111 protein-coding genes, 1 other RNA gene and 1 pseudogene (2 of these 113 cut by a window edge) are annotated in these 114,799 nt (G+C 44.4%); 56 read left to right on the forward strand and 57 right to left on the reverse strand.

Annotated elements, in window-relative coordinates; genetic code table 11:
* The 3 genes in view from ACN0VI_RS02185 to ACN0VI_RS02195 are tightly spaced (at most 40 nt apart) and all read left to right on the forward strand, a layout consistent with a single transcriptional unit that may run on beyond the window.
* Nucleotides 1–219: the end of an RluA family pseudouridine synthase gene (locus ACN0VI_RS02185; RefSeq protein WP_417445618.1), read on the forward strand. Its footprint begins 648 nt before the window's first position; only the last 219 of its 867 coding nucleotides appear in the window; its start codon lies beyond the left edge, outside the window; its stop codon occupies nucleotides 217–219.
* Nucleotides 220–259: 40 nt separating this feature from the next.
* On the forward strand, nucleotides 260–871 hold the full coding sequence (locus ACN0VI_RS02190; RefSeq protein WP_417445619.1) for a uracil-DNA glycosylase family protein: 612 nt from the start codon (nucleotides 260–262) through the stop codon (nucleotides 869–871).
* Nucleotides 864–1,586 (forward strand): ZIP family metal transporter, encoded by a 723-nt coding sequence (locus tag ACN0VI_RS02195; protein WP_417445620.1) that lies wholly within the window; start codon nucleotides 864–866, stop codon nucleotides 1,584–1,586. Before ACN0VI_RS02190 ends, ACN0VI_RS02195 begins: the two co-directional genes overlap by 8 nt.
* Here the strand turns inward: ACN0VI_RS02195 and ACN0VI_RS02200 are convergent.
* Both ACN0VI_RS02200 and ACN0VI_RS02205 read right to left on the reverse strand, forming a co-directional pair.
* Nucleotides 1,583–2,146 (reverse strand): DUF1415 domain-containing protein, encoded by a 564-nt coding sequence (locus tag ACN0VI_RS02200; RefSeq protein ID WP_417446559.1) that lies wholly within the window; start codon nucleotides 2,144–2,146, stop codon nucleotides 1,583–1,585. The genes ACN0VI_RS02195 and ACN0VI_RS02200 overlap by 4 nt on opposite strands.
* A gap of 111 nt (nucleotides 2,147–2,257) precedes the next feature.
* Nucleotides 2,258–2,593, reverse strand: coding sequence for a DUF3703 domain-containing protein (locus ACN0VI_RS02205; RefSeq protein WP_417445621.1), 336 nt, complete (start codon nucleotides 2,591–2,593; stop codon nucleotides 2,258–2,260).
* Between the two features lie 162 nt (nucleotides 2,594–2,755).
* On the opposite strand from ACN0VI_RS02205, the gene ACN0VI_RS02210 reads away from it, so the two are divergent.
* From ACN0VI_RS02210 to ACN0VI_RS02225, 4 genes are all read left to right on the forward strand, one after another.
* Complete coding sequence (locus ACN0VI_RS02210) at nucleotides 2,756–5,257, forward strand: efflux RND transporter permease subunit (RefSeq protein ID WP_417445622.1); 2,502 nt, start codon at nucleotides 2,756–2,758, stop codon at nucleotides 5,255–5,257.
* Nucleotides 5,258–5,266: 9 nt separating this feature from the next.
* Entirely contained in the window at nucleotides 5,267–6,058 is a 792-nt protein-coding gene (locus ACN0VI_RS02215) for an outer membrane lipoprotein-sorting protein (protein WP_417445623.1), read from the forward strand.
* 32 nt (nucleotides 6,059–6,090) lie between these two features.
* The gene (locus ACN0VI_RS02220) at nucleotides 6,091–6,699 is read left to right on the forward strand and encodes a TetR/AcrR family transcriptional regulator (RefSeq protein WP_417445624.1); all 609 of its coding nucleotides are present in this window, start codon (nucleotides 6,091–6,093) and stop codon (nucleotides 6,697–6,699) included.
* 178 nt (nucleotides 6,700–6,877) lie between these two features.
* Nucleotides 6,878–8,050, forward strand: a complete 1,173-nt coding sequence (locus ACN0VI_RS02225; protein WP_417445625.1) for a hypothetical protein — start codon at nucleotides 6,878–6,880, stop codon at nucleotides 8,048–8,050.
* Nucleotides 8,051–8,121: 71 nt separating this feature from the next.
* Here ACN0VI_RS02225 and ACN0VI_RS02230 read toward each other — a convergent pair whose 3' ends face one another.
* Genes ACN0VI_RS02230 through ACN0VI_RS02250 form a run of 5 tightly spaced genes read right to left on the reverse strand, consistent with a single transcriptional unit; the run spans nucleotide 8,122 to nucleotide 14,023 of the window.
* Nucleotides 8,122–9,681, reverse strand: a complete 1,560-nt coding sequence (locus ACN0VI_RS02230; protein WP_417445626.1) for an FGGY-family carbohydrate kinase — start codon at nucleotides 9,679–9,681, stop codon at nucleotides 8,122–8,124.
* Nucleotides 9,681–11,726: an oligopeptidase A gene (prlC, locus tag ACN0VI_RS02235; RefSeq protein WP_417445627.1), complete on the reverse strand. Its 2,046-nt coding sequence runs from the start codon at nucleotides 11,724–11,726 to the stop codon at nucleotides 9,681–9,683. Before prlC ends, ACN0VI_RS02230 begins: the two co-directional genes overlap by 1 nt.
* Nucleotides 11,719–12,531 (reverse strand): glycosyltransferase family 2 protein, encoded by an 813-nt coding sequence (locus ACN0VI_RS02240; protein WP_417445628.1) that lies wholly within the window; start codon nucleotides 12,529–12,531, stop codon nucleotides 11,719–11,721. Before ACN0VI_RS02240 ends, prlC begins: the two co-directional genes overlap by 8 nt.
* Nucleotides 12,532–12,546: 15 nt before the next feature.
* Nucleotides 12,547–12,945, reverse strand: coding sequence for an adenylyltransferase/cytidyltransferase family protein (locus ACN0VI_RS02245; RefSeq protein ID WP_417445629.1), 399 nt, complete (start codon nucleotides 12,943–12,945; stop codon nucleotides 12,547–12,549).
* A 25-nt stretch (nucleotides 12,946–12,970) separates the two neighbouring features.
* The gene (locus ACN0VI_RS02250; protein ID WP_417445630.1) at nucleotides 12,971–14,023 is read right to left on the reverse strand and encodes a CDP-glycerol glycerophosphotransferase family protein; all 1,053 of its coding nucleotides are present in this window, start codon (nucleotides 14,021–14,023) and stop codon (nucleotides 12,971–12,973) included.
* Nucleotides 14,024–14,093: 70 nt separating this feature from the next.
* Between ACN0VI_RS02250 and gorA the strand changes: the two genes are divergently transcribed.
* The gene (gene gorA, locus ACN0VI_RS02255; RefSeq protein WP_417445631.1) at nucleotides 14,094–15,458 is read left to right on the forward strand and encodes a glutathione-disulfide reductase; all 1,365 of its coding nucleotides are present in this window, start codon (nucleotides 14,094–14,096) and stop codon (nucleotides 15,456–15,458) included.
* Here gorA and ACN0VI_RS02260 read toward each other — a convergent pair.
* The 4 genes from ACN0VI_RS02260 to ACN0VI_RS02275 form a co-directional block, all read right to left on the reverse strand.
* Entirely contained in the window at nucleotides 15,445–16,311 is an 867-nt protein-coding gene (locus ACN0VI_RS02260) for a polysaccharide pyruvyl transferase family protein (RefSeq protein WP_331892069.1), read from the reverse strand. The two genes, gorA and ACN0VI_RS02260, sit on opposite strands and share 14 nt — an antisense overlap.
* A 184-nt stretch (nucleotides 16,312–16,495) precedes the next feature.
* On the reverse strand, nucleotides 16,496–17,536 hold the full coding sequence (locus tag ACN0VI_RS02265) for a TraB/GumN family protein (RefSeq protein ID WP_417445632.1): 1,041 nt from the start codon (nucleotides 17,534–17,536) through the stop codon (nucleotides 16,496–16,498).
* A complete protein-coding gene (locus ACN0VI_RS02270; RefSeq protein ID WP_417445633.1) occupies nucleotides 17,533–18,438 on the reverse strand; it encodes an ATP-grasp domain-containing protein in 906 nt (301 codons plus the stop codon). Before ACN0VI_RS02270 ends, ACN0VI_RS02265 begins: the two co-directional genes overlap by 4 nt.
* A gap of 62 nt (nucleotides 18,439–18,500) precedes the next feature.
* On the reverse strand, nucleotides 18,501–20,933 hold the full coding sequence (locus ACN0VI_RS02275) for an EAL domain-containing protein (RefSeq protein WP_331892073.1): 2,433 nt from the start codon (nucleotides 20,931–20,933) through the stop codon (nucleotides 18,501–18,503).
* A 199-nt stretch (nucleotides 20,934–21,132) separates the two neighbouring features.
* Here ACN0VI_RS02275 and ACN0VI_RS02280 point away from each other — a divergent pair, with 199 nt between their 5' ends.
* On the forward strand, nucleotides 21,133–21,669 hold the full coding sequence (locus tag ACN0VI_RS02280; RefSeq protein ID WP_331892075.1) for a gamma carbonic anhydrase family protein: 537 nt from the start codon (nucleotides 21,133–21,135) through the stop codon (nucleotides 21,667–21,669).
* Between the two features lie 39 nt (nucleotides 21,670–21,708).
* Here ACN0VI_RS02280 and ACN0VI_RS02285 read toward each other — a convergent pair whose 3' ends face one another.
* The 5 genes from ACN0VI_RS02285 to glyQ form a co-directional block, all read right to left on the reverse strand.
* A complete protein-coding gene (locus ACN0VI_RS02285) occupies nucleotides 21,709–22,443 on the reverse strand; it encodes a DUF481 domain-containing protein (protein ID WP_331892077.1) in 735 nt (244 codons plus the stop codon).
* 94 nt (nucleotides 22,444–22,537) lie between these two features.
* Nucleotides 22,538–23,335, reverse strand: a complete 798-nt coding sequence (locus ACN0VI_RS02290) for a sugar nucleotide-binding protein (RefSeq protein ID WP_417445634.1) — start codon at nucleotides 23,333–23,335, stop codon at nucleotides 22,538–22,540.
* Nucleotides 23,328–23,876, reverse strand: coding sequence for a D-glycero-beta-D-manno-heptose 1,7-bisphosphate 7-phosphatase (gene gmhB / locus ACN0VI_RS02295; protein WP_417445635.1), 549 nt, complete (start codon nucleotides 23,874–23,876; stop codon nucleotides 23,328–23,330). Before gmhB ends, ACN0VI_RS02290 begins: the two co-directional genes overlap by 8 nt.
* A gap of 29 nt (nucleotides 23,877–23,905) precedes the next feature.
* Nucleotides 23,906–25,966, reverse strand: coding sequence for a glycine--tRNA ligase subunit beta (gene glyS, locus ACN0VI_RS02300; RefSeq protein WP_417445636.1), 2,061 nt, complete (start codon nucleotides 25,964–25,966; stop codon nucleotides 23,906–23,908).
* 2 nt (nucleotides 25,967–25,968) lie between these two features.
* Nucleotides 25,969–26,895 (reverse strand): glycine--tRNA ligase subunit alpha, encoded by a 927-nt coding sequence (glyQ, locus tag ACN0VI_RS02305; RefSeq protein WP_417445637.1) that lies wholly within the window; start codon nucleotides 26,893–26,895, stop codon nucleotides 25,969–25,971.
* Between the two features lie 170 nt (nucleotides 26,896–27,065).
* Here glyQ and ACN0VI_RS02310 point away from each other — a divergent pair, with 170 nt between their 5' ends.
* Both ACN0VI_RS02310 and ACN0VI_RS02315 read left to right on the forward strand, forming a co-directional pair.
* A complete protein-coding gene (locus ACN0VI_RS02310) occupies nucleotides 27,066–27,614 on the forward strand; it encodes a DNA-3-methyladenine glycosylase I (RefSeq protein ID WP_417445638.1) in 549 nt (182 codons plus the stop codon).
* 126 nt (nucleotides 27,615–27,740) lie between these two features.
* On the forward strand, nucleotides 27,741–27,983 hold the full coding sequence (locus ACN0VI_RS02315; RefSeq protein WP_417445639.1) for a hypothetical protein: 243 nt from the start codon (nucleotides 27,741–27,743) through the stop codon (nucleotides 27,981–27,983).
* A gap of 45 nt (nucleotides 27,984–28,028) precedes the next feature.
* Here ACN0VI_RS02315 and ACN0VI_RS02320 read toward each other — a convergent pair whose 3' ends face one another.
* Genes ACN0VI_RS02320 through tusA form a run of 3 tightly spaced genes read right to left on the reverse strand, consistent with a single transcriptional unit; the run spans nucleotide 28,029 to nucleotide 29,128 of the window.
* Nucleotides 28,029–28,262, reverse strand: a complete 234-nt coding sequence (locus ACN0VI_RS02320) for a hypothetical protein (RefSeq protein ID WP_417445640.1) — start codon at nucleotides 28,260–28,262, stop codon at nucleotides 28,029–28,031.
* A gap of 3 nt (nucleotides 28,263–28,265) precedes the next feature.
* Nucleotides 28,266–28,871: a DUF1285 domain-containing protein gene (locus ACN0VI_RS02325; RefSeq protein ID WP_417445641.1), complete on the reverse strand. Its 606-nt coding sequence runs from the start codon at nucleotides 28,869–28,871 to the stop codon at nucleotides 28,266–28,268.
* A gap of 2 nt (nucleotides 28,872–28,873) precedes the next feature.
* Nucleotides 28,874–29,128, reverse strand: coding sequence for a sulfurtransferase TusA (gene tusA / locus ACN0VI_RS02330; protein ID WP_417445642.1), 255 nt, complete (start codon nucleotides 29,126–29,128; stop codon nucleotides 28,874–28,876).
* A gap of 180 nt (nucleotides 29,129–29,308) precedes the next feature.
* Here tusA and ACN0VI_RS02335 point away from each other — a divergent pair, with 180 nt between their 5' ends.
* On the forward strand, nucleotides 29,309–29,785 hold the full coding sequence (locus ACN0VI_RS02335; protein ID WP_331890587.1) for a Dps family protein: 477 nt from the start codon (nucleotides 29,309–29,311) through the stop codon (nucleotides 29,783–29,785).
* Between the two features lie 51 nt (nucleotides 29,786–29,836).
* On the opposite strand, the gene ACN0VI_RS02340 is transcribed toward ACN0VI_RS02335, so the two are convergent.
* From ACN0VI_RS02340 to ACN0VI_RS02360, 5 genes are all read right to left on the reverse strand, one after another.
* Nucleotides 29,837–31,660, reverse strand: coding sequence for a diguanylate cyclase (locus ACN0VI_RS02340; protein ID WP_417445643.1), 1,824 nt, complete (start codon nucleotides 31,658–31,660; stop codon nucleotides 29,837–29,839).
* A gap of 177 nt (nucleotides 31,661–31,837) precedes the next feature.
* Complete coding sequence (locus ACN0VI_RS02345) at nucleotides 31,838–35,047, reverse strand: amidohydrolase family protein (protein WP_417445644.1); 3,210 nt, start codon at nucleotides 35,045–35,047, stop codon at nucleotides 31,838–31,840.
* A 238-nt stretch (nucleotides 35,048–35,285) separates the two neighbouring features.
* Nucleotides 35,286–35,615, reverse strand: coding sequence for a hypothetical protein (locus ACN0VI_RS02350; RefSeq protein WP_417445645.1), 330 nt, complete (start codon nucleotides 35,613–35,615; stop codon nucleotides 35,286–35,288).
* Between the two features lie 11 nt (nucleotides 35,616–35,626).
* Complete coding sequence (locus ACN0VI_RS02355) at nucleotides 35,627–36,265, reverse strand: glutathione S-transferase family protein (RefSeq protein WP_417445646.1); 639 nt, start codon at nucleotides 36,263–36,265, stop codon at nucleotides 35,627–35,629.
* The gene (locus ACN0VI_RS02360; protein ID WP_417445647.1) at nucleotides 36,258–36,530 is read right to left on the reverse strand and encodes a hypothetical protein; all 273 of its coding nucleotides are present in this window, start codon (nucleotides 36,528–36,530) and stop codon (nucleotides 36,258–36,260) included. The genes ACN0VI_RS02355 and ACN0VI_RS02360 overlap by 8 nt, the downstream gene beginning before the upstream one ends.
* Nucleotides 36,531–36,680: 150 nt before the next feature.
* Between ACN0VI_RS02360 and ACN0VI_RS02365 the strand changes: the two genes are divergently transcribed.
* A complete protein-coding gene (locus ACN0VI_RS02365) occupies nucleotides 36,681–37,325 on the forward strand; it encodes a penicillin-insensitive murein endopeptidase (protein ID WP_417445648.1) in 645 nt (214 codons plus the stop codon).
* A 12-nt stretch (nucleotides 37,326–37,337) separates the two neighbouring features.
* Here the strand turns inward: ACN0VI_RS02365 and ACN0VI_RS02370 are convergent, their stop codons facing one another.
* From ACN0VI_RS02370 to ACN0VI_RS02410, 9 genes are all read right to left on the reverse strand, one after another.
* On the reverse strand, nucleotides 37,338–37,568 hold the full coding sequence (locus ACN0VI_RS02370; RefSeq protein WP_417445649.1) for a hypothetical protein: 231 nt from the start codon (nucleotides 37,566–37,568) through the stop codon (nucleotides 37,338–37,340).
* Between the two features lie 155 nt (nucleotides 37,569–37,723).
* Nucleotides 37,724–38,245, reverse strand: a complete 522-nt coding sequence (locus tag ACN0VI_RS02375; protein ID WP_417445650.1) for a TerB family tellurite resistance protein — start codon at nucleotides 38,243–38,245, stop codon at nucleotides 37,724–37,726.
* A gap of 207 nt (nucleotides 38,246–38,452) precedes the next feature.
* On the reverse strand, nucleotides 38,453–39,070 hold the full coding sequence (locus ACN0VI_RS02380; protein WP_417445651.1) for a LysE family translocator: 618 nt from the start codon (nucleotides 39,068–39,070) through the stop codon (nucleotides 38,453–38,455).
* A 106-nt stretch (nucleotides 39,071–39,176) separates the two neighbouring features.
* Complete coding sequence (locus tag ACN0VI_RS02385; RefSeq protein WP_417446560.1) at nucleotides 39,177–39,869, reverse strand: aspartate/glutamate racemase family protein; 693 nt, start codon at nucleotides 39,867–39,869, stop codon at nucleotides 39,177–39,179.
* Nucleotides 39,870–39,932: 63 nt separating this feature from the next.
* Nucleotides 39,933–40,475, reverse strand: coding sequence for a VF530 family DNA-binding protein (locus ACN0VI_RS02390; protein WP_331890577.1), 543 nt, complete (start codon nucleotides 40,473–40,475; stop codon nucleotides 39,933–39,935).
* Between the two features lie 90 nt (nucleotides 40,476–40,565).
* Nucleotides 40,566–41,381, reverse strand: coding sequence for a CPBP family intramembrane glutamic endopeptidase (locus ACN0VI_RS02395; RefSeq protein WP_417445652.1), 816 nt, complete (start codon nucleotides 41,379–41,381; stop codon nucleotides 40,566–40,568).
* Nucleotides 41,382–41,396: 15 nt separating this feature from the next.
* Complete coding sequence (locus ACN0VI_RS02400; protein WP_417445653.1) at nucleotides 41,397–42,371, reverse strand: Acg family FMN-binding oxidoreductase; 975 nt, start codon at nucleotides 42,369–42,371, stop codon at nucleotides 41,397–41,399.
* Between the two features lie 163 nt (nucleotides 42,372–42,534).
* Entirely contained in the window at nucleotides 42,535–43,173 is a 639-nt protein-coding gene (locus ACN0VI_RS02405; protein WP_417445654.1) for a hypothetical protein, read from the reverse strand.
* Nucleotides 43,174–43,176: 3 nt separating this feature from the next.
* Nucleotides 43,177–43,725: a hypothetical protein gene (locus ACN0VI_RS02410; RefSeq protein WP_417445655.1), complete on the reverse strand. Its 549-nt coding sequence runs from the start codon at nucleotides 43,723–43,725 to the stop codon at nucleotides 43,177–43,179.
* A gap of 421 nt (nucleotides 43,726–44,146) precedes the next feature.
* Here ACN0VI_RS02410 and ACN0VI_RS02415 point away from each other — a divergent pair, with 421 nt between their 5' ends.
* The 3 genes from ACN0VI_RS02415 (at nucleotide 44,147) to ACN0VI_RS02425 (ending at nucleotide 45,355) form a co-directional block, all read left to right on the forward strand.
* A complete protein-coding gene (locus ACN0VI_RS02415; protein WP_417445656.1) occupies nucleotides 44,147–44,515 on the forward strand; it encodes a VOC family protein in 369 nt (122 codons plus the stop codon).
* A gap of 33 nt (nucleotides 44,516–44,548) precedes the next feature.
* Nucleotides 44,549–44,917: an STAS/SEC14 domain-containing protein gene (locus tag ACN0VI_RS02420; RefSeq protein WP_417445657.1), complete on the forward strand. Its 369-nt coding sequence runs from the start codon at nucleotides 44,549–44,551 to the stop codon at nucleotides 44,915–44,917.
* 90 nt (nucleotides 44,918–45,007) lie between these two features.
* Nucleotides 45,008–45,355, forward strand: coding sequence for a PDZ domain-containing protein (locus ACN0VI_RS02425; RefSeq protein WP_417445658.1), 348 nt, complete (start codon nucleotides 45,008–45,010; stop codon nucleotides 45,353–45,355).
* 309 nt (nucleotides 45,356–45,664) lie between these two features.
* On the opposite strand, the gene queG is transcribed toward ACN0VI_RS02425, so the two are convergent.
* From queG to ACN0VI_RS02440, 3 genes are all read right to left on the reverse strand, one after another.
* Complete coding sequence (gene queG, locus ACN0VI_RS02430; RefSeq protein ID WP_417445659.1) at nucleotides 45,665–46,813, reverse strand: tRNA epoxyqueuosine(34) reductase QueG; 1,149 nt, start codon at nucleotides 46,811–46,813, stop codon at nucleotides 45,665–45,667.
* Between the two features lie 40 nt (nucleotides 46,814–46,853).
* A complete protein-coding gene (locus ACN0VI_RS02435; RefSeq protein ID WP_417445660.1) occupies nucleotides 46,854–47,168 on the reverse strand; it encodes a c-type cytochrome in 315 nt (104 codons plus the stop codon).
* Between the two features lie 86 nt (nucleotides 47,169–47,254).
* Nucleotides 47,255–47,695 (reverse strand): c-type cytochrome, encoded by a 441-nt coding sequence (locus ACN0VI_RS02440; RefSeq protein WP_331891837.1) that lies wholly within the window; start codon nucleotides 47,693–47,695, stop codon nucleotides 47,255–47,257.
* Nucleotides 47,696–47,901: 206 nt separating this feature from the next.
* Between ACN0VI_RS02440 and ACN0VI_RS02445 the strand changes: the two genes are divergently transcribed.
* The 3 genes from ACN0VI_RS02445 to ACN0VI_RS02455 all read left to right on the forward strand — a co-directional run bounded on the left by ACN0VI_RS02445 (nucleotide 47,902) and on the right by ACN0VI_RS02455 (nucleotide 51,233).
* Nucleotides 47,902–48,363: a thioesterase family protein gene (locus ACN0VI_RS02445; protein WP_331891838.1), complete on the forward strand. Its 462-nt coding sequence runs from the start codon at nucleotides 47,902–47,904 to the stop codon at nucleotides 48,361–48,363.
* A gap of 32 nt (nucleotides 48,364–48,395) precedes the next feature.
* Nucleotides 48,396–49,328, forward strand: coding sequence for an EamA family transporter RarD (gene rarD, locus ACN0VI_RS02450; RefSeq protein WP_417445661.1), 933 nt, complete (start codon nucleotides 48,396–48,398; stop codon nucleotides 49,326–49,328).
* A gap of 129 nt (nucleotides 49,329–49,457) precedes the next feature.
* Nucleotides 49,458–51,233 carry an SLC13 family permease gene (locus ACN0VI_RS02455; protein ID WP_331891840.1) on the forward strand — a complete coding sequence of 592 codons (1,776 nt, stop codon included), beginning with the start codon at nucleotides 49,458–49,460 and terminating at the stop codon, nucleotides 51,231–51,233.
* Nucleotides 51,234–51,264: 31 nt separating this feature from the next.
* On the opposite strand, the gene ACN0VI_RS02460 is transcribed toward ACN0VI_RS02455, so the two are convergent.
* The 3 genes from ACN0VI_RS02460 to ACN0VI_RS02470 form a co-directional block, all read right to left on the reverse strand.
* Nucleotides 51,265–52,521: a pepsin-like aspartic protease gene (locus ACN0VI_RS02460; protein ID WP_417445662.1), complete on the reverse strand. Its 1,257-nt coding sequence runs from the start codon at nucleotides 52,519–52,521 to the stop codon at nucleotides 51,265–51,267.
* A 77-nt stretch (nucleotides 52,522–52,598) separates the two neighbouring features.
* On the reverse strand, nucleotides 52,599–53,087 hold the full coding sequence (locus ACN0VI_RS02465; RefSeq protein ID WP_417445663.1) for a DUF2165 family protein: 489 nt from the start codon (nucleotides 53,085–53,087) through the stop codon (nucleotides 52,599–52,601).
* Between the two features lie 178 nt (nucleotides 53,088–53,265).
* On the reverse strand, nucleotides 53,266–55,578 hold the full coding sequence (locus ACN0VI_RS02470) for a TonB-dependent receptor (RefSeq protein WP_417445664.1): 2,313 nt from the start codon (nucleotides 55,576–55,578) through the stop codon (nucleotides 53,266–53,268).
* A gap of 534 nt (nucleotides 55,579–56,112) precedes the next feature.
* Here ACN0VI_RS02470 and ACN0VI_RS02475 point away from each other — a divergent pair.
* From ACN0VI_RS02475 to polA, 4 genes are all read left to right on the forward strand, one after another.
* Nucleotides 56,113–57,423 carry a threonine/serine ThrE exporter family protein gene (locus ACN0VI_RS02475; RefSeq protein ID WP_417445665.1) on the forward strand — a complete coding sequence of 437 codons (1,311 nt, stop codon included), beginning with the start codon at nucleotides 56,113–56,115 and terminating at the stop codon, nucleotides 57,421–57,423.
* 32 nt (nucleotides 57,424–57,455) lie between these two features.
* Nucleotides 57,456–57,950, forward strand: coding sequence for a thermonuclease family protein (locus ACN0VI_RS02480; protein WP_417445666.1), 495 nt, complete (start codon nucleotides 57,456–57,458; stop codon nucleotides 57,948–57,950).
* On the forward strand, nucleotides 57,935–58,816 hold the full coding sequence (locus tag ACN0VI_RS02485) for an aspartoacylase (protein ID WP_417445667.1): 882 nt from the start codon (nucleotides 57,935–57,937) through the stop codon (nucleotides 58,814–58,816). Before ACN0VI_RS02480 ends, ACN0VI_RS02485 begins: the two co-directional genes overlap by 16 nt.
* Before the next feature lie 212 nt (nucleotides 58,817–59,028).
* Nucleotides 59,029–61,776, forward strand: a complete 2,748-nt coding sequence (polA, locus tag ACN0VI_RS02490) for a DNA polymerase I (protein ID WP_417445668.1) — start codon at nucleotides 59,029–59,031, stop codon at nucleotides 61,774–61,776.
* A gap of 329 nt (nucleotides 61,777–62,105) precedes the next feature.
* Here polA and ACN0VI_RS02495 read toward each other — a convergent pair whose 3' ends face one another.
* Nucleotides 62,106–62,963, reverse strand: a complete 858-nt coding sequence (locus tag ACN0VI_RS02495; RefSeq protein ID WP_417445669.1) for a tetratricopeptide repeat protein — start codon at nucleotides 62,961–62,963, stop codon at nucleotides 62,106–62,108.
* 109 nt (nucleotides 62,964–63,072) lie between these two features.
* Entirely contained in the window at nucleotides 63,073–63,696 is a 624-nt protein-coding gene (gene yihA, locus ACN0VI_RS02500; RefSeq protein WP_417445670.1) for a ribosome biogenesis GTP-binding protein YihA/YsxC, read from the reverse strand.
* A 130-nt stretch (nucleotides 63,697–63,826) separates the two neighbouring features.
* On the opposite strand from yihA, the gene ACN0VI_RS02505 reads away from it, so the two are divergent.
* The gene (locus ACN0VI_RS02505; RefSeq protein WP_331891854.1) at nucleotides 63,827–64,444 is read left to right on the forward strand and encodes a c-type cytochrome; all 618 of its coding nucleotides are present in this window, start codon (nucleotides 63,827–63,829) and stop codon (nucleotides 64,442–64,444) included.
* A 119-nt stretch (nucleotides 64,445–64,563) separates the two neighbouring features.
* Nucleotides 64,564–65,154: a DsbA family protein gene (locus ACN0VI_RS02510; protein ID WP_417445671.1), complete on the forward strand. Its 591-nt coding sequence runs from the start codon at nucleotides 64,564–64,566 to the stop codon at nucleotides 65,152–65,154.
* A gap of 198 nt (nucleotides 65,155–65,352) precedes the next feature.
* Here the strand turns inward: ACN0VI_RS02510 and ACN0VI_RS02515 are convergent, their stop codons facing one another.
* On the reverse strand, nucleotides 65,353–66,081 hold the full coding sequence (locus ACN0VI_RS02515; RefSeq protein ID WP_331891857.1) for a DUF599 domain-containing protein: 729 nt from the start codon (nucleotides 66,079–66,081) through the stop codon (nucleotides 65,353–65,355).
* A 104-nt stretch (nucleotides 66,082–66,185) separates the two neighbouring features.
* Here ACN0VI_RS02515 and ACN0VI_RS02520 point away from each other — a divergent pair, with 104 nt between their 5' ends.
* Entirely contained in the window at nucleotides 66,186–68,267 is a 2,082-nt protein-coding gene (locus tag ACN0VI_RS02520; protein ID WP_417445672.1) for a thioredoxin domain-containing protein, read from the forward strand.
* A gap of 8 nt (nucleotides 68,268–68,275) precedes the next feature.
* Here ACN0VI_RS02520 and elbB read toward each other — a convergent pair whose 3' ends face one another.
* Nucleotides 68,276–68,932, reverse strand: coding sequence for an isoprenoid biosynthesis glyoxalase ElbB (gene elbB / locus ACN0VI_RS02525; RefSeq protein ID WP_417445673.1), 657 nt, complete (start codon nucleotides 68,930–68,932; stop codon nucleotides 68,276–68,278).
* A gap of 167 nt (nucleotides 68,933–69,099) precedes the next feature.
* Here elbB and ACN0VI_RS02530 point away from each other — a divergent pair, with 167 nt between their 5' ends.
* The 6 genes from ACN0VI_RS02530 to ACN0VI_RS02555 all read left to right on the forward strand — a co-directional run bounded on the left by ACN0VI_RS02530 (nucleotide 69,100) and on the right by ACN0VI_RS02555 (nucleotide 80,881).
* The gene (locus ACN0VI_RS02530) at nucleotides 69,100–73,647 is read left to right on the forward strand and encodes an EAL domain-containing protein (protein WP_417445674.1); all 4,548 of its coding nucleotides are present in this window, start codon (nucleotides 69,100–69,102) and stop codon (nucleotides 73,645–73,647) included.
* A gap of 165 nt (nucleotides 73,648–73,812) precedes the next feature.
* A complete protein-coding gene (gene tkt, locus ACN0VI_RS02535) occupies nucleotides 73,813–75,831 on the forward strand; it encodes a transketolase (protein WP_417445675.1) in 2,019 nt (672 codons plus the stop codon).
* A 27-nt stretch (nucleotides 75,832–75,858) separates the two neighbouring features.
* A complete protein-coding gene (gene gap, locus ACN0VI_RS02540; protein WP_331891862.1) occupies nucleotides 75,859–76,860 on the forward strand; it encodes a type I glyceraldehyde-3-phosphate dehydrogenase in 1,002 nt (333 codons plus the stop codon).
* A gap of 223 nt (nucleotides 76,861–77,083) precedes the next feature.
* On the forward strand, nucleotides 77,084–78,262 hold the full coding sequence (locus ACN0VI_RS02545) for a phosphoglycerate kinase (protein ID WP_331891864.1): 1,179 nt from the start codon (nucleotides 77,084–77,086) through the stop codon (nucleotides 78,260–78,262).
* A gap of 46 nt (nucleotides 78,263–78,308) precedes the next feature.
* Nucleotides 78,309–79,373, forward strand: a complete 1,065-nt coding sequence (gene fba, locus ACN0VI_RS02550) for a class II fructose-bisphosphate aldolase (RefSeq protein ID WP_417445676.1) — start codon at nucleotides 78,309–78,311, stop codon at nucleotides 79,371–79,373.
* A gap of 200 nt (nucleotides 79,374–79,573) precedes the next feature.
* Complete coding sequence (locus ACN0VI_RS02555) at nucleotides 79,574–80,881, forward strand: response regulator (protein ID WP_417445677.1); 1,308 nt, start codon at nucleotides 79,574–79,576, stop codon at nucleotides 80,879–80,881.
* A 71-nt stretch (nucleotides 80,882–80,952) separates the two neighbouring features.
* Here the strand turns inward: ACN0VI_RS02555 and serA are convergent, their stop codons facing one another.
* Nucleotides 80,953–82,182 (reverse strand): phosphoglycerate dehydrogenase, encoded by a 1,230-nt coding sequence (serA, locus tag ACN0VI_RS02560; protein ID WP_417445678.1) that lies wholly within the window; start codon nucleotides 82,180–82,182, stop codon nucleotides 80,953–80,955.
* Nucleotides 82,183–82,419: 237 nt separating this feature from the next.
* On the opposite strand from serA, the gene ACN0VI_RS02565 reads away from it, so the two are divergent.
* From ACN0VI_RS02565 to prsR, 3 genes are all read left to right on the forward strand, one after another.
* Complete coding sequence (locus tag ACN0VI_RS02565) at nucleotides 82,420–82,683, forward strand: acyl carrier protein (protein ID WP_417445679.1); 264 nt, start codon at nucleotides 82,420–82,422, stop codon at nucleotides 82,681–82,683.
* 104 nt (nucleotides 82,684–82,787) lie between these two features.
* A complete protein-coding gene (gene prsK / locus ACN0VI_RS02570) occupies nucleotides 82,788–84,791 on the forward strand; it encodes an XrtA/PEP-CTERM system histidine kinase PrsK (RefSeq protein ID WP_417445680.1) in 2,004 nt (667 codons plus the stop codon).
* A 10-nt stretch (nucleotides 84,792–84,801) separates the two neighbouring features.
* On the forward strand, nucleotides 84,802–86,157 hold the full coding sequence (gene prsR, locus ACN0VI_RS02575; RefSeq protein ID WP_331891873.1) for a PEP-CTERM-box response regulator transcription factor: 1,356 nt from the start codon (nucleotides 84,802–84,804) through the stop codon (nucleotides 86,155–86,157).
* Nucleotides 86,158–86,160: 3 nt separating this feature from the next.
* Here prsR and ACN0VI_RS02580 read toward each other — a convergent pair whose 3' ends face one another.
* The 7 genes from ACN0VI_RS02580 to zapB all read right to left on the reverse strand — a co-directional run bounded on the left by ACN0VI_RS02580 (nucleotide 86,161) and on the right by zapB (nucleotide 89,601).
* Nucleotides 86,161–86,646, reverse strand: a complete 486-nt coding sequence (locus ACN0VI_RS02580; RefSeq protein WP_417445681.1) for a hypothetical protein — start codon at nucleotides 86,644–86,646, stop codon at nucleotides 86,161–86,163.
* A 220-nt stretch (nucleotides 86,647–86,866) separates the two neighbouring features.
* Entirely contained in the window at nucleotides 86,867–87,526 is a 660-nt protein-coding gene (gene rpiA / locus ACN0VI_RS02585; protein ID WP_417445682.1) for a ribose-5-phosphate isomerase RpiA, read from the reverse strand.
* A gap of 9 nt (nucleotides 87,527–87,535) precedes the next feature.
* Entirely contained in the window at nucleotides 87,536–88,000 is a 465-nt protein-coding gene (locus ACN0VI_RS02590) for an EVE domain-containing protein (protein WP_331891876.1), read from the reverse strand.
* Nucleotides 88,001–88,063: 63 nt separating this feature from the next.
* Nucleotides 88,064–88,702 carry a 5-formyltetrahydrofolate cyclo-ligase gene (locus ACN0VI_RS02595; protein WP_417445683.1) on the reverse strand — a complete coding sequence of 213 codons (639 nt, stop codon included), beginning with the start codon at nucleotides 88,700–88,702 and terminating at the stop codon, nucleotides 88,064–88,066.
* Nucleotides 88,703–88,714: 12 nt separating this feature from the next.
* Nucleotides 88,715–88,894: non-coding RNA, 6S RNA (gene ssrS, locus ACN0VI_RS02600), on the reverse strand.
* Nucleotides 88,895–89,050: 156 nt separating this feature from the next.
* On the reverse strand, nucleotides 89,051–89,377 hold the full coding sequence (locus ACN0VI_RS02605) for a cell division protein ZapA (protein ID WP_417445684.1): 327 nt from the start codon (nucleotides 89,375–89,377) through the stop codon (nucleotides 89,051–89,053).
* Nucleotides 89,378–89,403: 26 nt separating this feature from the next.
* A complete protein-coding gene (gene zapB / locus ACN0VI_RS02610; protein WP_331891879.1) occupies nucleotides 89,404–89,601 on the reverse strand; it encodes a cell division protein ZapB in 198 nt (65 codons plus the stop codon).
* 197 nt (nucleotides 89,602–89,798) lie between these two features.
* Here zapB and ACN0VI_RS02615 point away from each other — a divergent pair, with 197 nt between their 5' ends.
* The 18 genes from ACN0VI_RS02615 to ACN0VI_RS02700 all read left to right on the forward strand — a co-directional run bounded on the left by ACN0VI_RS02615 (nucleotide 89,799) and on the right by ACN0VI_RS02700 (nucleotide 109,130).
* Complete coding sequence (locus ACN0VI_RS02615; RefSeq protein WP_331891880.1) at nucleotides 89,799–90,350, forward strand: UPF0149 family protein; 552 nt, start codon at nucleotides 89,799–89,801, stop codon at nucleotides 90,348–90,350.
* A 35-nt stretch (nucleotides 90,351–90,385) separates the two neighbouring features.
* Entirely contained in the window at nucleotides 90,386–91,702 is a 1,317-nt protein-coding gene (pepP, locus tag ACN0VI_RS02620; RefSeq protein WP_331891881.1) for a Xaa-Pro aminopeptidase, read from the forward strand.
* A 13-nt stretch (nucleotides 91,703–91,715) separates the two neighbouring features.
* Complete coding sequence (ubiH, locus tag ACN0VI_RS02625; protein ID WP_417445685.1) at nucleotides 91,716–92,954, forward strand: 2-octaprenyl-6-methoxyphenyl hydroxylase; 1,239 nt, start codon at nucleotides 91,716–91,718, stop codon at nucleotides 92,952–92,954.
* Nucleotides 92,944–93,927: a hypothetical protein gene (locus tag ACN0VI_RS02630; protein ID WP_417445686.1), complete on the forward strand. Its 984-nt coding sequence runs from the start codon at nucleotides 92,944–92,946 to the stop codon at nucleotides 93,925–93,927. Before ubiH ends, ACN0VI_RS02630 begins: the two co-directional genes overlap by 11 nt.
* Before the next feature lie 52 nt (nucleotides 93,928–93,979).
* The gene (locus tag ACN0VI_RS02635; protein ID WP_417445687.1) at nucleotides 93,980–94,813 is read left to right on the forward strand and encodes a hypothetical protein; all 834 of its coding nucleotides are present in this window, start codon (nucleotides 93,980–93,982) and stop codon (nucleotides 94,811–94,813) included.
* A complete protein-coding gene (locus tag ACN0VI_RS02640) occupies nucleotides 94,800–95,993 on the forward strand; it encodes a UbiH/UbiF/VisC/COQ6 family ubiquinone biosynthesis hydroxylase (RefSeq protein ID WP_417445688.1) in 1,194 nt (397 codons plus the stop codon). The genes ACN0VI_RS02635 and ACN0VI_RS02640 overlap by 14 nt, the downstream gene beginning before the upstream one ends.
* Before the next feature lie 14 nt (nucleotides 95,994–96,007).
* Complete coding sequence (locus tag ACN0VI_RS02645; protein WP_417445689.1) at nucleotides 96,008–96,322, forward strand: antibiotic biosynthesis monooxygenase family protein; 315 nt, start codon at nucleotides 96,008–96,010, stop codon at nucleotides 96,320–96,322.
* A 203-nt stretch (nucleotides 96,323–96,525) separates the two neighbouring features.
* Entirely contained in the window at nucleotides 96,526–97,581 is a 1,056-nt protein-coding gene (locus tag ACN0VI_RS02650; RefSeq protein ID WP_417445690.1) for a Fe(3+) ABC transporter substrate-binding protein, read from the forward strand.
* Nucleotides 97,582–97,676: 95 nt separating this feature from the next.
* A complete protein-coding gene (locus ACN0VI_RS02655) occupies nucleotides 97,677–99,248 on the forward strand; it encodes an ABC transporter permease (RefSeq protein WP_417446561.1) in 1,572 nt (523 codons plus the stop codon).
* An 85-nt stretch (nucleotides 99,249–99,333) separates the two neighbouring features.
* Nucleotides 99,334–99,795 (forward strand): arsenic resistance N-acetyltransferase ArsN2, encoded by a 462-nt coding sequence (arsN2, locus tag ACN0VI_RS02660; protein WP_417445691.1) that lies wholly within the window; start codon nucleotides 99,334–99,336, stop codon nucleotides 99,793–99,795.
* Nucleotides 99,796–99,909: 114 nt separating this feature from the next.
* Complete coding sequence (gene gcvT / locus ACN0VI_RS02665; protein ID WP_417445692.1) at nucleotides 99,910–100,998, forward strand: glycine cleavage system aminomethyltransferase GcvT; 1,089 nt, start codon at nucleotides 99,910–99,912, stop codon at nucleotides 100,996–100,998.
* Between the two features lie 138 nt (nucleotides 100,999–101,136).
* Nucleotides 101,137–101,526 carry a glycine cleavage system protein GcvH gene (gene gcvH / locus ACN0VI_RS02670; RefSeq protein WP_417445693.1) on the forward strand — a complete coding sequence of 130 codons (390 nt, stop codon included), beginning with the start codon at nucleotides 101,137–101,139 and terminating at the stop codon, nucleotides 101,524–101,526.
* 246 nt (nucleotides 101,527–101,772) lie between these two features.
* The gene (gcvP, locus tag ACN0VI_RS02675; protein ID WP_417445694.1) at nucleotides 101,773–104,658 is read left to right on the forward strand and encodes an aminomethyl-transferring glycine dehydrogenase; all 2,886 of its coding nucleotides are present in this window, start codon (nucleotides 101,773–101,775) and stop codon (nucleotides 104,656–104,658) included.
* A gap of 89 nt (nucleotides 104,659–104,747) precedes the next feature.
* A complete protein-coding gene (locus tag ACN0VI_RS02680; protein WP_417445695.1) occupies nucleotides 104,748–104,963 on the forward strand; it encodes a hypothetical protein in 216 nt (71 codons plus the stop codon).
* A 3-nt stretch (nucleotides 104,964–104,966) separates the two neighbouring features.
* Entirely contained in the window at nucleotides 104,967–105,779 is an 813-nt protein-coding gene (locus ACN0VI_RS02685; RefSeq protein ID WP_417445696.1) for an SAM-dependent methyltransferase, read from the forward strand.
* Nucleotides 105,780–105,809: 30 nt separating this feature from the next.
* Nucleotides 105,810–106,907, forward strand: a complete 1,098-nt coding sequence (locus ACN0VI_RS02690) for a tetratricopeptide repeat protein (RefSeq protein WP_417445697.1) — start codon at nucleotides 105,810–105,812, stop codon at nucleotides 106,905–106,907.
* 6 nt (nucleotides 106,908–106,913) lie between these two features.
* A complete protein-coding gene (locus ACN0VI_RS02695; RefSeq protein WP_417445698.1) occupies nucleotides 106,914–108,002 on the forward strand; it encodes a tetratricopeptide repeat protein in 1,089 nt (362 codons plus the stop codon).
* A gap of 72 nt (nucleotides 108,003–108,074) precedes the next feature.
* Nucleotides 108,075–109,130, forward strand: a complete 1,056-nt coding sequence (locus tag ACN0VI_RS02700) for a tetratricopeptide repeat protein (RefSeq protein WP_417445699.1) — start codon at nucleotides 108,075–108,077, stop codon at nucleotides 109,128–109,130.
* Between the two features lie 11 nt (nucleotides 109,131–109,141).
* Here the strand turns inward: ACN0VI_RS02700 and mutH are convergent, their stop codons facing one another.
* Entirely contained in the window at nucleotides 109,142–109,810 is a 669-nt protein-coding gene (gene mutH / locus ACN0VI_RS02705; protein ID WP_417445700.1) for a DNA mismatch repair endonuclease MutH, read from the reverse strand.
* A 78-nt stretch (nucleotides 109,811–109,888) separates the two neighbouring features.
* Here mutH and rppH point away from each other — a divergent pair.
* Nucleotides 109,889–110,365, forward strand: a pseudogene (rppH, locus tag ACN0VI_RS02710) (RNA pyrophosphohydrolase); the annotation flags it as partial.
* A 191-nt stretch (nucleotides 110,366–110,556) separates the two neighbouring features.
* Here the strand turns inward: rppH and ACN0VI_RS02715 are convergent.
* The 3 genes from ACN0VI_RS02715 to fur form a co-directional block, all read right to left on the reverse strand.
* The gene (locus ACN0VI_RS02715; RefSeq protein WP_331891050.1) at nucleotides 110,557–110,934 is read right to left on the reverse strand and encodes a hypothetical protein; all 378 of its coding nucleotides are present in this window, start codon (nucleotides 110,932–110,934) and stop codon (nucleotides 110,557–110,559) included.
* An 85-nt stretch (nucleotides 110,935–111,019) separates the two neighbouring features.
* Nucleotides 111,020–111,619 carry a DUF938 domain-containing protein gene (locus ACN0VI_RS02720; protein WP_331891051.1) on the reverse strand — a complete coding sequence of 200 codons (600 nt, stop codon included), beginning with the start codon at nucleotides 111,617–111,619 and terminating at the stop codon, nucleotides 111,020–111,022.
* A gap of 397 nt (nucleotides 111,620–112,016) precedes the next feature.
* Complete coding sequence (gene fur, locus ACN0VI_RS02725) at nucleotides 112,017–112,418, reverse strand: ferric iron uptake transcriptional regulator (RefSeq protein WP_331891052.1); 402 nt, start codon at nucleotides 112,416–112,418, stop codon at nucleotides 112,017–112,019.
* A gap of 123 nt (nucleotides 112,419–112,541) precedes the next feature.
* Between fur and ACN0VI_RS02730 the strand changes: the two genes are divergently transcribed.
* Entirely contained in the window at nucleotides 112,542–112,862 is a 321-nt protein-coding gene (locus ACN0VI_RS02730; protein ID WP_417445701.1) for an outer membrane protein assembly factor BamE, read from the forward strand.
* 15 nt (nucleotides 112,863–112,877) lie between these two features.
* Here the strand turns inward: ACN0VI_RS02730 and ACN0VI_RS02735 are convergent, their stop codons facing one another.
* Both ACN0VI_RS02735 and ACN0VI_RS02740 read right to left on the reverse strand, forming a co-directional pair.
* Entirely contained in the window at nucleotides 112,878–113,120 is a 243-nt protein-coding gene (locus ACN0VI_RS02735) for a zf-HC2 domain-containing protein (protein ID WP_417445702.1), read from the reverse strand.
* Nucleotides 113,114–113,764, reverse strand: a complete 651-nt coding sequence (locus ACN0VI_RS02740) for an RNA polymerase sigma factor (RefSeq protein ID WP_417445703.1) — start codon at nucleotides 113,762–113,764, stop codon at nucleotides 113,114–113,116. Before ACN0VI_RS02740 ends, ACN0VI_RS02735 begins: the two co-directional genes overlap by 7 nt.
* A 188-nt stretch (nucleotides 113,765–113,952) precedes the next feature.
* Between ACN0VI_RS02740 and ACN0VI_RS02745 the strand changes: the two genes are divergently transcribed.
* Nucleotides 113,953–114,799: the 5' portion of an FMN-binding glutamate synthase family protein gene (locus ACN0VI_RS02745; RefSeq protein ID WP_331892627.1), read on the forward strand. It continues 674 nt past the right edge of the window; 847 of the gene's 1,521 nt are visible here — the first part of the coding sequence; it begins with the start codon at nucleotides 113,953–113,955; its stop codon lies beyond the right edge, outside the window.

A 114,799-nucleotide genomic window follows, 5' to 3' on the forward strand; every position in this document is an offset into this window, starting at 1 on the left:
AGCTTACTATCGGTGCAAATCCTGACCGGCAGAAAACATCAGATACGTATTCACCTGGCTTCGCAAGGCTTTCCAATTATTGGGGATCGCCAACATGGGCAAGCTGATGACGACAGTCCCAACCTACAATTAATAGCTTATAAACTGATGTTCCAATGTCCGATAAGCGGCGAGCAAAAAGAATATTGTTTGAAAGAGTCACAACTACAAGAGTCTTGATAGAAAACGCCGCAGTCAAGAACCAAGTCATTAAAGGATTATGAAAAAAGACCAGCTACTGCTTAAAGAAATCAAAGCCTGTACCATTTGTCAGGACTTGCCGCTGGGCCCTAATCCAATTTTGCAGTTCAGTGCCAAGGCGAAAATACTAGTAGCAGGCCAGGCGCCCGGACAAATCACCCACCAAAAAAGCCGTCCATTCGATGATGCCAGTGGCGAACGACTTCGCGATTGGTTAGGTGTCGATAAAGAAATCTTTTATAACCCCGAAAAACTGGCGGTGGTGCCGATGGGCTTCTGTTATCCCGGCAAAGGAAAATCCGGTGACCTGGCTCCAAAAACAATTTGCGCAGAAACCTGGCGTCGAAAAATTCTCGACGTTTTGCCTAACATTGAACTAACGCTGGTTATCGGCAAGTACGCCATGGATTGGCATTTACCGGACCGCAAGGAAAAGAACCTCACCGAAACGGTCAAGAACTGGCGTCATTATTTAAACTTTGAACAGCCAGTTCTGCCATTACCGCATCCCAGCCCACGCAATAATATCTGGCTGAAGAAGAGCCCCTGGTTTGAATTGGAACTGTTACCAGTATTAAAGCAGCGGGTTAAACGATTATTGGAACCGACAGAAGGAGAGAGCGGTGAATGAAGCCTTAACTATTGTTATCTTAACGGGGCTTGCGGGAGCCTGTATTCCTGTCGGAGGTTTTGTGGCTCGCTTTGAAAAGCTGAGACCAAACTGGCTGGAAAAAGAGTTTAGACATTTTTTAATTGCCTTTGGTGGCGGGATTCTTATTGGGGCGGTCGCGGTTGTACTGGTTCCTGAGGGAAAAAGTCATTTGGGCATACCGCTATTGGCGATTCCCATTTTTTTGAGTGGCGGCTTGTGTTTCTTTGCTATCGAGCGAATGCTGGGTCTGCGAAGGCGTGAGACACCTCAGCTAATGGGCATGGTGTTAGACTATGTTCCAGAAGCGATAGCACTTGGAGGAATGGTTGCGCTTGAAGCTGAAATCGCCCCGTTACTAGCGATATTAATAGGGTTGCAGAACTTACCCGAAGGATTCAACAGTTATCGCGAGTTAAAAAATCTCATAAAGGGTGATCAAAAAAACTGGACCATGTTGGTGATGCTTGCACTGGTCCTGATTGGACCGATCTCCGGCCTAACCGGTTATTATTTTCTGTCCGGACACCCCGCTATTTTGGGTGGCATCATGCTGTTTGCGTCCGGAGGGATTTTATATCTTATCTTTCAGGATATCGGACCACAGTCGAGGCTTAATCGACATTGGGCACCCCCCCTGGGAGCTGTTTTAGGTTTCTGCTTCGCCCTGCTTAGTGAGATGATAGTGAACTATTAGTCTGCTTCTTTGCCTAGTGAATCTGATAGGATGGCTTTAAAAATATCAGCACCCTTTGATCGTGCTAACTCGACATTTCGCTCAGGTATGGCATCTGGGTCATCAACATATTCAAGCGCTTTTTCGATGCTGGCTTCGCGTAATAAATGCAGTATGGGGTAGGGTGATCGATTGGTGTAATTGGCTGGATCTGTTTTTAACTGGCCATCAAAACAGTAATCTGGGTGGAAACTGGCTAGCTGAAAAACGCCTTCCAGCTCTTGCATGGCCATTAATTCATTCGCCATGTCCAGCAAATCCAGATAGTCCTCAAACTCAGTAAAGCCCTTCGGCAGGATCAATAAAGTGGTTTCAATCGAGCTATCCTTCTTAAGTTCCGCAACTGCCGCCATCAAATCTTCTAATGCTGTTTCAATCTTGTCAGCTTCAGACACCCAATAACGAATCGACTGCCGAACAAACTCTCGCTTAGCAAAAGGACAGAAATTGAAGCCAATCACCGTGTGTTCTAGCCAGTAACGAGTGGCTTTAATGACTGAGGTGTTAGAAGGTTGAGCCATAACAATGTGGGTTTTGGAAAAGTTGGCTAATGATAGCAGAGTTGGTAAGAAATAATCAGAAGTTGTAGATTGAATGAGCGTGTATGGGCGGGCTGTAGTCGCCCGCAAGATTCATTCAAAGTAGGGTTTTAGATCCTCTGGAATCGGCATGGCTTTAAAAGGCGATACATTCGCGCCACCAGTGTTTCCCACAGGGTATTTACCGATTAAAGAGCCGGCTGAACCAATGATTCGAATGAGCTGGCCGAGGGTTTCTCGCAGGTCAAGGCGATTAATACCGATCCTGAACATCCACCAATGACTTTTCACATGGCGCCCATAAAAGGGCTGACTGAGAATATGGGCGCGTTCAAAGTGATAAAAGGCTTTGTCGAATTTACCCTTTGAAAAGAGTAACTTACCTTTGTTTAGTTCTTTGGCAAAAGCTATTTTGAGAGATTGTGACATGCTTTGTATTCCTTCAATAAACAGGTCAATTTACTGGTTACGATGAATTGACAGACTAGTTGGTCTGTAGTTAAATAGCAACCCTCTTAATCTATATTTTCAACAAAGTGACGCTGCTGGCACTAGAGCTTCATTTTGTTAAATCATCAGTCAGGATCGACTATGCCAGAAAATAATACCGTTAAATTTGGTCGTTTTGTTATCAGCCACCCATGGCTTGTTATTCTTGCATCGATATTGTTAGTTGTTGCAACAACCTTTGGCGCTCGCTTGCTAGAGATAAAGACCGACTATCGCGTCTTTTTCGCCGAAGATAACCCCCAGTTAATCGCATTTGAAAATATCCAGAATACCTACGATAAAGCCGACAATGCGATGTTCGTGATCACGCCGAAAGAAGGCAGCGTGTTTGATCGCGAAACATTGAAGAGCATTCATTGGCTGACTGAGCAGGCCTGGCAGATTCCGTATACCACCCGCGTAGACTCAATTACCAATTACCAGCATACCTGGGTGACCCCCGAAGATGAAGATTACATGTTGGTTGGAGCACTGTTGTGTGTTCCAGATAAATCATCAAATTTTGACAGTGAATGCGAGCATGAGTCTGTCACTGAACAGATGATTGATGATTTAAGTGATGTCGAAATTAAGCGTCTCCAGGATATCGTCCTACATGAGCCTCAGTTATTGAATCGTGTCATCAATCCAGACTCAAGTGTCACAGCAGTCAATGTTACCGTACAGCTACCTCAGGACCCTGATCTGGAAGGTTTAGAAGGTAAGGCCTGGAAGGAAAAGAAAACCGAGATTCTTACCGCGGTAACTAAAGTCTCGGAGCATGTACAGGATCTACAAGCTCAGTTGATGGAGCGTAACCCGAACCTTGAAGTTCGTTTGACCGGCGTAGTGATGATGAACAACACCTTCGCCGAGACCGGTAAGAACGACATGATGACGTTAACGCCTATCATGCTGTTTTTGGTGATTCCGTTAGCGCTCTATTTCATGATTCGAAGCATCAGCGGCACCGTAGCCAGTGTAATTATCATCATTTTCTCCATTATGGGTGCTTTGGGTGGTGCAGGTTGGCTAGGTATTGCCATGACTGCGCCGATGTTCTCGGTGCCAACGGTGGTGGCGACCATGGCGGTGGCAGACTCGGTGCATTTGCTGGTCACCTTCCTGCAGGGTATGCGACACGGTATGAACAAACAGGATGCGATGGTGGAAAGTCTTCGCATCAATATGATGCCGATTTTCCTGACCAGTATTACGACAGTGATAGGCTTCCTGACCATGAACTTCAGCGAAGTTCCACCGCTTCGCGATATGGGTAATACAGTAGCAGTAGGCGTGACTCTGGCGTTTATATTCTCTGTCACTTTCCTGCCTGCGATGATGATGCTAATGCCAGTTAAAGTGAGCGACAAGAAAAGCAAAGGTCATCACTGGATGGATAGCTTTGCCAACTTTGTAGTGGATAAACGAAAAGTCCTACTACCTGTTATGGCAGTGCTCAGCATTGCCATTATTGCAGCTATTCCGAAGAATGAACTGAATGATGAGTTCGTTAAGTATTTCGATGAAAGTATCGACTTCCGTGTGGATTCGGACTATACAGCAGAAAATCTGACCGGGCTCTACACAGCTTTCTACAGCATCGACACGAAAACAGGAAGCGGCATTCATGAACCTGAGTTTATGGCAATGCTTCAGGACTTTGTGAAGTATGCTGAGCAACAGCCGGAAGTGTTGCATGTTCAAAGTTATACCGACGTTATGAAGCGACTGAATAAAAGTATGAATGGTGATCGTGAGGAGTGTTACGCGCTACCTAAACCATCTTTAGAAAAGGGCTGTAATGCGGTTCTGCTGGAAGATGGCGAAGTGGCCGAGTTAGGAACATTAATTCGAGAACTAACTGCTCAATATACCCTGATATATGAAACCTCACTGCCACGTGGTTTGTCTATCAATAATCAGGTCAATAGCGATAAATCAGCAACTCGTATACAAATAGCGCTAGAGAATTTATCCAGTGTACAGGTGCTTAATCTTGAAGATCGCTTCAGTCAGTGGTTTGAGCAGAATGCGCCAGAAATGGAAATCTCAGGTTCCAGCCCGGCAATCATGTTTGCTCATATAGGACAGAACAATATCTACTCAATGCTAAAAGGCACCGCCTGGGCGTTAGTATTGATATCCCTGTTGTTAATCTTCGCGTTACGATCATTGAAGCTTGGAATGTTAAGTCTGATCCCGAATATAGTTCCGATGGCGGTGGCGTTTGGTATCTGGGGCATATTTCAGGGACAGATCGGCATGGGATTGTCAGTAGTGACAGGTATGACTTTGGGAATCGTGGTAGATGACACGGTACACTTCATGAGTAAATATTTGCGGGCACGACGCGAGAAAGGTTTAGACAAGGAGGCCGCCGTAAAATACGCCTTCCATACCGTGGGCATGGCACTAACGGTTACCACCATAGTCCTGGTACTCGGCTTCCTGGTCTTGGGTATGTCGCACTATGTGATGAATAGCCACATGGGCATTCTAACGGCAATTACATTAGCCGTGGCCCTAATAATTGATTTCTTATTACTCCCACCATTGTTAATGCTAGGTGGCAAAAAATTGAAAGATAAAATAGCGAATTAGGAGATACGCATGAAACGAATACTATCGAGTTTATTATTGGCAGTAGCAGCTGTAAGCATGACGACGACTGCTGTTGCTGAAACCCCTGAAGAAAAAGGCTTGGCCATTGCCAAAGAAGCCAAAGCCAGAAACACTGGCTGGGGCGACAGTCAGGCAGATATGACCATGATTTTGCGCGACAAGGGCGGCAATGAAGCCGAGCGAATCGTCAAAGTAAAAAACCTTGAAGTTAAAGGCGATGGTGATAAGGGATTAAGTGTGTTCGAACAACCGCGAGATGTCGAGGGTACAGCATTTCTAACCTACTCTCACATTCATGGTAATGATGATCAATGGTTGTTTTTACCAGCTTTGAAGCGCGTAAAAAGAATATCTTCGTCAAACAAATCTGGCCCTTGGATGGGCAGTGAATTTGCTTATGAAGACTTATCATCGTTCGAAGTAGAAAAATACGACTACAAATTTCTGCGAGATGATGAGTTGAATGGCGAAAAAATGTTTGTGGTAGAAATGGTACCAACCTACAACAACTCGGGCTACAGCAAAACCATTGCCTGGATCGATCAGGAACATTATCGTGTTCATCGCATCGAGTTCTTTGACCAGAAAAATGATAAGTTTAAAGAACTCAACATGTCAGAGTTTAAACAATATATGGATAAATACTGGCGTGCACACCGACAGGAAATGGAAAACGTACAAACAGGTAAAAGTACAACTATTATCTGGAAGGACTATGAATTTAATGTAGGCCTATCAGAAGACGACTTTAATAAAAGCAGTCTCAAACGCGCCCGATAAGCAATAATCAAGTGATGGTAAAAGGTAAATCAATGAGTAAAGCAGCGGTAAGAAATCCTGATGCAACCCGGCAAAACATTTTGCAGGTGGCCTTTGAAGAAATTCTATTAAAAGGCTATCAGGGCTTGCGTGTGGATGAAGTATTGAAACAAACTGGATTTACCAAGGGTGCCTTTTACCATCACTTTAAAAGCAAGAAAGAGCTTGGGCATGCCGTCATTGATGAAGTATTAAAGCCGTGGATTCATGAACGCTGGATCGAGCCATTAAAGCAGGTTAAAGATCCAATTAATGACCTGATTAAAATGATGAATGATTCGCGTGCAGAAATAAATATCAAGGAACTGCATACCGGCTGCCCCCTCAATAACCTCACCCACGAGATGTCACCACTTGATGAGTCATTCCGTGTGCGCATCGTTGCCATCTGGGAAATATGGTACGAGGCGTTGGCGGAAACTTTCGAGCGTGGACAGCAAACAGGGCAGATTAGAAAAGACGTGAACCCTCATAATATCGCACGCTTCCTCATCGCCACCATCGAAGGTATCATAGGCCAATGTAAATGCTACATGAGTGACCAAGCATTTGATGAGGCCGGAAAATGCTTGCAGGATTATGTGAAAACTTTGAGACCATAGTTTTTCTTTATCAAAATTAGACATTTAAAGAGGCCGAGCTAATAGCAGTTCAAATTAACAGTCAGTTTTACATTTCGTAGGCTGGAATATATACATAACTAGGCGTAGGGTTATTCGTTATCTTTAGCCAATCTTGTGCTAGGGATGATGTGGATGCTAATGCATCAAGGAGGGTGTTATGTATGGCCAATTTCTACTATTAATTATATCTTTATCTTTTCTTTTATTTCCCAATCACTTATTTGCAGAAGTATTAGATTCTGGTGGCGTGTACGTGTTGAAAAGCAACGCAGTAAGCCTATCGGTAGACGGTACTGATGCCGGCTGTACAACGTTTCGGCCAATTCATTCAACTTGTAACTATGATAAAGATGGTGCTGAGTTTGGTGCTCGAACAGTTGCTTTAGGCAACTTTGCACGGAGCAATGGGCAAGCAATGCAGTTTTATCTGATTGAGCTTTCAGAAGGCTCAGGTGAGGCTACACCGTTATTAACCCAGATTTCAGGTAAAGCAAACTTTAACGGTTTTATGGGGTTAGTAGGTGGCGGACAAACTAAAGCAACTCTTGATTTAAATATCATCGATTTAGGTCCGAAGGCAAACTTGTATCCTGATGGTGGTAAGCTGATTTATTCGCAATCATTGGCTAGCCATGAGCTAATGGGCAGCTCAGCAACGGGGCCCGGACTTAGTATCGGACTCGAAGGCGGGGCACCGTACGTTGGTGCAAGTATTGATCCAAGTGTCAAGTTCACAGTGGATCTGAAAAAGAAAGTCGTACGAGATTCCATTGATTTTGGTCTTCAAGTGCTATTGATTAGAGGACACCAATATAAGTTACAGTTTGAGGTAAAGACACTGGCAAAAAAGTCTGCTGTACCAGGGTTAGCAGTAAGCCAATTTATGTTTAATTCAGACAATGTGCCTCCGAATTTACTTAAGCTAGAGAATTGGTTTGATGGTGTTAAAAGCCTAATCAATACAAATCTACCTAATGTGTTGGATTCGTCCCCTATGGATATAGCAGAAGATAAAGGGGGTATTTGGGGTTTGCTGGATACACCACAACGGTTAAACCCAATCAACAATCGTCCAGGGGTATCACTTTTATCACGTTTAGGGCTGCCCACTTCATTTACACAGCTGATTAAGCAGAGAATGGAAAGCTCAGCACTTCTGCAGATTATAGAAGAAGGAGTTTCAAAACCAGGCGCTGAACTACTAGAACTCACACTGATAGTAGAGACCGATCAGGTTGAATTATTAAGACAACAAACTGAGTTGTTAAATCAGATAGTAGAGTTGTTGAATACGCCGCAAGGTAGACGGGATAATTTTCCGCTGAAATAAAGAGCATATCGAGAGTAATATAAACCAGTTGGTTACAGGCAGTTACTATGATGGGCTAAGATCTTTAGATTTTAAGCTTTAGAACTAAATTTGCCCATCTTTCGCAACGACTGATAGATCGGTTTCAGTCGTTGATACATTTTCTTGTAAACTTTCTCGTAAAGCTCCTGATAACGTTCAACGTTTGCTGGTATCGGCTGGAAGGTTTCACCTTTGTGGCACATAGTTTCAACCGCATCCTGATAATTAGCATAAAGACCAATACCAACCGCAGCGTTGATGGCTGCGCCGAGTGCTGAGGTTTCGTAGGTGTGTGGGCGAGTGGCTGGCAGATTAAAAATGTCGGCAGTCAGCTGCATGGCGACGTCGCTTTGTGAGCCACCGCCCGAAACCATCAGTTCATCGATCGGATGCTTGGTTCTGAGTTGAATCGATTCCTTGCCATCCCTTAATCCGTAAGCAATTCCTTCCAGAATTGCGCGATAGACATGAGCGCGAGTATGGCCATCATGAAAACCGATGATGGCGCCGCGTGCTTCTGGGCCGGGCACTTTGACGCCGGGTGACCAGTAGGGTTGCAGCATCAGGCCATCGGAACCGGGCGGGATTTTCGAAATGGCTTCATCGAGTAGCTGCTCGGCTGATACGCCCATTTCAACTGACAGATCCTGCTCACGATGACCAAACTGTTCTTTAAACCAGCTGACCATCCAATAACCACGGTAGATTTGATATTCTATGGTGTAAGCATCTGCAACGGTAGAAGGATAGGGTGGAATAAAGCGTAATGGCTCGATATAGCGCTGGCTGGTTACGTTAATGGTGGCGGTGGTGCCGTAACTGAGGCAAGCCTGATGATCCTCGATACAGCCGCTGCCTAACACTTCTGTGGCTTTATCGGCACCGGACGCTATGACTGGAAGACCTGGTGGCAAACCGGTTGCTTCGGTGGCTCCTTGGCTGATGTGACCAATTAGCTCACCAGGCTTAACCAGTTCTGGCAGCATGTTGAGTTCAATGGGAGCTATTTGCCATTTCCAACTATTCGGCTTTTCCCATTGGTGGTGCTTGTAATCAAAGGGAATGTAGCCAACCTGGGAAGCCGTGGAATCTTTGAACTCACCGGTAAGCTTATAGTTCAGATAGCCCGACATCATCAGGTACTTATCAGTCTTACGCCAGATATCGGGCTGATGATGGGCAATCCAGGCAGCCTGACAGCGAGACTGGAAATTCTTAATGGTATCGCTGACGCCAACCAGCTTAAACAGATAGGGCCAGATACCGGTTAAGGGCTTAATCGATTTTAGTTCACGTTGATCGGTCCAGATAATGGCCGGTCTTAGTGGTTCACCATTGTTATCAAGATTAATGACCGTGTTGCGCAAAGTGGTGACGGAAACTGCCTGAATGCTGGAGAGATCCACATTAGATTGCTGCGCGAGTTTGTGGCAGGCGCGACATAGGCTGTTCCAGAATACCTGGGGATCCTGTTCTGACCAACCAGGATGATCACTATAATAGTCGAGTGGAATTTGTGCTTTACCGACAATTTGACCCTGCATATCAAACAATATGGCACGCAGGCTTTGCGTTCCATTGTCGATAGCAAGCAGGGTCTTTTCAGTCATTAAAGGCCTATTCCTGAGTGTTTCAATAAAGGCTCAACCGAAGGTTCGCGCCCACGGAAGGCTTTGAACAAATCGGCCGGTTCTTCTGAACCGCCTTTCTCCAAAATATGATGCAGAAAATCCTGTCCAACCTGAGGATTGAAAATGCCTTCTTCCTCAAAGCGTGAAAAAGCATCTGCTGACAGAACCTCAGCCCATTTATAGCTATAGTAACCTGCCGCATAGCCGCCTGCAAAGATATGACTGAAGCTATGTTGGAAGCGGTTAAAGGCCGGTGGCTTTATCACAGAAACCTGTTGGCGAACTTCATCCAATGCATGTTGAATCGGATTGCCCTGAGTTAAATCCAGTTTGGTATGGATTTTAAAATCGAACAGAGAGAACTCCAGTTGGCGCACCATCTGCATGGCTGACTGAAAGTTCTTGGCGGCCAGTAGTTTTTCCAGCTTTTCAGACGGCAAAGGCTCACCCGTTTCGTAATGCTTAGCAATTTTATCGAGACCTTCTTTAACCCAGCAGAAGTTTTCAAGGAATTGGCTGGGAAGTTCAACTGCGTCCCAAGGCACACCATTGATGCCTGAAACCGATGCATAATCAATCTGGGTTAGCATATGATGCAGGCCATGACCAAACTCATGGAACAGAGTGGTCACTTCATCATGGGTGAATAACGCCGGTTTACCGCCAACCGGGCTGTTGAAATTACAGGTCAGAAAGGCGACCGGTTTTTGGATGCCATCCTGAGTGCGACGACGACCAATACAGTCTGCCATCCAGGCTCCTCCGCGTTTGTTTTTGCGGGCGTAGAGATCAAAGTAGAAACTGGCGATATGTTGATTATCGGCATTATAAATATCATAGAAGCGAACGTCGGGATGCCAGATGTCCACATCGTCGCGTTGTTCAAAGCGTATATTAAACAGTTGGCCGGTTATATCGAATAAACCTTTAATGACCTGTGGTTCGGGGAACCAGGGACGAAGCTCTTCTTGTGAAATAGCGTATTTTTCCATACGCAATTTTTCACTGTAATAGGCGATATCCCAGGCTTCCAGTTTCTCTACCCCGTGCTTGTTTTTGGCGAATTGGGACAGCTCGGCTAGCTCAGTTTGCGCCTGCGGATGTGACTTGTCGGCCAGGTCTTGCAGGAACTCAATCACCTGAGCTGGATCTTTGGCCATTTTCGTGGCCAGTGACAATTCAGCATAATTATCAAAATCTAATAGCTCCGCCAATTCTTGACGCAACGCTAAAATTTCCGGCATTAAGTCAGAGTTATCAAATTCGCCAGCGTTAGGGCCTTGATCGGAAGCACGGGTGGAAAAGGCAGTGTAAACTGCTTTGCGCAATTCACGATCATTAGCATGCATCATAATGGGTAAATAGGATGGAAAATCTAGTGTAATCCGATAACCGTCAACCTCTGCGGCTTTGGCAGTCTGTTGTGCGGCTTCAATAGCCGACTCAGGAAGCCCGTCTAAAGCAGAGGCATTAGAAAAGTCTTTATGCCAAGCCATGGTCGCATCTAAGATGTTTTGCTCGAACTTCGAAGTTAGTTCCGAAAGTCGCAGCTGAATTTTCCCATAGCGATGTTGCTTATCCTTAGGTAAAGCAACACCAGACAATTTAAAATCGCGTAAGTCATCTTTCAGAATCTTACGCTGAACTTTATCGAGCTTTAACTCGTCAGCCTTATCATTCAAATTGTGGATGGTCTGATAAAGACCCTGATGCTGTCCCATTTCAGTGCCGTATTCGGATAGTAAAGGTAAGCAACTGTTGTAAGCATCGCGAATCGCTGGCGAATTAACAGTTGCTTGCATATGGCTAATCGGTGACCAGGCATGATCCAGTCGATCCCCAATTTCTTCCATCGGTACCACAAAGTTTTCCCAAGTAACTGAGTCCTTATCAAGTGAGTCGATAAGTTTATTAATTTGACGACGACTGTCATCAATAATGATTTTTATTGCCTCCTGCATGTGAGAAGGCTGAATTTTAGAAAATGGCGGCAAACCAGTAATGTTGAGTAAAGGGTTAGTCATGTTTATTAACCTGCTTAGCATTCTTTTGATAAGTGTGCTTATCAGACTGGTGATAAGAATAAAGTTTTGCTTCTTTTAGAAACGCATATTGCGCAGAGAGCTTGGCAAAGATAAAACCACGTAAGCCTGCGAAACAGTAACGATAGATAAGGTAGACACGAATAAATTCTAATGGTGCAACCAAGAGTAATTTTAAACGTGAAGGCTTTTTGCCCTTATTAAATTTTTCTTGAGCTTTTAGAGAGGAGTAGTATTCGTATTTTTTGCTTAAGGTCTCAATATCAGCGTAACCGTAGTGCTTGAAAGCTGCCGGAGTGTGCTTAATCTTACCTTTTATTTCAGGCCCCTCATGTACCAAGTTATCAAGGTAATATTGAATATGGTCTTTTTTAAATAAACGAGTATTAGTCGGCAAGCGAATAGAGCGCGGGAAAAAATGACCGAGGAAAAAATCATTACGACGGCACTTGAGTGCTATGTATTCATCTTGCTGTATAAAATTCTTTATTTCATGAATAAACTCTGCAGTTAGTTCTTCATCGGCATCAAGATTTAAAACCCAATCATGCTTACATAATGACATGGCATATTGTTTTTGCTTGGCATAGCCAGGCCAGTCATTGTGGATGACTTTTGCACCTAATGACTCTGCGATTTGTTTGGTGGTATCAGTGCTGCCACTATCCACTACAATAATTTCATCGAACTGCTGGCAGCTTTTGATGACATTCTCAATATGCTGCTCTTCATTCTGAGTTATGATGAAAACACTGACGGGAATTTTTTCGCTGACATTCTCGCTCATAGATTGCCTTCAGAATTATTTGTGGGGTGTATGGCGAACCACTTCAATGATTTCAGTGGTCGAAATGGATGGAGTACGAGGTAGATATTTAACCTCACAGAATTGTTTCATGTCATCAAACTTACCTTGCCAATCATCGCCCATTACTAATAAGTCAGCATTATACTGTTGGATATATTCGGCTTTCTTTTCCAGCGACTCTTCCAGAAAGACAAAGTCAACGCAGGTTAGCGCGCTCAAGATATGCATGCGATCTTCTTCCGAATAAATTGGGTAGCGACCTTTCTTCTCAAAATTAAGTTGGTCAGAAGATACTCCTACGTAAAGCTCTGTTCCCATAGCGCGTGCCCGCTCAAGGATATTGACATGTCCGACGTGAAAAACATCAAAAGTACCAAATGTAATGACGCGCATGGGTATCCTTATGTATGGTTTATGATTAGTGGCTAAGTAAGAAGTCAGCTACTCGCTTCGAGCAATGACCATCAACGGTTCCAACGATCTGTTGTATATGTTGTAAGCGTTGCTCCTCAAATAGCTTGGGGTTATTGAGATTCTTTTCAACGGCTTCTTTCAATTCATGATAGTGATTGATGTTAGTGCCAATTTCCTGAAATAGTTGATAGTCATCAGAAAGGCGCTTTTTCAATCGATATTTTAAGAAGCCCCAGTAACCAGCACGTAACTTCAGGAAGTGGCCTACAATAACAGGTTTATTCAATGCCATGAATTCAAACAAGGCCGAAGAGGTCTCGCTGACCATTAAATCGGCGGTGGCCATAAAGGGTAACAAGCTTTGTTCTTCAGGGCTGGCAAAATACACATTGGGGTAATTCTTCCAATGCTCAAACAGCTCTCGTTGTTTCTTGTAAGCTGATTTTATCAAAGATAGGTAGTGCGGTTTAATTAGAATATTATAATCAGCAAATTGCTCTGGCCAATCTTTTGGAAAATTCTCGATGGTGCTTGGATAAAAGGTTGGCGAGTAAAGAATGGTTTTTTTACCCGGCACTAAGCCTTTGTCTGCAAGGTCAATAACTTCGCTAGTACCACTTATTAGCGGATCAAGCTTGGTATAGCCGGTAGTGATGAAAGTCTTGTTAGGATATAGCTGCTGTAGTGTTTTTGTCCGATGGTCAGATTCAACAAAGCGATACTGTATCGGGCTTGAAGAGGCATTGTAGTAAGTAGATTTAGGGCCAAGGCCATGCAGAATCAAAGCTGTCTTACAGTGAGAGTTTAATTGCTCAGCGATCTCTGCAGCATGCCCAAACACAATCCAATCGGGTTTTTGATCCAGGTAAAAGCTGACTAAATCATCTTCATTGATAATATGTATTTCAGAAACAGACTCGAGTTGAGTTTTAATGACGGCAGGCGGCTCACTGTGAAATACAACCCCTAACTCACCCCCCTGAGCTTTGAGTTCCTCAAGAACGGGCATAAAGTGGGGAAGATAATAGAGGTAGGCGACATCAAATAGTATTTTCACGAGAACCTGCGCTTTATATGAAGTTTGAAACCCTTATAATCGACGCATTATAGCGAAAAAGCAGAGACTTATGTCCAACAATATCAAACATTACGACTTTCTGGCGATTGGCGCGGGTAGCGGCGGTATCGCCTCGGCCAATCGAGCGGCCATTCGTGGCGCAAAGGCAGCGGTGATTGAAGCAAAAACCGTTGGTGGTACTTGTGTCAATCTGGGCTGCGTACCTAAAAAGGTCATGTGGTATGGCGCACATATCGCCGAGGCCATCAAATACAGCGAGGCTTACGGTTTTGATTTAGAACAAACCGGCTTTGACTGGGCGCGCCTGGTTAAGAACCGCGAAGCCTATATTGAGCGCATTCATGGAGCTTACCATCGCGGCTTTGAGTCCAATGGTGTCGACTTTATAGAGGGTTATGCTCGTTTTGTGGATAGTAAGACGGTAGAGGTGAATGGTGAACGTATTACCGCAGATCATATAGTCATCGCGGTCGGTGGCAGATCGATTATTCCAGATGTGGCAGGTGCGGAATTAGGTACAGATTCGGATGGTTTTTTCGCTCTGACAGCATGCCCGAAAAGAGCAGTAGTAGTTGGAGCAGGCTATATTGCGGTTGAAATTGCTGGTGTGCTGCATGCTCTCGGTTGCAATAGTCATTTATTGGTCCGTAAGGATCGTCCACTTCGTTATTTCGACAAAGATATTACCGATGCTTTACTGGATAGACTGCAACAGGATGGCCCGGTATTACATACCCATACCGAGGTCAACAAAATCGAAAAAAATGATAAAGGTTTGTTGCAGGTGCATACCAATAAAGGCGAGTGCCTGGATAATGTGGATTGTCTGATCTGGGCCATTGGTCGTGAGCCTGCTACCGATGATATTGGGCTGGAAGCAGCGGGTATTAAGGCAGACGCTGAGAGTTTCATTCGTACCGACAAATATCAAAATACCAATGTGGAAGGCATCTATGCGGTTGGTGATATAACTGGTGAGGCTCAGTTAACCCCTGTAGCGATAAAGGCTGGCCGCTTATTGGCCGAGCGACTGTTTAATCCAGAAATGCCGAATGTGCATATGGATTACAGTCAGATACCAACCATTGTGTTTTCACATCCGCCAATCGGCAGTGTTGGCCTGTCTGAAGAACAGGCAATAGATGAATATGGGGCGGATGACATTAAGGTTTATCAATCACAGTTTGCTGCCATGTATAACGCTATTACTCCACACCGTGCTTTAAGCACATTTAAGCTAGTATGCCAAGGTAAGGATGAGAAAGTAGTTGGTATTCATGGTATTGGCGAAGGTATGGACGAAATTCTGCAAGGCTTTGCGGTAGCCATGAAAATGGGGGCAACTAAAGCAGATTTTGATGCCACAGTTGCAATTCACCCAACATCAGCCGAGGAGTTTGTTACGCTGCGTTAGTATTCATGTGAGTGTCGGCGGGATCTCCAGTTAAGGGGAATGCGTTGAGCAGTTTGTCTAAATCTAGAGTTATGGGCTTAAGCTGGCAGTGGCCTATGACCTGTTGCAATGACATGGTGTCCAGCTCTTCGGCCGAAATAGGTTTTTGGTTCATCTGTGCAATGGACTGGTAATAGTCTTGAAATTTAAAGGTGCCGCCTGTTAATTCATTTTTGAATGTGACCCATTGATTGGGAATGTCGTAACTATCTGAAGCAATTAGCCCATGCAGTGATGATGAAATGGTATGTTCACATTCCAATAAGTCATCAATAAACTCTTCAGCATTTTTTTTGATATCAAGGATACGCGCTCCCTGTTTCTCCAGTTTCTTAACAATAGGGTGTTCAATATCTCGGTAATGAGGAATGACGCCTAACGAGTATTTCTTTTCAACTTTGGGGTGGTAAAAGCGGGGCATGAGTAGCGCTGGATCGCCATAAATTTCAGGTGTTTCAATACCCTTTCTTAATAGTAACTTACGGGTCAGTGGTCCACGCACAGCACACACTTTCAATGGCTTATATTTGATATTGCCTTTTTTTGAGATAAAACCAGAGCCCCAGACAATACTATTGTGATTAGCAATTCTTAGAATACTACCTACAGCCAATACATGTTGTTGGTTCGGAGTGGCAACTACGGGTTTCTTACCGGAAATCTTTTCCAATAGATATAAATTAATGGTATCGCCCCAGTTTTGAGTGGTTTCAAAAAAGTTAATAGCGATAGTCTGACTATCAAAGAAGGGATTCTCTGACGGGGCTAACAAGGCTGGGCCAAACAGTTTTTGCGCAATTCTTGTTAAAGGCATAATTAATAACTAATGACTGACCGAATGATGAATTCTATATTTTTGGTGCGGAACAGCAAGCTTGAAATAAGAAAGCTGAGAGATTGTTAACTTTTTGGTAGCAATAAGATTAGTTGCAATGATGAAGAGTAACCACTTTGAGCCACTAAATTTTGAATTGATAGTGGCTCAAAAGCGGCGTTCCTTACATGCGAGTGACTTTGTAACCTTTCTGTTCAAGATAGTAGTTAACGCTTTTGTCACCGCCATAGTGTGCTGCGCCAACAACAGCAAATACGGATTTACCCTGTTCCAGAAGCTCAGCTATACCATCGGCCATGCCCTGGTTTCGTTCATATAAAAACAGGTCCATAAAGGCTTCGTAATCTTCTTCAGAAATCCCCTGATCCTTAGCCGACATTTCTGATTCTGCCAGGAAAGATTCAACATCACCGGTCTTCCAGGCCTGAACCATCGATTCAGTCGCTCCTTCTTCTCGGGTCACCGTTGACAACAACATTAAGTCCTGTAGATGAACTGGCATGCTATCCAGCATATTGAGCTGTGAGTCCAGGCTCTCTAGCTCGACAATGGTTTTGCTATTTTTTGCTTCGTTCAGGAAGTGCATATCAATCCCCAGCTGTTCTGTGTAACCGGACTGTTGCATAGCTAATGCTTCTAAAGTCATCGCTGCAAACCAGGGTTCAAATGAGCTAAACATTTGGCATGGAGATTGAGTCTCTTCACAATATTCATCATATTTTTGTGCAGTAGATTCTGTTAAGTGATCCTTTAATGGCTTGTCTGGATTAATTGCGATTTTTTGAACGGTTTGCGCAACTTCCATTTGATTGATATTGGTCATATCGATTTCAACAACCAGTATTTCACTTTCAGAGAAGGCAGTGCGTATAGGCTCTGGCAGCGGAAACATGCTCTGATCGCCCATATGAATAGAGCCAAACAGATAAGAGGTGACGCCATTATGCTCAACTTTCCAGATTGCAGGACTGTATTCCTGGTCGATGTCGTTAAGTTGTTCTGGTTGAGTTGTCTCATCCGGTAATGCACTATGAGCAGAATTTGAATGGTCTTTTACTACTGGCTGCTCGCTGGCTTGTTGTGAGTCGTTATGAGTATCTGGTGTGGTGTCAGCAATAGTTTCTGTTTTTGAAAGATAGACAGCACTTATTGCAATAAGAAGTAAAACTACGGCTATTAAGAGAAAGCGTGAGATTTTGTTCATGTATTACTCCATTGTGTTTTTATAGTTTGAATCGCGGATACCAAGGTATCGCATGCCTTTTTGCCACCGTGTCTGAAAAACAATGAAGGCTCGATCAGCTCCATCTCATTCAGGTAAGGTGTTCCATCAGCGTCGTGTAAAAAATCGATACGAGCGTACAATAATTGATCTTGGCCGGGTGGTAAATAGTGTTCACATACATAGGCTAACGCTTTATCAGCCAGTGCTTTCTCGGCATCACTCAGCTGATAAGGAAAATCGCTGGCACCGTAATCGTCCTGAACGCGAAAATCACCCTGTACTGGAACCTTGCGAGTACCATGGCTGAATTGATTGTTAAAGAAGATACCTGAGGTTTCACCAAAGCTTTCTACGGTGGAAAGGTATGGCTGCAAAACCAGATCTTCCTCAGGGATTAAGCGATCGATATGAGATTGCGCTTTAGCTAATCCCGGCGCACTAGTATCGAAACGGCAACATTCGCGAGCATTGGCACCAATTAACGGTTTGATAAAGCCTTGCTGCCAGCCTTTGTCTGCCATTATCATTTTAATATCATAAGCTTGGCCTTTATCAAGCCAGACTGAGGGAGCAATCTGAATATCATTTTCTTCAAGCTCTCGTAAGTAGCTTTTATGACTGTTCCAATGAATGACTGATTCCGGATTACACAGTCGAGTATGTTGGCTGACAGTTTTGATCCAGTCAGTAAACTCAGAGAAGCGCTCTTGATAATCCCAGGTAGTGCGAATTAAGCAGAGATCGTATTCACTCCAGCGAGTGTCGCTATCCCATGGCACTACATCATGCTGGATGCCAGCTTGAGTAAGGGCTTGAAAGAATGGTTGGTCGTCCTGTTCCCAGTCGGGGAGGTTGTGTCGAGTGGCAATGGCAATATTCATAAATTAAACGGATGCTCAATAACAGGGGGACTATTATGGAGCAGAAGCCGTATCAAAAACAATTAGCGACGAGCAAAGCTCACTTTACCTTCGCGCAACAAGTCAGTGATTGCAGTTGCCGACATTGGACGGCAGAACAACATGCCCTGGCCCATATCGCAACCGAGTGATTGCAGAATAGACATCTGCTGAATCGTTTCAACACCTTCGCCAACCGTGTGCAAATCCAAACTTTGTGCAAGCGAAATAATACTTCGAATGATATTAACGTTGGTTACGCGATCTTGCTTCTGGCTACTAAGTTGGGAAATAAAGTACATGTCAATTTTTAGATTATCGACTGGCAGTTGGCTGAGATAGGCTAATGAAGAATAGCCTTTACCGAAGTCATCAATCGATAATTTAATCCCCAAATCCTTGAATTGATGAAGCACTTTGACGGTGTTAACCACATCTGTCATGGCTGCACTTTCGGTGATTTCAACTTCCAGAGCACTGCCAGGAATGTCATAAGTGCGCATGGTATCGGCAAATTGATTGAGCAGGTTGAAGTTGCGTAAATCTTTGATGGACAGGTTTAAAGCAACAGTAGTATCAATACCCATATTGCGCCAGGAGACAAGTTGTTTACAGGCCAGATCAGTAACCTGTTGGCTCAGCTCATGGACTAAAGTACTTTCTTCAGCAATCGGGATGAAAACGCTTGGTGCAATATCGCCATGGTCTGGATCGTACCAGCGGCATAGCGCCTCGACACTTTTGATCGCGCCGCTCTTTATATCCACACGAGGCTGGTAATAAAGGCGTAAATGATCATTAGCAATGGCAGTTTTAAGCTTCTTCTCCACAGAGCGACGGCGATTCTCACGTTCGCTATGGCGCAGTTCATACAGTTGGTATTGATTGCGTTCTTTTTTCGCCGAGTACATTGCAATATCGGCAAAACGGAATAAGTCTTCAGCTTTTTTACTGTGATCGGGAAAAATACTAATGCCGATACTGGCACCAGTCTGAACAGTATGACTATCAGCTTTAAAAGGCGTTCTGAACTGCTGGAGAATTCGTTCAGCAATGTGGCGGGCTTCTTTTTCAGAGGTTTCCGGCAGAACAATGGTGAACTCATCGCCGCCCACGCGAGCCAAAGTATCGGAGTTACGCAGGCATTTATGGATGGTTTTGGCGACAGCTTGCAGCAATGCATCACCAATAGAGTGACCAAGCGTATCGTTGATTTCTTTAAAGCGATCCAGATCGATATACATCAATGCCAGTTTGGATTCATTCTTTACCGAGTCGGCAAGTCCTTTGAGTAAACGTTTACGAAGTAAATAACGGTTGGGCAGCTGTGTTAATGGGTCATAATTAGCCAGGTTATGGATCTTTTGCTCGGCTTGCTTACGCTCAGTGATAACGTGGAAATTGACCGTCACACCCTGAATATCGGGGTCACCGAGATGATTGACCAAGCGGCTTTCAATCCACAACACATGCCCATCTTTGTGGTTAATACGACGTTCCACAACAGATAAGGCGCCCGGATTTTCAGCGACATAACGTAAATTCGCTTCGGCTTCTTCGCGGTCTTCTTCAAAAATAAACATTTCGAGGGTTTTACCGATAAGATCCGCCTCGGTATAACCTGTAACACGCGTCACTGATGGTGAAATGTAGGTCACATTCATATTGTGGTCATACATCAAGATACAGTCATAGCTGTTCTCGACTAAAGTGCGATAGTATTTATCTTTACGGCGAAGAGCTTGTTCGGTTTCGAAATCTTTTTGAATTTGATGAATCGAGCCAATTTCGACAAGGGCATTACCATCGTCATCACGTGAATAGATTGTGCTATGTACCTGGATCCAGATCCATTCGCCATCTTTCTTTTTCACTCTGAAATCGGCTGGAATTACATCTTTGTCATCACTTGCAGACAAGCGTTTTTCCTGCTCTTGGACTACAGGAATATCATCAGGATGAACGGTTGAGTAAACACCTTCAGGCATTGCTTCGAACTCTTCCTGCGAGTAGCCGAGCAGATTACTGAAGTATTCCAGACCTTCGACGAATAATTTAGTGCGATAATCAAGCGTATAAAGAAAGATCGGCGCTTTGTTGAGAACAGTATTTTTATATATTGAGAGCAAGCTGGGCGATGGCTCGCCACTGTCTGAGGTAAGCTCAGGTGCTGGTTGTAGTGAAACCAAGACATTAAGGTGTGATTTATCTTTAGGCAGTCGAGTGATAGAAGCAATAAAATAACGCTGTTTGCGAATATCAGGCAAGGTTACTAAGGCGCGATTTTTCTCACCACTGAGCAATTCTGCTGGTAGCCACTCTTTCAGTTCTATCCCTTGAAGTGTCGAAGTTGATATAGACTTATCAATACAGATCGCTTTTATAACGTATTTATCGTTACATACGAGAACTGCTGAATAGTCATTTTCGACAAGGCTTTGTAGGGTAGATTCAGGTAATGGAGGTTTACTGAACATCAAAACTAAATCCGCCTTTATTGGGTACTCCCTGTTCGTTGAATAAGCATAACCATCAATTGTTATAAGTGCAAATATGACTTGTGAAAAAGGATACTCAGGTAGCATCAATGGAAAGTTCGGCAGATAAGAGACTTTCGGTTTGAGATTAGGGTGAGAAAGGCTAAAATAGCGGCAGAACGTAACAGGATACAATCTAATGACGATTAGAAAATTTAATCAGCACCAACCGCAACTAGGTAAAAAGGTCTATGTTGACGATACAGCGTTGGTGGTTGGCAATGTTCATATTGGTGAAGACAGCTCGATTTGGCCGATGGCCGTATTGCGTGGTGATGTGCATTCAATTCATATTGGCGCACGTACTAGCATTCAAGATGGAACCGTATGCCATGTGACCCATGCCGGCCCCTACGATCCCGAAGGACACGATCTCTATGTTGGAGATAACGTCACCATTGGGCATAAAGCTATCTTGCATGGCTGCCGCATCGAAAGTAACTGCTTGATTGGAATGGGTACCGTGGTGATGGACGGCGCTTTGATTAAGGAAAAAGTGATTGTCGGAGCCAATAGCTTGGTGCCGCCGGGGCGTGTCCTAGAAAGTGGTTATCTTTGGGTTGGCTCTCCTGCCCGCAAAATTAGAAAGCTGACCGAAGAAGAAACCGACTTCTTCAGATATTCAGCAGATAATTACGTTAAGCTGAAAAATCAGTATTTAGATCAGGAAGATTAAAAAAACCGGCAAAAGCCGGTTTTTTATTATTCAAAGAGTTTAGAAGCTATAACTCACACTTACAGTAGTTGTGGTATCTCTTTTCTCGGCACCAACGGGCACTTCTGAGTTGTAGTTGATGTGATAGGCTAACTTAAGCGATAAGCTTTCAGAGATGCTGGTTCTCAAGGCTGTTTCCGATGAGTATGTATCAAGGTCCTGTCCCCAGATAGCAGTTACAGCTTGAGTAAAAGTGGCGGTCTCAGATATATTATAGAGATAATCTAAGTCACCACGAACGACATTTTCGGTTTCGTCATCACCAGCTTCCAAGGCATTAATTCGATAACCTAAGCCAAGACCTAGTGAGAAGTGACCAGAGTCATCATTAAAAATTTCATGACCGTATCCGACATAGGCGCCAGCCTGATAATCATAAGCACCGAAATAGTCATTCATGTAGTCGACTACGCTATAGACGAATGAACGTTCTGACAGGTCGTAACGATTATTCCATACAAAGGTATATCTTTCTGACTCACGAACTTCATCGTTCTCGCTCGACATGCCAGTGACATGAATGCCTGTTGACCACTCCTCTGAAATTCTTGTGATGTATTTAAAGGCACCATTTAAGCTTTCGGTTTCAGTATTACCGGATGTACTGATGTAGCCTATATCCAAGGTCCCGATGTAACCTTCTTCTGGTGCATCGGATAACAAACCGCTTTGTGCTAATACAGTTGGGGAGGAAAAACAAACGGCTAAAGCCACCAGGGATTTCTTAAAATTCATGCCACTCTCACTATTAAATCTATCAACAAGCCACTAAAGGGCGTAATTCTAACAAATCAATGAGCAATAAAAATATAGGAAATGTTATAAAACGTTACATTCGTAACTGTAACCAGTGGAATATTGTGGGGTAGTGCAAATTAATGGATTCGAGATAGTTGGAAAGGTAGCGTTTTGTCGAGCTAAGCTGATTGGGAGTGCTGACTTTTCCAATTTGTACTGAGTGAGCAAAGTCTTGCAGCTGCTTGCGCTGAAATGGAAAACCATCAGATGCAATCGCTAGTGGCCATTGATTAATGGCGGCTTGCCATAGCCATTGGCAAACATCATGCTCATGGATCAAATTTAGCCACTTGGGGTTATCGTATTCAGCGGAATCAAGCAAACTATCAGTCAGGCGTTGGCGTTGTGATGAATACAACCCAGAAGGTCTGATAATTAAAGTCTTGGAGTGTAGTTGCTTAATGTTTTGTTCGGCCTCAAGCAGAGTCTGTCCAGAAAAGGAATCTGGAATAGGTCTGGTATCTTCATTGATCACTGACTCTGTATTGCCACCGTAAACTGAGGTTGAGGAAACAAAAACACAATGAAAATCAGTCTGTTGCTGGTGCAAGAGGTCAATCAGATTGGAAACCGCTGTGATGTAGGTTTTGCGATAAGCAGACTCAGTGCGCTCGCCAGGTGCAAGAATGATAAACACTTTGCTGATTTTAGGAAGCTTTGGCAAAGCCTGTTCATCATTTAACAGGTCATAACAGATGTGATGCTCAGACCATCCTTTGGGGCTTCGGGATAATGTAATCGTCGGCTTATCCAATGATTTGAGGTACTGATAAAAACGCTGACCAAGCTTGCCAGCACCAACGATCAAGTTTTTGGCTTGATTAGTCAATTGATTCCACCAACATGGCTAAGCTTTTTTCGACAATCAAATTTTTACCCGCCAGTTTATTCAGGGTTTTAAGTCCCTTACCAGTCAGGAGAAGTATAAAAGGGCAGCCAAAGTTTTGCGCGCAATGATAGTCAGAACTGGAGTCGCCAATAAAGACTATTTCTTGTGGCTCAGCAGAAAACTTATTAGCAATATGTTCAAGCATTTGTGTTTCAGGTTTACGGCAGGCGCAACCATCGTCTGGATGATGAGGGCAGTACTCAATGTGATCGATATGGCCCTGATATTCATTAAGCAGACTGTCCATCTTGTTATGCATGGCATCCAAGATCGGCTCATCGTAAAATCCGCGAGCAATGCCTGACTGATTAGTAGCAATCGCTACTTTAAATCGTTGATTCAGCTTGGCGATGGCTGGCAAGCTACCGGCAATCGGAATCCACTCTTCGGGAGACTTAATGTAGTCGTCTGAATCGTGATTGATGACACCATCACGATCCAGAACTACGACTTTTATTTTTGACCAATCAATGGCAGACATAACTAATTTTAATTACTCGTATTTAAGCGTTAGTTTTGCAGCAAAGAAATATCAGCTACCGAGCCGAACAAGTCCTGCAATTTCTTCAACATGGCTAAGCGATTAGCTTTAACCGCTTCATCCTCTGCATTGACCATGACCTTATCGAAGAAAGCATCCACATCATCACGCAGACTGGCAAGATGTTGCAGCTTATCTTGATAATGGGTCATGGCTGCTAGTTTAGTTTCTGCATCGGCAATGGTTTTGGCCAAGGCCTGCTCTTCCGCTTCTTGCAATAGACTTTCATCAATTGAGCTAGGAACATCAATATCAGCTTTAGCCAAAATATTCTTCACACGTTTATTGGCTGCCGATAAGCTCTCAGCTTCTGGTAACGTCTGGAAGAACTGTACCGCCTTAATACGCGCATCAAAGTCAAGCGGCTGAGTGGGACGTAAAGCCATCACTGCAGAAATGGTATTGCTACTGACACCTTGATCGAGATACCAGGCACGGAAACGGTCAAGAATAAAATCGAGCAATGCAGTTTCAACATTGGCATTACTTAATTTGTCCCCGAAAGAAGCTTTCGAATGGGCAATCAGATCAATGAGATCTAGCGATAAATGATTTTCGACTATAGTCCGAATCAAACCAATCGCAGCTCGACGCAGAGCAAAAGGATCTTTTGCACCAGAAGGAGCCTGACCAATACCGAAAATACCGACCAATGAATCAACACGGTCAGCAATCGCTAAACACTGTCCCACCGGGTTTTTAGCCAGCTCATCGCCTGAGAATTTAGGTAAGTATTGTTCGGTCATGGCGATGGCAACATTTTCGTTTTCACCATCGTGACGCGCATAATAAGTGCCCATAACACCTTGTAGGTTATCGAACTCGCCGACCATGTTAGTGGCTAAATCGCATTTGGATAATAAGCCTGCACGTTTAGCCTGTTCAGCATCGGCGCCAATCATGGGCGCAATTTTTGAAGCCAGCTCGGCAACGCGTTCTGCTTTGTCTTGAACAGATCCCAGTTGCTTCTGAAAGACAACGTTGTTTAAGTGTGCCTGATGACTTTCCAGACTGACTTTTTTGTCTGTCTCAAAGAAGAACATCGCATCGGCTAAGCGCGGACGAATAACCTTTTCATTACCTTCGATAACACTTTGCGGACGTTTGCTTTCGATATTGCTGACCGTAATAAAGTTCGGCATCAGCTTGCCGTCTTTATCCAGCACGTGGAAATATTTCTGGTGTTCGGCCATTGAGGAGATTAAACACTCAGCAGGTACTGCCAAGAATTCAGTATCGAATTTTCCGGTCAAGGCCACAGGCCATTCCACCAAACTGGCCACTTCATCAAGCAGGCCTTCATCAATTTGCGCCACGCCGCCTATGGCATCTGCCTGAGCAATGACCTGGCCACGAATCTGTTCTTTGCGCTGCTCATAGTCAGCATTCACTTTAGCCGCTAACAGTTTAGGCAAATAATCATCAGCAGTATTAAAGGTGACCCAGTCCGGTGACATGAAACGGTGGCCACGCGATTGGTTGGAAGTTTTAACGCCCAATACGGTTGCGTTTAAGACTTGATCGCCAAACAGTAAAGCTGCCCAATGTACCGGACGAATAAACTGTTCGCTGCGATCGCCCCAACGCATTGGCTTTGGGATCGGTAATTTTTTCAATGCTGAATTGAGCATATCTTCAATCAATTCAGATAGTGGCTGGCCTTTTTGGGCAATGGTGTAACCCAGACGTTCGCCCTTATCGGTTTCGATGCGATCCAGTTGATCCACTTCAACACCGCAGGATTTGGCAAAACCAACGGCTGCAGGTTTGGCTGAACCATCATCATTAAAGGCTCCGGCAACCGCAGGGCCAAGACGCTCGACATTCTTATCGGGCTGACTATTCTCTAAATTACGGATAATTAACGCTAAGCGACGGGGTGCAGCATATTTTTCGATGCTATCGAAGGAGAAGTCATTGCTTTGCAAATTTGCTGCAAGGTTATCGCGCAATGCATCGCTTAATGTTTTTAAGGCTTTGGGTGGTAACTCTTCGGTACCCAATTCAAACAATAAATCGTGTTGTGACATTATTATTTCTCCTCCGATTTATTGGCTTGGCTTTTACTGTTGTTAAGCATTGGGAAGCCTAATGCTTCGCGAGCGGCATAATAGCTTTCGGCCACTGAGCGCGCCAAAGCACGCACACGCAAAATAAAGCGCTGGCGTTCGGTAACTGAAATGGCATGACGTGCATCTAGCAGGTTGAAGGCATGCGACGCCTTAAGTACCATTTCATAGGCAGGCAATGGCAAATTATGTTCCATTAAGCTCATTGACTCGCTTTCGCAGTAATCGAAAAAGTCGAACAGCTTTTCAACATTGGCGTGCTCGAAGTTATAAGTGGATTGTTCCACTTCGTTCTGATGAAACACATCGCGGTAATAGACTGTGCCCAAAGGACCATCAGTCCATACCAGGTCATAAATACTGTCCACACCCTGTAAATACATCGCAATACGCTCAAGACCGTAGGTAATCTCGCCCATCACCGGTTTACACTCAAGACCGCCTACCTGCTGGAAGTAGGTAAACTGAGTCACCTCCATACCGTTGAGCCAGACTTCCCAGCCCAGACCCCAGGCACCCAGAGTCGGTGATTCCCAGTTATCTTCTACGAAACGAATATCATGCTCCAGCGGATCAAGCCCCATTGCTTTCAATGAGCCAAGATACATTTCCTGAATATCCAATGGAGAAGGTTTAATCACTACCTGGAATTGATAGTAATGCTGTAAGCGGTTTGGGTTTTCACCGTATCGACCATCGGTTGGACGACGGCAAGGTTGGACATAGGCCGCGCTCCAAGGCTCAGGGCCAATGGCGCGCAGAAAGGTTGCGGGATGGAAAGTACCAGCGCCGACTTCAAGATCCAGCGGCTGCTGAATCACGCAGCCCTGCTCGGCCCAATAATTTTGTAAGGTCAGGATTAACCCCTGAAAGGTCTTAGTATCTGCCACAATCTGTGCCCTTAATGGATGCTTATATGCTTTATTCTGTGCAAAGAGCGAAATTATACGGTAATTCAGGTTATTTTCTAACCTTAAAGCGTGAAATATCGGGCTTTTTGTCGAATTCAGACTCGTGGTAACATTTGTTGAAATAAAAAACACCACAATAAGATAAACATATGACCAATCGATGCGGTTGGGTCAACGATGACCCACTTTATATTGAGTACCATGACACCGAATGGGGTGTGCCGACTTATGATGATAGAGCATTGTTCGAGATGTTGTGTCTGGAAGGTGCGCAAGCTGGCTTAAGTTGGTTCACGGTTCTTAAAAAACGTGCACACTACCGTAAAGTTTTCGATAATTTCGATGCCAAGAAGATGGCGACTTACGATGACGACAAGCGAGAAGAATTGCTTTCTGATGCGGGCATTATCCGCAACAAACTCAAAGTAAATGCCTTTATCGTCAATGCGCAGAATTATTTGCGCATCAAAGAAGAGCAAAGCTTCAGCGATTATTTGTGGCAGTTTGTTGGTGGTGAACCCATTGTCAATAACTGGAAAAGTCTTAAAGAAGTTCCTGTCACCACACCTGAGTCAGACGCCATGTCGAAGCAATTGAAAAAAGATGGCTTTAAGTTTGTCGGCTCAACAATCTGCTATGCCTTTATGCAGGCAACCGGGATGGTGGATGACCACACGATGGATTGCTTTAAAAGATAAAATCATCTTTTTAGTTCTGAGCTTTGTTATAAGTCTTTTTTCGTCAGTTATTATAGACATCACTTGATCTGGTCTGACCAGTAGTGGTAGTATCAAACGTACTATAACCACTGGAGATTACCAATCATGACTTTTAATACAGATATAGAAATACTTTCTGCCGTTAAAAACGGCGTGTTTGATAATGGCTTTAGAGATAAATACCCTCCCGCTGGTGTAATTAATAAAAAGTCTTTTGAGAAACTTAGAGCCGAAGGATTTATAAGTGTAGATATTGATGTGTCTGCAAGGGATGCATGGGGTTATAACAAAGTTGAATTGACTATTAATGGAGAAAAGTTCTTAGAGTATCTGTCGACTGTCAATTAATAGCTCGTAGATTAAGCGCTACTGACAACCATAGCTACCGCTAAATTAATCTTTTGTCGAAGATTTATTTCGTTTGAGATAACCGGCAAGCTGCTTGGCGATGCTGACAATCGATCCAAAGACACCAATGATGGCTGCGGATACTAAAATACCAATTTTAACTTTGCGGCTGAGCAGATCCCATTCGCCGAATTGCTCAGCAAAAACAAAACCAATAATGACGACCGAGATGATGTAGCAGATGATGGTAATTTTGGGCAGTGATTGGAACTTAACCATGATCTAAATGGTACCTAAGCTGAAGAACTCACCTGCAGAAATTACACCGAGATGCTTTTTATCGTCGATGACTCTTTCTTCGGCACGTTCAACCAATTCATAAAATACATTACGATGGATTAGGGCGTGGAGATTGCGACGTACCATAATATAAGGAGACGGCTCGCCGGTTTTGGAATCATGTTCAACCCAGACTGGATTCTCTTTGGTGAGAACAATCTGATTATCACAATTATCTTCGAAGCTGATAATGGGGCCTTCGACAGAATCTTTAACCTGCATACGAATAACCAGGAAAGGTGCATCTTCAACACGAATACCGAGTTTTTCAACCGGCGTAACTAAGAAGTACTTGTCATCTTCTTTCTTCAGGACAGTTGAAAACAGTTTGACTAGGCGTTGGCGGCCAATTGGAGAGCCTTGATAGTGCCAGCTTCCATCGCGTTTGATGACCAGTTCCATGTCACCACAAAAATCAGGATCCCATTTCTCAACAGGCGGCAATGATTTACCGTCGCTGGATTTTGCGAGCTCAGACAATATTTGGCCAAGATCTTTATCGGCTTGCTGCGGCTCCTGTTTATCAGACTCAGGATCTGAATGATTCATAATTAAGCGGCCATTCCTTTTTTAATCAGATACTTATAAGGCAGTTGCTTGGTATCACTACCAATCAGTTGATGTTCCATAAAAGTGCAGAACTTGGGAATATCGCGTGTTGTCGAAGGATCATCAGCTAAAACTAATAATACTTGACCATCCTCCATTTTACGAACATTAAGGCGCACCATCATCACAGGCTCAGGGCAACGTAAGCCAAGTGCATCGAGTTTGCGGTCGTATTGATCAAAATTGAGATGTGTCATAGTGTGGTCAAACAATTGCTGTATGCTGAAATTGTGCGAATTTTAGACTTTTTCGGCTATAACATGAAGCTAATACCACTTTATATAGTGACTATATATCGATTCGGTAGAAAGGATTGATTTTAACTACTAACCTCGTTAGGTTAGTATTGTGAATACATTAATCATAAGGAGTTAACAATGAACAAAGCGATTAATATCGGAATCAATGAAAACCACCGCGAAAAAATTGGTGATGGTTTGTCACGCTTGCTAGCGGATACCTACACACTTTACCTACAGACCCACAACTTTCACTGGAACGTCACTGGGCCATTCTTTCAGTCGCTGCATACCTTGTTCGAAACTCATTATACTGAACTGGCTGTGGCGGTAGACGATATTGCAGAACGTATCCGTGCTCTTGGTATTTTGTCTCCGGGCACCTACAAAGAGTTCGCCAAGCTGACCAGCATTAAAGAAGTTGAGGGTAATATCAGCACTGAAGAAATGTTAGAGCGTCTGGTCGATAGCCATGAAACGGTAGTTAGAACCGCGCGCGAGATTTTGCCATTGGCACAGGAAGCTGATGATGAATCGTCAGTCAGCTTGATATCAGACCGACTGGTGGTGCATGAAAAAACCGCCTGGATGCTGCGTTCTCATTTGCAGAAGTAAGTTTCTTGAATCAAAAGGTGACCTAAGGTCACCTTTTTTATGTGCGTTTACTCAAGCAAAACTGGCCATTACCTGATTTCGCCCTTCATTTTTAGCTTTATACAGTAATCGATCGGCTCGATTGACCACCAAATCCAAGGTTTCATCTTCTGGCAGGTATTCGGTCACACCGAAACTGGAGGTGACGGTTAATCCTGGGGCGATATCTTCGAAATTATAGGTTTCAAAATATTCGCGCAGACGCTCGGCTATGTTGTAGGCCGCTTTGAGTTCGGTGTCTGGCAGTAAAATCAGAAATTCTTCGCCACCGATGCGGCCAATGGTGTCGGTGTCGCGCAACACTGCCTCGCAGATATCGCGAGTAGATTGAATCACTTTGTCACCGATATTGTGGCCAAATCGGTCATTAATGCTCTTAAAGAAATCGATATCGAACAGGATGACACTGTAGGTTTTTCGTCCCGGGCCACTCGCTTTATGTTGTAGTTCTAGCGTACGGAAGACATGACGACGATTGGGCATTTTAGTCAAGTTGTCAGTGAAGGCCATTTGATGATTGGCTTTGGCTAAACTGCGGTAGCGCAACATGATCCACAAGGCAATCGCGATCACTGAGAGTAATAATAAGATCAGAACCCACAGCAGGTAGCTGTACTTGCGGCTTTCTTCGACATATTGTGAGTTAAGCTTATTCTCCTGTTCCAGTAGTTTGTTTTCGAAAACCAGGCGCTCCTGATCAAGTTGCTCGCGGGACAGGTTGGAAACATAGGTGAGATTGTCATTAAACTGTTTCCGGTATTGGGTATAAGACTCATTCAGTAATTCATAAGCTTGCTCAAAACTGCCATCTTCATAGAACAATTCACTTTCAAGACGATTAATGTAATGGGTGTCCTGACTGCCCAGTTGCTGAGCATATTCTTTGGCGAGACGTAAATGTTGCTTAGCTTTGTCTAACTGATCCAGTTCGAGATATATGCGAGTCAATTCAGTGTGGATTTCAAAACTAAATAATTCTTCGCCTACCTGTTTATGTAATTCTTGCGAGGTCAAAATATGGTTGAGTGCACTTTCGTAGTCTTCCTGATCCACTAATAACCGTCCTCTGACTTGATGCGCATAGGCTTTTAAGGATACGTCATTGGTATCTTTAGCGATTTGGAACGATTTATCCAGATAGCTGTTGGCTTGGTCGAAATCTTCAGAAGCCCGATAGGAGTCTGCAAGGTTGACGTATAAATAAGTGTTTTGCGTGTATTGCGGATTAGCCTCCATAATTTCAATCGCCTTTTTGAGATAGTCGATTGAGGATGGATGGTCATTTAGCGAACCGTACAGAATTGCAAAAACGTTGTAGGTTTCGACCAATTGAAAAGGATCGTTGCTTTCATAAGCATGAGCAAGAGCCAGCTCCATCAATTCGAAAGACTCTTGATACCGATACAGATAGGAGTTGATATAAGCGCGCTCTAACACGATATCGCTCAGTTTGTTATCTGGCCAAGATTCACGCACGTCCCGATAAAGCGCATCAGCAGTGAACTTTGCGTCGTTGAGATTACCCTCGGTCCGCAATACCAGCATCAACACATAGTTATACTCCTGGTATAGCGATGATGTATCGACGGTGTTGACCAAAGGCTTGGCAATATTGAGATGTTCGCGTGCGCGCAGCGGCTCATTGGTATGTATGTAATAATCGGCGGCTAAAATATTGGCTAGAGCTTCTGAGTGTGGATCCAGCTCATTGCGCAAAATTGATTGGACTTTATTGAGAAACGATTCCTGACTACGTTCAGGGATGGAGAGCTTACTCATGCCGTATAACTGGTTTTGTAGTGGTACGTTATCAGCAGGCGCAGCGGCAAAGCTCAATGCGCTTCCTAGCAAAAGCAAAAATGCTAATGATTTCGTGAGGTTAACCACGTTATTCCTTTAAATTATATTAAGTAAGTGAGATTACTGTACCCTATATTGATGCAAAAATGAACAATATCGCAATGCAAATTTGCATTGCGATATTGCAAGATTGAAATAATCTATTAAGGAAGCTTATTCAAAGAAGAAAGCAGGACGCTTAACCTCTTTAGGAGCAAGCTGATTCATGGTCTGAGCATCGTATAGACGGCCATTCAACATGACCATATTAACCTTTTCACTATTTTTTAGGTTTTCCAGCGGATCTGCGTCAAGAATGACTAAATCAGCCAGTTTTCCTTCTTTGATTGAGCCGATTTCATCAGCCATGCCAAGGATTTCAGCGCCATCCATTGTGCCTGCTTCGAGTGCTTGATGGGGTGTCATACCGCCTTGCTCAAACATCCAAAGCTCCCAATGGGCAGCCAAACCTTCGCGTTGACCGTGAGCACCGATACCGACTTTAACGCCCAGGTCACGTAATTGCGCGGTTACCGTAGCGTTGTTGATGTGGTTGTAATCCTCATCCGGTGCCGTATAGCGACGACGTGAAACCGGGTCAAGAATTTCGCGCGGTACAAACTTGGTCAATAATGGATGGTCAAAGACCTTGGTTTTGTCATACCAGTAACGCTCACCCCAGATACCGCCATAGGCAACGCCTAGAGTTGGTACATAAGAAGTCTGGCTCTGACTCCACAATTGCTTTACATCATCATAGATTTTTTCTACTGGGATCGAGTGTTCAATAGTGGTGTGGCCATCAATCACCATAGAAATATTGTGCATAAACAGCGAGCCGCCTTCAGGAACAACCAATAAGCCGGTCTGACGAGCAGCTTCAAGCACTTGCTGACGCTGGTCGCGACGAGGCTGGTTGTAACTCTTAACAGAAAAAGCACCTACGGCTTTCATGCGTTCAAGATGGCCAACGGCATCATCCAGGCCATTCACTTCTGCGGTAATGAAGTGATTCGCGCCATACAAAATGGTACCGGTCGAGAATAGGCGAGGTGCTGTGATGACACCGGCCTTCTGCATTTCGCTAGCCGAGAATACCGCTTCGGTATCCGCTGAAGGATTATGTGTTGTGGTCACACCAAAAGCCAACGAAGCCAGCGCATTCCAGTTCGTCTGAGGCTGGATCTGGTCATTGGCATAAGGGCCATGCCAGTGCACATCGACTAAGCCAGGAATAATGGTTTTGCCGGCTACATCAATGGTTTTAGTGCCCGATGGGATAGTAACATCACCACGAGAACCAACTGCCTTGATGCGATTGTTTTCGACCACAACAACACCGTCTTCGATAATTTGCTCACCTTCCATAGTGATGACCTTGGCACCAACTAGCGCAAGCGAGGTGTCAGGTTTATCAGCGTCAACGGTAAAGTTGATTCGGGTAGCTTGGGCTTCGGGAGCTTCGGCATCGTCATCAGCTTTATTGGTATTCAAGAATTCGAAACGCTCGTTAAGCGCTTGCTGATACAAGTCAGGACCCAACGACCAGGATAACGACTTGCTGTCTTCAGACCAGGCCAGATTGCTGCCTGCGAACTTCGAGAACTTACGCACCGGCAGGTTATTCGCGCTTGGTCCTGTGCTAATGGCTTTACCGCTTTGTACAAATGGCGTGACGTAAACCTGATAGCGTTGCGTGAAAGCAAGCCACTGTTGATCAGGCGATACTGCAAAATCACTGATCCAGTTGCCTTCATAGTGCTCCTGCATTCCGTTACCACGTAAGTCAGTGCTGACTAACTTAGTGCTGTAAGTTTCGCCACTCGGAGTGGTTTGCGAGAAGAACACGCGATTAGAGTTGCCAGCGAAGAAAGGATTGTTACCACGCTTGGATAGGACATACTGCTTATCATCATCAAGGTTAATGGCAATGATACCGGTGTCCTGTGAATACAATGGGCTGGTCAGGTAGCCACCAGAAATGGCTTGTGCCACAACCGTCTCACCATCAGGACTTAAGCTAGGATTGGCGTAATGACCGGGCTGCTGGGAAACAACTTTGCCGCTACCGCCGCGTGCAGATACCACACGTACAGTGCCCAGAGTCTTATCATCCCAGGTGGTGTAAACAATTTTACTTCCGTCTGCAGAGAAGCGAGGATAAAACTCAAAATGTTCATCCTGACGGGTCAAACGCTTAGGCTTACCATTCGGTAAACTCATAGTATAGATTTTACCCAGCGCTTGGAAAATGGCCTGATCACCATCGGGAGAAACTTGCAACCAACGCAACATTTTCGCATTGAACTTAGCTTCATAGGCGGCGTTTTTCTGGGTCATCGCCTGACGCATTTCGCGGCGGTCGTTCACCTCAAATGGAATATTGGTCACTTCTTTAGAAGCTACATCAATTTTGTGTAACTTACCCTGTGCCCAGAACACGATTTCATCGCTATCAGGTGTCCAGGCGAAGTTAGGATAAACGCCGTGAATGGCCCAGGTTTCCTGCATATCGCGCTCTAAACCCTCGTAAATAGGGAATTCAGCGCCGGTTTCACGGTTTTTCAGGAATAAAGCACTTTGCGCGCGGATACGACGCACAAAAGCGATGAACTTGCCATCTGGAGAAGGCGTTGGGCGTACTGCGCCGCCAGGGCCATCGATCCAGGTTTCGATATCACCGGTTTCGCGGTTAATCGCAAATACTTCATAAATCTGCTCATTCGAGTCTTTGCTGTACTCGAAATAAGCACCCGGGGTGGAATCGCGAGAAAACAGAACGTACTTGCCGTCAGGCGTAAAGGCTGGCTCGCCCAGATCTTTCTGCTCATTCGGACGCTTGTTCAACTGAACGCCGCTACCACCTGATTTATGGTAAAGCCAGATTTCGCCTGCACCTAAAGAACGAGTGCCGGTAAAGTGCTTACGCGCCGCGATATAGTTACCGTCGGGGCTCCACACAGGATTGTTCAATAAACGGAAATTCTCTTTAGTGACCTGATATTGATCCGAACCATCGGTATCCATGATCCAGATATTGTCACCTCCACCCTGATCGGTGGTAAACGCCAACTGCTTACCGCTTGGCGAGAAGCGTGGCTGCATATCCCACGCCATACTATTAGTAATATTCGTCGCCTTACCGCCAGACATTGGCATGGTGTAGATATCGCCCAACAAATCAAAGGCAATCGTCTTGCCATCAGGGCTAACATCAAGATTCATCCAGGTGCCTTCATTGACCTGAATATTCGCAAAAATAGGAGTGCCGGGAGGATTGTTCACATCCCACTTAGCCTTGTCCTCGTCTGCCGCCGTAGCTGAATTCGCCACAGTCCCCAAAGACAGCACCAACAGGCTGGATAAGATAGATAATTTCTTCATTGCCAGACTCTTTCGTTAGTTAATAAAAATGACTCAACCTAGCAATATAGAGAGGCAAAAGGCAATAGGCAAAAGTTCAGGCAAGTAAATTGTAAGAAAAGGTTAAATGGGGGGCCGCCAAAGGTTTTTTATTCTGACGAAAGTCAGGCGACGGGAGGGAGTGCCCGTGGTGCGACCAGAGAAAGTACCTTTAGGTGATCTGCTCTTATAGGAAGGGTACGACTTTGCCAAACCTATCTTATTGACCTGAGAAAAGTTTATATAGCCCAATAATAAGAATAATATTTAAACCTCCTAACGAGTGTCCAATCCACTTTTCACTACGAGTGTGAGCTTTAGATTGGAAATAACCAAAGGTAAAGCCTAAATACAAGAAGGGGACTGAAATAACAAGAATATAGAAGATGAGTGGCCCTCCATAATCAAACGCCTTGTCTATCCAGCCCATTGACCTAGTGAAAGATTTGTCGTCATCCGGTTTACTCATCACTGCCAATATGGTTTTGATCCCACTTATAGAAAGCAGTAACCATAAAGGTATTACTAAGCCAAGCCACTCTTTAGACATAAGATTACCAACTAACCCCCAGCCGCGAAATGCGCCATTTGATCATTATATGCCTTTGTAAAGGCTGTCCGCGTTGTAGCGCGTGCGACATAGTCGCGACAGTTCGGCAATTCGATTAAGCCATCAAACCGATGCACCAGACGCAATACATCTGCCATTAAAATATCTGCCACAGAGAAAGAATCAACAAGCCATTCTCGGTCTGCCAAAACAGATTCCATATGCTTCAACCGAGTATTAAGGAAGTTATCTATATGCTTACGCCCGGGAGTGTCGGTAGTGTCATCGGAAAATTGGTATAAGGACCAAGGTAAGCTTGCCATCTCAACTGAATTAAGCGCAGCAAATATCCATTGAATAACCTCACTGCGACTTGAAGGCTCGAAGGGCATTAACTTTTCGCTCCGCTCTGCCAAATGCAGCAAAATAGCACCAGTTTCGAAGATCTTAATCTCACCATCGGTCAACCACGGAACCTGTCCAAAAGGTTGGCGCGAAAAATGCTCTTCATTCCTATCGCTAAAAGAGACACTGTCAACTTTATAAGATAAACCTGCTTCCTCAAGCGCCCAACGCACGCGAAGATCGCGAACATATCCTCTTGGCATATCAGGAACCCAATCGAAAGTAGTAAGAGTAATATCAGTCATTCTTCCTGTCCTTGTCTGTTTCTAGCTTAATATCAGTTTCTTGGATATCGATTTCAAAATCACCAGATATAAACCAAGCGAAAAACGAAGGAAAACGATAACCCAAAAAAATACCAAGAATAATTCCTGGAGAAAGCTTAACCAGCAGTGATTGCAGTGGAAGTAACTCAATTGAGCCGAAGGTTGACACATATATAAATAACCAGGCAAAAGTTAATACCAGAATTGCTAAGGGAATCGCAAATATTCTTGTAACAAGCTTCATAAATAATCCATCATCAATGGTAAATATAGAGTACAGAATGCTAAAAAAGCATATCACAACAAGATGCTGTATATTACAAGGCATCCCATAAATTAAAAAAGAACAATGCGTAAAACAATAACTTCGATATTTGCAGGAATCCTTGTGGGAATGGCAGCCAATTCCGCCTTCGCCAAAGAAAGTACATGTTATGGCACTAGCTCCAATGGACGGCTAAAGGGTGGCGTACAATTACCTGAAAGGGGTCCTAACTATGTTGGCTATAGCGATATAGCTCATTTAGTCGGGCGAACTTTTGTGCATTCTGAAGTAAAGCAGATCGTTATTGACGCCTACAAGCAGTTGGAAAAAGAACAAACAGATAAAGTGTATAAGTATGCAGAAACTGGATGGGAAAAGGGCGGTCAATTTAAGCCCCATAAAACTCACAGGAATGGATTGTCAGTTGATTTTATGACGCCAGTCATTAATGGAAAAGGTGAATCAGTGCATTTGCCGACTAATCCTGCCAATCGCTTCGGATACGACATTGAGTTTGATAAGAACAACCAGTTTGAAGGTCTGACAATTGATTACGAAGCACTAGCCGCTCACATCGTTGCATTGGACAAAGCGGCAAAAGCGAGAGGCCATAAATTATGGCGAGTCATATTTGATCCAGAACTACAAAGTGGATTATTCGAAACACAATACGCAGAATACATAAAAGAGAATATTTCACTATCAAAAAATCGTTCATGGGTTAGACACGACGAACATTACCACGTAGATTTTGATATACCCTGCGAAAAGTAATCGATAATCATACTACAAAAAGTCACTGCGTCTTCTATGCTCGGCGGCAAGGATGCCTACTACAAACCCTACTGCTGATGCAGAAATTATAACTGCAAGAATTAATTCATCTTTATTAATTGCTATATTGATTAGTAATCCGACAAATGCCCCAAGTGATGTCATGGCACTTATTATCCACGCGAAATAAAGGCAGAGAATAAACCATTTACCAAAAGTACCAAAAATATCTTTTTTTTCCATATTGATTCTATTACAAATTATGAATTCGTGTATAAGACTTGATATCATCAGAAAGCAGCTTCGATTAGCGAAACTAGATCAAGGTTTGTTCAATTAAACTTTGAAGTCACTATCGCTCCTTCGAGGCTACAGTGCTGCTTATTGCCGTAAGTAATTTACCAGCTATTCTTTCCATCATCTGGATTCATTACACGCTCCACTTTATTAACGAACTCTTGTTGTAGGCTAGAGGGCGAACCGCCGACATGGATTATTTCCGACAGTAACTTCATAGAAGATTTTTTTTGTTCAACTGAAAATTTCTCTAGTGATCGTTGCAGAACTTTCTCTGGTGAGCGAAACACATCCTCGCCCGGCCCTAGAAGATAGACACTCGACCCCAACAGTTGTGAAGCTTCTTGTTCGGATTGGTTAAATGTATTTCTGAAAATATTCTTAAGCGCCTCCTTCTCTTCGATGGAAAGGTCGCCATCAATTTTCGCGGCAGCTGTGGCAATTAATGCAATAGCGTCGATAGGTTTATCAAGACCATAGACCGGATTGCCAGTAGCCATTTTCGACCATGCACGACGACGTTTCCACGCCCATGGGTTGAGCCAACCGATATCAATCCTCATTCGTTCCATGACGTAGAGTAACGTCCCCAACGCGGTTAATAATCCAATAATGATGTGCACAGTATCTCCTTCGTTATTTTAATGAGGCACTTAATACCATAGTTATGTATTTTCATCGTGCGCTTCCCAGTCTATTTCTGTTGCCATCGACTCGTAACTATCAGGGTGAAGCACCATCTTTGCAAATGATTGGCTTTCATTTCTAATGTGACCTATGCCGCATAGGCAACCACAATGATACATAAGTGTCCTTGCTTTGGTTAATACTTATTTTTGAACTGAGGCAGTGACGAATCCAGCACCAACGAGCATGCCGCCGCTCACCTTATTAAATCCGTTCTGGAAATGGGCTGAGTGAACTTTGTGGCGTAAATACCCTGAGGAAAGCGCATAAAATAAAGCACTCGCGCCAGAAACCAGCAGGAAGGAAAACGCAAGGATGATCATCTGTGGTAAGACGGCTTTGTCCGGTGCGATAAAAAGAGGGAAAAAGGCCATAAAAAATATGATTCCCTTGGGGTTTAATGCGGTCACAATCAACGAATCGCGATACAACGAACGGCTTGCCATTGGTTTGATATCCACTTGAGAGCTGATGGTGGCCCTCGCTTTCCATGATTTAATGCCAAGATAAATTAAGTAGGCAGCTCCCAGCCATTTAACAGCATTGAACAAAGCGGCAGAGGCAGAAAGCAATGCTCCGACACCAGCCAGCGACAGACTCATTGCAATCAGATCGCCTGTTAAAACGCCTGTTACCAAAGGGATAGCCGATTTTTTACCGTGGCTGAGCGCCTGGCCGATAACGAGAAAAACCGTCGGGCCTGGTGTAAAACATAAAACCATTGCCGCAGCAATAAATGAAATCCAAATTTCGATGCTCAATTGATACTCCTTAGGCTTAAAGCGACAACTAGAATTACTGGATTATAAAGTGAAGTTTGTGCATGTCCAAAAATGGCACAAAATAATAAAGAACTCCTTTCAATACTTATCCAATTGCCCACTCGACGGCTTTTGCTGCATGGATGGCAGTTGTATCATAAATAGGTACATCGGTGTGCTGCTGGTTGATTAACATACCTATTTCAGTGCAGCCAAGAATGATTGCTTCTGCCCCAGATTTTGTTAGTTCTTTAATGATACGAAGGTACTCTTGTCGAGATGCATCTTGAATGTTGCCGAGACAAAGTTCGTTATAGATAGTGTTATGCACCAGCTGCCGATCGGCTTTATTGGGGATGACGACCTCTAGACCATAGGTTTCAATTAAGCGCTGTTTATAAAAGTCCTGTTCCATGGTAAATGCAGTACCTAAAAGGCCAACCTTTTTGATGCGGTCTTTCACCAACGCCTCAGCAGTGGCATCAGCAATATGAAGAAGAGGAATATTGATGTTCTGTTCAATGTCAGCAGCGACTTTGTGCATGGTGTTGGTGCAGATTAGAATAAAGTCGGCACCTGCAGACTCGACACTTTTTGCAGCTTCAATAAGTATATCCGCGGTACCAGCCCAGTTACCACTGTGCTGTAATTTTTCAATCGGATCAAAATCAACGCTATGCAGGACTATCTTTGCAGAGTGGAGTCCTCCAAGGACTTTTTTTACTCGTTGATTAATTTCTCTATAGTAGCCGATTGTGCTTTCCCAGCTCATGCCACCAATTAGTCCAATGGTTTTCATGCTATTCATGATACAGCCTGAATGTGCTGATTATTTAATTCCAAATTAACCATCAAAGCAAACCTAATCCTCAGATTTATTCTTCCATTGCCCCCAAGGGTCATTACTGTTCTTAGCTGAGCTTTTACTAGAGCGAGAGCTGTCAGGGCGCTGATTATCTTTCCTATTTGAGTATTGTCCTCGTGGAGCGCCTGAACCTTTATTGTGCTTATAACGATGACCGCCACTCTTATCATAGTCAGCGGCTCTTTTAGCACGCTTTTCGTGTAGTTGCTCAGCATCTTCCAAGCTTAATTCGGCAGGTTCTCCTGGTTTTTGATCGTCTGGAATGATCCGGTCTCTAGGAGGAATATGTAACTGATCGGAAGGTGCTTGAGGCATCCTTTTAAATTGATACAAATAAAAGGCTTCAACTTTTTCTCGCGCCCATGTCGTGTTTTTAAGAAATTTAACACTGGATGCGACGCTTGGATTGGTCTTAAAGCAGTTGATGTTTAAATAAGCGTAGAGGATTTCAAAACCATAATGATCGACTAATTCAGTGACCAAGGCTTTTAAACCGACACCATTTAAAGGGTTATTCTTGTAATTTATTTCTTCGGTCATACGAGTATCCAGCAAAAACGAGCAACAATAACTCATTATAGCTGAGGTGAGAGAAACTAAAACAACTTATACACAGAAATAAGATGAAGTTTAGTGTTTCAAAACCTTTGAATTCCAAAACAGTATCAGAAGAAATGCGAGTAACAGATTACCGTAAAGCATAAACGGATACATATCTGGTGAAATACGAAGCCATTCTCCAGTAAAATTCATCATGGCGTGGAAAATCAGAACTGCCAGAATACTGCGATGTGTTGAGTTATAAACATGGGCGATCATCAATGTATGGCAGATTATCATTGGTAGCCACCAATAGAGTTCAGGATGAAAGGTGGTGTTGGCATAGTAGCCGGGGAAATAGACAAAAGCTGCATGCCAGATAGCCCAAACTAGTCCATTTATCAATGCTGCAATGGTGGTACTGAATCGTTGTTGTAAGACATCAAGATAAAAACCGCGTAATCCCATCTCTTCAATTGCTGGGAACACAAACGACAAAAGTATTAGAAACAGTAATTGTTGAGGTTCTATGAAGAGTGACCAGTGAACATTTACGGGGGTGTCTGTGATGCCGAGCATAATGGCAAAAAAAGCCATAAGCAGATCAAAAGCTAGCCAAAATACAAGAATGAGCAGCCACCAGCTGGTTGATATGCGGCGCCAGTCGAATAAGCGATGAATGAGATCAAGCAGCTGTGCTTTTCCACCACTGAGGGCTGTCAGGCTGAGCCCAGCAATGACTGGACTGGCACCGCCCAGTAGAAACCAGATGATATTGGGGTAGGCCCAAACCGACTCATCAGAATAAAATATGGGGCTCCAGAACAAATAAGCCCAGCCGAGATAGACTATCGGAAAAGCAATAATAGGATGCTTTTGAATCCAGCTTTTAAGGTTTGCTTTCATTTGTGTTAATGCTTATTACTTAAAATCTATTACTTCTTTAAGTGCACGACGCGGTGCGGCTTTGACTTCAGCTTCAGGAAACCCTAGTCGCAGTAGAATTTGTGGAAATCCAGTTTGTTGCAACAGTTCTTGTAGTTGTGGTCGCAGCGAAGAAACTTGGATGGGCTGATTCAAATAAGAAGCCTGCAATCCAAATGATTGAGCCATTAATAAAACTTTTTGCAAAGCTTGACCGGTTGTCAGCCAGTTATCCATTTTGTCTCCTTCTGAACCAAGAATCGCAAGCATAGGAGAGTCAATCGACAATTGCTTATCCTTAGCACCGACACTGTTACCCATATTAAGAGTACGCACAACAATTTTAGCCACTGGAGCAATTAATGCAGGTACAGTGAGCCCATCTCCCTGATGGAGGGAGTGCATCCAGGCAGCAAGCTCTCGACGCCAATCTGAGTTAGCCCACTGTATTATATTGCCATCAAAAACAAGTTGTGATATCTGCTGACGAGTGTCACTTGACTCTATGATATCAAGCCAACAGTTTTCATCCGAAGCCGTAGCAGACAAAGTTTCGAGTATTGAAGGCGGTAATTTGTTTGAGGAAAAGTGCTTTCGGTAAGTGCGACGAGTTTTTATAGAGCTGAATAAATGACTCAAGTTGGTGGAGGCAAGCTCTGCTGTGTCGACACGGATTGTAGCTAGCAGGTCAAGGTTGTCGGCATCGGGAAAAAGCGCGATATCTAGACCAATGCCATGATGTGCAGCAGCAACACGTAAATTCATTAAAGCACAACCGCAACTGATGGTTAATTCTCTATCATTGGGATCATTAACAGGCAGTGACCGAGATCTATCAGCAAAGAGGTAAATTATTCCGTCAGATACCTCAAATCGCCAAGGTTGAGTATTGTGACTGGAGGGTGCTAGAACAGCATAACTCAATAGCGATATAATATGGTCTTCTGTAACTTCAAAACTCCCTGACTTCATCCCAAACTCTGCCTAGATTAATAGTTCCTATTGGGTCGTACTGGTAGTTTCACTTTGAATAAGGGTAAAAGTCAATTATTACAAAATTGCTCACACCCTATTAACTCCTATTAGATATCTTAGGGCTGCCATACTCATAAGAAATACAGTAAGCAAATCCCAATTATAGAGTCAGCACCCGAAAACTTTCCACCCAAATCAACTCGCAGGCTCCATTCCCAGTATCGTTACGAGTTAGCGAAGTAGTCCAACGCCAACCATTTTCATCCGAAACTGCGTTCACCAAATTGCCTGATAATTCGATAATGTCGCCCTTTCGAACATCATCAATAGCATTGGCCACATTTTCGTTAGCAGGAATCAGATGCATATTTGCACTTTGGGTTTCGATTTCGCGCCTAGGTATCGGAAAGGAATCCACGCGCCAGCGATAAAATCGCCCCGACTGTGAAATCTGGATTTGTTCAATGATACTTTCATCAGACATCTTGCCCCAACCTAATGCTAAATCCACCGGAGACAGATTCGCTTCGCGGCCAAAATGGTAACCTTCCTTAGACAGTACTTTGGCTTTAATACGAAAATTAGCAACTTTGGTAACCGTGAATTGATCAAGCTTAAAACTAACGGGCGGATCCAATGCTTCCTGTTGCGGCTCATCAGGTGCCATGACACCGGGGCCGTATGAAACCTCGCTCGAATAGTTAAGCAACTTCCAGCCAATGACCACAGCCAATAATACAAGAATAAATTTATACATGCTGAAGCCTTGTGCTGGAGTAAGTTGTGCAGGGTCGTCCATAGGCTACTCTTGCTTACCACACAGTAGTTTAAGAAGGTAATGGCGACCAATGAAGAGCAAAACAAAGACGATAAGGTAACCAAACAGTATACCGAACCAATTGGAAAACATATTAGATTTGCGTTCGTAATAGCTTTTTAGATTATATTGTTGCGGGCTAACATAGATAATCTTTAACTCTGTTGCGCCTTGGTAGTTTTCTTCATAAATATCTTCCGGTATCTCAAGGTTAAGCTGTTGCGTAGTGCCATCGACCATTAACACTAAATCGACGGAGTAATCGGTATATTTGCCATCTTCTAGAATTTGAATCGAATCAACAACCTCAGCAACAACTTCATCATTGTTAGCCAGAATAGAGCGGGCTTGATTGGCATTGGTGTAATAGTTAAAGACTGAAACCGAAACAAAAGCAAAAAAGATTAACCACATTAGAAGCGTGGTTACTTTCCATTGCTTGGGGTGATTTTGCTTACAGAGCTCTTCGAAAGAGGGTTTATCTAGATCTAAATCTTCTACATCTTTTAATTCTTCGCTTAATTTTTTGCTCATTGTATCCTCAGTAAAATTTTATTGATTGATGCATCGAAGCCTAAGTTATTGCTAAAGCAAGTAGCTTAAATATATCAGCTAATAAATCATGTGTATGTCCAAAACCATTATTATTGTCAGCTAAATCGGAATCGCCTAAAAGCAACTTGAGTGGCGGATTCCGCTCTTTGGGATTTATTTACCTATTCTAGTGTGCCTAAAGTTTTATTATACGAATAAATTTCTAAGACTTTATTATCATTGGACTTTTGATACAAGTGTCGTTTTTAGAGTTATCTTGGGACTTAGATAAACCCAGATTGGGTATATCGGGTGTATTTAAGACAAAATGTGGTACTGATTTCATGATCGCTGCACCGCTTTTGTTTGATAATGGTATTGTATATAACTAAACAATCATGGTCTTTTTCAAGGAGGATGTATGAAACCTGTGTTCAAGCCTGGACGCAACATGGCAATGAAAGTGCCGGCCCACGAGTATGATCAAACGGTGGCGTTTTATCGTGATGTACTGGGGTTCGAGTTGATTCCGTTAGATAATGATGAAGATTCTAATACCATCCGTTTTAAGTTTGGCGATAAGGTGTTGTGGATTGATCGGGTGACTACTGTCAGCCAGACGGAAATCTGGTTAGAAGTAACCACCGATGATATGGATGGTGCGGCTGAATATTTGCAGGCCAACGAGGTTGTCCGTTGCGATGAAATTGAGCCGTTACCCGATGGGTTTGAAGGATTCTGGATTTCAAGCCCCGCCAACATTATTCACTTAGTGACAAATTCGGATTAATATGGGGTAAATCATTAGCAAGGAGATACGGATATGCTTAAGGTTAAAATAGATGCGGATCACGCATTAGTCATTTTGGAGCCGGATGGTGCTTTAACGGATAACGATTTTAGATTAGCGGCTCAGTTAATCGATCCGGTGATTGAAAAAAACGGCTCTTTAAAAGGACTTATCGTTCATACGCGTTCATTCCCGGGCTGGGCCTCATTTGCGGCATTGGTTTCGCATCTTCGCTTTGTTCGCGAGCATCATAAGAGCGTTAAACGAATCGCTTTCGTTACCGATTCCCCAGTGGGATCCTTTGCCCAATCAATCGGCAATCACTTTATCAACGCACAGCTCAGACACTTTACTTTTGATGAGTTTGAAGCAGCAAGGCGCTGGATTTTGTTTGGTGAGTAAGTTAGCTAACAGTTTTACGGTTAACGGAATTATTTAAGTCTTGTAGAGTCGATACTATTCTGACCATTAATAAAGAAGGAACACAGAAAGATGAAAAAAATATTACTAGGCCTAATGTTATGCGCGGCCTCTACCGGATATGCTGAAGAAAAAGGTTCCATCGGATTTTCCGCCAAAGTTGGAGTTGATGGATTCTTTAACCCAGAACTCACTTCGTTTGAGATAGAAGAAGTGCATGCCGACTCTCCCGCTGAAAAAGCAGGTTTATCAGCAGGCGATATGGTTCTGGCTATTGAAGATTGTGCTATTCCGGGATGTGATACCGATGATGCTCAAGATCATATGGACAAAAAAGCGGGCGAAGAGCTTCATTTGAAAATTAAGACTAAAGAGGGTGAAGAAAAGGATATTGTTATCATAGTGGGTGAGCCGAAGTAGTCGCTGTAGGCGAGAATGCAAAGCCCTGCAAAGATGCAGGGCTTTTTAGTTTCTGCTGATTGTAATTATGACTTACTTTCTACATATCTCGCGAAGTTATCTAGAATACTCTTCCAGCCTTGCTTTTGGAATTAGGGCTCGTGTTGCTCTTCTGCATTAAAAAATTTTCGTCACCATGACGCCCTGGTCGGTTTGTTTCAGCAATCCCATACAGTATCGAGATCAGCATTGATGGTGGTGGTTACAGTGATTTTCATGGTGACTCCATAGTATTACTGGTTTTATTAACAATATAATAAACCAATAAAATCACGCATCTCTTGGAAGCATAACTGTGACGCAGTTAATCAGTTTTTGAGTCTTTTTATCAATCGCACTGGTGTCGCTTTTGTCAGGGTTGCTGAGTTGGTCGATGGCCCAGTCAATATGTTCTTTAACCATGTCGTTGGCTTCTTGGTACTTTTCTTTTAGAGCGCTAATCATTGACCGTTGCTGCGAGTTGCCGATAGCGACTGCGAGGTTACGCAGCCAGTTTTGATAGCCGATTCGTCGAATCGGACTGCCCTGGAAATTATCAAGGAAAGTTTGTTCGTCCCAGTTCCAAAGGGTGGCCAGCGAAATTTTGTGCAGATCATGTCGTGGTGAAAAATCGTCGATCTGGGTTTGTTCTGAATAACGATTCCAGGGACAGGCCAGCTGGCAATCGTCGCAGCCATAAATTCGGTTGCCCATTAGTGGACGAAGCTCTTCGGGTATTGCTTCTTGATTTTCTATGGTCAGGTAAGAGATGCAACGACGGGCATCAATCTTACGATCATCCAGAATGGCGTTGGTCGGGCAGAGGGCGATACAGGAAGTGCAGCCGCCACACAAATCTTTGCCGGGTTCATCCACTGGCAATGGTATGTTGATAAAGATTTCGCCAAGAAAGAACCAGGAGCCAGCTTCTTTATTGATAATTAGAGTATGCTTACCTTTCCAGCCTAGCCCAGATTTCTCAGCGAAAGCGGTTTCTAATACCGGTGCGCTATCGACCAGTACGCGGTAATCCAAGTCGAGTTCATCATTCAGCGTGGTTTTTAAAGCCTCTATTACCTGCTGCAATCGCTTGCGCATCAGTTTGTGATAATCGCGGCCTAACGCATAACGTGAAATATTGGCGATGGACTTATCTTTGAGTGGCGTGGTGAAACTGGCGTTGTCATTAAGGTAATCAAAGCGCAGCGAAAGCACGCGACAGGTATTGGGGTGTAACTCAGCAGGGTTCTGGCGCAGCTCCTGATTACGCTCAAGATAGGACATACAGCCATGATAGCCATCATCGACCCATTGCTTGAAACGCTCGAAATAGCCGCTGGTATCGGTATCTGAAACTCTCAGGTCCTGAAAGCCGTGTTGTTTTGCCAGCTCAACCGCCGTTCGCTTAATGTGTTCGAGTTGTTGGTCGGTCAGGGGCATTGCGAGTGGTTGCGAATATTACCATGAGGACATGGTAACGCTATTCCTTCGGCAATAACATAAAGTCTAAGGCCATTTGCAGGTCGGCTTCGCTACAATCGAAGCAGGCACCTTTGGGGGGCATGCCTTTGTAGCCTTCGACCATGCTGGTCATCATGGCTTCATCGCCCTTGTCGAGTCGCGGTAGCCATTGCTCCATATCGCCACGAATAGGCGCACCACCGTGGCCGCGCTCATGACAGCTGAAGCAGGATTGGTAATAAATGCTTTCACCGGTGCGTTCCTGTGGCTCAGGGGTACAGGCGGAAAGCAAGATGGTCAACAGGCTGAGTGTGGCTAAGTAAATAGTTTTCATGGCGAGTTATGTCTAGGTTTTTGAGCTGAGCTATAAATTGCAGGCACAAAAAAGCCGATCAAGTTGACCGGCTTTTTTAAAGTTAATTAATTGCTTTCTAAGATGTAATCAACGGTTGCTTTGATTTCATCATCAGAACAGTCTGCGCAAGTACCTTTCGGTGGCATGGCGTTCAAGCCATTAATGGCGTTTGAGTAAACAGCTTCCATACCGTTTGCTGTACGAGCTTCCCAGTCAGCAGCTGCGCCAATTTTAGGTGCTCCTGCAGCGCCAGTAGTGTGGCAAGCCATGCAGTAAGTGTTATAGATTTGCTCGCCAGAGCGCGTTTCTGAAGAACCACCACCTGCGGCTGCAGGAGCCGCATTAGCTACTTGTGGCACTTCATCGCCTTCAACATAAACGCTGTGAACAGGCTTCAAGCGTTCTTCAACATTATGATCACTCATGTGTTTTGCAGTAGCGATTCCAGCAAAACCGGCGATGGTGAAGCTGGCGATAAAAACTAATACGTTTTTGAAATTGGTCATGACATCTCTCTCTAATATATGCCTGTTCGCCCAGCTCGGCATGAGTCGAGGGCTTTACGTGGCGCAGATTATAACGGTTATTGAGCGACGATCAAATAGTCAGAATGCTATCAGCGCAAAAAATAGGCGGGATTATCGGCAAACGAGCATAGGTTTTTAGGGGTAAATCAGGCAAACTAGCGCAAAAGCTCTACGATGGGGGATACATGGGATTCTTGAAACGAACAGCGCTGGAGATGCTTGGCGAGGCTCTGGTCAATAAAATACCCTTCAATCGCCATATCGGCCTCGAATATGAGAGTGTTGGCGATAAGGAATGTGTTATCAAGTTTGATATGAAACCCGAGTTAGTAGGTAATTACTTTCATGGTATTCTCCATGGCGGAGTCATTTCTTCGGCGCTGGATATGGTTGGTGGCACCATGGCCGCAGTGGGGATTCTGAACGATAATCCTGCAACCCATTTACCTCAGCTGAAAACCAAACTGTCCAAACTTAGCACGATTGATATTCGTGTAGATTATTTGCGCCCAGGCAAAGGCGAGCAGTTTTTTGCCAAAGCCCAGCTGTTACGGGCGGGCCGTAAAGTGGCGGTGGTGCGTATGGAGCTGGAAAACAATCAGGGTTCTTTAATTGCGGTGGCGACCGGCACCTATATGGTTGGTTAATCCCCTTATATTGAAAAGACAAGAGTGTAAGCATGCAAAATATTAATCGCGCAGGATACATTTACGGCATTCTGGCCTTTGTTATCTGGGGCTTAGCGCCCATTTACTTTAAGGCGCTGGAAGGGGTTTCCGCATTAGAAATACTGGCTCACCGAGTTGCCTGGTCAGTGCCGGTGGTCTTGCTGATCATGTGGGCGATTAAGCGTCCTTTCCCCAAAAATATCCTGCAAGATAAGAAGACCATCTCCATTCTTATCATCACTTCAATTTTAATCTCCGGAAACTGGTTGGCTTTTACCTGGGCGGTGACTAATGAGCGGGTGCTGGAAACCAGTCTTGGCTACTTTATTAATCCTTTATTCAGCGTTGCGTTGGGCATTGCCTTTTTAAAGGAAAAGCTAACAACTTGGAGCAAGATTGCATTAATTTTAGCGACCTTAGGTGTAGTTTATCGAATTATCTCGTTAGGAAGCCTGCCCTGGATTTCCTTATGGCTGGCTTTTTCATTTGGTTTATATGGTTTATTACGTAAGCAGGTCAATATTGGGCCACTACAGGGTTTGTTGGTTGAAACATTGATCGTGTTGCCGATTACCGCTGGTTACATACTTTATTTGTGGTACACCGAAACCGGTGCATTCCTACATACTTCAGTTTCCATTGACTGGCTGTTGCTGGCTGGCGGTATTATTACGACCGTACCATTGGCTTTGTTTTCCGCTGGCGCCAGATTGTTACCGCTAAACACCATTGGTTTTATGCAATACCTTGCTCCATCACTTACTTTCTTGTTGGCGGTGTTTGTATTCAAAGAACATTTCAATACTGACTTATTGATCACTTTCGCTCTGATCTGGGCAGGCTTAATCGTGTATACCATCGGTGTTGTGCGACAGCAGAACCGAAAAAGACTGGATAGAAAAGCGGCAGCAAGGCTGGTAGAAAACGAACTGAAAGAAAAGTGAGTAGAAAGATTAGCGAAAAACCGGGTATCTTTTTGTACTAAGCGGTTGAAGAGAATCATATTGGAAACAGAGGGAATTATGATAGATTGAGCAGGCTGCTCATTCATTAATAGTACAAACGGAGTTTGTATGACCCTTGAAGTCATGTTCATTTTTGCGCTAGTTCTGGCGGTGTTTATCGCTTTTATCTGGGAGAAATATCCCCCAGAAGTTATAGCCTTGGCCTCATCAGCCATCTTGATGGTGGTGGGAATTCTGGATACTGGCGAGTTCCTGTCGGTATTTAGCAGTAGTGCGCCGATGACTATTGCCATGATGTTTATCATCAGTGCTTCGTTAGAGCGCACCGGGGTCTTGCAGATCATCAGCAATATCCTCAAACGTAGCGCAAAAGGCTCCTATCTTCGTTCCTTATTGGTGATCATGTTTTTCAGCATGATTTCATCAGCATTCATGAATAATACGCCGATTGTTATCATGCTGACACCGGTGGTGATTTCGCTCGCAGCCAGTATCAATATGGCGCCTTCTAAATTGCTCATTCCTTTATCCTTCGCCTCCATTTTTGGCGGTACCCTGACGTTAGTCGGAACCTCGACCAATATCTTGATGAGTACTGTGGCAACAGAACACGGGCAGCCAGAAATTGGTATGTTCGAAATGACTCTCCCGGCTCTATTTTTTGTGGTGGTCGGCTTCACCTATATGATGCTGGTAAGCCGATTTCTATTACCCGACCGATACTCTCTTGCTAATATTGTTGGTAGTCAGCCCGAGCGAAAGTTTATTGCTGAAATTCTGATTCCGGCAGATTCGGACCATATTGGCAAACCTGTAGAAGACTTTTCCTTGCCAGTTCAAGGGGCAAGGGTTATCGATATGGTACGTAGAAATATATCGGTCAGGCGAAGAATGAATGATCTGAAAATTAAGGGCGGTGATCGTTTCATTTTGAAAACCGATGCCAGCGAGTTGTTGAGTTTGAAAGAAGATGGTCAGGTTGAGTTTAGTTCATCATTGCCGCAGGGATTTGAACCAGTGACTGCCAGTGAGTCTTTGTTGATGGAGGCCAGTATCAACGAAAAGTCTCGATTACTCGGACGCCGATTGGTTGATTTAGGCCTGGCGCGAAAATACGGGGTCTATGTGATTGCAATTCACCGAAATGATGAAAATTTGAATGAGAATTTTGAAAGTATCAAATTAAAATTTGGTGATACCCTTTTGATTGAGGGGCCTGCGGAGGGGATCAAGCGTTTGCTGGAAGACGGCAACATTATCAACTTAACCGAGCCGCAAGACAGGCCTATCCGACGCAGCAAGGCTCCTATCGCTTTCATTACTATTATTGGAATTATGGTGCTTGCTGCAATGAAAGTTTTACCCATCGCGGGGTTGGCCATTATTGGTGCAACTATTGTTATGGTGACGCGTTGTGTGGATCCTGATGAGGCTTTTGATGCGATTGACTGGCGTATTCTGTTTTTGATTTTTGGCATGTTGGGCCTCAGTCTAGGCATGGAAAAAACAGGTGCTGCTGAGTTGTTGGTTAATGGAGTGGTTGGTATAACCGATGGTATCGGCCCAGTGGGGTTACTATTTACGGTATATGTTTTGACTTCACTATTGACAGAAATGATCAGTAATAACGCAGTAGCGGTTTTAATTGGCCCTCTGGTTATCGCGCTGGCTGAGCAGTTGGGACTTGATCCAAGACCCTTTATTATGGCGGTAATGTTTGCTGCAAGCGCCAGCTTTGCAACGCCAATTGGCTACCAGACCAACACCTTCGTGTATGGTGCGGGTGGCTATAAATTTAAAGACTTCCTGAAAATTGGTATTCCGCTGAACATTATTTTTGCCTTGTTAGCGACTGTGGTCATCCCACTATTTTTTCCTTTCTAAGATTCAGGGTCAATAAGTTTTGCCAAGGTGATTAGAGTTTCACCTTGGCAACTTTAATCACACCGTTGACATCGTATTCACGATCAAACACGCAGTAATAATCACTCATCAAAGGCAAACCCATAATCGACATATCAGGCCAGCTTTTCAGCTGATCCATAACCATGAAATAGGCGCGACCATGCTCCAGGGCATTGATTTGCCAATAGTTGTCTGGTGTACAGCTCATGCGAATTTTTTCACCATAAGGGCTCAGGAAATAAAAGTGAACGTCAGGCCATTGGGTTAAATCGAGATCGGTAGGAAAGTAGCCTTTTCCAGCCTGATTGGCGTTCTGGAAGCGTTCTATATGGCGAATGAAATCAACATTCATATCAATCAACTCATCCATTAATTCTTGATATAAATAGCGTTGCAGAACTAGAAAGCTGGAGCCACAGTCAATGATGCTATTGGAGCGGCCCTTGCTACGATAATTGTTCTGAATGGGTGGTGCTTCGATTTCTCGGCCGTTACCCACCTGCATCGAGATCAACTTGGTGTTGTAGTAGCTGTCATGTACCACATCAATGGTTTCCAGATTGCCATGGTAAAGCTCACGATGTACTTCACCAGCGCCAAGAATCAACAGGCCCTGGTTTAATGGGTCGGCATGTAAATGCTGTTCTGTATAAGTGGGGTCGGCAACATGCACAATAGAGCGTTTGGTATAAAGCGCAAATTTGTTTTTACTGATTTTCTCTTCTTCTAGCTGGGTGAAGAATGCCTTGGGATACAGTCCTGGATATTGTTTTAGTTGCTTCCGAAATTGACGAATGCCACTTTTGCTGGACTCGACTTCGAAGGGCCAGGGGTAGGTGTGGGCTGGATCCTGGTTTCGTTGATAAAAATATTCTGTTAGGTCGTGGGCACGATTCAGTTCTCGATAGCCAAGACCTAAAATACCATCGGCCCCGTAAAAGTTATCCTGTTGCTCGGTTTTAATCACCGCAATGTGAGCGTCTTTTAGCAACATACGCTTATTATCATGCTCAAGCGAAAGATGGGTTTCTACGATCGGCCCAGCCCAGCCGCCAGAGCCATAGGTTAGTGCCTGAGCCAGTGACGTGGGTTTTAAGTAAAAATCGCTGGCGTGATTGTAGGCCCTGGTTTCAACGGCAATGGTGCTACTGCCTGTATCCAGCAGTAAATGGGCAATTTCCTGATTGCAGCCAATCTGAATGGGCGCACAATAGCCACCTTTGGCAGGGACAATGGTGATCGGCAGTTTCATTGTATCCTTGGGCATTATTATGGTTCCTTGTCTTTTAAGTATAGAAAACCAACTAAAACTGGTAAAAAAAGAGCCTCAAATGAGGCTCATGATTAAGCATCTTTACTATTTACAATTAACCAGATAAAAACGCAACTACTAAAGTATTGGAAAGCGCCGGTTAACGACATGCTGCCAGTCTGAGTCTGCCACATTTGCATCAAGGCTCCACCAAACACGGCAAAATAACCAAACCAGACCAAGATGCCAATGCTGGCTCCGATCAACGCGTACTTTTTGGCGTGGTTAAATGCGATGGCATCGGCTAGGCGTGCTGACCAGAGATCCCAGGTGCCTTTGAGTAAAACCAATCCCGCTAATATTTCAGTCGCAATAATTAAGATCACCACGCACCATACTAAAAAGCTGGCTTCGATGGTCGGCATGATTGAATCTGGATAGACGGCATGTTCCTGCATGGATAAAACGTAGGCGATGGCTTGATAACACGCATCAAGATTGGCGATGTTTTGGAACGCATAAAACAAACACATCAGCGCTAACAGTAAAACGAATAGGCATTTAAAGTGACGAATAGTCATGACTCCCTCCATTATTATTCTGGTCAAAATATAACCAGTTGAATGAGTATATGAAAAGTTAGGAAGAATCGCCAGCGATGATAGTGATTAAGAAGTGGTGAAAAGAAGATAGTGTTTCAAAGTATATAAAGCAGAAAAGCGAGCAATAGCAGCAGCTATCACTCGCTCATTTCAGAGATTAAAAGGTCCAGCGGAAACCAGCAGTCAACGAACGTCCTGCTCTGGGTGCGCGATCCTTCAGGAATGAAGCATGGTCACGGATCTCTTCGTCCGCCAGATTTTGGCCACGTAAAAATAGGAACAGCTCTGACTCGTCATAGAAGATATTGTAGCCAAGATCAAGGTTGATAAGGCTATAGCCATCAGTGGGTAGCTCGTCCTCTGCCAGATGATCCTGATCGAACACTTTAATCGCTGTCAGGTTACTGGTAAACATGTCGTAATCAAAGCCGATTGAGCCACCCAGGCGTTTGGCCGGAACGCGCGGTAAATAGGGGCCACTCTTAAGTTCCGCATTGGTATAGTCACCAAATAAGCCAGCTTTCCAGATTGCCATACCTTCACTGGCAAAAGTCCAGTTGATTTCAGCTTCTGCCCCTTCAAACACAGCATCGGCCTGACTATAAGCAAATACGGGAAGCTCTTCGTGTTCGTGCACTTCTCCCGCAGCAGGCTCGTGTTCCTGGTGAGCAAGGAAGATATAGTCATCAATACGGTTATGGAATAACGAAACAGAAGCACTCACCAGATCAGAGTTATAACGAACACCAATATCAATGTTGTTGGCCGTTTCCTTACCCAGGTCAGAGTTACCGACTTCAATACTGGCAGTAGCCAGGTGAGGCACGTAATTGGCTTCATCATTGCCAGCATTGGAATATAACTCTTCGACTGCAGCCAACCGTTGCGCACGAGTGATGTTAATCGGTAAGGTCCAATGCTCATCAATATGCCATAGTGAGCCAAAAGCGAAACTGAAGGCATTATCATCACGTTGCCCGAACAGATCAGTAGTAATCGTCTGTTTGTCATAACGAGCGCCAAGTTCAGTGTGCCAGTGGCCAACTTCATATTCTTCCAGCCAGAACAGGCCAAGTTTCTCAGTATTGGAAGCCGGAATATAAGCCTCATCGCCAAGCGTCACGAAGTCACTGTCGGAGTATTGCAGACCAAAAGCACCTTGCCAGCCACTCCAGGCATCATGAACAAGCTCTAATCGAGTTTCTTGTGCATCGTTTAAGAAGGTGGTGCCGATTTCGGCGCCTTCAATTTCCTGGTGTTTATAATCAGTACTGGCGAATTGCAGGCTTAAACTTCTAAAACCGTCGAAGGGGTCATTCCAACGGCCTTTCATATCCCAGCGTTTTTGACGAAGATCGAGACGCACAGCTTCTTCAGCAGGTTCAGGCTCCACAATAACGCCTTCATCATGATGTTCAGCATGCCCCGGCAATCCATAATTGCGTTCATAATCGGAATAAGACATGCCCCAATAACCAGCATCGGAAATATAGGAGAAGCCAGCGCTTCCGCCCTTGCTGTCGGTATCGCTATTTTCAAGGATACCCGATGCCTCTTCGTCATGGCCTGCCTCACCTTCGGCTTCTTCAAGTTGGCGCAGATAATAAGATTCGGCAAAACCTGGAATTTCTACTTCATCAGTTTCTGACTTAAAAGCATCAATGTTAAAAGCAAGACCACCGTTGGCGGTTGAGAAAGTGCCCACAGTACTGCGTTCGCCGGTAGCAGAGTCGCCTAGACGAACTTCAACGCCACCTTCGATACCGTCCGGTAGCTCTGTTGGGATACGATTATCAACTACATTAACTGAGCCGCCGACAGCACCGCCACCATAAAGTAGTGTCGCTGGTCCTTTTAGAATTTCTACGCGTTTAGCCAGTAGTGGCTCTGCTGCGATCCAATGATCAGGACTGGCGTTGGAAGCATCCTGTGTAGAGCTATTATTACTTAGAACGGTGACGCGGTTACCTTGTTGTCCTCGAATTACGGGACGACCGGCGCCGGCGCCAAAGCTAGAAAGATTTACACCTGGCACTTCTGCCAGCGTTTCACCAATATTAGCGCCACGTTTCTGAGTTAGCTCATCACCGCTGACAATCACAGCCGGGCCTGCCATCTCCAGGATGGTATGTTCAAGAGGGTTGCCGGTGATCACCAGCGTCTGTGTATCGGCATAATCAACCGTAACGGTCAGGCTTTCACCAGTATGTTGCACGGCCTTATTGATATGACCCTGTTTGCCACCCTTGATATCCAGGACATAACGGCCTGTTTCTAAGTCAGTGAACTCGAAACGACCATTTTCATCGGTAGTTACCGATTGATTTTGCGAAGAGATGAAGATCTCAACATTAGCTAGCGGCTTTCCTTCACTATCTTGAAGAACGCCAGAAAGAGTGGAGTTGTCAGCAGCTTGTGCCTGTTGGCTTAAAGCCGCAGATAAAATTAACGCTATAGCAGAATATTTCATGCTTAAAATTCCTCATACTAACAGACCTGTGCCTGTTCAATTAACACATTAAAAAATAAGAAAAAATTGAGAAACTAAGCTAAAACTGGGGGTGCGCGGCCGCGATAACCTGTTCGTGGACAGGATTGAATAACAGGTGTTGACCAAGCTAGAGAATGCTCCGCAATCAGGCTAGGAGACGGTACGAAAAGTTGAGCAGAACTGCTATGACTATCTTTAAACGGTTGATAGAGACAGATCGCACAATCGGTGGTCTCATGATCGGGAGCTTTAGCATGAGCAACACCTACCAGTGCCATGCCTAGCAAAGCGACTATTAGTAGTATGTGTTTAATGGATTTGCTCATGTATTTCGACTCCTCTTACAGAGGCCCTATATACTATAGCCCTTGTAACTCATAGGCAATCCGTTAATAGCGGATTAATGTTACAAATAGTGATCAAAAACAGGTAGCATGAAGCGAACAATCACATTGTAAGCCTAATGTTAAGGCTGTTTTCTGAGGGAGATTCCAGCATCAATGAGCAACAAATATGAGTGAAAAGGCAACCGAGCAAATTCCAGACTCTATCTCTGAGCGCCGCCTTGATAAGGTACCTCATTTCCCCAACCGTCATGAGCCAGTGGGCTTTATGTTGCGTCTGGTCAAAGCGTTGCATACTTATGGTGTGCCGAGCTACGAATTAGAGCGCTTGCTGACCAATGTAGCTGAACAGCTTGGTTATGGTTTGCAATGTATTGCGGTACCGACCAGTATTACTATGACTTTCATGCTGGAAGAGGATAAGCCGCAGACTTACGTGATTCGCTCCAACTCGGGTGAGGTGGATGTGGATAAGCTGAGTCGCACGATGGATGTGGCTTATGCTGTCATCAATGATGAAATGACTACTGAAGAAGGCGCCATCCAGCTCAATCAAATCACCAAATCTAAACCGGTGCACAATCGTTACTGGACCATTGTCTGCTTTATGCTGGTGTCGGCCTCAATTGCCAGAATTTTTAATGGCGGTTTACTGGAAGTGATTACCGGAGCAGTGATTGGTTTATCGGTAGGCCTACTAGTCAATATTGGTGGCACGCGCTCGGAAACAGTGGCAAATTTAATGCCGGCTTTATGTGCTTTTATGGCGTCCGTGATATCGGTCGGCTTTAATAAATGGCTTGGGCTGGGCTCCACCTATATACCCATTGTGGCGGGCATTATTATTTTGGTGCCCGGTATGATGCTGACTATTGCCATGGCGGAATTGGCAACTCAGAATCTGGTCTCGGGGACAGCACGTTTGCTGGGTTCTGCAGTGATTTTTATACAGATGACCTTTGGCGTGGCGATTGGCAGCCAGCTGGGTAACTTTCTTTTCCCTTCTACTGTGGTTACACCCTTAATTCTCCTTCCGACCTGGACTATCTGGATTGCGATTGTCGCCACTTCCTTTTCATTCGTGGTGTTATTCCAGACCCGCTGGAAGAGCTTCCTGTGGATCGTGGCTGCGGTCTGCATTGCCTATTTTGTGTCGCGTTGGGGAGTAAAATTGATGAACCCGGCCAGCGGCGCATTCATTGGCGCCTTATGTGTAGGATTATTTGCCAATCTGGCTTATCGTATTAAACAGGTGCCAACCGCAACCTGTTTGATGCCGGGCTTCATTATTCTGGTTCCAGGCAGTGTCGGCTTTAAAAGTCTGACTGCATTACTGGACCACGACATTATTGGCGGCTTGGATACTGCTTTTAATATGATTATTATAGGTATATCGTTAGTAACAGGCTTGTTGATTTCGTCGATAGCGACTTTGCCAAAACCAAAAACAAAAGTAAAACTGGGCAAGCCATTGAGCTAACTGGTGCATTGATAGGAAGGGCGGGGGCAGACATGATAAAACGATTGTTTTGTTTAGTGCTGATATTTCTACTGACCGGGTGCGATACGGTTGGAGCAGAATATCGGGTCAAGTTCGTGCAGGATGGCGACAGTATGATTATCTGTTGCGAACGTGGGAATGGTTTTACCATTCGATTGAAGGATATTGATGCACCAGAACGGGATCAACCTTATGCCCAAAGGTCTCGCGCCTATATGCAAGAATTGGTTATGGATAAGCCGGTTAAATTGATTGGTGATAAGCGGGATAAGTACGGTCGCCTGTTGGTGGACTTAATAGTGGATGGCGAATCAGTCAATGAAATCATGATTAGCGAAGGGATGGCATGGCGCTGGCGTTACAGTAAAAGCAAGAAGCTCAAGGAGCTGGAAAATATTGCTAGAGAGCAGGAAAAGGGTCTGTGGTCATTACCTGAAAATGAACGTATGGAGCCGTGGGAATGGCGCAAAAAGCATATGAGGAGAGGCTCATGGAAAGGGAGATAGTGAATAAAGTAGCTATAGTCGGTGGTACACATGGCAATGAGTACACCGGTATTTACTTGCTGGAAAAATATCATGAATACCCGCATTTATTACAACCGAAAACGTTTGAGGTTGAGTATGTGCTGGCTAATCCCGAAGCCTTCAAAAATAATCGTCGATATCTGAACCGAGACCTCAATCGGAGTTTCAAACTATCCGACCTGAAAGACCCATTACTGGCAGGATATGAAAATGCCCGCGCTAAAGAACTCAACGATCAACTTGGCCCGAAAGGTGACTCTCGTGTGGATCTGATTGTTGATTTACATACCTCGACGGCACCGATGGGCGTCAATCTAGTGCTGACTAAAACCGATACCTTTCATTTAATGCTGGTAGATTATGTGCAGCAGCGCATGGATGAGGTGACGGTGACTCTGGAACAACAACAGGATCACCACTTTTTAATGACCGTCGCCGACCGTCATGTGCTGGTTGAAGTTGGCCCGGTACCGCAAGGGCAGCTAAAGCATGACGTCTTTGAGAAAACTGAACAGGCAGTACAACTGATTGCTGAGTTCATCGAGCAGTATAATCAACACAAGTTACCGCAGCCTTCGGAGTCCATCGATATTTACGAGTATTTTGCTGTGATGCATTTACCCACTGATCCACTTGGCAACATTTGTGGCATGGTGCACAAGAATATTCAGGATCGTGACTTTCTGACCTTAAAGTCAGGCGAACCGATATTTCATCTCTTTAATGGTGAAGACGAGTATTATGAAGGTGACGATTGCACGATCAGTTTCATCAATGAAGCCGCCTATTATGATGAAAAGAAAGCCTTCTCAATGTCTAAAAGGCGAACCTATCATATTGGATAATGCTTTTTAGTTATCAGCTTTGTTCTGCAACATCCTGATTCATCTCATTCAAAATTTCTCGACCACGACTTAGACCCTTGGCTGCCTCACGATAACTGTATAAATGCGGCCTTCTTTTTATGGTTTGTGGCTCTGTGAACATGAAAGTGACTGCGAGTAGCTCACGAAATTTGCTACACTAGCCCCATTCAATCACAAGTAACGCTACTGACATGTCAGAAAAAAAAGCTCCTTTTATTCTCGTTGACGGTTCTTCCTATTTATTCCGCGCGTATCATGTGCCTCAATTGCAGCGTATGACTAATTCGAAAGGCATGATGACCGGTGCCGTATTTGGTGTCATCAACATGCTGAAAAGCCTCATCAAAGAATACGAGCCTGAACATATGGCGATGGTATTTGATGCTAAGGGCAAAACCTTCCGCAATGATCTCTATCCGGAATACAAAGCTAATCGGCCACCCATGCCAGAGGATCTGCGTCAGCAAATAGAGCCGATTCATGAGATCGTCAAAGCGATGGGTTTACCGCTTTTAGTAATTGACGGTGTCGAAGCTGACGATGTGATTGGTACTTTGGCAAAGCAGGCTTGTAAGGAAGGGCGTGAAACCCTGATTTCAACCGGTGATAAGGATATGGCGCAGTTGGTCAGTGAGCATGTGACTTTGATTAATACCATGGATAAAACCAATCCAATCACAGACAGGGATAGAGTGATTGAGAAGTTTGGGGTCAAGCCCGAACAGATCATTGATTACTTAGCCTTAGTCGGAGACAAAGTAGATAATATTCCCGGTGTTGATAAATGTGGGCCAAAAACGGCCGTTAAATGGTTAGAGCAATACGGTAGTTTGCAAGGTGTGATTGATCATGCTGATGAGATCGGTGGAAAGATCGGTGAGAACTTGCGTGAAGCAGTGGATAGGTTGCCGTTGTCCTATGAATTGGCAACTATCAAGCTAGACTGCGATTTAGAGTTTAGGCCAGAAGAACTGAATATCGGTCAGCCCGACTTAAAAGAGCTCAAGAAACTTTACAGTGATATGGAGTTCCGCCGTTGGTTAACTGAAGTGTTGAAGGAGCTTGGTGAAGGTGATGCAGGCGATTCAGTGGGTGAGGATTCAGAAGCTGGACCGAGTATAGCGCTTGTTGACCGTTCTAAATATGAAACTATCCTTGAACAAAAAGATCTTGATAAGTGGATAAAGAAGTTAAAAGACGCGGAGTTGTTTGCCTTTGATACTGAGACCACCAGCCTAAATTATATTGAAGCAGAATTAGTAGGTATGTCATTCGCACTAGATAATGGTGAAGCTGCTTACTTGCCAGTTGCCCACTCTTATATGGGTGCTCCAGAGCAGCTGGATCGTGATGATGTCCTGAAACAATTAAAACCAATTTTAGAGTCTGAGAAGTATAAGAAAGTTGGTCAGAATTTGAAGTATGATATGAGTGTCCTGGCTAATTATGACGTTAAGCTTGGTGGCATAGAGTTTGACACCATGCTCGAATCATATTGCTTAAATAGTGTTGCCAGTCGCCATGACATGGATACTCTAGCACTGCATCATTTGAATCACGTTAACATTAAGTTCGAAGAAATCGCAGGCAAGGGAAAAAATCAACTTACCTTTGATCAGATCGAAGTAGAGAAAGCCGCACCTTATGCTGCGGAAGACGCTGATATTACCATGCGATTGCATCAGAAGTTATGGCCAGAGCTCAAGCAGAATGAAGGGCCTACCCAAGTCTTCCAGCATATTGAAATGCCTTTATTGAGAATACTCTCGAAAGTTGAACGTAATGGCGTGTTGGTTGATGGAAAATTATTACTGGAAAAAAGTCATGTATTCGAAAAACGCTTAAAAGAGCTGGAAAAAGAAGCTTATGACATTGCCGGTAAGGAATTTAATTTAGGATCACCGAAACAACTACAAGCTATTTTCTATGAAGATCTTGGCTTGCCGATTTTGAAAAAAACGCCTAAAGGTCAGCCATCAACCGCAGAAGAAGTTTTGCAGGAACTGGCGCTTGATTACCCATTGCCAAAATTAATTCTTGAACATCGTGGACTAAGCAAACTGAAGTCGACTTATACTGATAAGCTGCCAACGATGATTAGCGACAAAACTGGCCGCGTGCATACTTCTTATCATCAAGCTATTGCTGCAACCGGCCGACTGTCCTCAACCGATCCGAACTTACAGAATATCCCAATCAAAACAGAAGCAGGGCGTAGTATTCGTACCGCATTTATTGCGCCGAAAGGTAGCAAGATTTTAGCAGCGGATTATTCGCAAATTGAACTGCGCATCATGGCTCATCTGTCACAAGATAAAGGTTTGCTGAAAGCGTTTGAAGAAGGGCTTGATGTTCACTCAGCAACCGCTGCTGAAGTGTTTGATGTGCCGCTGGACGAAGTTACAACGAATCAACGTCGTAACGCCAAAGCAATTAACTTCGGTTTGATTTATGGCATGTCGGCTTTTGGCTTGGCCAAGCAAATCGATACCGATCGCAACACGGCCCAAGATTACATCAACACCTATTTTGCCCGCTACCCTGGCGTTGAAACTTATATGGACTCCACCAAAGAAAAAGCGGCAGATCTGGGTTATGTGGAAACGCTTTATGGCCGCCGCTTATATTTGCCGGAAATTCATTCAAAAAACGGCATGCGCAGAAAAGCAGCCGAACGCACGGCGATTAATGCACCAATGCAGGGCAGTGCTGCTGATATCATCAAGTTAGCCATGCTCGAAGTGGATAAGTGGCTAAAAGATGTTAAAGGGATCAAGATGATTATGCAGGTACACGATGAGCTGGTGTTTGAAGTTGAGGAAGACAAACTCGAACTGGCACAAAAGGAAATCCCTAAACTGATGCAAAGTGTGGCTGAGCTCTCAGTACCACTGATTGCGGATGTCGGTGTTGGTGATAATTGGGATGAGGCACACTAAATATTAGTGCACAAAATCTGTAAAACCATCGCAAAATGTGAACCGCTAGCGATCCGAATTGTGAGTCAATTTTGAGCTTAAAATGACTATCGTTAGCCGGTTCACATTTCTTACCAGTCTTTACAAAAGCTGACACTTTTCTTGCAACAAACACCCCAAAACAGTGTCTATTAAACTGAGCGCAACGAATGCGCTCCCCGCGACTCCCTCCTTCCAGCGGGATTTGCAATTCGGCCCCCCCAAGCTGAATTGCGCATTTGGGGTGGTGCCTTTGTTCCCTCAGGCCACCCCTTTTTTTTTGCGTGGATTTTTTGCCTATAAAAATTAGATTAAGAACTTAACTCTTTAAATTCTTCCAAGTCATGTAATGGTTCAAACGCTGGCTCACGGTCAATTTCCTCGGCTAGCTTTGGTGCTTTTTCAACGGCAATTTTGATATCGACAATCGCTTCTTGCAGAGCACCATTGGCTGCATTGGCGCAGGCTCTTTGCCAGTAGGCGAGGCCATATTCCTCATCTTGGTCGATGGCGCGGTTAGCGAGACTGAAGGCCCATTCGTAGTCACCCAGTTCAAAGGCTGCATCGGCTTTATAAATTAAAGCTTCAATATCTGTAGGGTTTAAAGCAAGCAATTCATCGTACAGCTTGATCTTCTGGTGCATGTTGGTTTCAAGTGCCGCACGCATCCAGATCGAATGTATTTCATTAGCTTTGGAAATATCTTCCTGGGCCTCGATGATTTCCTGTGAACGACGTTTGAGCTTATCTTCTAGATCTTTCAAACGAAGTTCGTACTTGCTGGTGAGCTCGGTGATTTTAGTTTCCACTACTTCGTTGAGTTTACTGCGAACATCTTTCAAAGACCGCCAGCCCATCAGGACTAATAATGAGGCCGCAGTTGTAATAATGATGAAGACATTGTTAAGTGTATCGGTGGTGTAACGAATTGCGCGATCAGAAACATCCAGCCGAGCATTGGCTACTTTGTGTTCCACCTCCGCTCGGAATGCCTGTTGATCCTGACGAATACTCTTTAGCTCATCCAGAATATAGCGTTCGATAAGTGGCGGATATTGGGCAGAGGTGGTATTGGTCTTTGCTGCCTGTTGTTTTGAATTGTCCTGCTCTGCAGCAAAGAGAGTTGCGCTGAAGAGAAACAATATTGCAGCAATGATACGGATGGTCATGGGTTTCCTCGCTAGGATGCTGAAATGCTTATTAACCTGATCCTAGCGAAGGCTTGGGTGCTTTGCAAAACAAAGCACCATTAATATTAAGGAGTGATTGGGCTGGTTGTTATTCTGACTGAGTGGGTGTTTCTACATCGGTAGGGCTGGCATACCATTCATCAAGGACTTTATAGAGCTGATCAAGGCCGACGCGTTTAAGCGATGAGAAAGCCTGAACGGTAGCAGTAGGATGAAGTTCCTGAACCGCTTTTTTACATTGCAGAACAGCTTTGGATTTGGCGCCCTGGCTGAGTTTATCCGATTTACTGAGCAGGCAATGTACCGGTAAACCAACTTCAGCTGCCCATACCAACATTTCCTGATCGCTGTCTTTGAGGAAATGCCGGATATCCATTAGTAACACTAAGCCACGTAAGCATTTGCGTTGTTGTAAGTACCGAGAGAGCTCGGCTTGCCATTGTAACTTCATCGCTTCCGGAACTTTCGCATAGCCATAGCCGGGAAGGTCAATCAGGCGTCGATCTTCGTCCAGGGTGAAAACATTAATCAGCTGCGTACGGCCGGGAGTTTTACTGGTGCGAGCCAAGCTTTTTTGTTGGGTCAGGGTATTGAGTGCGCTTGATTTGCCCGCATTGGAACGGCCAGCAAAGGCCACTTCGATACCTTGATCGGCTGGCAGCTGGGCAAGTTTTGCAGCGCCTAGCAAATATTTGGCTATGTGATAATTCATAAGAGTGTATTTTTTATAAGAGATATTGGCATTTTACTGGTTAGTTCCCTATAATTCATCGAACTTTTTTCGAATTCTCTGTCGTTGCGCTTCAGCAATGACCTTTTAACAGAACTATACGGGTAACCTGATGAAAAAGTTAGCAATTATTGCATTATTCTTATTTGGTGCTACTGCTTCTGCGCAGGAAGGTGATGCCGCCAAAGGTGCCGAGTTGGCAGCAACTTGTGCCGCTTGTCATGGCCAGGATGGCAATAGTGCCAATGCGATGTGGCCAAAACTAGCCGGCCAAAACGCAAAGTATCTTGAAAAACAAATTAAAGATTTTCAAGCTGGCGCAAAAGATCAATCACAAGGTCGCTATGACCCATCTATGGCACCAATGGTTGCTAATTTGAGCGAGCAGGACATTGCTGATTTGTCTGCTTACTATGCCGCTCAAGAGACTCAGTTAGGTGCTGTGCCGAAAGAATTCATTGACCTTGGCAAGAAAATTTACTTCCAGGGTGATGCGGAACGCGGCATTCCTGCTTGTTCAGCTTGCCACGGTGCAGCCGGTCAGGGCCTTGATTTAGCAGGTTATCCAGCGGTTTCAGGCCAACACCCTGAGTATGCTATCAAACAATTAAAAGCATTTGCCTGGGCGAAGCGTGCCAATGACAACAATGCGGTAATGCGTGATATTGCGAACCGTATGTCAGAGCAGCAAATTGAAGCAGTTGCACACTTTATGTTAGGTCTTCATTAATTTGACCGCTTAAAGTTGCAATGACCTGTTGAATCAGGGTAAAAAAGGCGACAGTGGTCGCCTTTTTTTATGGCCTATCGTTTAGTAATCCGTTTAAGTTAATATTCTAGAGAACATTTATGAAGCATTTCTTATTAGTTTCTGGTTTAGTTTTTCTACTCAGTGCCAACGTGGATACCGCTCATGCCATTGAGCAAGGTCAAGACTATTGGCGAATTACCCTCACCGATCAAAGCCAGCTGAACACCCAAGATAACCTGTACTTTAGTTGGCTGGGCTGCACTTCATGTCGCAAGCTTGAGCAAGAGCTGACCGATGACCTTGAAGAGTTGGAGTATGTTCCATTGATAGCGCGCCCAGAGTGGCGAGCTGCCGCTAAATTGCATTATGTGATGCAGCTGCTGGAGTTAAGTGAAGCGCAAAAGGCTGACATGATCGCTAAAATTGATGCGGGTGAGATTGACGTCACTGACTTTAATGCCATGAAGGAAGAACTATTGGCGATGGATGTTGACGAAGAAGCTTTAACCGAATTACTAGAGAATAAAGAACTCTATCAACAAGTGCAAAGAGCTGAAGACTTAGCAGCAAAGTATGATATTCACTATGCACCAACCGTTGTCATTAAAGGCCAGTTCGCAACCGACGCCAATCACACCATGAAAATTGACCGTTTTGCTGAAGTGCTACGTTATTTAAAATCATTGTGATACGAGGTGTGCTTCAGTTGCAGCGGTGCATACCAATTCCTAACCTGAGCTTCCTGTAGGGGCGAACGACGTTCGCCCAATGATATGTCAGAAGGCAGCCAATTCTTGGCCTATTTCGGCCTACACCCACTGACTATTTTTAATCCACATGAAAGTGAGCGTACTCCCAAGTTATACCTTACTCTAACAATAACCTCATCATCCCCAATAATCCGGTAAGGGTTTTTCGCTACTATGGTGGCTGGTGTTATAGAGTGCCGCTAAGGTGGCTGAACGGCATTCTCTACGATACAAAACCAATACCACTATGCTGGCGCATAGAATAAAGAACCAGGAGTTAAAGAACCAGGCTAGCACAGCAATGGCGAAGGTATAGGCGCGCAGCCCGTAATTGAAAGAGTTGGAGGCGCGGCTTAGTAGCCAGTTAGTGTGCTTGATAAAGAGTTGATGTTCTTCTTCATCACAGTCTTTATCTGGTGCAGCACCGAACAGAACTACTGCAAAGTTGTATTGGCGCATGGACCAGGTGAATTTGAAGAAGGCGTAGGCGAAACAGATTATCAATAGGATAATTTTAACTTCCCACGCGGCGCGCGAGGCTATCTCAATCCACGGTAGTGCAGATAACAGGTGAATAGCTTTTTCGGTAGAACCTAATACGGTTAATAAACCAGCAATAATGAAAATCGTGGTTGATGCAAAAAAGGTCACGTTGCGCTGCAAGATACCTAAGCTGGTGACATCGGCAATTTTAACATCGCGGGCAACCATTTTTTGAATCCACTGTTCTCGATTAGCCGCCAGCTGGTTAGCAATGGTTGGACGCTTGCCATGTTGAATGCGAGCGTATTGAGTGTAACCAATCCAGCAAATTAAAAACCAGATTAGTGCTATCCAGTCGAGTAAAGGCAGAAAAGACAAGTTCATGGGTAAGCCTCAAACTTGGGCATAAGTAGTTGCAGAGGTGAGGTTAAAAGTGACATGCTTTAAGATCTAATTCAAGTAACTTTAAGACAAAGCTTCATAACCCTATGACCCAGCAGACAGCGCTCAAGAATACTTTACAGGATGCAACCAGTCCTTATTTACATCAGCACAAAGAGAATCCGGTGCACTGGCAACAGTGGAATCAGCAAACCTTGGAGCTTGCGAAGCAGCTCGATAAACCGATTTTGCTGTCGGTGGGTTATTTATCTTGTCACTGGTGTCATGTCATGGCCCATGAATCCTTTGAAGATGCTGCGACCGCAGAGGTGATGAATAAACTGTTCATCAATATTAAGCTGGATCGTGAAGAACGACCTGATTTAGACAAAACCTACCAGCTGGCCCATCAACTGTTGAATCGTCAAGCTGGTGGTTGGCCATTAACCACCTTTTTAGATCCACAAACACTGACTCCATTTTTCAGCGGCACCTATTTTCCCAAAAACCCCAAGTATGGAATGCCAGCCTTTACTGACTTGTTGAGTAATATTGCTGGAGTCTTTGCTGAGAAGCGGGATGAAATTAAGCAGCAGAACGGCCAGTTACAGGAGGCGTTACGCTTTGTGTCAGGCTCTTCTGGTCAGCAAGCGGATAATGACGTTGATACCAGTTCCGCTTCACTCAACCAAGCTTTTTTAGAGGAAGTGTTAAAGCGTTCTGATTCGGATTTTGGTGGTTTAAAAGGTGCCCCTAAATTCCCACAAACTTCTATCTGGCAAGCAACCTTCGAATTAGTGGCTGATGAGAATAGCCAACAACAGGCGTTGAGCGAACATCTGTCAAAAACTCTGCAGGCCTTTGCGGATTACGGATTATACGACCATCTGGGCGGCGGCTTCTTCCGTTACTGTGTCGATGAATATTGGGATATTCCTCATTTCGAAAAAATGCTCTATGACAATGGTCAGCTCATCAAGCTGATGGCGGAAGCGGGTCATTACTATGCGCAAGGTGGCTGGATGCAGCGAGTAAAACAAAGCATCAGTTGGCTCAGCGAACAGATGCAAAGTGAACAGGCGACCTATCATTCTGCACTGGATGCGGATAGTTTGAATGACAATGGTCATAGTGAAGAAGGCGCCTATTACGTCTGGCGACAAGCTGACTTGCAGAATTTGAGCGAGCAGGAGCAAGCAGTGGCCAAAGCCTATTATGGTTTAGCGGAAAAGCCCAACTTTGAGGGGCAGTGGCACCTGGTCTGTCGTAATTCATTGCAGCAAGTATCCGAGCAGACTGGAATACATTTAAAGCAGCTTCCCTTGCTGATTGAGTCGGTGCGTCAACAGTTGAAGACGCAGCGTGATCAGCGTCCGTTGCCGTTTCTCGACGACAAGCAATTAACCAGTTGGAATGGTCTGCTGCTGCAGGGGTTATTCAGTGCTGCACGCCAGCTGGGCGATGACGCTATTTTGCAACAGGCAAAAAATTGCCAACAGGGTTTATATCAGACGATATGGGATGGGTCAGCATTAAAAGCCTGCTATCGATCGGACCGGGCGTATCAGCAGGCGTTTCTTGATGACTATGCTTATCTAGCAAAAGCCTTACTGATGAGATTGACCTTTGATTTTGATGAGCAAAGTTGGCGCTGGCTGCTTGGGCTGTGTGATGTGTTATGGACTCAATTCGCCGATCAGCAACAGGGCGGTTTTTTCTACACAGGCAATGATGCGGAAATGGTAATAACGCGCCACAAAAGTTGGAGTGATGATGCCATGCCTAACAGCGCCTGTCAGGCTCTGGAAGTGTTATGGTTGGTAGGTGAGTTGACCGGCAAGATGGAGTGGTTAGAGTTTATTGAGCAAAGTTTGCAGCAGGCCAGCAAAGAAGCCATCAAAGCGCCTTTGCAGTATCCGTCAGTGGTGCGTGTATTGAATGCTTATGAAAAAGGTTCTGAAATCTGGCTATTACGAGGCGAGTTGCATCAGACCGTAGGCTGGCAAGAATATCTGAGCACCGGCCAATATAGCCAGCGCTGGGTCTTTAGCCTTGAGCCTGGTAGTGATCTGTTAAAGGATAAGTATCCTGCGCAAGAAAAGGCAGTGGCTTATTGTTGTCGCAATCGCCAGTGCTTCCCTGCACTGGAGTCCTTCGATGCGATACAAGATTTTACGCAAACAGAGTAAGTTTCTGTTTACTTGAGCAAGCTGGCCAGTTTTGCGATCAGTTTGTTAATACCGCTGGCGGCTTCGGAAACACTGCCAGCAAGCATGTAGGCTGGTGTTGAAAGAAGATTATGATCTTCATCATAAATAATGTCTTCAACGGGACAGACCATATGAACACCGCCCATGGCTTCAATCGCATCAGCAGTATCCTTATCATTACCGATCGTCAGCTTACTGCCTTCGCCATACAGCCTTGGAATAATGGCTGGTGAAATACAGATAAAGCCGACCGGCTTTTTGGCCGCTGCCATAGCTTTGATAAAGCGTTCCAGATCGGAATTTACGGTGCAGTCACTGCCTTTTACCGCAAAGTCACACAGATTTTTAGCGGCGCCAAAGCCGCCGGGTAATACAGCCGCATCAAAGTCGGATTCTTTGGCCTCGGCTAAGTCCTTGATATTGCCCCGTGCAATGCGTGCCGCTTCGACCAACACATTGCGTGACTGTCCTTCGCTAGGCTCACCGGTTAAGTGGTTAATCACATGCATCTGGTCAATATCAGGAGCGAAACATTGGTATTCGAGGTTGTTTTGCTCCAGCGCTAACAGGGTTAGCACGCTTTCATGAATTTCTGCACCATCAAAAACGCCACAGCCAGATAATATAACGGCAATCTTTTTCATAATTCTCCCTGTTCAGATCAAAATAGAAATATCATCATAATATAAGCAAAATCTGCTGTCAGGCGTAAGAATTTTGATTTTTAAGGCGATTTAACCGAAACTAGAGGATAGCCTGCCGGGTAGGAATACATAAAGGCGTCAATAACGTCGCAAAGGGCCAAGACATAGTGACACGATTTCTTTTTCTTTTCTGTTTAATTGGGACAATACTTTTTAGCCAACAGACTCAAGCTAACCAACAGCTTGTGGATGCTATCGGCATTGAAGACCAGTTGTCACAAAGCGTGATCACCGCTATCGTCGAAGATCATCAGGGCTTTCTTTGGATTGGCACTGAAGATGGTTTAAATCGTTACGATGGCTATCAAATTAAGGTGTTTCAGAAACAAAACAGCAATCTTTCGCATACCACCATTCATGACCTGTTGATTGCTGATAATGGCGACGTTTGGATTGCTACCGAAAATGGCCTCAATATTTATCAGCAAAAGACCGGCAAGATCATCAGTTACCACCATAATCCCTTAGAGCCATTCACTCTGGCGAACGATTATGTTACCAGTCTGGCAAAAGATGATAAGGGTGGTGTTTGGGTAGCGACCTTTAATGGGCCCTCCTATTTCGATCCAGAGATTGAAGGCTTTAAAACCTATCCCATCATGCTCAGTCGTCGTGTTACAGCAACCGTCAGTGAACTGCGCAAGATATATGTTGATAGCCAGCAACGGGTGTGGGCAGTGACCACGCGAGGTGAGTTGGCGCAATTTAATCCGACCAGCGAACAGTTTTTTATAGTTAGTGTTACTACCGGTGGCCAATTTGGAGTGATAGCAGATATTGCTGAAACGCCCGAAGGTAATATCTGGCTACTGTCTTACCAGCAAGGTATTGTTGAGTATCAACCGGAGGAGGATCGTTTTAACCCGGTTCATTTCGCCGATTTAGGTTTGCATGATGTCAGTATTCAAGCCAGTACTTTGATATTCGGTAGTGAAGGGAATCTATGGTTGGGGACAGTTAAAGAAGGCCTTTACTCGATAAACCTTAATACTGGGCGTTCGAACCACTATCGCTATGGCCGTCCCGGTTCAATTGGCAGCAACACCATTAACTGTTTATTTACGGATAGTAATGGCATCTTGTGGATCGGAACTTCAGCGTACCTGAATAAAATCAATCCGGACGCTATTTTATTTAACCATCATTACTTTGAGCCAGACTCTATTGATTCCTTAGCAGGTGATACGACGTTCGCACTGCATGTTAGTCAAGATGACAAGCTGTTGGTGGGTAGCGATGGACATGGCATTACGATTATGGATGTACGTGATCCATTGGATTTAAAGCGTCTGGCAATTATCAGCCCTTCACAGCTGGATGACAAAAGTATCAACTATATTGGGGACGCCAGTTCCGGCAAGGTGTGGGTAGTGACTTATGATGCGGTTTGGCTTTATAACTTATCCACGGAAAAGCTAGAACTTGTATTTGAAAATAAAAGTTATACCGCTGAGCTTCTCACCGCACACTATCAGAATGGCAATTTATGGTTAGGAACAACTGAGGGTTTGTGGAGGCTCGATCAAAACTATCAGGTCACAAGCTATCGGGTGATTGATGCGGATTTCCATAGAAATAACCGGATCAACGCCATACAACCGAGCGCAGAGGGTGACGGTTTATGGATTGGCACCGAAAGCGGTGTTCATTTATTCGATACCAAAGATCTGAGTTTCGATGGGCTCGGTCAACTGATTCAAAACCTACCGGAAGAAGCCAAGGATGTAGTATTAAGTTTAAACCTAGATCAATTCAATCGTCTGTGGATTGGGACATTTGGTAATGGTTTGATCGTTATTGATCTTACTCGACAGGTGGCTACCACGATAAATAGTACCAGCTCCGGTTTGCACGATAGTATTTATAGCATGGAGCTGGACGCCAATAATTATATGTGGCTTGGAACTGGAAGGGGCTTGTATAGGGTATCACCCAATGATTTTAGTCTGACCCAATTTGCACTCGCAGAGGACCAGCCTATTTTGGAGTTTAATACAGGCTCCAGTGCTAAGGACAGGCATGGCAACCTCTATTTTGGAGGCATAAACGGAGTCATTAATTTCAGGGCTGAGGCCTACCAACCTGATGTGGAACCTCCGAATCCTGTGATCACAGACATTCTCATTAATAATCTACCTATCGTAATTGATGATGAATACCAGAAGCGGCTGGAGACATTGCCAAACTTAGCCGAGAAAGTAACCTTTTTCCCAGAAGACACCAGTATCAGCTTTGAATTCTCAGGCTTGAACTATGCTGACCCTAAAAGCAATCGCTATCGTTATATGTTGGAAGGTCATGACAAGGAGTGGGTTGAAACTGACTACAAAGGTCGCCGCGTGACTTACACCAATCTTAAGCCGGGTGACTATCGATTTTTAGTCATGGCTTCTAATAAAGACGGTGTTTGGAGTGAAGAGCCTACGGCGTTACAGGTTCATGTGAAAACATCCGGTTGGCTAACGCCCTCCGCTTTCACTCTGTATGGTTTTATTCTGGGGCTGATAATTCTGGCATTTTCTTATCTGATTTGGGCACGTATGCGCGAGCGCAGAATGGCTGCATTGCAACTAACCCAAAGTGAGGAGCGTTTGAAGTTGTCACTGTGGGGAAGCGGCGATGAACTATGGGATTGGCAAATTCAGTCCGGCGCGTTGCACTTATCAAATGAGTGGCCATATGACTTTCCAAGAGACGGTATTCGAAGCGGCTATTCGATGGCTAATTCGAATATTCATCCCAATGATTTGCCTTACGTGCGTCAGTCACTGAATGCTCATCTGGCGGATAAGTCCATGCACTATGAAAGCACTTACCGGATTAATGATGAACATGGCGGCTGGATTTGGGTGCTTGATCGCGGCAAGGTGGTAAGCCGTGATGACAATCAGAAGCCACTGCGTATGGCTGGTACTTTAAAGAATATTACTGAGCTGAAGAATACCGAACAGCAGCTCAGCATGATTGTGAAATCCTTTGATAATATTTCCGATGGCGTCTGGATTCTGGATGAAAACTTCCACTACATTGCGGTGAATAAAGCATTCACTAAAATTACCGGGTTTGATGAATCTGAAGTGCTAGGCAAACTAATGAAGGTTAGCTCGTTGCATAAAATCACTGATGATGAATTCTATGATTTGCGTAACGAATTAACTGAGAAAGGTTTCTGGTACGGCGAGTTGGTCGCTAAACGCAAAGAAGGTAACACCTATCCTATAGAAATTAATATCGATGTGGTGCGCGATAACGACGGAGAAATTATAAACTATGTGGGTGTTTTTTCGGACATTACCTTCCGTAAACAGGCGGAGAAAGAGTTGCGTCGCTTAGCCACAGTGGATCAATTGACCGATCTGAAAAACCGCACCAGTTTCCGAACTCACTTCGAGCAATTGATTGAGCATTCTGAGCGCGGCGACCAGCATGCGCTTCTATTTATCGACCTCGACAACTTTAAGCGGATTAATGATTCGCTGGGGCATGGGATAGGTGACGAGCTTCTGGTTTATGTGGCTAAAATTCTGCAAGAGATTGTCAGTGACCAGAATGGAGTTGTTGCCCGTTTGGGTGGTGATGAATTTATTGTATTGTTGCAGCAAGTGGATACATGGAATAAGCCTGCCAAAATAGCCCAGGCAATTCTGGATGAGTTTGCCAAATCATTACCGCTTTCCACCGCTGAGGTTGTTGTCTCGCCTAGTATCGGCATTGTGATGTATCCCGAAAATGGCAGCTCTGCCGAAGAGTTGCTGAAAAACGCAGATACGGCAATGTATTACGCCAAGAAAAAAGGCAAGAATACCTATCAGTTCTACACTCGTCAGATGAATGAGCAAGCTAAGTTGCGCATCACCTTGGAGAGCGAACTTCGGCAAGCCATCGAAAAAGATGAGTTTGTGATGTTCTATCAGCCGAAAGTGAGCCTGCAAACCGGCAAAATTACCGGTATGGAAGCCTTGGTGCGCTGGCGTAATCCACGACGTGGGCTGGTGCTACCGGGGGAATTTATTCCGCTGGCTGAAGAAGCTGGCTTTATCATCCCGATCAGTCAGCGAGTGATTGAAAAGACCTGTCTGCAAATCCGAGATTGGCAGAATCGAGGCATTTTCCACGGCAAAGTGGCGGTCAATCTCTCTGCCGTTCAGTTTTATCATGAAAATCTATGGGAAACGGTCAAAAGTGCGCTGCATTTGGCTAAGATCGAGCCAGATGCATTAGAGTTTGAAATTACCGAAGGGATGGTGATGAAAGATTTGACTCAATCTTTGCAACAGATGCGGACTTTACGTGAGATGGGTATTAGCCTTGCGTTGGATGATTTTGGTGTAGGCTATTCTTCACTAGGCAATCTCAAGGATTTCCCAATTGATACTCTCAAGATAGACCGAACCTTCGTCTGGGATCTTGAAGACTCTGACAGAGATCGTAATCTGGTGGCTTCGATTGTTACGCTGGCTCATAACCTCGATATCAGGGTGGTGGCAGAAGGGGTCGAGAATCGCAACCAGGTGGATGCATTGCGCGAAATGGGCTGCGAAGAAATTCAGGGCTTCATCTTTAGTCGTCCGGTTCCGCCCTGGGATATCGAGACTATGCTCAATATTAAAGACTTTGATTTGGACGAATTCATTACTCAGAACGAATCGGACTAATTCTGCTAATGCAAAACTCGAATTTGCATAAAATTGGCCACAATGCCCGAATTTATTGCCTTGCAAAGGAAAAAACTGAGTAAAAAACAGGCAAATCATTTGATTGGTCAGGGCGGGTCTGCGACAATATGCGGCCTAAAAAATGCTGCCTTTTGAGGAGACCTCATGTCATTGTCAGGTAACGACTCGCTTACCCGTTTTCAACTTGCTAACGCTATCCGCGCCTTGAGTATGGATGCGGTCCAAAAAGCCAAATCCGGTCACCCCGGAGCGCCCATGGGCATGGCTGATATCGCTGAAGTCCTGTGGAATGACTACCTGGTCCATAATCCTACAAACCCTGATTGGGTTAATCGTGACCGCTTCGTTATGTCTAATGGGCACGGCTCTATGCTGGTCTATTCCTTACTGCACCTTTCTGGCTATGACCTCTCAATTGATGATTTAAAGAACTTCCGTCAACTGCATTCAAAAACTCCTGGCCACCCAGAATTTGGTTACACGCCAGGTGTTGAAACTACCACTGGCCCATTAGGGCAAGGCATTGCCAATGCGGTAGGTTTTGCACTTGCCGAGAAGAAGTTGGCAGCAGAATTTAATAAACCTGAGCATGACATTATTGACCATTTCACTTATGTGTTTATGGGCGATGGTTGCATGATGGAAGGCATTTCCCATGAAGTTTGTTCATTGGCCGGTACTCTAGGCCTGGGCAAATTAATTGCTTTCTACGATGACAACGGCATTTCGATTGATGGTGAAGTGGACGGCTGGTTCTCTGATGATACGCCAAAACGTTTTGAGTCTTATGGCTGGCAGGTAATCCCTGCGGTAGATGGTCATGATCCGGAAGCAGTTAAAGCAGCGATTGAAAAAGCACGTGCTAATAGCGGACGTCCAACCTTGATTTGCTGTAAAACCATTATTGGTTTCGGCTCGCCGAACAAGCAAGGCAAAGAAGAGTGCCACGGCGCGCCACTAGGTGATGACGAAATCGAGTTGGCTCGCAAACAATTAAACTGGCCACATCCCGCTTTTGAAGTTCCAGAAAGTATTCGTGACCAATGGAGTGCGCGCCAGGTTGGCCAGCAGCAGGAAGCTGATTGGAATAAGAAATTCATTGCTTACAAAGAAGCGTTTCCAGAGTTAGGCAGTGAACTTGAGCGTCGCTTAAGTCGCCGCTTACCGGAAGACTTTGCTGAGCAAGCCCAAGCTTATATCGGCAAGTTACAAGAAGAAGGCCCGGTGGTCGCTTCTCGTAAAGCCTCACAAATGGCCATTAATGCCTATGCACCATTATTACCTGAGTTAGTCGGCGGTTCAGCAGACTTGGCGGGTTCAAACCTGACCATTCACAGCCAGTCGAAAGGTATCGATGCGAAAGATGCCAGTGGTAACTATGTCTATTACGGCGTTCGTGAATTTGGTATGTGTGCCATCATGAATGGCATGGCGCTACATGGCGGTTTGATGCCTTATGGCGGCACCTTCCTGATTTTCATGGAATATGCGCGCAATGCTCTTCGTATGGCAGCACTGATGAAGCAGCAGGCGATTTATGTATTCACCCACGACTCAATCGGTTTGGGCGAAGACGGCCCGACCCACCAGCCTATCGAGCAATTAGCGAATTTACGCACTACGCCGAATATGTCGGTATGGCGCCCATGCGATGCAGTAGAAACTGCAGTTGCCTGGAAAGCGGCTATCGAACGTCGTAATGGCCCAACAGCTTTGAGTCTGAGCCGTCAAAACCTTGAGCATCAGCAGCGTGATAGCGAGCAGCTAGCCAATGTTGAACGCGGTGGTTATGTGTTGGTGGATTGTGCTGACAAGCCAGAATTGATTTTTATTGCGACTGGCTCGGAAGTTGAGCTGGCGATTCAGGCAGCGAAAGCGTTAAGCGAAAAAGGCAAGCAGGTGCGCGTAGTTTCTATGCCATCAACCGATGTCTTTGAAGCACAGGACGCCAGTTATAAAGAAGCCGTATTACCGAGTGACGTACCCAGTCGTGTTGCCATTGAAGCAAGCATTGCAGATTACTGGTACAAGTACGTTGGCCTTGACGGTCGCATCGTTGGCATGACCAGCTTTGGCGAATCAGCCCCAGCCGGTGACCTATTCAAACATTTTGGATTTACAGTAGACAATGTGGTTGCTGTAGCCGAAGAACTTTTAGATTAAACGCGTGAGTAATTTTTGGAGACAAAGATGACAGTTAAAGTTGCAATTAATGGTTATGGACGTATTGGACGTACCGCCCTTCGAGCGATTTACGAACACGGTTATCGTGATCGCATTCAAGTAGTTGCTATCAACTCTTCACACCCAGCGGAAACCACCGTTCATTTGACGAAGTATGATACTACTCACGGTCGTTTTAATGCCGACGTTTCTACCGACGGCGAATACATGATCGTTAACGGTGACAAAATTAAATTGTATGCCGAACGTAACCCAGAACTAATTCCTTGGGGCGATCAGGACGTTGATGTTGTATTCGAGTGTACTGGTGTGTTCAAAGACCAGGCCGGTGCATCCAAGCACTTTAAAGGCGGCGCCAAGAAAGTTCTTATCTCAGCACCCGGTGCGGCAGATGTAGATGCCACCGTTGTATTTGGCGTGAATGATGACATTCTAAAACCAGAACACCGCGTAGTATCAAATGCTTCTTGCACAACAAACTGCCTGGCGCCATTAGCCAAAGTTTTAAATGACACCATTGGCATCAAGAAAGGTTTGGTTAACACGATTCACGCTTACACCAACGACCAGCGATTGATTGATAATCAGCATTCAGATTTACGTCGTGCGCGTGCTGCAGCACAAAGCATCATCCCAACTAAAACTGGTGCCGCTAAAGCAGTAGGTTTAGTGCTTCCAGAATTAAACGGTAAGCTTGATGGTTTCGCCATGCGCGTTCCAACCATCAACGTCTCTTGTGTTGATTTAACTTTTGAAGCTGGTCGTGACACTACAGCCGAAGAAATTAACGATATCGTTAAGAAGGCAGCAGACGGTCACGTACTGTGCTACAACGACGAGCCATTGGTTTCAGTAGACTTCAACCACAGTCCAGCATCATCAACGTTTGATTCTGGTTTGACTCGCGTACAAGACGGCAACTTCGTGAAAGTTGTGACTTGGTACGATAATGAGTGGGGTTTCTCGAACAGGATGTTAGACGTTGCCATCAAGATGATGTCTGTCTAGCAATCTTTTTCTTGTAATACTTTGTTATGGCTAATTTTTATCAAGCTGGCGTATTTGAATACGCGTCGCCTTCAAAAAATTAGCCATGCCTCGTCTTACAAGAATAATCCTAGCTTAGATTACTAGTGATTTATATGTAGGGTGTGTCGTGACGCACCGTTTGTGTTTTTAAGTCTGGGAAATTAAATCCAGATAATCAATTTACCATGAATGGTTTAAGACTATGAATGTGTTGAAAATGTCGGATCTGGATCTTCAGGGAAAACGCGTTTTAATTCGTGAAGATCTCAATGTGCCGGTTAAAGACGGCAAAATCTCCAGTGATGTTCGCATTCAGGCGGCATTGCCGACCATTAAGCTGGCTCTGGAAAAAGGCGCTAAGCTGATGGTAATGTCGCACCGTGGTCGTCCCACTGAAGGTGTGTTGACTAAAAATGATTCCATGCAAATTGTGGCGGATTATTTAAACGATGTTTTGGATGTTCCGGTGCGTTTGGTCACTGAATACTTAAACGGCGTTGAGGTTAATGACGGCGAAGTAGTTTTATTTGAGAACGTGCGTTGTAACGTTGGCGAAAAAGCCAATGATGATCGCCTTTCTAAAATGTACGCTGATTTATGCGATGTGTTTGTGCATGATGCTTTTGGTACGGCTCACCGTGCTCAGGCATCCACTCATGGTGTTGCTAAATTTGCTCCAGTTGCCTGCGCAGGCCCATTGTTGGCCGGTGAATTGGAAGCTTTAGGCAAAGCTTTAGATAATCCAGCACGCCCAATGGTAGCGATTGTTGGCGGTTCTAAAGTATCGACTAAGTTGACAGTATTAGACTCGTTATCCCACATTGTAGATCAATTGATTGTCGGTGGCGGTATCGCCAATACTTTTATCGCTGCGACAGGTCATTCGGTCGGTAAGTCTTTGTACGAAGAAGATTTGAAGCCTGAAGCCAAACGTTTAATCGAACAGGCGCAATCAAAAGGTGGCGATATTCCGGTACCGGTTGATGTGGTTACTGGTAAAGAGTTCGCAGAATCAGCAGCCGCAGAAACTAAGTCAGTCAATGATGTGGCAGAAGATGATATGATTTTTGACATTGGCCCGCAGTCAGCGGAACATCTTGCCAAGATTTTAAAAGAAGCGAAAACGATTGTCTGGAATGGCCCAGTAGGTGTTTTCGAATTTGACCAGTTTGGTCACGGCACGGAAGTGATTGCTAAAGCAATTGCTGATAGTGATGCCTTTTCAATTGCGGGCGGTGGCGACACCATAGCTGCGGTTGATAAGTACGGCATTGCAGATAAAGTTTCATACATTTCAACTGGTGGTGGTGCTTTCCTTGAATTTTTGGAAGGTAAAGAATTACCGGCAGTGGCAATCTTAGAAGAGCGAGCGAAAGGCTAGGCTCAAAAAGGTTGTAGAACAGGATACAAAGTTAAGGGGAAAGAAAATGGCTCTAATAACACTTCGCCAATTACTCGACCATGCAGCAGAGCATGATTATGGTATTCCGGCATTTAACGTTAATAATCTTGAGCAGATGCGTGCTGTTATGCAGGCAGCAGATGAAACTGACAGTCCAGTGATCATTCAAGCTTCTGCGGGTGCTCGTAAATATGCAGGTTCAAATTTCCTGCGTCATCTAATTTTAGCGGCAACTGAAGAATTCCCGCATATTCCAATCTGTATGCACCAGGATCATGGTTCTTCGCCAGCAGTATGTCAGCAATCAATTCAATTAGGTTTCTCGTCAGTGATGATGGACGGCTCATTGGAAGAAGACATGAAAACGCCAGCGAGCTATGAGTACAACGTTCGCGTAACCAAGCTTGCCACTGAGATGGCCCATGCTTGTGGTGTGTCAGTTGAAGGTGAGCTAGGTTGCTTAGGTTCACTTGAAACCGGTATGGCCGGTGAAGAAGATGGCTCAGGTGCAGAAGGCGTATTAAGCCATGATCAGCTATTAACTGATCCGGAAGAAGCGGCGCAATTTGTTAAAGACACCAAAGTGGATGCACTGGCTATCGCCATCGGCACTTCGCACGGTGCTTATAAATTTACTCGTCCACCAACAGGCGATGTCTTGGCCATTAAGCGCATCAAAGAAATTCACGCGCGTATTCCTGACACGCACCTTGTTATGCACGGCTCTTCGTCAGTGCCACAAGACTGGTTGGCCACTATTAACGAATATGGTGGTGATCTGGGTGAAACTTATGGTGTTCCGGTAGAGGAAATTCAGGAAGGCATCAAGCACGGCGTTCGTAAGGTAAACATTGATACCGACTTACGTTTGGCTGCAACGGGTGCAGTGCGCAAATTCTTGAAACATAATCCAAAAGAGTTTGACCCACGCAAATATAACAAAGCAGCGCAAGATGCGATGCAGGCAATCTGTAAAGCACGCTATGAAGCGTTTGGCACGGCCGGTAATGCTGGCAAAATCAAGCCAATTAATATGGAACAGATGGCGCTGGATTATAAAGCCGGCAAGCTTGACCCACGTGTTAAGTAATCCTTCCAGAGCTAATTATTTAGACCTGTCAGAGCCAGCAATCGCTGGCTCTTTTTTTACTTATTCAATAGTCAAAAAGAAACATTGACCTCAGGTAATACCAGCTGTTTCGTGAACTAGGCAGTAAAAATACAGTATTGCAATAGTGTAAAAACCTATAAACGCTATGGTAGCCGGACTTTAGTGCTTGGGGGGTGGCTATGGCGACAAAAAAATACAAAGCTTTAATTGTGGATGATTCCAGAACGGCTTATATGGTTCTGGCAAGAATGCTGGCAAACTATAAAATCGAAGCAGTTCATGCCAACTCTGGAGATCAAGCGCTTACTTATCTAAAAGATCATTCGGTCGATGTGATTTTTCTTGATCAGGCCATGCCTGGCAAAGATGGTATCGAAACCATTAAAGAAATCAAAAGTAGCTCGAATGCTGATACTCCAGTGATGATGTTTACCGCCAGAAGTGGGGATGAGTACCTGCAAGCTGTCAAAGAGCTGGGTGCTGAAGGCGTTTTGCCTAAAGAGCTATCAGTCGATGAAGTTGAAGAGGCACTGATTCAATTAAAGCTATGGAGTCCTGTTACAGATGTAGCACCATCTGACAATGTGGCAGGGGAAGTGCTTCATCCAAGCTCAGACGAGAAGCTAAAAGTCTGGTTAGAGTCCTTCCTGGAAAACCAATTTTCACCACAACTGTCCAACAAAGTGCGTAAAGCAACCGATGATTTGCGTCGAGACACCATTCACTACGGCAAAAGAATGCTGGATGAAATCGCCAAAACGGATAAGCAACAACAGATGATCAGGGAGGTTAAAGGACAGACCGATTATTTGAAGCAGCTGTTTGCAAACTCATTCAAGCAATACCGGTTGATAAGCAACATATACATCGTGATGCTGATAATTTTAACCAGTGGAATATTTTGGTTAGCCTACCAGATTTCAGCTCTTTCCTCTGAACAGAAAGCATTAAAGCAACAGCTGATTACATTAACCGAGGAAAGCAAACTAACAGAGCAACGATTAATTCAAGAAGTTCAGCATCAGTCAGTAGCTGTTGAGCGTTTTCTGGAGCAAGAAAGAAATCAAGAAAGTCAGCCGCCCTCAGAAGCCTATGCTCTATACCATAACAAGGGGAAAGCGGGCGAAGTAATTGGAATGGAAAAAGCGGGAAGCCTGCTCACCACTCGTAGCGAAAATGATTACTTGTTTGTGGTAGATGTTGAGGGGAAAGTTGCCGATAGCGATCTTAAGCGATATTACATTCAAGCGAACTGTAGTGGCCCTGTGTATGTAAATGCAATGCCTGGATTAGTGCTCAGGGTTAATAACGAAACGCTAGGTTATACGGAGATTAATAGCGAAGGGTTAGTACACAAACCTACTAGCTGGATGGATACTGTGGATCACTGTCATGAATATCAATCTGATAGCGATATGCTGGTTAGAGAATTACTCAAGAATGATGAAGCGATAACGGGCGTTAGCGATACTTTTTACTTTCAATAGGCATGGCATTACCTGAATTGAAGGCATTGGGCTAGTGGAACCAACCCAATGCTGAGAGTGGATTTTTTATGTTAATACAACACTCGGGCGCGGATTGTCCCTTCAATTTCTCGCATCTTTTCAAGTGCAAAGTGACTTGAACTCTGATCAATATCGGTCACCACATAGCCAATGTCGCCTTGAGTCATCAGGTACTGCGCGGAAATGTTGATATCATTTTGAGACAAAACCTGGTTAATCTGCGACAGGATACCGGGCTTGTTATGATGGATATGCAGAATCCGATGAGTATTAATATGCTCCGGTAATGCCACCTGTGGGAAGTTGACTGCTGAGACAGTTGAGCCGTTGTTGCTGTATTTGATCATCTTTTCAGTCACTTCGATGGCGATATTTTCTTGAGCTTCAAGTGTCGAACCACCGATATGTGGCGTTAAAATCACATTATCAAACTCGCGCAAGGGCGACTGAAATTCTTCATTGTTTGATTTAGGTTCGGTCGGGAAAACATCAATGGCCGCACCGAGAAGGTGCTTGGAGCGTAAAGCTTCTGCCAAAGCATCAATATCAACCACAGTACCTCTTGAGGCATTGATTAAAATGCTGCCGGGCTTCATGGCAGCCAGTTGCGCTTTACCCATCATGCCTTTGGTTTGTGGCGTTTCGGGCACATGCAAAGTCACCACATCGGATTCGTCCAAAAGCTGGTCTAGATCAGCAACCTGGCTGGCATTACCAAGCGTTAACTTGGTTTCGATATCATAGAACTTAACCTGCATGCCAATCCCTTCGGCCAGAATGCCAAGTTGTGTGCCGATATGACCGTAACCAATGATCCCAAGGGTTTTGCCGCGAGCCTCATTAGAGTTCTGAGCCGTTTTCAGCCACTGACCACGATGGGCGGCAGCGTTTTTAGCGGGGATGCCGCGGAATAGCATGATTATTTCGCCGAGAACCAGCTCCGCTACACTGCGCGTATTGGAATAAGGTGCATTGAAAACCGGAATGCCTTTATGCTGGGCGGCAGCCAGATTGACCTGGTTGGTGCCAATACAGAAACAGCCAATAGCAACCAGCTTATTGGCTTCGGCCAGTACTTCAGGAGAAATCTGCGAACGCGAGCGAATACCCAGGAAGTGACAGTCCTGCAGAGCACTTTTCAGTTCAGAAGTTGAGAGTGCCGTTTTAAGATTGTCGACCTGATGGTAGCCATCTTGCCTGAACAATTGTTCTGCTTTAGGGTGGACTCCTTCGAGGAGTAAAACTTTCAGCTGCTGTTTATCGAATGATGTGTTTGCCATGTTGGATTATTCAGTGGTGGATAGGCAACGAAAGTCTATTAAAACAGATCCGATCAGCATGTAAAAGTAGGCGATAGTTATTAACTATAAATATTGGTCATAAGCGCAAAATAGGTGTCTAAAAGAGGCATTTTTGCTACAATCTGCCGCCTTGTCGCAATAGAGCGGCTGTGCTGCGTGGTTTACGCACATATGATTAGCGCCTGATAGTAGGGCATGAATGAGGAGATTTGCCGGATGGCATACCAGACAAACATCGATAAAATGATAGTCTTGTTGAGCGAGACCTTATCGATTGATGCCGATCAGTTATCGGCAGATACTCTGCTGCTGGGTAATTTGCCGGAATTTGACTCTATGGCGATTGTCTCCATTTTGATGCAAATTGAAGAAACCTTTGCTATCGAAATATCAGATGATGAGCTAACGGGCGAAATCTTTGAGTCGGTAGCCACTCTGACCGAGTTTGTGGAAGTGCAGCAGGCAGCCACGGCGATTTAGTCAGACCGCATAGACAATTGATTTTTAAGGCCGAAAAGTAGCTTTTTCGGCCTTTTTCTTTTATAACAGCCCATAGACTCCTAACAAATAAGATAAGCAGGGAAATGGCCGGATTTATCGCCTGTATCATTTTGGCAGGCTTGTTGTTCATGACCGTTCTATTGCGCTGGCGTGGTTCCACGCTTGGCTGGCCGATCATGCTATTAGCGTTGACCTTCATCGGCTGGAGTGGTTTGAAGTTGGTGGATACCGGTTTCGAGCTCAATCACTGGATGATTGAATGGGGCCGTTTGTTCGGTATCTATGCCGCGCTAAGCTTCTTTCTCTTCTACTTTGCAGCTCACCATAAGCTTTTAAGCTTGATCATTTTTGCGGGCTTTATTGCTTGGGCCAGCTTCATAATGCTCTACACCGGCGACATGAAACGTGTCATGAATCCGGCAATTGCGGGATTTCTTTTGCTGCTGATGATGCAGATGATGGAGCGGGCCGGCAATGAGTTCGCAGAAACCTTGAGGGCGGAAATATCCACCCTGGGCGGCGCTCTGGGTATTGTGCTGATCTGGGATCTGCTATCGATGCTGATATTGATGCTGAACTTGAATGTGGATGCGGAAGCATTGGATGTATCACGCGCGATAATTGTCAGTATCGCTATGGCCTTCAGCCTGGTCCATATTCAGCGGATCGATCAGTCACGGCTTGATTTAGAGAATATCCAACAAACCTACCGTCCACACAGCAGCCTCAATGTGTTTGCTATTTTGTGCTGGTTGGCGGTAGTGGGTTATATGCTGATCGGTGTGGCTTGGCGTCAACCCATTATAGGCTCTTTGATTTTAGCTGCTGCTTTGGTGATTTTTGTCTGGCTGGCCTATAAGAAAAAACTGCTCAGCCAGCTCAAAATCATGTTTACCAAACTGTTCGCCAGTTATAAGTATGACTATCGGGAAAGCTGGTTGGGCTTTAACCGTGCGCTCGATGAAGCCAATGTGCGCGGGGATTTTTATCAGTTATCCATTAAAGCCTTGGCCAATATTATCAGTAGCCCAGCAGGCAAGTTGTGGAGTCGTCGTGGCGATTTATTTATTTATACCGATAATTGGCAGTCACCGCTCAATTCGCCATTAAATGGTGAGTTGGCTTATCAATTGCCCATGGAGCTGGTGGAATTTATAGAGCGCACGAACTGGGTAGTAGATATCAAGGAGTACCAAAACAATCAGAATGTGTATCAAGGACTGAAGCTTGATGCGCGCTCACCATTGTTTCAACAGCATCAAATTTTCATTCCGTTGCGACGCGGTGAAGAGTTGGTTGCGGTAGTCGGCTTGCGTAGTAGTTATTCTAAACCAAGCTTAAACTGGGAAGACCATGACCTGCTTAAAGCTGCGGGTCAGCAGATGGCAAGTTATCTGGCGTTGTTTGAAGCAACCACGCAAATTTATGAGCAAGAACAATTCGATGCCTTTAACCGTTTGTCAGCATTTGTGGTGCATGATTTAAAAAATGTTACCGCTCAGTTAGAGCTGATTACCCACAACGCCCATCGCTATCGTGATAACCCCGAGTTTGTAGATGACACTTTTGAAACGGTGGCTAGCGCGACCCAGCGCCTAAATAAAATGTTAGAACAATTGCAACGAAAGCAATTACCAAAGAAAGAAATTGTACAGGCCTATATCCCAGAGGTTTTTGCCAAGCTTAAAGAAACCAGTAGTCGCCTCAATCTGATTGGGGATATTCCTGAAGTTGAGGTGTATGCTAATCAGGATCAACTGATTAATATTATTCAGCATCTGCATCAGAACGCGATTGATGCCAGTAATGAAAGTGATAGAATCCATCATCGATTTGATCAGCTGGGGCAGGAGCTGCACTGGCATATTGTCGACAAGGGCAAAGGCATGGATGCGGATTTTGTCCGTAAACAGTTATTCAAACCATTCGCCACCACCAAAGGTAATGCTGGGATGGGGATTGGGGTTTATCAGTGCCGCTATTTGCTCCAGAGCTTTGGTGGTGATTTAATAATACAAAGTGAACTAGGGAAAGGGACACGCTGCATTGTCATTTTGCAGACGTTGACGCCCGGAGATGAACAATAAAGAGGACAGGATGGCACAATCAAACAAACCCGACTTATTAATTATTGAGGATGACAAAGGGCTGCAAAAACAGCTCAAATGGTCATTCGATCAGTATAACGTAATTCTTGCAGAAGACCGCGATAGTGCTTTGGTTGAGCTCAGGCGCTACCAACCTCAGGTCATTACTCTTGATTTAGGATTACCGCCAGATCCCGCGAATGCCACTGTCGGCCTTGAGCTGCTGGAAGAAATCCTGTCATTGTCACCAACCAGTAAGGTGATTGTGGTAACCGGCAACGATCAGCGTGAGATTGCCATGCAGGCAGTCAATGCCGGCGCTTATGACTATTACCAAAAGCCGATTCAGCCTGAAGAGTTAACTCTAATTATTAAACGCGCCTTTGAACTGGCAAAGTTAGAAGATGAAAACCGTCGCCACTTTCAACAGCAAAAAGAAAGCTTCCACGGCATTATTGCGACCAGCCCGGAAATGATGGCAGTTTGCCAAAAAATTGAAAAGGTTGCGCCAACCGATGTGAGCGTTTTATTGCTCGGAGACAGCGGCACTGGTAAAGAGTTGCTAGCTAGAGCAGTACACGATATCAGTCCACGCCGTAGTAAAAATATGGTTGCCATAAATTGCGCAGCCATTCCTGATAATTTGTTGGAAAGCGAATTATTTGGTTATGAGGCGGGCGCATTTACTGGTGCCAATAAAACCACCATCGGCAAGATTGAATATGCTAATGGCGGAACGTTGTTCCTCGATGAAATTGGTGATATGCCAATGGCCCTGCAGGCAAAACTATTACGTTTTTTGCAAGAACGAGTGGTCGAACGTGTTGGTGGTCGTGAATCAATTCCAGTTGATGTCCGAATTGTTGCTGCAACCCATCAATCGCTTGAAGACTTGGTTAGTGAAGGCAAATTCCGTGAGGATCTTTTTTATAGACTCAGCGAAGTTGTGCTAAATATCCCAGCTTTGGCGAAACGAAATGGTGATGTGGTACTAATTGCCCGATCGTTATTGGAAAAGTTTAATCGTCAGTACTCACGCAATATTCGTGGTTTTGGCAAAGATGCAGTGCAGGCGATGGAGGCTTACGGTTGGCCAGGCAATGTTCGCGAACTTGAGAATAAAATTAAAAGTGCGGTGGTGATGTCTGACAGTAATCAGATTACGGCGAAAGACTTGCAGATTGACGAAGCCCAATTGCGCGAAATGCCGCTGAATTTACGTCAGGTGCGTGAAGCCGCGGAAACCCGCGCCATTCAACGAGCAATCGTGCTATCTGATGGTAATATCTCACAGGCAGCAAAACTGTTAGGGCTTACCAGGCCGACCCTCTACAGTTTGATGGATAAGTACAGTATTAGTAGTTGAGGATTATGGGAGCAAAAATTGGCTGGTTAGCTGTCCAATAGTCCCAATTAATAAGATAAGTAGTCCAAAAATCGCCAAAGCTAATAACTGTCTTTGGCGAATTTCTGTCTTAACGCGTACTTCGCTATTTCTTTTGCGCAGTTTTCTCAAATAATCTAGACGCATTGCGTTCTGAGCAGGTCTCTGTCGGTCTCTATTTTCGAATACTTCAGCCAAATAAACCTCATAACGCGAACATTCCGTTAGCTTGTTAAACCCTTTAACCAACTTATAGCAAGTCCACAACAATGTTGTTATAGCAAACATCACTACCATGAGCGAAAAAATGGGCAGGTTGGTGAGAGCCAGTAGGTCTCGCCAACCCGAAACAGAACCTTTAAGTGCCCAAAGGCAGCCTAACAGGTATATCGGGAGTAATAAGAGCCAGAACCAAGGCTTAAATTTAGACTGTGGCAGTTGCTGAGGAGGATTCTGAATATCGTCGTACATTAAGCATAAAAGGCTGTTTCGTAAGGAAAGCAATCTTACCCATATTAGCCCTAAGGTTCTGAGAGTTTATTCAAAGTTAATGTATAATTTCTGCCAAGCATCGTAGAGGTATATATTTTAAGGCTTGAAACTTGAAGAGGTAAGAATCTAGTTGAAGGTATATGCTCGTGATAATAAAAATATAAATCAGGGAACTTTCGCTCCCTGATACAAAGGAACTCTAACGAGTTATCGTTTCAAGCTTACCTTCTTTACCAAGCAACAACACATCTGCAGCACGTTCCGCAAACAATCCATTGGTCACAACACCAACGATATTATTCAGGATGCGCTCAAGCTTGATGGGCTCGTTGATAATCAAGCCATGGACATCAAGAATAACGTTACCGTTGTCAGTGACAAAGCCTGTACGGTAAACCGGATCGCCGCCCAGTTTAACGATTTGGCGTGCCACATAGCTGCGCGCCATTGGGATGACTTCAATCGGTAACGGGAATTCGCCGAGCCGACGTACCAGCTTGGATTCATCGGCAATGCAGATAAACTGATCGGCAGCTGCTGCGATAATTTTTTCACGAGTGAGAGCACCACCACCGCCTTTAATGAGTTCCAATAGGTGGTTGGATTCGTCTGCGCCATCAACGTATACCGGAAGTTTGCCCACTTCGTTGAGTTCATAAACTTCAATACCGTGCTTCTTTAAGCGTTCGGTGGATGCTTCGGAGCTGGACACAGCACCTTTGATTTTGTGCTTTATGGTGGCAAGTGCATCAATGAAGTAGTTGACGGTAGAGCCAGTGCCCACACCAACAATCGAATCTTCAACGACATACTCAAGAGCGGCTTCGCCGACTAATTTCTTTAATTCGTCCTGTGTCATAATTTTCTCCTATTGCTTTTCGATGCTTAAGATAAAGTCCCATTCTTCTTTGGTGACCGGCATGATTGAAAGGCGGTTGCCTTTTTGCACCAATTTCATGTCTGCTAGTTCAGTGTACTGCTTAAGTTCGTCTAATGGAATTTCTCGCTTCAAATCACGCACATGTTTAACATCGACCATATACCAGCGTGGGTTGTCAGGATTACTTTTTGGGTCGTAGTATTTTTGGTCAGGATCGAAAGCGGTATGGTCTGGATAACCCTCTTTAACCACTTCCATAATGCCGACAATGGCAGGTGGCTTGCAGTTAGAATGATAGAAGAAGACTTTATCGCCTTTTTTCATCTCGTCACGCATCATGTTGCGTGCTTGATAATTACGGACGCCATCCCAGTGGTCAGTTTTTTTAGGTAAGGCTTTGAGGTGTTCAATACCGAAAACATCCGGCTCAGACTTCATTAACCAATAGTTCATAGTGCTCTAGGTTTGTTGATGACTAAAGCGCAAAGTATAAAGCATGGGCTGTAAAATTGTTAGTTAAGGCTGAGTTTTGAGCGGTGGTTGTGGGACTGGATTGGGCTTACGCTCGAACAGGCGATAGTTGCTGGGGGTGATCACGGCGTCCATCTGGATATCCCATTTTTCCTGGGGGATGTCGCGTACTTGTTGCAGGTTGTAAGCGAGGCCGATGAGCTTGGGTTGTTCGTGCTTGGGTATATTGGCGAGCACGGTATCGTAATAGCCACCGCCCATGCCTAGTCTGTTACCTTTTAGATCAAACGCGACCAGCGGAAGAAAGATAATATCCAGTTCACTGGGACGAACAGCTTTGCTGATGGCGGCTGTCGGTTCCAGAATACCAAAAGCACCCTCTTTGACGGACTCTTTGCCAGTATAGGGCAGAAACCACATACCGCGTTTCTTGTTGGGATAGATCTTCGGCACATAACACTTTTTGCCAAGTTTGAGTGCGTACTCAATCATGGGTAAACAGCTGATTTCACCGCGAGTTGGCAGATAAAAGGCGATGGAGTGGTGGTCTTCGATCAATCTGGCTTCGGAGGCATGGCCAAGAAGGGCTAGTGCGGCACGCTCCATAAAGGGCTTCGTCAGCGTTAAGCGTTCATGCTTAATTCTGGTTCTTAGATAATGTTTTTGAGCAACTGCTTCATTCATTGCGTCTAAAATTAAAACCCCGGACTGCCGTTGTAGGTAATAGCCCATGAACCCAGAGGTTCAGGGGGGAGTCCATGTAGAAGATCAGGCTTTCCGGTCGAAGCGGACTTGCGCAACACTTCCATTGAGGAGTCCCAAGTAAAGTATTATCGGCTCGAGGACGGTCGCTACTGACGAACAGCCCAGGAGGAGCCATTGTAACACACCGCATGCGGTCTGTTTCAAGTTATGCTGGATCCTTCCGAGTGTCAGTCGGCGAAAAAAACGCTAACTGTCAGATACTTTTAACAAAAAAGTTAAAAGCGAGATTGCTTTCCTGCTCGATAAAAAAATAATTGTGGTGCTTTATTAAGAATCGGTGAGTTCGATTTGCTCACTATGTTTTAGAGCCTGATCAATTTTTTGACTCATGTGGCTGAGCCTTTGCTCGATATCTTGCGCTTCATCGCTATCGAGTGTAGGCGTATTGATTAATTCATAGCTTAAGTTCAAAGCCGCCATCACAGCAATCCGATCAAGGCCGAGCACCTTTCCAGCTTCGCGAATTTCTTTCATCCGCTTATCTAAAAAGCTAGCAGCCTGCAAAAGCTTCTGGTGCTCGCTTTCAGGACTGGCGACCTGGAATTCTTTCCCCAAGATTGTAATGTTTATCGGTGTAGCTTTTGGTTTTGCCATATTGTTATAAAAACCTTAAATGCGATCTACATCGACTTCAGTCGAGAGATCATAATATCAATCTGCTTACGTGCAGTTTCATTTTTGCTGTGCAGACGATCACGCTCATTACGCAACTCGTTGATCTGTTGTCGTAACTGATTATTCTCAAGATTGATCTTGTCGAAGCGCGCTAACAAGGCGTTGATCTTATCTTCTAGTTTCTCTAATTGACCTTGTGTCATAGTGAGTTACCCGATTTTGTTAAAGCATACTATAAAGTTTAGCTGCTTTTTGGTCAATGTTTAATCAGCTCTACTTGTGATGCCGCTTGCACCTTTTTACTCAATAAATGCACGGCCAGAGTGTTGGGTTTTAAGTGTATAGCGGGTTAAACTATGGGGCTGCAACCGACTTTACAAGATGAAAAGCGTTTAACTTAATGAATTATTTACAAATTAATGAGTTTTGCCGGAATTTCTTACCAGATTTGTCCGGTGCCGAATTAGCCGGCATGTTGCATGGCTTGGTCGGTCATGGTTTTGTGCCTGAAGCTGGCCGCTGGCCACAGCAAATGAGTGATTTTTTGGCCAATGGAGAAGCGCTGGGTCAACAGGCTGAAGATGAGCTTGAGCAAATTATAGCTTTCACCCAGAAAGATTATCAGCCTGAATCCTTCTCTATCGAATTGTTAATTCCCGACGATGACAGTCCGATTGACCTCCGGGCGCAGGCTCTAGGTGAGTGGTGTCAGGGTTATTTGACTGGTTACGGCTTAATCAAACAGGAAAAAGAGTTGGATGATGCCGCTCAAGAAGCGCTACGCGATATGAGTGAAATCGCCAAGATTGATTTTTCCATTGAAGATGAAAGCTCTGAAGAGTTGGAGTCGGCCTTTGTGACCATCTCTGAGCATGTGAAAATGTCAGCACAGATTATTTTTCAGTCAAATAAGGCTGTTCCGATGGCGCCACAAAATAAAAACATCCACTAGCCTTTCCAGATTAATTTGAACAGACAGGATTCTTGATGCAAGCAATCAACTTTGCCGCACGACGTAAAAAACTGATGCAATGGATGGGCCCTAACTCTATTGCTATCTTGCCCTCCGCGACCGAAAAAGTGCGCAGCCATGATGTGCATTATCCTTTTCGTCAGGATAATGATTTCTGGTATCTGACTGGCTTCAATGAGCCGGAAGCGGTGGCGGTGCTGATTCCGGGACGCAAGCACGGAGAGTTTATTCTGTTTAATCGGGAAAAAGACGTGACCCAGGAAATCTGGCATGGCAAGCGATTGGGGCAGGAAGGAGTTATTGAGCAACTTGGTGCAGATGACGCTTTCCCCATATCTGATATTGATGACATTCTGCCTGGTTTGATGGAAGGCAAGGAACGGATTTACTTTGGCTTCGGCGCCCATCCTGAGTTTGACCAGGATATTATGGACTGGCGCAGTCAGCTGCAATCACAATCGGTTCGCGGCTCTGAACCGCCGGGTGAGCTGGTAGATTTACGCCATCATCTGCACGATATGCGCTTGATAAAATCAGCGGCAGAAATACAGCGTCTACGTCATGCGGCGAAAACAGCGGCCAAAGCACATTGCGAGCTGATGAAGGCCTGCGAGCCAGACAAGACAGAAATGCAGATGGAAGCGGTTTTGCACTATCACTATGTGCAAGGCGGCTGTCGCTATGCAGCCTATCCTTCGATTGTTGCGGGTGGCGATAACGCTAATATTTTGCACTATGTGGAAAACAGCGATGTACTCAACGATGGAGATTTATTGCTGGTGGATGCAGGTTGTGAGTTTGAACATTATGCAGCCGATATTACACGTACCATTCCAATTAATGGGCGATACTCTAAGGAGCAGGCTCAGCTGTACGATCTTGTGCTGGAAGCGCAGTTAGCGGCGATTGAGATGATCAAGCCAGGTAATCACTGGGCGCAAATCCATGACAAAGCAGTGGAAGTGATTACCAAAGGATTGGTTGAGCTGAAAATATTGAAAGGCAATGTCAAAGATTTAATTAAACGCGATGCCCACCGTGAATTCTTTATGCATAAGACGGGTCATTGGATTGGTCTCGATGTGCATGATGTGGGTGATTATCAGGTGCATGGGCAACCACGAGTGCTAGAGCAGGGCATGGTTTTGACCGTTGAACCAGCGATATATATTGGAAAAGATAATACCAAGGCGGCAAAAAAGTGGCGCGGTATTGGTATTCGTATCGAAGACGATGTGGTGGTTACTCGTAATGGCTATGATGTTCTATCGAAAGATGTGCCGAAAGCACGTGACGAGATTGAAGCATTAATGGCGCAAGCCAGACAATAGGAAATCAAGATTTGTGAAAACGTATCCGGTGGTGATTATTGGCGGTGGTATGGCTGGAGCAAGCTTGGCTTTGGCGCTGGCTAATATCGGCATCGAAAATGCCGTATTTGAAGCTTTCGCACCAGAATCAAACGCACAACCGGGCTTCGATGATCGAACGGTAGCGCTATCAGCGGCATCGCTGAATATTTTAAAGAAGCTGGGACTGGAAAAAGACCTCTACTCGGTAGCGGCACCAATCAAGAAGATTCATGTATCCGACCAAGGGCATTGCGGTTTTGCACGAATCGATGGGGAAGAGTGTGGCGTACAAGCCTTAGGTGCGGTGATCGAGAACTGGCAGCTGGGTCAGGCGCTCAATCAGGCTATAAGCAAGCAGTCACTCATTGATTATCAGGCGCCAGCTAAAGTTGTGGATATTCAGCAGTCGGCAGATGAAGCTACCCTGCGCATTGAATTGAGTGATGGTACGGAAGAAGTTAAAGCAGGCTTGGTGGTACTTGCCGATGGCGCCCGTTCGCAATTACGTCAACAGTTACACATTGATGCGCAAATAAATGATTTCCGCAAGTCCGCGGTTGTTTGTAATCTGACAACGCAACTCCCCCATCAAAATTGTGCTTATGAGCGATTTACTCAAGACGGTCCATTGGCCTTGCTACCCTTGACCAAAAACAGAATGGCATTAGTTTGGTCGAAACCGACCAAAGAAGCTCAGTCGTTAGTAGAACTGGATGAAACTGAGTTTGCTAAACAATTAGAAGAGGCTTTCGGTGCCCGCCTTGGCAAGATTACTAAAGTGGGCTCTAGAAAATCTTTTCCACTGATTCAACTGAAAGCTGAAACCCTTTTTCGCGGTCGCTGCGTTTTAATAGGTAACGCAGCTCAGTCTTTGCATCCCATCGCTGGGCAAGGTTTTAATCTGGGCCTGCGTGATGTAGCAGAATTAACCGAGATATTGGCATCCGTAAAAGAGGTTGTTGAAGACAGTGATCAATCTTTGGCGCAGCAACTGGGTGCCTATCAGGTGTTAAGACAATATCAGGAAAAGCGACAGGTAGATCGGGAGCAGACCTTATGGGTGACTGAATCCCTGGCTCGCTTGTTCAGTAATCCCTGGTTGCCCTTGTCAATTTCTAGAAACTTGTTACTAAAAGCGATGGATGTAGCGCCGGTGGCTAAGGGTGTATTTGCCAGTCAGGCCATGGGGTTTGGGTTTAACAACAGTCAAATGGCGAGTCATGAAGAATAAAATCATTATCCTATTGATGTTTGTGTTGGTGGTGTTTCTGGCTGCAATTGCCTGGAAAAGTTTAAGCGCTAATGACGAAAAGCAAAAGGATGAAGGCAACAGTCATCAGCTTGTTACTGATGTAGTGGAACCGAAAGTTGATGATACGCAGAAAATGAACAATGAGGTTGTTCAAAAGCAAAGTGATCTTCTTGCAAAGAGTGTTACCCCAAAGAATGATACTGAGCAAGTTGAATCAGAAGTTAACACGCAAGAAGATGAGCCTGCCGATCTAGAGCTGTGTGACTTAGTAGAAACCTATGACGACTGGCAGAAGAGTTCAACCGGCTACACCTCGCAAAAATTACTCGATGAAGTCCGAGGCTGGGGTGATAAGCATGGCTATTTTGAAATGGAATACAACGGTAATCGAATGGAGATTAAGAAAACTTCAGATTACGACTATTACGAGACTGAAGATTTGCAACAAATGGCTGATGCGGGCGACACTATTGCTAATGTTAAAATGGCCTATCGTTTGTTCCTGCAAGGTGATGAAGCGTCACTAGAACAAGCGCAGCCTTATTGTGAGCGAGCGATAGTTGATGGATATTCAGCGATGCACGGTTGTGTCATTACGTACTTGAGTAACTTGCTCACCCATCATGAAAATCAGGAAGAGCCAGACTTGGAACGAATTAAGGAGTTGCAAGTTGAGTCGCAAGCCTGGAAGGCAATGTATGAATTAAGAAATGATCCACTGGGCGAAATCATGTTTGAGAGTTCAGTGTCAGAAATAGAAGGTGTTGAAATTACAGATGAAGAGGTTGAGCGCAGAACCGAGCAGCTTTATCAAGACTTAGTCAGGAAAAGAGCCAACTTGGGCTTGGGGCCATTTGCAGAAACACAGGCTCCGGATATTATTGTCTATGCAGTGAACAATGGTGTTAATGACGGCGATATTGAGCAATGTTTTGAGAGCAGTTTACTATGAACGGCCACAGTTTGTTGAATAACGCCAAGCGCTCTATAGCGAAAGAATCAGTATGAATAAATGCAGCAAACAAAATTTTGGGAGGATATTAAGCGGACTGATACTTTGTACCGTGTGCGTTTCTGCTTGCGCAAAACATGTTCAACCTGATGAAGAAAATAATGCACAGGTTACCGCTGAGTTGTGCAATGAAGTTGATCGTTATGATGACTGGTCCTTGTATCATGACCAATGGGTTTCAGAAACCTTTGATTATGAGCGCTATCAATGGAAAGCAGGAAAAGGTTATCCAGTAAAAAAATCCCAGTTTTATGAAAAAACTGATTATGACAAGTACTCTACCGAAACTTTAATGCGCTTGGCGCAGGATGGTGATAAAGCTGCCAATTTAGAACTTGCGCAGCGCTACTATTACTTTAGTTCTGGAAACCTAAACAGTGCGGAACCTTTTTGTTACATGGCTGTGGTAGATGGCTTCAGTGCCATGACCAGCTGCATGATCAGTTCTTATGGGGCAAAGCTAGCCAAGGAAATGGCGAAAAATCAGAGCGCGCAATCAGACCGACAGCGGGAGTTGAGACTTATGTTGTTGGGCTGGATTGAGATCAGTAAGGATGTTGATGATATTTTTGCCAAGAGATTTGCAGAGACTTTAAAGCCAGGCTATCAGCGCAATGATATTACTGATGCCATGATCGAAAATGCTGCTCAAGACATTCGACAGAAACTTAAGGTAACACGCAAGAATCGTAAGCCATACAAAGAAACTTTAACCGTTGATGTTGAGCAAAAGATGCCGGAGTTGTGGCGCATTTTGGAGAAAAACAAATTGGAAGAGCAGGTTATTAACGGCTGCATTAATGAGAGTCATTATGCAAAGCAATAATCCAGATTATGATCTGATCATTGTCGGTGGTGGCATGGTGGGTTTAGCTCTGGCTGCCCGTTTGGCGCAAACGAGACTGAAGATCGCCATCATCGATCCAAAACCGGTGCAGATGAGCTGGGATAAGACAGAATATGATTTGCGAGTCAGCGCCATCACCAGAGCCAGCCAGCAGTTACTCGATGGGGTTGGTGCATGGAGCCATATCGAGCAGGATGAAAAAACAGCCTATCGAAGAATGTATGTGTGGGATGGCGAAGCCAGTCGTGGCAAGATTGAGTTTGATGCCAAGTTGTTAGCTGAGCCAAACTTAGGATACATCATCGAAAACCGTGTGCTGCGTCGAAGTCTGTTTCAAGCCATAAAACCTTATCGAAGTATTGATTTTCTATCACCACAAAAATGTACCAGGGTGACCTACCAATCTGAGCAGGCGATTATTGAGCTTGCAGACGGTAAAAGTATTTACGCAAAATTACTGGTTGCTGCTGATGGCGCCATGTCCTGGTTAAGAAAAAACAGCAACATTGATATTCAGCAAAAGCCTTATGGCCATAAAGCCATAGTAGCTACCATTAAAACAGCAAAGTCTCATCAAGATACGGCATGGCAACGCTTTGACCATAATGGCCCCTTAGCCTTCTTACCATTAACCGATGAACATCACTGCTCCATCGTTTGGTCAGTCAAAGGCGATTATGCCGATCAATTGATGGCTTTAAAGGGTAAAGAGTTTTTGCAACGGCTGGAGCAGACGTTTGAAAGCACACTTGGGGAGTGTCTGGAAACCAGCCAGCGAGTGGCTTTCCCTTTAATCGAGCGCACAGCTGAGTGCTTGGTCAAAGATCGAATCGCATTGATCGGCGATGCAGCTCACACCATACATCCTTTGGCAGGCCAAGGCGTTAATTTGGGTTTTAGTGATGTGGAAGAACTGGCGCAGGTAATTGAAAGGAGTAATGGCAAGCAACAGGACATAGGCCTGAAAAGAAACCTGCGTCCCTACGAGCGAGCTCGTAAAGGCGAAATCTTCATGATGCAAAAAGCCATGCAAGGTTTTAAATTATTGTTTGAGCAGCAAATGCCTTTAGTACAAATGAGTCGGAGCTATGGACTGGCGCTAACCAATCAGCATCCATTACTAAAACAACAGCTCATCAAACAGGCTATGGGATTATAAAAGGACATCAGTTAATGTTCGTCGTGATATTTAAAGCAAAAGTTCGTCAGTTCGATGATGAGTACTCACAAACCGCACAACGGATGCGTGAACTGGCGATAAATGAATTCGGCTGCATGGAATTTAATGCCGTCACCGAAGGTGACCTGGAAATTGCACTATCCTACTGGCCTTCAGAAAAACATATTAAAGCTTGGAAACAACATCCCGAACACATCAAAGCACAACAACTCGGCAAACAGCGCTGGTACGAATCCTACTCAGTAGAAATATCAGAAGTTAAGCGTTCTTATAAATCCCAATCAACAGTTTCTTTGGAGAGTGACTGACAAGGAATGCCTTGGGGACAAAGAAAAGAGCGATAATAAAATTAAAGTTTGGTGAGAAGAGGAGAATGTAAGGGGGAACTCTTGATCCACATCATCCCTTACCCCTATAAACCTGAAATAATACGCTTCCCCTATTGCAATACTTAATGATAATAATTATCATTTGCGAACTTCTCACGAATTCTCTAATTGGTGTTATGACTATGATGAAAACATGGCTTACTGGCTTGTCGGCAACTGCATTATTGGTATTAAGCGCTTGTTCGGATGAGTCTGCACAATCAAATGAATCTAAAGCTGACTCTCAATCTCAGGATAAAAAAGAAATTGTGGTGTACACCTCGCGCAAGGAGCACCTGGTTAAGCCTTTCTTTGAGCAATTCACAGCCGAAACCGGCATTGAAATCAATTACATTACCGACAGTGAAGCTGCCTTGATTAGCCGCTTAAAGGCTGAAGGTGAGCGCACACCAGCGGATGTGTTTATGACTGTGGATGCGGGTAACTTGTGGTTGGCAACCGAAGAAGGTGTATTACAGCCTATCGAATCACAAGCATTAGAAGCCGTTATTCCAGATAGTCTGCAAGATCCAGACAATCACTGGTACGGTTTGACCGTACGAGCGCGTACCATGGTTTATAGCACTGAGCGAGTTAACCCCGAAGACTTGAGCACTTATGAGGCCTTGGGTGATGAGCAGTGGAATGGACGTTTGTGTTTGCGTACTTCGAAAAAAGTTTATAACCAGTCATTAGTCGCTATGATGATCGCCCGTTATGGTGAAGAAAAGACACAGCAAATCGTTGAAAGCTGGGTTGCTAATTTAGCCACTGATCCTTTCTCTAATGACACTAAAGTCATGAATGCGATTACCGCAGGTGTTTGTGATGTGGGCATAGTAAATACTTACTACTTTGGTCGCTTGCAGAAAGAAACCCCAGACTTGCCTTTGGCTTTATTCTGGCCTGATCAATCGGAACAAGGTTATGGCGTGCATGTGAATGTTTCGGGTGCTGGAATCACAAAGCATTCTGATAACAAACAAAATGCGTTAAAATTGATTGAGTGGTTGGCTAGCGAACAAGCACAACAGATGTTTGCTGGTTTGAATATGGAATATCCGGCCAATCAGAATGTTGAGCCAACTGAAGAAGTTGCCGCCTGGGGTGAGTTTAAAGCGGACCGCACCAACTTATCCAAAGCCGGTGAATTACAGCCTGCCGCTGTAAAGTTGATGGATCGAGCAGGCTATCGATAAATCAATAAAAGTTAAACATATTGACTGATAATACTGATCAACAGCACTCTCAGAACGCCAGCTCCAAAGGCTGGCGTTTTGGCGTTTTGAAGAAAGTGGATGGCTTTTTGCTATGGGCTATTCTGTTGATTTGTTTATTGCCATTATTGCCACTGCTGTTTTCATGGTTCGATCTTGAGCCGGAGCTGTGGCAACACCTGTGGAATACACAGATTCCGCAACTGTTAAGCAATACCTTCTGGCTAGTGTTGTTAGTGGGCACCGGTAGTTTTCTGATTGGCGTATCGCTGGCCTGGCTGATTGTGATGCATGAATTTCCGGGGCGCTCAATTTTGCAATGGGGATTGATGCTGCCGCTGGCGATCCCTCCTTATATTCTGGCCTTTACCCTGCTTGGTTTTACCGATTACGAGGGGCCTTTGCAGTATGCGCTGGAGTCCGTCGGGCTTGGTATTGCCTGGCTGCCGGATACACGTAATGTGTTTGGGGTAGCCTTAATTTTCACCTTGTCACTTTATCCGTATGTGTATTTGCTGATGCGCAGCGCTTTGCAGCGCAAGGGCCGCACCAGCTATGAAAGTGCCAGAACCTTGGGTTACAGTCGTGCCAAAGCCTTTTGGAGACTGGTGATTCCACTGACACGACCAGCCTGGATTGCCGGGTTAGGTTTGGTCCTGATGGAAACTCTGGCCGATTTTGGTGCAGTAGCGATTTTCAATTTTGATACCTTCACTACGGCTATTTATAAGTCCTGGTATGGTTTTTTCAGTGCCAGCACAGCGGCACAACTGGCCTGTATCTTGCTATTGTTTGTTGCTTTGTCGGTGTTGGTGGAAAAATGGGGGCGCGGCCAAAGTCGTTATGAACAGACCGGTATTGCGCTGAAAGAATATCGCCAACCGCTGACCGGCTTGTGGGGTGTTCTGGTGCAGATATTCGCTTGGGGCGTTTTTGCATTAGGCTTTGTATTGCCTGTTATTCAGTTATTGGTGTGGGCAATTAAAACCTATGAACGACACACCGATGGAACCCTGGTGTTGTTGAGCCATACTATGATTCTGGCAATCGTCGCCGCTTTGATCACTTTAATGGTGGCAGCCATTATGGTGTGGGCTAAGCGTAACAAGGAATCCACTGGCCGAAACTTGGCTATCGAGTTCTCGCAGTTGGGTTATGCGCTGCCGGGTACTGTGTTGGCAGTGGGTATCATGATGGCTCTGAACTGGATTGATGGCGGCATTGCGAGTCTTTTTGGGGTTAAGGGGCAGTGGTTGGCCAGCGGTCTGTTTGCATTGATTCTAGCTTATATCATACGTTTCTTGCGTATCGGCTACGGCCCTGTGGCCAGCTCCATGTCACAAATTAAGCCCAGCGTAGTTGAAGCGGCAGCCAGTCTTGGTGCAAATCAGAAAGAACGATTCTGGCGCGTTTATATTCCGCTGTTACGCCCCGGCGTGTTTACCGCCTTGTTGCTGATATTTGTGGAAGTCATGAAAGAGTTGCCGGCTACCTTGATGTTGCGTCCCTTTGGCTGGGACACTTTAGCGGTGCGCATTTATGAATTAACTTCAGAAGGCGAGTGGGAAGTGGCTGCGCTACCTGCTGTATTGTTGGTGGCTGTCGGAATTCTTCCAGTGATTTACTTGATTCGAAAAAGTGAAGTTTAAACGCAGATTTTTTTTGAAATTGATATCTAAAAAAAATCAGCAGAAGTAAAATATCTTTGTTTAGTTTTATTGAGTATCCCCATCTATGTATAAACTATCTGCTGGCCCCGTGGCCTACAATCTTTCTGTGGAAGCATTGCTTCAAGCAAGCCAATTACCCACTGAAGATTTGCAAGATGTAGATTATCAAAATCATGTTCAATTGTTCACCTTAGAACAGAATGAGCAGATTGTTGGTGTGGTAGGGATTGAGCTGCACGGCAATAGTGGTTTATTGCGCTCATTAGCCATTGCTGAAAGCGAGCGTGGCAATGGCCTGGGTGTTCTGCTGTTGAAACATGCTGAAGAAGCGGCCCAAATCATGGGCCTTAAAGAATTGTTCCTGTTGACCACCACGGCAGCTGACTTTTTTGGCCGAATGGGCTATGAGCTGGCGGATCGAACTAGCGCTCCAGAATCGATTGCTCAGTCAAAACAGTTCGCCGGGATCTGCCCTGCCTCAGCAAGCTTTATGCGCAAACAATTAGCAAACTCTATCAATTCATAAATTAGCCATAATCAAAGGTTATGTCAGCCTATAATTCTAGTGTGGCAGGGTTCTTTTAAACCTTTTTCCCCTGTATAATCGCTGGCCATTAAATGAACGACTGGACACACCTTAATGGCCAACAAAACCTCTCTCTATCAAGCTCATGTCGACGCCAATGCACGCATTGTGGATTTCGGTGGTTGGGATATGCCGCTCAATTATGGTTCTCAAATCGATGAACACCACGCAGTTCGTCAGGACGCAGGCATGTTCGATGTTTCTCACATGACAGTGGTTGAAGTCACAGGTGGTGAAGCTAAAGCCTATTTGCGTTACTTGCTAGCCAATGATGTTGATAAGCTAAAAGTGTCAGGTAAAGCGCTCTATAGCGGCATGTTGAACGAAGAAGCTGGCGTTATCGACGATCTTATCGTTTATTATTTAACAGATACCCACTATCGTGTGGTGGTTAACGCCTCTACTCGTGATAAAGATCTGGCCTGGATGGAAAATGTTGCGCAACAGTTTGACGTAGCGATTGAAGAGCGCGTTGATGTGGCCATGATTGCGGTACAGGGTCCGAATGCGGTTGAGAAAGCGAAAAGTATCATGAGCGATGAGCAAAAGGTTGCTGTCGCGGAATTAAAGCCTTTTGTGGCAGCACAAGCTGGCGACCTGTTTGTGGCGCGTACTGGCTACACGGGCGAAGACGGCTATGAAATTATGGTGCCAGACTCGCAAGCTATCGAATTCTGGAATCAGCTGGTTGAAGCGGGTGTTAAGCCATGTGGCCTGGCAGCACGCGATACCTTGCGCTTAGAAGCCGGTATGAATTTGTATGGTCACGATATGGACGAAAGCGTATCGCCATTAGAAGCTAATATGGGCTGGACCATTGCCTGGGAACCAGAAGACCGAGACTTCGTGGGGCGTAAAGCTCTAGCTGAGCAAAAAGCACAAGGCGCACCACGCAAAATGATTGGTTTGGTATTAGAAGATAAAGGCATCATGCGTGAAGGCCAGGAAGTGGTAGTGAATGATGAGGTTGTCGGCGTGGTCACCTCAGGCACCATGTCACCAACCACTGGCAAGAGTATCGCCATGGCGCGGGTTAATCGTGATCTGAATGAAGAACAAGTCTTGGTTCAGGTGCGTAAAAAGCAGCTCGCAGCCAAGGTGGTTAAGCCCAGCTTCGTGCGTCAGGGCAAGTCACTAATATAGTTTATTCCGTAGACCCAGGCAGCGGTTTCTGCTTGGGCAGACGAAAAGTTTCATATACAATACGCTTACTTTTTGAGCGACAATTGATAGTCAATTAACATCAAGCCGACAGCAGGCTAATCATTGAGGAATGTTTAAATGAGCCAGATTCCAGCAGAACTAAAATATGTATCTAGCCATGAGTGGATCCGTGACGAAGGTGATGGGGTAGTTACCGTCGGTATCACAGACCACGCACAAGAATTATTGGGTGACGTTGTATTCGTTGACGCGCCAGAAGTCGACAGCGAAGTGGATGTAGGTGATGAGATCGCAGTAGTTGAGTCTGTAAAAGCAGCTTCAGACATCTACGCGCCATTAGCGGGCACTATTCTAGAAGTGAATGAAGAGTTAGAAGACTCACCTGAACTGATTAACAGCGATCCTTATGGTGACGGCTGGATGTTCAAGATGAAGCTGGTCGACGCGGATGATATGGATAGCTTGCTATCGGCAGAAGAATACGCTGACGAAATCGCTGAAGACTAATTCAAATTCCTGCTGCGTTGTTAAACGCACTTATTTGTCGGCTGGTTTACGAAACGAAGTTAACAACGCCTCCTAATAAGCACGTTTGCCTTGCGCTAGAAACTTGAATTCAGCTTATTGAGTTATTGTAATTTTAGACCATTGTAGTATTAGTTAGATTTAAGGCCTCGAATCAATATCGGGGCTTTTTCTGTTTTAATTAGTGGCTGATTTTGGCCGTTTAACCAAAGTAGGTATTTGAAAGCTATGGCTGACACATTGAGTTTGAAAGGGGCACCTTTGCAACAACTGCAACAGTCCGATGACTTTATTCGTCGTCACTTAGGCCCTCGTGAGGACGAAATTCAGGAGATGTTACAAGAGCTGAATTTAAGTTCGCTGGATGATTTGGTGGAAAAGGCTGTCCCACTTAAGATTCAAGTTGATGCGCCGCTGGCGGTTGAAGAGTCGCGCTCTGAAGCAGAGACTTTGAAATACCTTAAGTCGTTAGCCGACAAAAATGTTATCGCCAAATCCTACATTGGTATGGGTTATTACGACACCATTACGCCAACTGTCATTTTGCGTAACGTGTTGGAAAATCCAGGCTGGTATACCGCTTATACGCCGTATCAACCTGAGATCGCGCAGGGTCGATTGGAAGCGATTTTGAACTTCCAGCAAATGACCATGGATTTAACCGGTATGGAATTGGCCAGTGCTTCATTGCTGGACGAAGCAACGGCTGCCGCCGAAGCTATGGCTTTGGCTAAACGTTCGTCAAAAAACAAAAAATCCAATAGCTTCTTTGTGGATGAAAAAGTATTTCCACAGACATTAGATGTAGTGCAAACGCGTGCTGAGCATTATGGCTGGGATGTGATCGTTGGCCCTGTGACCGAAGCAACTAACCATGATGTGTTTGGTGCCTTGTTGCAATATACCGATGTTAACGGTCAGGTAACGGACTTAGAGCCAATCATCAGCACATTGCATGATAACAAAGCAATTGCCTGTGTTGGCGCCGACATTATGAGTCTTGTGTTGTTGAAAGCACCGGGCGAAATGGGTGCTGATGTAGTTTTCGGTTCAGCGCAACGTTTTGGTGTGCCAATGGGCTTCGGTGGTCCTCACGCGGCCTTCTTTGCGACTCGTGATGCATTCAAGCGCTCACTACCTGGTCGTATTATTGGTGTGTCAGTGGATACTCGTGGCAACCAGGCCATGCGCATGGCGATGCAAACTCGTGAACAGCATATTCGCCGTGAAAAAGCGACTTCTAATATTTGTACTGCTCAGGTTTTACTAGCCAATATTGCTGGTTTCTACGCGGTGTATCACGGCAAGAAAGGCTTAACTACTATTGCTAATCGTATTCACCGCTATGCCACCATTGTAGCGAAAGCGTTGCAAAATGCAGGCTTAGAGCTGGTTAACGATAGCTGGTTCGACACGGTTACTTTTAAAGCGAAAGATGTGGATACGATCCAGGCACGCGCTAAAGCAGCTTTAATTAACTTGCGTTATAAGGGTGACCAAGTCAGCTTCTCAATTGACGAAGCGAAAAACCAAAACGACATTGAAGAGCTGATTGAAGTATTAACTGGCGATAAAACCGATGTGCTGGCTTTGGATCAAGAATCTAACAGCAGCATTCCTACTAACCTTGAGCGCGCTACAGATTTCTTAACGCACCCTACCTTTAATGATTTCTATTCTGAAACGGATATGTTGCGTTATCTAAAGCGTCTGGAAAATAAAGATTTTTCATTGGCGCACGGCATGATTCCATTGGGTTCCTGTACCATGAAATTGAATGCCACCAGCGAAATGATTCCTGTAACCTGGCCTGAGTTTGCCAATATCCATCCGTTTGCACCGGAAGAGCAAACCGTTGGTTATCTCGACATGATCAAAGAGCTGGAAGCTGACCTGGTTGAGATTACTGGTTATGACTTTGTTTCGATGCAACCCAACTCAGGTGCGCAGGGTGAATATGCGGGCTTATTGGCGATTAAAAAATATTTTGAAAGCATTGGTGAAGATCACCGCAATATCTGCCTAATTCCAAGTTCAGCACACGGCACCAATCCTGCATCAGCACAGATGGCCGGCATGAAAGTGGTTATCGTTAAGTGTGATGAAAAAGGTAACGTAGACGTTGAAGATCTGGAAGCCAAAGCGGTTGAGTTAAAAGATAACTTGGCGGCACTGATGGTTACTTATCCGTCAACGCATGGTGTGTTTGAGGAAGAAATTAAGCACATCTGTCAGATCGTTCATGATAACGGCGGTCAGGTCTATATGGACGGCGCCAATATGAATGCGCAGGTAGGAATTTCGAAGCCGGGTGAAATTGGTTCTGATGTATCACACTTGAATCTACACAAAACATTCGCCATTCCACATGGTGGCGGTGGCCCTGGCATGGGACCAATTGGTGTTAAAAAGCATTTGGCTCCATTCGTATCAGGCCATGCTGTACGAAAAGTTCATAGCGTTGAGGCGCGTGATGGTGCAGTTTCAGCAGCACCTTACGGTAGTGGCATGATTCTGCCGATTTCGTGGGCCTATATCAAAATGCTGGGTCGTGAAGGGTTGCGTAAATCAACCGAAGTGGCTTTGCTGAATGCTAACTACCTGAAAAACAAACTGGCTCCGCATTACACAGTGTTATACATGGGGCGTAACGACAAGGTTGCGCACGAGTGCATCATCGACTTGCGTCAGATTAAAGCCGAAACTGGTATCAGTGAAGTGGATTTCGCTAAACGCTTGATGGATTATGGCTTCCACGCACCAACCATGAGTTTCCCAGTAGCCGGTACCTTCATGATTGAGCCAACAGAAAGTGAATCAAAATACGAGTTGGATAGATTCATTAATGCGATGGTCAGTATTCGCCAGGAAGTTGAGAAAGTTCGTTCAGGCGAATGGGAAGCGGAAAACAATCCATTGAAAAATGCACCGCATACCCAATCGGATATCCGTAACTGGGATAAGCCTTACTCAATCACTGAAGCGGTTTATCCTTCACCATCAACCATCGAATCGAAGTTCTGGCCAACGGTCAATCGCATCGATGATGTTTATGGTGACCGTAACCTGATTTGTAGCTGCCCAAGCATTGAAAGTTATCAGGAACAAGACTAATCGGAAAGGAAAAAGCCAGCGTTTGCTGGCTTTTTTGTAGCTGATCGTTTATACAAGAGAAGCTTAACTATAAATAACAGGAGGGAGTAATGTCTAAGAAAAAACTAGAAGAATTTATTATTAAGTTATCCGAAGATAGCCAACTCAACCAGTCTTACCTTGAGAATCCGCAAGCGGTAATGGAACAGATGGGACTTGAGCAGACAGAAATTAAAGCCATTCTTTCGGGTGATCAAAAGCAGGTGCAAAAAATCATTGGCGAGAAAGCACATCTCATCACCATTATTAAAATGATGAAAGATTAACAAGTGACGAGTAAAGCGGGACAATTTGTTGCCGTAAGTACCGGTATGTTGCTGGCGGGACATATTTCAGTACGTGCACGCAGTTATCTAGAACATGCTGATGTTATCTTTTGCTTGGTACCCCATTCATTAATTGAAACCTGGCTTATACAGATAAACGCAAATGTGATCAGTCTGCAAGGGTTGTATGCCGAAGGCAAACATCGCATGGATACTTATGAAGAAATGGTAGCCATGATGATGGGCGAAGTCAGAGCTGGTAAAAATGTCTGCGGAGCTTTTTATGGCCATGCCGGAGTATTTGCCTGGGCACCTCATGAAACAGTAAGGCAAGCGCGCAGTGAAGGCTATCTTGCACATATGGAGCCAGGCATTTCAGCTGAGGCCTGTTTATATGCCGACTTGAGTATTGATCCTGGCACAAGAGGGCTGCAACACTTTGAAGCTACTCAGTTTTTACTTTATGACCATATACCCAATAACAGGGGATATCTAGTGTTGTGGCAGATAGGTTTGGTCGGAGAACATACCGCAACCAGCCTCAGCACCAACGAAAGCTGGGTCAAAATATTTATTGAGCATATGCTGCAATGGTATTCGGCCGAGCATTCAGTAATTATTTATGAGGCAGCAATATTACCAGTTGAGGGAGTCAGACAGGATACTATCCCACTGAAAGACTTGTATAAACAAAAACTTAAGCTGCATTCGACTTTAGTCGTGCCTCCAGCGGAGGAACTTAAACCAAACCAGAGAGTACTTGAACTGTTAGCAATTGAGGAACAAGATATTGCTAAGAGGGTGGTCAATAGTTAACCAATCTACAAATTCTGATATCATATGGACATGAAAATATATCTAGCAACAACAATATGTACACTTTTTATTTCGCCCTTGGATGCTAAGTCTATCGGTGATGACATTGATTATTACAGTCAATTAAAAAGTATAGAATCAGTCAGGCTGAATGATATCGAAAATGCAAGTAATCAACTAGATGAAATTAGTCAGTTTGATTCAGAATTTAATGAGGCCGAGAAAGATCTATACTTGTTGCTATTAGCGCATTCAAAAGCAATGCAATCCGATTATGAGGGAGCAAAGGAACTGCTGACGACTCTAACCTTAAATAGTAACTCTATAGATATTCGGTCAAGAGCATATTCTATACTGGCAGTCATCCAAAATATTCAAGGAAATGATATAGATGCTTTTGTTGCATTAGACAATTCGTTAAGTCAATTATCGGAAGTTAACGACCCAATATACCGCCTAGATATATTGCAGAATGCAGTAGGAGTTTATAAAGAAGCAGAGTTAATTGAATTTGCTTTAGAATTATCAAGAAGACATCTAACCGAAGCAATTAGAAGTAATAAAAATGAACCTTTGTGCCATGCCAATTATGAACTTGCTTCAATTGAAATAATGGCACAAAAAACAAAAATAGCGGAAGAAAGATTAAAATCAACAAGACAACACTGTAAAGAGTCACGCCAGCGCTTGGTCTTGCTTGAAATTGATGCCAGTTTAGCGCAAATCGCAATGATTAATAAGCGATATGATAAGGCTGAGAAAATCATGGAAGAAAAGTATAAAGATATAACGCATTATGATTGGGAAGTTCTAACTTCAAGAGCAAATATTATTTATTCTGAAATCTACCTTGTTAAAAACAGACTAAATGAGGCAGAAAAATATGCCACAAAAGCCTACAAGATAGCAAAGGGAATTCAGGATAAAAAGCGTACTTTGGAAGCTTCGGCTGTGTTGGCCAAAATCTATTCAGAAATGAAAAATAACGAAAAAGCTATAAAGTATTATAAGGAATATATGGAATTGAATAACGAGTTAAGAACTAAGGTGCGCAAAAGGAAATTGGCATTCCAGTCTACAAGAGAAACAGAGAATCTAACCCTTAGAACAAGGGCGAATGGAAGGTAATTAAGGATGAAGGTATTATTATTAAGAAGTTTGAAAACACTATTGTTATGTTTGCTTGTACTATTTAACAATCCATCAAAAGGCAATGAACAAGAAGCTATCAACTATGATAAGCAGTTAGAAGCGCTAGAATTTATAAAAACATCAAATCCACAACGTGCAAGAGAAATGTTGAGGGAACTAGAAAGTTCATTATCTGAACTAAGTGATGAACAGAAAGACTTATACAAACTCTATTTTGCACATTCACTAGCAATAATGGGTGAGTATGACCAGTCACAAAGAGAGCTTGAGAATTTAACACTAACTGCAACAACAATTGATCTTAAAGCAAGAGCACATTCTTTATTATCGAATATCTATTTATTTGAAGGAGAATATAAGGATGCATTTGTGCACTCCGCCCGTTCACTGGAAAATTTAGCAAGTCTCGATGAAAAAAAATTACACAAATTTGCGGTGCTTCAAAATGCTTCGAGTCTTTACAAACAATCTGGATTGTTGTCAAAGGCTATGGAGTATAGTCGGCAAATGCTGAGCATTGCTGAAAAGCAAAAAGATGTATTGAAGCTATGCGTTGGTAACTATGAGATGGCCAGCTGGGAAGTAGAGAAAAGCTCAGTTGAAATTGCAGACTTAAGATTGAAGTCTGCTGAGGACTACTGTGATAAAACTGGAGATGATATTTTTAAGGTTTTAGTTGCAGAGCGTAGAGCAGAGTATTATTTACTTATAGAAAACCAAGATTCAGCAATCAATATTTTAAAAGCATGGGAAGAGAGAGTTAAGGAAATAGACTATAAGAGTCTTAGTAATCTCTATGAAATTAAACTATCAGAAGCATATTTAGCGGCAGAAAAAATTGATGAGGCACTCGTTTATGCCAATTCCGCCTATGAAAGAACTAAAAAATATAATGATTCCACGCGCCTTATGGAGGCCTGTAAACTTTTAGCAAGCATATATTCAGAACTAAACGATTTAGAAAAGTCTGTTGAGTATTATCAAGAGTATATGCAGCTAGAGAAGCAATTAGAGATTATTACTAATCAGAGAAAATTAGCCTATTACATGGCTAGTGTTCAAAGTGATTAACATGACACACAACCAACACAATAACGCAGCAAAGAGACTGGTTAATAATTTGCAGTTGAAAAAGTGTGAATCATGAAGAGTATAGGCTTAATAACCATTATTTTTAGTTTTTTAACTATAACAGTATCTAATGCACAAAATTATGATTCCATACTCGAAAGTATAGAAATAAATAAAACTTCAAATGTTGACTTGGCAAAAGAAAGTATTGCTCTTTTAGAAGCGAACTACAATAAATTAAGCTTAGAGCAAAAGGAGTTAACAATTTTTTTCAAAGGGCATGCTTTAGCACTTGAAGGTAAGTTTGATGATTCAACACAGCAGCTTGAAGAGTTAATTCGTAGCTCTAAGTATGAAACACTTGTTACTCGATCCCATGCATTAGTTTCGAATATCTATTTATTTGCAGGTGATTATGAGCAGGCGTACCAGCATGCGTCTGATGCGACAGATGGTCTGGAGTCTATGGATTACCATCCATGGCATAAGTATGCAGCATTACAGAATTTAACCAGCTTATATAGACAGTCAGGAATGACAAATACGGCTATTGGTTATGCACGACAAATGCTTAAGGTTGTCAGTCAGAATAAGCATCCATTACAACTATGCGGTAGTTATTTTGAGTTGGCAGATTTAGAGTTGAGCATAAAAAATGTCGATATGGCGCGCATTCACAGCGAAGAAGCTATGCTTCATTGTACAGAGGCTAATGATCCTATTTATTACACACTGGCTTTAGACTTGCAAACAAAGTTAATGGCTCAGTCTAACAAAAGTGATAAAGCGTTAGAATTACTCAAGGAGCACTACCCTGTAGTAATGTCAGTTGACTATAAAACGATGACCAATGTTTTTGAAATTAGACTTGCTTCAACTTATCTTGAGTTAAAAGATTTTACAAATGCTAAGAATATTGCAGAATTAGCTTACCATAGAGCAGAAGAGCTAAACGATAAAGTACGTTTAATGGAGCTTTCACAGATCTTGGCGAGTGTTTATTCTGAAACCGGAGAGTTAAAGAAAGCCGTTGAGTATTATCATCAATATATCCAACTAGAAAAAGAAATAGATATTATGACCAACAAACGCAAAATGGCGTATTACCTGGTTAGTCGCAGGAAGTAGTTAAATCTTTATTAGCTAAAATTGTTTTCCAGAATTTGTCGAGTAAACGATGGCCTTAAATAAAACCCTCTTGGCAATGTTTTAATCATCTCTCCATCCGGTCCTATTGCTTCAGTTAATGCCTTTGCGTTGGCTGCTTTGGGTCGAACCTGCATCACTTCTCCATAACGCGCGTCTATCTGTTCAATTTGACCCATTGCCACTGTTTCAATAGCATCTTCAAAATCTTTTCTAAGTAAGTTTTCCTGGCGTGATGTTGGTTGCCAGATAAATGGCATGGCTACTTGTCGTTTTTCAACTGGAATTGTTCGTTCAGCAAGAATGGGAATCCATAATACCTGCATTAATTTATGACGCACTACTGAGTTGTGCCAGTTCAGGCCATGGAGATCTTTTAAGGGTACAACGCTGACATAGGTCGATTCGAGCGGACGGCCTGCGCTGTCGATAGGAAGAGTTTTTAGTTCGATTCCGAGTTCAAGAAAGTCGGGTTGGGCCAGCGAACCTGAAGTGGCGCCAAGCAGATATTCAAAGAATTGACCTATACGCCCTTTCTCACGAAGCAGGTGTTGCGGTAACTCGGATTGATATTGCATCGCCAGCTCGCCGAGGGTAAAACCTGCCAGAGATTGAGCTTTGTCGAGTAGCTCTTGCTTCGTTGCGTAAGTCTGCTGTGTCATAGGCGGTATAATTTTTTATTGTCGAAAATCTAAGTCTGTGGAACAATGATAACAAAGTTTTATGATTTGGATAGATCGATGATCGACGCAGAAGGCTTTAGAGCTAACGTCGGCATCATCATTTGTAATGATCAGGGCCAGTTGCTCTGGACACGCCGCTTCGGACAAACATCATGGCAGTTCCCTCAAGGAGGAGTGCATCCCGGCGAAAGCGCGGAACAGACCATGTACCGAGAATTACACGAAGAAGTCGGCCTTGAAAAAGATGATGTCCGTATTCTAGGGAGTACGCAGCATTGGTATAAATACCGATTGCCCCAGCGTTTAATAAGACAAAATTCACAACCATTGTGTCTTGGACAAAAACAAAAGTGGTTCTTACTCCAGCTGTTGGCTGATGAGAGTAAAATCGACTTTGCTGCCACCGACCACCCGGAGTTTGATGGCTTTATCTGGGTTAACTATTGGTATCCAGTGCGTAATGTGGTGAATTTCAAGCGTGATGTTTATCGCGCGGCCTTGTCTGAACTGATGGGCAGCATGTTCCGCTTTCAGTTTAAGGGTAAGCCCTCAAAGCACTATAAGTCAGAGAAAAATGACACCAATCAACGTGGTGTAACCCCGCCCAGCGAGGAATCAAGATCTCGCCCTAACCATCAGAATCGTAATGATGGGGGAAATAAGCAGGGTAAACGAAAACGCCGCCCGCGCCATCCGTATCGTGGCAATAAAGACCAACAGAGCAGCTAATCAGCTGCTCTTTTTTTGCCTGCATGTTTATTCTGGGATATTGCCAGCAGTAGAGTATGGATCGTTGGCATAGCACAAAATAAGCACAAAAGTACGGTTAAATAAAAAGCTATGGCGTTGTTTACATAGAACATCAGTGTCAGGATAACGACCGTACAAGCAAAATAGCCAATAAAATAAGCAGTGTGAGGGGGGCGGTAGTGAGTGTTAAAGAGGACAACACTAAGGGGTAGCATAAAAGCACAGGCCAGAATCAACCCAAACGAAATAATTATCAGAAGATCCTCCATCAAAGAGGAGCTGGAGCCGCCACATGCAAAGGAATTGAAGCTAAAAGATAATAAACAGATAAAAATAGTAAGTTTGGTAAACATAAAACCTCCTTCTTAAAGCTCGTATTAGACGCTGAAAAAAGGAGGTTTTAATGGCTGAAATATGATGAATTGTGGTTGTCTAGTTTTAAAAAGCCGAGTTCTTTTGATAGGCCAATAGCATGTTATTGGCAGGCATTTCATGGCGCTGTATCAGCGAAAAGCCGTTATGGCGTGCCACACGATTCATATCATCATAATCGCGCAGACCGCTTTCGGGATCTCGTTCCTTTAAGGAGGCATCAAACGCTTTGTTGGATTCTGAGGTGTATTCTCCGTTGACGTTGAATGGCCCATAGATCAACAGGTGGCCGCCGGGCTTTAATACGCGGCTAGCGCCCTGGAACATATCGCGCACCCGTTCCCAGGACATGATATGGCAGGTGTTGGCGGTGAAGATGGCATCGGCCTGATTGACCGGCCAGACTGCTTGCGCTACATCCAGTGTGCGTGGTTTACGGAGATTAGGCAGCTCACTTGATTCAACCCAGGCCATGATAGAGGGATGGTTTTCGCGGAGATCGCTAGTGTGCCAGGTCAGGTGAGGCATGGCCCCAGCGAACCAGGCTGCGTGTTGACCAGTGCCAGAGCCAATCTCCAGCACCTCATTGCTGTGCTGCAAATAGGGCTTGATAGCATCCAGAATCGGCCCTTTGTTGCGCTCACACGCTTCGCTAAATTGGCGCATTGTTAATCCTTAATCATATCAAATGGTGTTGTAATTATAGTAACCGATGACTCTAAACTGGAACAAGCTACCGATTAGCAAATGTAAGCTGTTATAGAGAGGTGAAAACGAGAATTTATAGAGTCAGAAACGTAGGGTTTGATTTCGAGGACGAGACAAAAAGTGATGAGAAGCTAGGAGTTTACCTTTTGTTAGTGTCCGGTTTTAATCTAAGTAGGGGGCGACTCATTAGTCGGTCATACCAGAAATATTGGTAATACAGATAACTATTTAATATGAGGATTTTTCTTGAGAGTGCGCGGCACGTTCACCGCGCATCAACAAAGCGTATTTCATAAATTATAAAATGAGGATTTTGCAGCCAGTTGCAGTACAGCTATTGGGCGAAAAGACCATTTTATTTCTTGTTTTTGACATAAAGAACAAGGCTATGATCCACAATTTCAACACCATGCTTTTTAGCAATCTTGTGCTGCAAGTCTTCGATTTCTTCGCTGAAAAACTCAATAACGGTGCCATCATCCACATTGACCATGTGGTCGTGGTGTTCACCATCATCAATTTCAAATACAGAGTGACCGCCTTCAAAGTTGTGGCGAGTGACCAGCCCTGCTGACTCAAATTGGGTTAATACCCTGTAAACCGTTGCTAAGCCAACATCATCTCCGGCTTCGAGCAATAACTTATAGACGTCTTCCGCGCTAAGGTGACGATCTTCTGAACTTTCCAGGATTTGTAATATCTTAACTCTCGGTAGGGTAACCTTTAATCCGGCTTTTTTTAGCTGCTGATTTTCCAAAAACTCATCCTCCAATAGATTTGCGCGGCAAAATGATTATACTATGCCAAGAATTTATGAAAAGCCATTCAGTATACTTGTGTATGGCCATTACAGCAAAAAACACTAACTATCAGGATATTCATGAAAACTATTTTTCTTTCTGCGCTTTTAGTCAGTTTCAGCTTGTTAAGCGCTTGCGTTTATAAACCAACCATTCAGCAAGGTAATATTCTTGAGCAATCTGAAGTAAACAAGATTAGACCTGGCATGACCAAGGGCCAGATTTCTTTCGTGCTGGGCAATCCGGCTCTTAACACCAACCTTAACGATGATACCTGGTACTACTTGTATTATATGGTGCCGTCAAAGGGTGAACGACGCGAAAAGCGTCTGATTCTGCACTTTGATGGTGAGATATTGCAGTCGATGGAAGGCACCATTAAGCCTGAAACTGAGGAATAAATCTTAGTAACTTGTTTAGGAACCCTGCTTCGGCAGGGTTTTTTGATACTCTTTCAACAGAAGATGGCACATTTCTTCTGATGCCTGATGACGACTTTTCCTGCCTAGCATGGTTATGGTCAGTTTCAGTTGCTTGATATAACGGCGACAGCTGACGCACATGAATAGATGCAGTTTGACCTGTATTCTCTTAACTGTAGTCATTTCTTCATCGATGTATTCGCTGGCCTGTTCGACCAGGTGTTTGCAACTTAACATTCGCCTGTCCTCTGGAATTTGGCCACTACCTGCTGAATTTTATCTCTGGCGCGATGTAGTAGCACTCTAGCATTGGATGAGCTGACTTCAAGAATGTTACAAATTTCTTCCATCTCCATGCCGGCTGAATCGCGCAGCTCCATAATGTATTTTTGCTGATCGGGTAAGCGAGTGAGATGTTTATCCACACAATCTTGCAATTCATCGGCAGCTAACAGCTCATCCGGTGAACCCATATCCCAGGCAGGATTTCTCTGATTCCAATGGCCACTACTGTCAAATCGGGAATCATTGATCATTCTGCTATCAGTTGCCCAATGTTCATCGACTGATTCTAAGGACACCGAGCGCGATTCTTTGCGATAACGGTTTTTAGCTTCATTAGCGACAATTCTTGTGACCCAGGTTTTGAGAGCAGAGCGTTCTTCGAATTTAGGAAGTGCTCTGATCACAGACACCCAAGCCTCTTGAACCACTTCATCTGCTATCGAGTGGCCGACAATTGCAGCAGCAACACTATAAAGAGAAGAGTGCCAAGCCTTAACCACGGTCATGAATAACTGTTGGTCATTATTGATTAGCCTTTGAATTAATTCACTTTCTTCTGGCAGATCTCTTTCTTCAGACAGGTCAGTTTTATCCATCAATCCTCTTATATTAATTGTTTACATCGATCTATTGTGGGTATTCACATTAGAATAACGGCATTAGAGTAGCGCTCGCTATAGATATTACACTGAAGCCCGCAATTGAAGTTTTCCCTATCAATAGTATATTGAATGCTAGCTCATGTCAGCGCGTTTATATTAATACACCGGAAAGGAAAAACGTAATGCAATCAGAAGGCTTTATGTCATTTGTTAAAACCGTAATGGAGTGGATTGCGAGCATTTTTGTGGTCGCTATGATTCTATTGATTTTTACCATTATCGTCTTCTATGCCATTGATACTAAACAGAAAAAACACGCGATTCGTCACAACTTTCCTGTTATTGGACGTTTCCGCTATTGGTTTGAGCATCTCGGTGAGTTCTTCCGCCAATACTTCTTTTCCATGGACCGCGAGGAGATGCCTTTTAATCGTGCAGAGCGAAACTGGGCTTATCGCGCAGCAAAAAACGTCAGTCGAACTCAAGCTTTTGGTTCAACCCGCAATTTAAACCAGGTCGGCACGGTTCTGTTTATGAATGATCAGTTCCCAACTCTGGAGGAGAACTCAGTTGAAGCGTCACCTGTGATGGTCGGTCCCTATTGCCGCACACCCTATCTTGCTCGTAGTTTCTTTAATATTTCAGGCATGAGCTACGGTGCATTGTCTAAAGTTGCGGTAGAAGCTTTGTCACGCGGTGCTGCTCGAGCGGGGTGTTGGATTAATACCGGTGAAGGTGGTTTATCACCTTATCATCTGGCGGGTGGGGCCGATGTGGTCTTCCAGATAGGCACAGCGAAGTATGGTGCACGCGATGGCGAAGGCAAACTGAGCGATGACAAACTGAAGGAGGTTGCCGAACACCCGCAAGTCAAAATGATCGAGTTGAAGCTTGCACAAGGTGCAAAGCCGGGCAAAGGCGGCATTCTCCCCGCCAAAAAGGTCAATGCTGAAATTGCCAAAATTCGCGGCATCCCCGAAGGGAAGGCTTCGATTAGTCCCAATGGTCATCCTGATATTCACAATATTA

Source organism: Kangiella sp. (assembly GCF_048265365.1).
Lineage (GTDB): Bacteria > Pseudomonadota > Gammaproteobacteria > Enterobacterales > Kangiellaceae > Kangiella.

Excerpts from the sequence above, each read along its gene's own strand:
- ACN0VI_RS02190 (WP_417445619.1), top strand. The coding sequence starts at position 260 with ATGAAAAAAGACCAGCTACTGCTTAAAGAAATCAAAGCCTGTACCATT.
- ACN0VI_RS02200 (WP_417446559.1), bottom strand. The coding sequence starts at position 2,146 with ATGGCTCAACCTTCTAACACCTCAGTCATTAAAGCCACTCGTTACTGG.
- ACN0VI_RS02205 (WP_417445621.1), bottom strand. The coding sequence starts at position 2,593 with ATGTCACAATCTCTCAAAATAGCTTTTGCCAAAGAACTAAACAAAGGT.
- ACN0VI_RS02210 (WP_417445622.1), top strand. The coding sequence starts at position 2,756 with ATGCCAGAAAATAATACCGTTAAATTTGGTCGTTTTGTTATCAGCCAC.
- ACN0VI_RS02215 (WP_417445623.1), top strand. The coding sequence starts at position 5,267 with ATGAAACGAATACTATCGAGTTTATTATTGGCAGTAGCAGCTGTAAGC.
- ACN0VI_RS02220 (WP_417445624.1), top strand. The coding sequence starts at position 6,091 with ATGAGTAAAGCAGCGGTAAGAAATCCTGATGCAACCCGGCAAAACATT.
- ACN0VI_RS02225 (WP_417445625.1), top strand. The coding sequence starts at position 6,878 with ATGTATGGCCAATTTCTACTATTAATTATATCTTTATCTTTTCTTTTA.
- ACN0VI_RS02230 (WP_417445626.1), bottom strand. The coding sequence starts at position 9,681 with ATGACTGAAAAGACCCTGCTTGCTATCGACAATGGAACGCAAAGCCTG.
- prlC (WP_417445627.1), bottom strand. The coding sequence starts at position 11,726 with ATGACTAACCCTTTACTCAACATTACTGGTTTGCCGCCATTTTCTAAA.
- ACN0VI_RS02240 (WP_417445628.1), bottom strand. The coding sequence starts at position 12,531 with ATGAGCGAGAATGTCAGCGAAAAAATTCCCGTCAGTGTTTTCATCATA.
- ACN0VI_RS02245 (WP_417445629.1), bottom strand. The coding sequence starts at position 12,945 with ATGCGCGTCATTACATTTGGTACTTTTGATGTTTTTCACGTCGGACAT.
- gorA (WP_417445631.1), top strand. The coding sequence starts at position 14,094 with ATGTCCAACAATATCAAACATTACGACTTTCTGGCGATTGGCGCGGGT.
- ACN0VI_RS02260 (WP_331892069.1), bottom strand. The coding sequence starts at position 16,311 with ATGCCTTTAACAAGAATTGCGCAAAAACTGTTTGGCCCAGCCTTGTTA.
- ACN0VI_RS02265 (WP_417445632.1), bottom strand. The coding sequence starts at position 17,536 with ATGAACAAAATCTCACGCTTTCTCTTAATAGCCGTAGTTTTACTTCTT.
- ACN0VI_RS02270 (WP_417445633.1), bottom strand. The coding sequence starts at position 18,438 with ATGAATATTGCCATTGCCACTCGACACAACCTCCCCGACTGGGAACAG.
- ACN0VI_RS02275 (WP_331892073.1), bottom strand. The coding sequence starts at position 20,933 with ATGTTCAGTAAACCTCCATTACCTGAATCTACCCTACAAAGCCTTGTC.
- ACN0VI_RS02280 (WP_331892075.1), top strand. The coding sequence starts at position 21,133 with ATGACGATTAGAAAATTTAATCAGCACCAACCGCAACTAGGTAAAAAG.
- ACN0VI_RS02285 (WP_331892077.1), bottom strand. The coding sequence starts at position 22,443 with ATGAATTTTAAGAAATCCCTGGTGGCTTTAGCCGTTTGTTTTTCCTCC.
- gmhB (WP_417445635.1), bottom strand. The coding sequence starts at position 23,876 with ATGTCTGCCATTGATTGGTCAAAAATAAAAGTCGTAGTTCTGGATCGT.
- glyS (WP_417445636.1), bottom strand. The coding sequence starts at position 25,966 with ATGTCACAACACGATTTATTGTTTGAATTGGGTACCGAAGAGTTACCA.
- ACN0VI_RS02310 (WP_417445638.1), top strand. The coding sequence starts at position 27,066 with ATGACCAATCGATGCGGTTGGGTCAACGATGACCCACTTTATATTGAG.
- ACN0VI_RS02315 (WP_417445639.1), top strand. The coding sequence starts at position 27,741 with ATGACTTTTAATACAGATATAGAAATACTTTCTGCCGTTAAAAACGGC.
- ACN0VI_RS02320 (WP_417445640.1), bottom strand. The coding sequence starts at position 28,262 with ATGGTTAAGTTCCAATCACTGCCCAAAATTACCATCATCTGCTACATC.
- ACN0VI_RS02325 (WP_417445641.1), bottom strand. The coding sequence starts at position 28,871 with ATGAATCATTCAGATCCTGAGTCTGATAAACAGGAGCCGCAGCAAGCC.
- tusA (WP_417445642.1), bottom strand. The coding sequence starts at position 29,128 with ATGACACATCTCAATTTTGATCAATACGACCGCAAACTCGATGCACTT.
- ACN0VI_RS02335 (WP_331890587.1), top strand. The coding sequence starts at position 29,309 with ATGAACAAAGCGATTAATATCGGAATCAATGAAAACCACCGCGAAAAA.
- ACN0VI_RS02345 (WP_417445644.1), bottom strand. The coding sequence starts at position 35,047 with ATGAAGAAATTATCTATCTTATCCAGCCTGTTGGTGCTGTCTTTGGGG.
- ACN0VI_RS02350 (WP_417445645.1), bottom strand. The coding sequence starts at position 35,615 with ATGTCTAAAGAGTGGCTTGGCTTAGTAATACCTTTATGGTTACTGCTT.
- ACN0VI_RS02355 (WP_417445646.1), bottom strand. The coding sequence starts at position 36,265 with ATGACTGATATTACTCTTACTACTTTCGATTGGGTTCCTGATATGCCA.
- ACN0VI_RS02360 (WP_417445647.1), bottom strand. The coding sequence starts at position 36,530 with ATGAAGCTTGTTACAAGAATATTTGCGATTCCCTTAGCAATTCTGGTA.
- ACN0VI_RS02365 (WP_417445648.1), top strand. The coding sequence starts at position 36,681 with ATGGCAGCCAATTCCGCCTTCGCCAAAGAAAGTACATGTTATGGCACT.
- ACN0VI_RS02370 (WP_417445649.1), bottom strand. The coding sequence starts at position 37,568 with ATGGAAAAAAAAGATATTTTTGGTACTTTTGGTAAATGGTTTATTCTC.
- ACN0VI_RS02385 (WP_417446560.1), bottom strand. The coding sequence starts at position 39,869 with ATGAAAACCATTGGACTAATTGGTGGCATGAGCTGGGAAAGCACAATC.
- ACN0VI_RS02390 (WP_331890577.1), bottom strand. The coding sequence starts at position 40,475 with ATGACCGAAGAAATAAATTACAAGAATAACCCTTTAAATGGTGTCGGT.
- ACN0VI_RS02395 (WP_417445652.1), bottom strand. The coding sequence starts at position 41,381 with ATGAAAGCAAACCTTAAAAGCTGGATTCAAAAGCATCCTATTATTGCT.
- ACN0VI_RS02400 (WP_417445653.1), bottom strand. The coding sequence starts at position 42,371 with ATGAAGTCAGGGAGTTTTGAAGTTACAGAAGACCATATTATATCGCTA.
- ACN0VI_RS02405 (WP_417445654.1), bottom strand. The coding sequence starts at position 43,173 with ATGGACGACCCTGCACAACTTACTCCAGCACAAGGCTTCAGCATGTAT.
- ACN0VI_RS02410 (WP_417445655.1), bottom strand. The coding sequence starts at position 43,725 with ATGAGCAAAAAATTAAGCGAAGAATTAAAAGATGTAGAAGATTTAGAT.
- ACN0VI_RS02415 (WP_417445656.1), top strand. The coding sequence starts at position 44,147 with ATGAAACCTGTGTTCAAGCCTGGACGCAACATGGCAATGAAAGTGCCG.
- ACN0VI_RS02420 (WP_417445657.1), top strand. The coding sequence starts at position 44,549 with ATGCTTAAGGTTAAAATAGATGCGGATCACGCATTAGTCATTTTGGAG.
- ACN0VI_RS02425 (WP_417445658.1), top strand. The coding sequence starts at position 45,008 with ATGAAAAAAATATTACTAGGCCTAATGTTATGCGCGGCCTCTACCGGA.
- queG (WP_417445659.1), bottom strand. The coding sequence starts at position 46,813 with ATGCCCCTGACCGACCAACAACTCGAACACATTAAGCGAACGGCGGTT.
- ACN0VI_RS02435 (WP_417445660.1), bottom strand. The coding sequence starts at position 47,168 with ATGAAAACTATTTACTTAGCCACACTCAGCCTGTTGACCATCTTGCTT.
- ACN0VI_RS02440 (WP_331891837.1), bottom strand. The coding sequence starts at position 47,695 with ATGACCAATTTCAAAAACGTATTAGTTTTTATCGCCAGCTTCACCATC.
- ACN0VI_RS02445 (WP_331891838.1), top strand. The coding sequence starts at position 47,902 with ATGGGATTCTTGAAACGAACAGCGCTGGAGATGCTTGGCGAGGCTCTG.
- rarD (WP_417445661.1), top strand. The coding sequence starts at position 48,396 with ATGCAAAATATTAATCGCGCAGGATACATTTACGGCATTCTGGCCTTT.
- ACN0VI_RS02455 (WP_331891840.1), top strand. The coding sequence starts at position 49,458 with ATGACCCTTGAAGTCATGTTCATTTTTGCGCTAGTTCTGGCGGTGTTT.
- ACN0VI_RS02460 (WP_417445662.1), bottom strand. The coding sequence starts at position 52,521 with ATGCCCAAGGATACAATGAAACTGCCGATCACCATTGTCCCTGCCAAA.
- ACN0VI_RS02465 (WP_417445663.1), bottom strand. The coding sequence starts at position 53,087 with ATGACTATTCGTCACTTTAAATGCCTATTCGTTTTACTGTTAGCGCTG.
- ACN0VI_RS02470 (WP_417445664.1), bottom strand. The coding sequence starts at position 55,578 with ATGAAATATTCTGCTATAGCGTTAATTTTATCTGCGGCTTTAAGCCAA.
- ACN0VI_RS02475 (WP_417445665.1), top strand. The coding sequence starts at position 56,113 with ATGAGTGAAAAGGCAACCGAGCAAATTCCAGACTCTATCTCTGAGCGC.
- ACN0VI_RS02480 (WP_417445666.1), top strand. The coding sequence starts at position 57,456 with ATGATAAAACGATTGTTTTGTTTAGTGCTGATATTTCTACTGACCGGG.
- ACN0VI_RS02485 (WP_417445667.1), top strand. The coding sequence starts at position 57,935 with ATGGAAAGGGAGATAGTGAATAAAGTAGCTATAGTCGGTGGTACACAT.
- polA (WP_417445668.1), top strand. The coding sequence starts at position 59,029 with ATGTCAGAAAAAAAAGCTCCTTTTATTCTCGTTGACGGTTCTTCCTAT.
- ACN0VI_RS02495 (WP_417445669.1), bottom strand. The coding sequence starts at position 62,963 with ATGACCATCCGTATCATTGCTGCAATATTGTTTCTCTTCAGCGCAACT.
- yihA (WP_417445670.1), bottom strand. The coding sequence starts at position 63,696 with ATGAATTATCACATAGCCAAATATTTGCTAGGCGCTGCAAAACTTGCC.
- ACN0VI_RS02505 (WP_331891854.1), top strand. The coding sequence starts at position 63,827 with ATGAAAAAGTTAGCAATTATTGCATTATTCTTATTTGGTGCTACTGCT.
- ACN0VI_RS02510 (WP_417445671.1), top strand. The coding sequence starts at position 64,564 with ATGAAGCATTTCTTATTAGTTTCTGGTTTAGTTTTTCTACTCAGTGCC.
- ACN0VI_RS02515 (WP_331891857.1), bottom strand. The coding sequence starts at position 66,081 with ATGAACTTGTCTTTTCTGCCTTTACTCGACTGGATAGCACTAATCTGG.
- ACN0VI_RS02520 (WP_417445672.1), top strand. The coding sequence starts at position 66,186 with ATGACCCAGCAGACAGCGCTCAAGAATACTTTACAGGATGCAACCAGT.
- elbB (WP_417445673.1), bottom strand. The coding sequence starts at position 68,932 with ATGAAAAAGATTGCCGTTATATTATCTGGCTGTGGCGTTTTTGATGGT.
- tkt (WP_417445675.1), top strand. The coding sequence starts at position 73,813 with ATGTCATTGTCAGGTAACGACTCGCTTACCCGTTTTCAACTTGCTAAC.
- gap (WP_331891862.1), top strand. The coding sequence starts at position 75,859 with ATGACAGTTAAAGTTGCAATTAATGGTTATGGACGTATTGGACGTACC.
- ACN0VI_RS02545 (WP_331891864.1), top strand. The coding sequence starts at position 77,084 with ATGAATGTGTTGAAAATGTCGGATCTGGATCTTCAGGGAAAACGCGTT.
- fba (WP_417445676.1), top strand. The coding sequence starts at position 78,309 with ATGGCTCTAATAACACTTCGCCAATTACTCGACCATGCAGCAGAGCAT.
- ACN0VI_RS02555 (WP_417445677.1), top strand. The coding sequence starts at position 79,574 with ATGGCGACAAAAAAATACAAAGCTTTAATTGTGGATGATTCCAGAACG.
- serA (WP_417445678.1), bottom strand. The coding sequence starts at position 82,182 with ATGGCAAACACATCATTCGATAAACAGCAGCTGAAAGTTTTACTCCTC.
- ACN0VI_RS02565 (WP_417445679.1), top strand. The coding sequence starts at position 82,420 with ATGGCATACCAGACAAACATCGATAAAATGATAGTCTTGTTGAGCGAG.
- prsK (WP_417445680.1), top strand. The coding sequence starts at position 82,788 with ATGGCCGGATTTATCGCCTGTATCATTTTGGCAGGCTTGTTGTTCATG.
- prsR (WP_331891873.1), top strand. The coding sequence starts at position 84,802 with ATGGCACAATCAAACAAACCCGACTTATTAATTATTGAGGATGACAAA.
- ACN0VI_RS02580 (WP_417445681.1), bottom strand. The coding sequence starts at position 86,646 with ATGTACGACGATATTCAGAATCCTCCTCAGCAACTGCCACAGTCTAAA.
- rpiA (WP_417445682.1), bottom strand. The coding sequence starts at position 87,526 with ATGACACAGGACGAATTAAAGAAATTAGTCGGCGAAGCCGCTCTTGAG.
- ACN0VI_RS02590 (WP_331891876.1), bottom strand. The coding sequence starts at position 88,000 with ATGAACTATTGGTTAATGAAGTCTGAGCCGGATGTTTTCGGTATTGAA.
- ACN0VI_RS02595 (WP_417445683.1), bottom strand. The coding sequence starts at position 88,702 with ATGAATGAAGCAGTTGCTCAAAAACATTATCTAAGAACCAGAATTAAG.
- ACN0VI_RS02605 (WP_417445684.1), bottom strand. The coding sequence starts at position 89,377 with ATGGCAAAACCAAAAGCTACACCGATAAACATTACAATCTTGGGGAAA.
- zapB (WP_331891879.1), bottom strand. The coding sequence starts at position 89,601 with ATGACACAAGGTCAATTAGAGAAACTAGAAGATAAGATCAACGCCTTG.
- ACN0VI_RS02615 (WP_331891880.1), top strand. The coding sequence starts at position 89,799 with ATGAATTATTTACAAATTAATGAGTTTTGCCGGAATTTCTTACCAGAT.
- pepP (WP_331891881.1), top strand. The coding sequence starts at position 90,386 with ATGCAAGCAATCAACTTTGCCGCACGACGTAAAAAACTGATGCAATGG.
- ACN0VI_RS02630 (WP_417445686.1), top strand. The coding sequence starts at position 92,944 with ATGAAGAATAAAATCATTATCCTATTGATGTTTGTGTTGGTGGTGTTT.
- ACN0VI_RS02635 (WP_417445687.1), top strand. The coding sequence starts at position 93,980 with ATGAATAAATGCAGCAAACAAAATTTTGGGAGGATATTAAGCGGACTG.
- ACN0VI_RS02640 (WP_417445688.1), top strand. The coding sequence starts at position 94,800 with ATGCAAAGCAATAATCCAGATTATGATCTGATCATTGTCGGTGGTGGC.
- ACN0VI_RS02645 (WP_417445689.1), top strand. The coding sequence starts at position 96,008 with ATGTTCGTCGTGATATTTAAAGCAAAAGTTCGTCAGTTCGATGATGAG.
- ACN0VI_RS02650 (WP_417445690.1), top strand. The coding sequence starts at position 96,526 with ATGATGAAAACATGGCTTACTGGCTTGTCGGCAACTGCATTATTGGTA.
- arsN2 (WP_417445691.1), top strand. The coding sequence starts at position 99,334 with ATGTATAAACTATCTGCTGGCCCCGTGGCCTACAATCTTTCTGTGGAA.
- gcvT (WP_417445692.1), top strand. The coding sequence starts at position 99,910 with ATGGCCAACAAAACCTCTCTCTATCAAGCTCATGTCGACGCCAATGCA.
- gcvH (WP_417445693.1), top strand. The coding sequence starts at position 101,137 with ATGAGCCAGATTCCAGCAGAACTAAAATATGTATCTAGCCATGAGTGG.
- gcvP (WP_417445694.1), top strand. The coding sequence starts at position 101,773 with ATGGCTGACACATTGAGTTTGAAAGGGGCACCTTTGCAACAACTGCAA.
- ACN0VI_RS02680 (WP_417445695.1), top strand. The coding sequence starts at position 104,748 with ATGTCTAAGAAAAAACTAGAAGAATTTATTATTAAGTTATCCGAAGAT.
- ACN0VI_RS02690 (WP_417445697.1), top strand. The coding sequence starts at position 105,810 with ATGAAAATATATCTAGCAACAACAATATGTACACTTTTTATTTCGCCC.
- ACN0VI_RS02695 (WP_417445698.1), top strand. The coding sequence starts at position 106,914 with ATGAAGGTATTATTATTAAGAAGTTTGAAAACACTATTGTTATGTTTG.
- ACN0VI_RS02700 (WP_417445699.1), top strand. The coding sequence starts at position 108,075 with ATGAAGAGTATAGGCTTAATAACCATTATTTTTAGTTTTTTAACTATA.
- mutH (WP_417445700.1), bottom strand. The coding sequence starts at position 109,810 with ATGACACAGCAGACTTACGCAACGAAGCAAGAGCTACTCGACAAAGCT.
- ACN0VI_RS02715 (WP_331891050.1), bottom strand. The coding sequence starts at position 110,934 with ATGTTTACCAAACTTACTATTTTTATCTGTTTATTATCTTTTAGCTTC.
- ACN0VI_RS02720 (WP_331891051.1), bottom strand. The coding sequence starts at position 111,619 with ATGCGCCAATTTAGCGAAGCGTGTGAGCGCAACAAAGGGCCGATTCTG.
- ACN0VI_RS02730 (WP_417445701.1), top strand. The coding sequence starts at position 112,542 with ATGAAAACTATTTTTCTTTCTGCGCTTTTAGTCAGTTTCAGCTTGTTA.
- ACN0VI_RS02735 (WP_417445702.1), bottom strand. The coding sequence starts at position 113,120 with ATGTTAAGTTGCAAACACCTGGTCGAACAGGCCAGCGAATACATCGAT.
- ACN0VI_RS02740 (WP_417445703.1), bottom strand. The coding sequence starts at position 113,764 with ATGGATAAAACTGACCTGTCTGAAGAAAGAGATCTGCCAGAAGAAAGT.